70 protein-coding genes, 3 tRNA genes and 2 pseudogenes are annotated in these 91,273 nt (G+C 51.6%); 57 read left to right on the forward strand and 18 right to left on the reverse strand.

Annotated elements, in window-relative coordinates; all coding sequences use genetic code 11:
• Nucleotides 1–1,080: 1,080 nt before the first annotated feature.
• From Q0336_RS04380 to Q0336_RS04390, 3 genes are read right to left on the reverse strand one after another with little or no spacing between them, the layout of a single operon-like run.
• Nucleotides 1,081–2,007 carry a dihydroorotate dehydrogenase gene (locus Q0336_RS04380; protein ID WP_296954507.1) on the reverse strand — a complete coding sequence of 309 codons (927 nt, stop codon included), beginning with the start codon at nt 2,005–2,007 and terminating at the stop codon, nt 1,081–1,083.
• Between the two features lies 1 nt (nt 2,008).
• Complete coding sequence (locus tag Q0336_RS04385; RefSeq protein ID WP_298526082.1) at nt 2,009–2,785, reverse strand: dihydroorotate dehydrogenase electron transfer subunit; 777 nt, start codon at nt 2,783–2,785, stop codon at nt 2,009–2,011.
• A 55-nt stretch (nt 2,786–2,840) separates the two neighbouring features.
• Nucleotides 2,841–3,284 (reverse strand): helix-turn-helix transcriptional regulator, encoded by a 444-nt coding sequence (locus Q0336_RS04390; RefSeq protein ID WP_298526084.1) that lies wholly within the window; start codon nt 3,282–3,284, stop codon nt 2,841–2,843.
• A 1,048-nt stretch (nt 3,285–4,332) separates the two neighbouring features.
• On the opposite strand from Q0336_RS04390, the gene Q0336_RS04395 reads away from it, so the two are divergent.
• From Q0336_RS04395 to Q0336_RS04470, 16 genes are all read left to right on the forward strand, one after another.
• A complete protein-coding gene (locus Q0336_RS04395; RefSeq protein ID WP_298526086.1) occupies nt 4,333–6,393 on the forward strand; it encodes a M13 family metallopeptidase in 2,061 nt (686 codons plus the stop codon).
• Nucleotides 6,394–6,513: 120 nt separating this feature from the next.
• Nucleotides 6,514–7,083 carry a chromate transporter gene (locus Q0336_RS04400; protein WP_298526088.1) on the forward strand — a complete coding sequence of 190 codons (570 nt, stop codon included), beginning with the start codon at nt 6,514–6,516 and terminating at the stop codon, nt 7,081–7,083.
• A complete protein-coding gene (locus tag Q0336_RS04405) occupies nt 7,080–7,667 on the forward strand; it encodes a chromate transporter (protein ID WP_298526090.1) in 588 nt (195 codons plus the stop codon). The genes Q0336_RS04400 and Q0336_RS04405 overlap by 4 nt, the downstream gene beginning before the upstream one ends.
• 32 nt (nt 7,668–7,699) lie before the next feature.
• On the forward strand, nt 7,700–8,542 hold the full coding sequence (gene murI, locus Q0336_RS04410) for a glutamate racemase (protein WP_298526092.1): 843 nt from the start codon (nt 7,700–7,702) through the stop codon (nt 8,540–8,542).
• Nucleotides 8,543–9,718, forward strand: a complete 1,176-nt coding sequence (locus tag Q0336_RS04415; RefSeq protein ID WP_298526094.1) for a DUF1343 domain-containing protein — start codon at nt 8,543–8,545, stop codon at nt 9,716–9,718.
• A gap of 418 nt (nt 9,719–10,136) precedes the next feature.
• Entirely contained in the window at nt 10,137–10,841 is a 705-nt protein-coding gene (gene clpP, locus Q0336_RS04420) for an ATP-dependent Clp endopeptidase proteolytic subunit ClpP (RefSeq protein ID WP_298526096.1), read from the forward strand.
• Entirely contained in the window at nt 10,825–12,075 is a 1,251-nt protein-coding gene (gene clpX / locus Q0336_RS04425) for an ATP-dependent Clp protease ATP-binding subunit ClpX (protein WP_298526098.1), read from the forward strand. Before clpP ends, clpX begins: the two co-directional genes overlap by 17 nt.
• 105 nt (nt 12,076–12,180) lie before the next feature.
• Entirely contained in the window at nt 12,181–14,358 is a 2,178-nt protein-coding gene (gene recQ, locus Q0336_RS04430) for a DNA helicase RecQ (RefSeq protein ID WP_298526100.1), read from the forward strand.
• Nucleotides 14,359–14,402: 44 nt separating this feature from the next.
• Nucleotides 14,403–15,800 carry a peptidylprolyl isomerase gene (locus Q0336_RS04435; RefSeq protein ID WP_298526102.1) on the forward strand — a complete coding sequence of 466 codons (1,398 nt, stop codon included), beginning with the start codon at nt 14,403–14,405 and terminating at the stop codon, nt 15,798–15,800.
• Nucleotides 15,800–17,833 (forward strand): OstA-like protein, encoded by a 2,034-nt coding sequence (locus Q0336_RS04440; protein WP_298526103.1) that lies wholly within the window; start codon nt 15,800–15,802, stop codon nt 17,831–17,833. The genes Q0336_RS04435 and Q0336_RS04440 overlap by 1 nt, the downstream gene beginning before the upstream one ends.
• The gene (locus Q0336_RS04445) at nt 17,830–18,084 is read left to right on the forward strand and encodes a hypothetical protein (protein ID WP_298526105.1); all 255 of its coding nucleotides are present in this window, start codon (nt 17,830–17,832) and stop codon (nt 18,082–18,084) included. The genes Q0336_RS04440 and Q0336_RS04445 overlap by 4 nt, the downstream gene beginning before the upstream one ends.
• Entirely contained in the window at nt 18,081–20,012 is a 1,932-nt protein-coding gene (gene mutL, locus Q0336_RS04450) for a DNA mismatch repair endonuclease MutL (protein WP_298526107.1), read from the forward strand. The genes Q0336_RS04445 and mutL overlap by 4 nt, the downstream gene beginning before the upstream one ends.
• A gap of 364 nt (nt 20,013–20,376) precedes the next feature.
• On the forward strand, nt 20,377–22,413 hold the full coding sequence (locus Q0336_RS04455) for a transketolase (protein WP_298526108.1): 2,037 nt from the start codon (nt 20,377–20,379) through the stop codon (nt 22,411–22,413).
• 29 nt (nt 22,414–22,442) lie between these two features.
• On the forward strand, nt 22,443–22,880 hold the full coding sequence (gene rpiB, locus Q0336_RS04460; RefSeq protein WP_298526110.1) for a ribose 5-phosphate isomerase B: 438 nt from the start codon (nt 22,443–22,445) through the stop codon (nt 22,878–22,880).
• 178 nt (nt 22,881–23,058) lie between these two features.
• Entirely contained in the window at nt 23,059–24,252 is a 1,194-nt protein-coding gene (locus Q0336_RS04465) for an AI-2E family transporter (protein ID WP_298526112.1), read from the forward strand.
• Nucleotides 24,253–25,512 (forward strand): FtsX-like permease family protein, encoded by a 1,260-nt coding sequence (locus tag Q0336_RS04470; protein WP_298526114.1) that lies wholly within the window; start codon nt 24,253–24,255, stop codon nt 25,510–25,512.
• Between the two features lie 73 nt (nt 25,513–25,585).
• Here Q0336_RS04470 and Q0336_RS04475 read toward each other — a convergent pair whose 3' ends face one another.
• The 3 genes from Q0336_RS04475 to Q0336_RS04485 form a co-directional block, all read right to left on the reverse strand.
• Nucleotides 25,586–26,035, reverse strand: a complete 450-nt coding sequence (locus Q0336_RS04475; RefSeq protein WP_298526116.1) for a DUF2141 domain-containing protein — start codon at nt 26,033–26,035, stop codon at nt 25,586–25,588.
• A gap of 39 nt (nt 26,036–26,074) precedes the next feature.
• Nucleotides 26,075–28,159 (reverse strand): TonB-dependent receptor, encoded by a 2,085-nt coding sequence (locus Q0336_RS04480; protein WP_298526118.1) that lies wholly within the window; start codon nt 28,157–28,159, stop codon nt 26,075–26,077.
• 87 nt (nt 28,160–28,246) lie between these two features.
• A complete protein-coding gene (locus tag Q0336_RS04485; protein WP_298526120.1) occupies nt 28,247–28,666 on the reverse strand; it encodes a DUF2141 domain-containing protein in 420 nt (139 codons plus the stop codon).
• Between the two features lie 544 nt (nt 28,667–29,210).
• Here Q0336_RS04485 and argS point away from each other — a divergent pair.
• The 17 genes from argS (at nt 29,211) to Q0336_RS04570 (ending at nt 52,097) form a co-directional block, all read left to right on the forward strand.
• Nucleotides 29,211–31,007, forward strand: coding sequence for an arginine--tRNA ligase (argS, locus tag Q0336_RS04490; protein ID WP_298526122.1), 1,797 nt, complete (start codon nt 29,211–29,213; stop codon nt 31,005–31,007).
• 106 nt (nt 31,008–31,113) lie between these two features.
• Nucleotides 31,114–33,390, forward strand: a complete 2,277-nt coding sequence (locus tag Q0336_RS04495; protein WP_298526124.1) for a TGS domain-containing protein — start codon at nt 31,114–31,116, stop codon at nt 33,388–33,390.
• A gap of 36 nt (nt 33,391–33,426) precedes the next feature.
• Nucleotides 33,427–35,400 (forward strand): fructose-1,6-bisphosphatase, encoded by a 1,974-nt coding sequence (locus Q0336_RS04500; RefSeq protein ID WP_298526126.1) that lies wholly within the window; start codon nt 33,427–33,429, stop codon nt 35,398–35,400.
• A 302-nt stretch (nt 35,401–35,702) separates the two neighbouring features.
• Nucleotides 35,703–36,719, forward strand: a complete 1,017-nt coding sequence (gene pta / locus Q0336_RS04505) for a phosphate acetyltransferase (RefSeq protein ID WP_298526128.1) — start codon at nt 35,703–35,705, stop codon at nt 36,717–36,719.
• A gap of 31 nt (nt 36,720–36,750) precedes the next feature.
• Nucleotides 36,751–38,004: an acetate kinase gene (locus Q0336_RS04510; protein WP_298526130.1), complete on the forward strand. Its 1,254-nt coding sequence runs from the start codon at nt 36,751–36,753 to the stop codon at nt 38,002–38,004.
• Nucleotides 38,005–38,199: 195 nt separating this feature from the next.
• Entirely contained in the window at nt 38,200–39,699 is a 1,500-nt protein-coding gene (gene gltA / locus Q0336_RS04515; protein WP_298526133.1) for an NADPH-dependent glutamate synthase, read from the forward strand.
• 145 nt (nt 39,700–39,844) lie between these two features.
• Nucleotides 39,845–39,917 (forward strand) — tRNA-Pro (locus tag Q0336_RS04520).
• A 154-nt stretch (nt 39,918–40,071) separates the two neighbouring features.
• Nucleotides 40,072–40,677, forward strand: coding sequence for a riboflavin synthase (locus Q0336_RS04525; RefSeq protein ID WP_298526135.1), 606 nt, complete (start codon nt 40,072–40,074; stop codon nt 40,675–40,677).
• A gap of 12 nt (nt 40,678–40,689) precedes the next feature.
• Complete coding sequence (locus Q0336_RS04530; protein ID WP_298526137.1) at nt 40,690–41,955, forward strand: type IX secretion system plug protein domain-containing protein; 1,266 nt, start codon at nt 40,690–40,692, stop codon at nt 41,953–41,955.
• Between the two features lie 286 nt (nt 41,956–42,241).
• Nucleotides 42,242–44,029: a translation elongation factor 4 gene (gene lepA / locus Q0336_RS04535; protein ID WP_298526139.1), complete on the forward strand. Its 1,788-nt coding sequence runs from the start codon at nt 42,242–42,244 to the stop codon at nt 44,027–44,029.
• A 16-nt stretch (nt 44,030–44,045) separates the two neighbouring features.
• On the forward strand, nt 44,046–45,617 hold the full coding sequence (gene dnaB / locus Q0336_RS04540) for a replicative DNA helicase (protein WP_298526140.1): 1,572 nt from the start codon (nt 44,046–44,048) through the stop codon (nt 45,615–45,617).
• A 24-nt stretch (nt 45,618–45,641) separates the two neighbouring features.
• Nucleotides 45,642–46,808, forward strand: coding sequence for a Xaa-Pro peptidase family protein (locus tag Q0336_RS04545; RefSeq protein ID WP_298526141.1), 1,167 nt, complete (start codon nt 45,642–45,644; stop codon nt 46,806–46,808).
• Between the two features lie 8 nt (nt 46,809–46,816).
• Nucleotides 46,817–47,308 carry a pantetheine-phosphate adenylyltransferase gene (gene coaD / locus Q0336_RS04550; protein WP_298526142.1) on the forward strand — a complete coding sequence of 164 codons (492 nt, stop codon included), beginning with the start codon at nt 46,817–46,819 and terminating at the stop codon, nt 47,306–47,308.
• Between the two features lie 4 nt (nt 47,309–47,312).
• The gene (locus Q0336_RS04555) at nt 47,313–47,645 is read left to right on the forward strand and encodes a translation initiation factor (RefSeq protein ID WP_298526143.1); all 333 of its coding nucleotides are present in this window, start codon (nt 47,313–47,315) and stop codon (nt 47,643–47,645) included.
• A 354-nt stretch (nt 47,646–47,999) separates the two neighbouring features.
• Nucleotides 48,000–48,497 (forward strand): HU family DNA-binding protein, encoded by a 498-nt coding sequence (locus Q0336_RS04560; RefSeq protein ID WP_298526144.1) that lies wholly within the window; start codon nt 48,000–48,002, stop codon nt 48,495–48,497.
• Nucleotides 48,498–48,735: 238 nt separating this feature from the next.
• Entirely contained in the window at nt 48,736–50,280 is a 1,545-nt protein-coding gene (locus Q0336_RS04565) for a DUF4301 family protein (RefSeq protein ID WP_298526145.1), read from the forward strand.
• A gap of 32 nt (nt 50,281–50,312) precedes the next feature.
• Nucleotides 50,313–52,097 carry an aminopeptidase P family protein gene (locus Q0336_RS04570; RefSeq protein ID WP_298526146.1) on the forward strand — a complete coding sequence of 595 codons (1,785 nt, stop codon included), beginning with the start codon at nt 50,313–50,315 and terminating at the stop codon, nt 52,095–52,097.
• A 113-nt stretch (nt 52,098–52,210) separates the two neighbouring features.
• On the opposite strand, the gene Q0336_RS04575 is transcribed toward Q0336_RS04570, so the two are convergent.
• Nucleotides 52,211–52,900 carry an outer membrane beta-barrel protein gene (locus Q0336_RS04575; protein ID WP_298526147.1) on the reverse strand — a complete coding sequence of 230 codons (690 nt, stop codon included), beginning with the start codon at nt 52,898–52,900 and terminating at the stop codon, nt 52,211–52,213.
• A 455-nt stretch (nt 52,901–53,355) separates the two neighbouring features.
• On the opposite strand from Q0336_RS04575, the gene Q0336_RS04580 reads away from it, so the two are divergent.
• The 4 genes from Q0336_RS04580 to Q0336_RS04595 are packed head-to-tail and all read left to right on the forward strand — an operon-like array spanning nt 53,356 to nt 58,847.
• Nucleotides 53,356–54,273 carry a DUF4919 domain-containing protein gene (locus Q0336_RS04580; protein ID WP_298526148.1) on the forward strand — a complete coding sequence of 306 codons (918 nt, stop codon included), beginning with the start codon at nt 53,356–53,358 and terminating at the stop codon, nt 54,271–54,273.
• Nucleotides 54,274–54,287: 14 nt separating this feature from the next.
• Nucleotides 54,288–56,054 (forward strand): single-stranded-DNA-specific exonuclease RecJ, encoded by a 1,767-nt coding sequence (gene recJ / locus Q0336_RS04585; RefSeq protein WP_298526149.1) that lies wholly within the window; start codon nt 54,288–54,290, stop codon nt 56,052–56,054.
• Nucleotides 56,055–56,065: 11 nt separating this feature from the next.
• A complete protein-coding gene (locus tag Q0336_RS04590) occupies nt 56,066–58,159 on the forward strand; it encodes an ATP-dependent DNA helicase RecQ (RefSeq protein WP_298526150.1) in 2,094 nt (697 codons plus the stop codon).
• 34 nt (nt 58,160–58,193) lie between these two features.
• Entirely contained in the window at nt 58,194–58,847 is a 654-nt protein-coding gene (locus Q0336_RS04595) for an MBL fold metallo-hydrolase (RefSeq protein ID WP_298526152.1), read from the forward strand.
• 118 nt (nt 58,848–58,965) lie between these two features.
• Here Q0336_RS04595 and Q0336_RS04600 read toward each other — a convergent pair whose 3' ends face one another.
• Nucleotides 58,966–60,099 (reverse strand): hypothetical protein, encoded by a 1,134-nt coding sequence (locus Q0336_RS04600; protein WP_298526155.1) that lies wholly within the window; start codon nt 60,097–60,099, stop codon nt 58,966–58,968.
• A 970-nt stretch (nt 60,100–61,069) separates the two neighbouring features.
• Between Q0336_RS04600 and Q0336_RS04605 the strand changes: the two genes are divergently transcribed.
• The 18 genes and pseudogenes from Q0336_RS04605 to Q0336_RS04690 all read left to right on the forward strand — a co-directional run bounded on the left by Q0336_RS04605 (nt 61,070) and on the right by Q0336_RS04690 (nt 76,521).
• Nucleotides 61,070–61,144: transfer RNA gene (locus tag Q0336_RS04605), tRNA-Val, on the forward strand.
• Nucleotides 61,145–61,519: 375 nt separating this feature from the next.
• Nucleotides 61,520–62,200 carry a CDP-alcohol phosphatidyltransferase family protein gene (locus Q0336_RS04610; RefSeq protein ID WP_298526157.1) on the forward strand — a complete coding sequence of 227 codons (681 nt, stop codon included), beginning with the start codon at nt 61,520–61,522 and terminating at the stop codon, nt 62,198–62,200.
• A gap of 7 nt (nt 62,201–62,207) precedes the next feature.
• Nucleotides 62,208–62,633: a GtrA family protein gene (locus Q0336_RS04615; RefSeq protein WP_298526159.1), complete on the forward strand. Its 426-nt coding sequence runs from the start codon at nt 62,208–62,210 to the stop codon at nt 62,631–62,633.
• Between the two features lie 24 nt (nt 62,634–62,657).
• Nucleotides 62,658–63,989, forward strand: coding sequence for a glycoside hydrolase family 3 N-terminal domain-containing protein (locus Q0336_RS04620; protein ID WP_298526160.1), 1,332 nt, complete (start codon nt 62,658–62,660; stop codon nt 63,987–63,989).
• Nucleotides 63,990–63,996: 7 nt separating this feature from the next.
• Nucleotides 63,997–65,400 carry a serine hydrolase gene (locus Q0336_RS04625; RefSeq protein WP_298526162.1) on the forward strand — a complete coding sequence of 468 codons (1,404 nt, stop codon included), beginning with the start codon at nt 63,997–63,999 and terminating at the stop codon, nt 65,398–65,400.
• Nucleotides 65,401–65,431: 31 nt separating this feature from the next.
• The gene (gene udk / locus Q0336_RS04630) at nt 65,432–66,064 is read left to right on the forward strand and encodes a uridine kinase (protein WP_298526164.1); all 633 of its coding nucleotides are present in this window, start codon (nt 65,432–65,434) and stop codon (nt 66,062–66,064) included.
• Between the two features lie 51 nt (nt 66,065–66,115).
• A complete protein-coding gene (mnmE, locus tag Q0336_RS04635) occupies nt 66,116–67,540 on the forward strand; it encodes a tRNA uridine-5-carboxymethylaminomethyl(34) synthesis GTPase MnmE (protein WP_298526166.1) in 1,425 nt (474 codons plus the stop codon).
• 526 nt (nt 67,541–68,066) lie between these two features.
• On the forward strand, nt 68,067–68,288 hold the full coding sequence (locus Q0336_RS04640; protein WP_298526168.1) for a hypothetical protein: 222 nt from the start codon (nt 68,067–68,069) through the stop codon (nt 68,286–68,288).
• A gap of 605 nt (nt 68,289–68,893) precedes the next feature.
• Complete coding sequence (locus Q0336_RS04645) at nt 68,894–69,379, forward strand: DNA-binding protein (RefSeq protein ID WP_298526169.1); 486 nt, start codon at nt 68,894–68,896, stop codon at nt 69,377–69,379.
• 10 nt (nt 69,380–69,389) lie between these two features.
• Nucleotides 69,390–69,965, forward strand: coding sequence for a hypothetical protein (locus Q0336_RS04650; protein ID WP_298526172.1), 576 nt, complete (start codon nt 69,390–69,392; stop codon nt 69,963–69,965).
• Complete coding sequence (locus tag Q0336_RS04655; protein WP_298526173.1) at nt 69,950–70,819, forward strand: hypothetical protein; 870 nt, start codon at nt 69,950–69,952, stop codon at nt 70,817–70,819. The genes Q0336_RS04650 and Q0336_RS04655 overlap by 16 nt, the downstream gene beginning before the upstream one ends.
• Before the next feature lie 294 nt (nt 70,820–71,113).
• The gene (locus Q0336_RS04660) at nt 71,114–72,241 is read left to right on the forward strand and encodes a phospholipase D family protein (RefSeq protein ID WP_298526175.1); all 1,128 of its coding nucleotides are present in this window, start codon (nt 71,114–71,116) and stop codon (nt 72,239–72,241) included.
• Nucleotides 72,242–72,454: 213 nt separating this feature from the next.
• Nucleotides 72,455–72,817, forward strand: a complete 363-nt coding sequence (locus tag Q0336_RS04665; protein ID WP_298526177.1) for a helix-turn-helix domain-containing protein — start codon at nt 72,455–72,457, stop codon at nt 72,815–72,817.
• Nucleotides 72,818–72,823: 6 nt separating this feature from the next.
• Nucleotides 72,824–73,846: pseudogene (locus Q0336_RS04670) on the forward strand (DUF3987 domain-containing protein); the annotation flags it as partial.
• A 22-nt stretch (nt 73,847–73,868) separates the two neighbouring features.
• Nucleotides 73,869–74,381 carry a DUF6371 domain-containing protein gene (locus Q0336_RS04675; RefSeq protein ID WP_298526179.1) on the forward strand — a complete coding sequence of 171 codons (513 nt, stop codon included), beginning with the start codon at nt 73,869–73,871 and terminating at the stop codon, nt 74,379–74,381.
• 186 nt (nt 74,382–74,567) lie between these two features.
• Nucleotides 74,568–74,906, forward strand: a pseudogene (locus Q0336_RS04680) (MobC family plasmid mobilization relaxosome protein); the annotation flags it as partial.
• Nucleotides 74,903–75,829 carry a relaxase/mobilization nuclease domain-containing protein gene (locus tag Q0336_RS04685; RefSeq protein WP_298526182.1) on the forward strand — a complete coding sequence of 309 codons (927 nt, stop codon included), beginning with the start codon at nt 74,903–74,905 and terminating at the stop codon, nt 75,827–75,829. The pseudogene Q0336_RS04680 and the gene Q0336_RS04685, both read left to right, overlap by 4 nt.
• Nucleotides 75,826–76,521, forward strand: a complete 696-nt coding sequence (locus Q0336_RS04690; RefSeq protein WP_298526184.1) for a hypothetical protein — start codon at nt 75,826–75,828, stop codon at nt 76,519–76,521. Before Q0336_RS04685 ends, Q0336_RS04690 begins: the two co-directional genes overlap by 4 nt.
• Before the next feature lie 62 nt (nt 76,522–76,583).
• Here the strand turns inward: Q0336_RS04690 and Q0336_RS04695 are convergent, their stop codons facing one another.
• The 10 genes from Q0336_RS04695 to Q0336_RS04740 form a co-directional block, all read right to left on the reverse strand.
• Nucleotides 76,584–77,519, reverse strand: coding sequence for an STING domain-containing protein (locus Q0336_RS04695; RefSeq protein WP_298526186.1), 936 nt, complete (start codon nt 77,517–77,519; stop codon nt 76,584–76,586).
• Nucleotides 77,516–78,559, reverse strand: a complete 1,044-nt coding sequence (locus Q0336_RS04700; RefSeq protein WP_298526188.1) for a hypothetical protein — start codon at nt 78,557–78,559, stop codon at nt 77,516–77,518. The genes Q0336_RS04695 and Q0336_RS04700 overlap by 4 nt, the downstream gene beginning before the upstream one ends.
• Before the next feature lie 89 nt (nt 78,560–78,648).
• Nucleotides 78,649–82,158, reverse strand: coding sequence for a DEAD/DEAH box helicase family protein (locus Q0336_RS04705; RefSeq protein WP_298526190.1), 3,510 nt, complete (start codon nt 82,156–82,158; stop codon nt 78,649–78,651).
• A 6-nt stretch (nt 82,159–82,164) separates the two neighbouring features.
• Nucleotides 82,165–83,481, reverse strand: coding sequence for a restriction endonuclease subunit S (locus Q0336_RS04710; RefSeq protein ID WP_298526192.1), 1,317 nt, complete (start codon nt 83,479–83,481; stop codon nt 82,165–82,167).
• Nucleotides 83,482–83,491: 10 nt separating this feature from the next.
• On the reverse strand, nt 83,492–85,531 hold the full coding sequence (locus Q0336_RS04715; protein WP_298526194.1) for a class I SAM-dependent DNA methyltransferase: 2,040 nt from the start codon (nt 85,529–85,531) through the stop codon (nt 83,492–83,494).
• 61 nt (nt 85,532–85,592) lie between these two features.
• Entirely contained in the window at nt 85,593–86,594 is a 1,002-nt protein-coding gene (locus Q0336_RS04720; RefSeq protein ID WP_298526196.1) for a WYL domain-containing protein, read from the reverse strand.
• A gap of 14 nt (nt 86,595–86,608) precedes the next feature.
• On the reverse strand, nt 86,609–87,544 hold the full coding sequence (locus Q0336_RS04725) for a HipA domain-containing protein (RefSeq protein ID WP_298526198.1): 936 nt from the start codon (nt 87,542–87,544) through the stop codon (nt 86,609–86,611).
• On the reverse strand, nt 87,534–87,869 hold the full coding sequence (locus Q0336_RS04730; RefSeq protein WP_298526200.1) for a HipA N-terminal domain-containing protein: 336 nt from the start codon (nt 87,867–87,869) through the stop codon (nt 87,534–87,536). The genes Q0336_RS04725 and Q0336_RS04730 overlap by 11 nt, the downstream gene beginning before the upstream one ends.
• Nucleotides 87,866–88,090: a helix-turn-helix transcriptional regulator gene (locus Q0336_RS04735; protein WP_298526201.1), complete on the reverse strand. Its 225-nt coding sequence runs from the start codon at nt 88,088–88,090 to the stop codon at nt 87,866–87,868. The genes Q0336_RS04730 and Q0336_RS04735 overlap by 4 nt, the downstream gene beginning before the upstream one ends.
• 641 nt (nt 88,091–88,731) lie before the next feature.
• A complete protein-coding gene (locus Q0336_RS04740; protein WP_366139526.1) occupies nt 88,732–89,604 on the reverse strand; it encodes an SGNH/GDSL hydrolase family protein in 873 nt (290 codons plus the stop codon).
• A gap of 1,095 nt (nt 89,605–90,699) precedes the next feature.
• Here Q0336_RS04740 and Q0336_RS04745 point away from each other — a divergent pair.
• A tRNA-Ser gene (locus tag Q0336_RS04745) sits at nt 90,700–90,784 on the forward strand.
• Nucleotides 90,785–91,079: 295 nt separating this feature from the next.
• On the forward strand, nt 91,080–91,273 hold a 194-nt coding region (locus Q0336_RS04750), incomplete at its 3' end, for a DUF3853 family protein (RefSeq protein WP_298526205.1).

Consider the following 91,273-nt stretch of genomic DNA (forward strand, 5'->3'; position numbering starts at 1 on the left):
GTGCTATGAATGGGTACTTGGATGCTCCACGATGGGTCACTGGACCTACTATATAAATAGGGCAGTGCAGTTCTTAGCAATTGAGACCCCCCAAGCCCGATGTACTCCCATGGATAGGAAGAAGAGAGGGGAGTCCAATGCGTATGATTGGTTCTCTCACCCTCAGATGCTTCCAAGCCGATCTGTGAGGTATAAGCCCGTGCAAATCACTCATGGACAAAGCCCCCTGATGCACTGCATACATAAAACTTTTGCTCTTAGGATGGGCTCCGTGAGTAGCGATATTCGTTCGTCTATGATCTGTGCTATGTTGAGGGTGAGAGCTGGAGGAATAAACTCAGAAGCGTGCGACTCTAGCTTTTACAGCTTCGGGTGCATCTAAGTTGGTCGGGGGGCGGGCTCTCTTATATATATCGTCAAGAGATAGGACTCTTCACTGTGGCATAGGTATAGAGCTACGGCTTTTCTTGTGAAGCCGGATGGCTCAGAGGGTATGGGGTGTTCGCTGAGGCTTCTTCTAGGAGGAAGCAATCCGATCGCTCAGATGAGATCCGAAAGATGGACTAAGATCATTAGTGTTGGATGTATCACGGCGGAAGATGTACATAGTGTTCGGAGGCTCAGGACTGCAGTGTCTTCCTATGAAGAGGAAATCATGGATGAGCTTACGAAGCTTGATGCTCTTCAACTTTTGATGAAGCTTCAGGAAAAAAGGGGAGCATAACAGATCAAGCAAAAGCTAAGCCTCCGATGAGCCTCGTTAATCAACCTAGATGTGGAGCCTCCGATGCGCTTCGATAGATAGAGGAGCGATCATCGGAACTTCCACCTCCACATATTCCTTCCCAGAACAAACTAAACATAACACATCAACTAGGGGTATTTACCTGTGAAACCCGACTTAATATATGGGAATAGATAAAATGAAAGCCTCCCGATCAAGAGTCAGTACCTTGATCGGGAGGCTTCATGATTAGATCTGCAGAGTCAGCTGTGACTCTTGGGATCGTCGTGCTTGTAGCGTAAGGAGTATATATACCTTATTATATAGTGTACGTATACCTTATTATATAAGGACGGCTATTTCTTCTTGTCGATCTGAAGAGCACCGATGAGTTCGTTCACATCGGAGATACCATGACGGAGCATGTAGTTCTCAATTCCCTCGACGATCTGAACCGTAGCTGCAGGGTCTACGAAATTATAAGTGCCGACTTCTACCGCTGAAGCACCTGCCAGCAGGAACTCAATAGCATCCGTGGCTGTGGCGATCCCTCCCATGCCGATGATAGGCACCTTGACGGCTTGAGCCGTCTGCCATACCATACGCAGTGCAATGGGCTTTACCGCAGGACCTGAGAGTCCCCCAGTGATCGTCGAGAGCACAGGACGGCGCTTCTCTGCGTCAATAGCCATGCCGAGCAAGGTATTGATCATGGAGATGGAGTCCGCTCCTTCAGCTTCCACAGCTCGGGCTATCTCAGTGATGTCGGTGACGTTGGGCGATAGCTTGACGATGAGGGTCTTGTCGTAAACGGCTCGTACGGCACGCACGACAGAGGCTGCTCCAGCACAGGTGACACCGAAAGCCATCCCCCCTTCCTTGACATTGGGACACGATATATTAAGCTCAATAGCGGGGATATGCTCTAGGGCGTTGATCTTCTCAGCGGTAGCGATGTAGTCCTCTACTTGCGAACCGCTGACATTCACGATCATCGCCGTGTCATAGTCTTGGATGGTTGGGTAGATGTGCTCACAGAAGTAATCTACCCCCTTATTCTGTAGCCCTACTGCATTGAGCATCCCTGAAGGAGTCTCAGCCATACGGGGATAAGGGTTCCCTTGGCGAGGATGTAGGGTCGTCCCCTTGACGAGGATGCCCCCTAGGCGATTGAGGTCGATGAAGTCGCTGTACTCCGTCCCATAGCCGAAGGTTCCAGAGGCAGTCATCACGGGGTTCTTGATGGTCAGACCTCGACCGATATGTACTTGTGTCTTGAGCATGTTAGTCCTTCTTGATAAGCGTAGAGTTAAAGACGGGACCCTCGGTGCATACGCAGGTGTTGCCCTTGCCTACGAGGTCTTCGACACAGCAGAGGCATGCTCCGATACCGCATGCCATGGTATTCTCAAGGGAGACTTCACAGTCGATCCCACGGCTCTCAGCCACCTTGGCTACGGCGATCATCATCACCTTGGGCCCGCAGGTATAGATACGGTCAAAAGAGCCTTGCTGCAAGATGGGGTGATCGGTCACACGACCTTCGATCCCCAGCTCACCATTATCTGTCGTGAGGTGGACTTCTCCAAGGGCTTCGAACTCTTCCCTTAGTACGATGTGGCTGGCCGTACGCCCACCGAGGAGGATCGTAGGACGAATACCTGCTACGCTGAACTGCCGAGCGAGGAAGAGCATGGGGGCTATCCCTACACCTCCTCCGACAAGGAGGGGACGAGAGATGCCCTCCGTAGAGAAGGTGTTGCCCAGCGGTATCAGGAGGTCAAGCGAAGTGCCATCGGGAAGGCCTGTGAGGATCGATGTCCCCTTGCCAACACGACCGATAAGGAGCCACAGCTCTCGGCGATCGGGGAAGACATTGCAGATCGATATAGGACGGCGAAGTAGGACGATGCCTCCTGGGACTGCGACTTGTACGAACTGACCTGGAGCCATCTCTGGGAAGATACCAGCCTCTATAGGGAGGGAGAGCTTGAGCAGATGATTGCCCGCTCCTAGATCCTCAGTGGAAAGGAGTGTAAACCGAAGCGAATACTTTTTCATTGCGTGATGATGCACATTGGACTTGATGCCACAAAGATACGCAGAATATACCGCCTTAGGACTGGCTTTCGTCCGAATGAAAGGAGGAGAAGCTATTGTCGGTATAGAAGACTGTGATGTGATCGATCTCCTTGCTCCGTCGCCCTTCTAGCTCGGCCTTGAGGCGAGCTATTTCTTCGGCCTGGGAGATAAGGATCGTGTGTAGCTTGTCCGTCTCATCCCCTTCGGAGGCATCCAGTAGAGAAGGTGCTACTGGTCTAGGGTACTCGCCACCTTCCGTCCCAAAGAGGAACCAGTAGGGATCCACGAGCTCAGGGTAATGCTCGATGATCTTATTTATCGTCACGACATTTATTAGCTGTCGCTCATTGAGGTTGAGGGATAGCGTCGCTGGCGCAATGCCTGCTCGGGTGGCGAAGTCTTTAGAGGTTAGACCGCTGTTATTGATCACCTCCCGAAGTCGTCTAGTGATCGCTGCAAGATCGATGAACTCTGACATAATGGCTGGGTTTATGCTGATTTGCTTACGCAAACAAAGATAGCAATTTGAATTCGTAATTATGAATGTTGATTGGTTTTGAATTTGGAATTGCCTCCTTTATAACGGGTGAATTTGGGGGATTTGAACCATAAATCCCTCGATAGTACATATAAGCATAGCTTCACATAATGATCATATATTATTGATATACATGCTATTCAGTTATTCAATTGCGCCACCAATCAGCCGATTCGGCTACGACTGAGGGTTAAATCTGAAGCACTCCTTTAGGTTGCGATGTTTAAGTTGTTGGTTATGAGCGTTAAGTATACTTATACTTACACCTAGTGATAAGATTAGGTTTGTTGAATTAAATCGGTACTCCCCTATCCCATAGCACTACCCTACTGTTGTATCTAAATCTATTGATCTAAATTTGAATAGATCTAAATTCAGCATCGCAAAGCATGTACACCCCCGAAAATTCACCACCTTGAAGGACTGCCACGATGACAGACTGTGTGGGGTGTCTATCTGAGGATAAATTCAGGGGCACAAAATGGTGGATCATGGAGGAGGAAGAGCGAGGACATTCATCCGCCTCCATAGCCCTATACCTAGCCTTGCTTTAGAGGGGGCACAACAAATCCTACTGTAGGTTGTCCTTGCCATTCACAATAAGTCATCGAGACAATTCTCGCTAGGTTATCGATACGATCTAGGGTAAATCGTAGAGACGGCCTTACGGTAGATCTTTGGGACGACCCTCTATGGGGTTCTTTGGCGACCTACCTTGGGGTGTTTTGAGTCCGGATGCGACTCCTTATTTATATGGTATAGAGGTACGGGATTAATTATGCTGTAGAGGTACGAGGAGGAAGGTCTGTTAGGACGGGGCGAAATCCAGGGGTGAGAAGTGAGCGGAAAGCATATCGCCTTGAGTAGAGAAAAGACTTACCTTTGTTCTCGGCATCCTCCCTAGCCACTCTGCATACGAGATGCTAGGCGATGCCTGCGATCTTTAGCCACAAGAAAGACAACTAATCATTTTAATATCTAGATCGTCATGCAGATCAAGAAGCAACTAATCACACTAGGTCTCGGAGCGCTCTTAGCTCAGGGGATCTCGCCGGTAAGTGCATGGGCACAGAAGGCGAATGCACAGAAGTCATCCTCAGGGATCAACTTCTCAGACATGGATCGGAAGATACGTCCGCAGGACAACTTCTACCTCTACACTAATGGAGGCTGGATGCGCAAGAATCCTCTGAAGCCAGCGTATAGCCGCTTCGGCACCTTCGATATCCTACAGGATACGACCACGGCACAGATCCATAATATCGTAGAGGAGCTCGCTGCAAAGCCCCAAACTAAGGGCTCGAACGACTACCGTGTAGCCGTCCTCTACAAGCAAGCGATGGATATCGCCACACGCAATGCGTTAGGTGCACAGCCTATCCAGCCCGAGCTTCAGGCGATCCAAGCCCTGAAGGACAAGGGCGACGTACTGAAGTATCTAGCTCATCAGGATCAAGAGTATGGCCAAGGAGGTCTCTTCGGGAGCGGTGTCGCTGCCGATGAGAAGAACAGCACGATGAATATCTTCCTCCTCAATCAGACAAGCCTTGGTCTAGGCACTCGTGACTACTATGTAGAGAAGAACGCCGAGACAGAGAAGATCCTAGCGGGATATGAAGCTTATCTGATCCGCATCCTCAAGCTTGCTGGCTTCGCAGAGGCAGAGGCGAGCCGTATCGCTAAGACTACCATCGGTCTGGAGAAAGAGTTGGCGCAGTTCTCCTACTCCAACACCGAGCTCCGTGACTCACAGAAGAACTACAACATCGTCAATATCGCCGACTTCGCTCGTGAGAACAAGGGCTTCGACTGGCAGGGATACTTCTCTCTGCGTGGGCTCGATATCACGACGGCCAACTTCACACAGCTGGGCTTCTTCAAGGCTTTCGATAAGTGGTATCAGGGTGCTGCCCTAGCCGACCTCAAGGACTTCTTCATCTCCCGTACGGTGAGTGGTGCTGCCACGTCGCTGAGTGATGACTTTGAGCAGGCTCAGTTTGACTTCTTCGGGAAGCAGCTGAGTGGTCGTAAGGAGATGCACCCACGCTGGAGACGTAGCGTCGGTGTCGTACAGAGCGTCCTCGGCGAAGCCCTCGGTGAAGTCTATGTCAAGCGTCACTTCTCTCCCGAAGCTAAGGAGCGTATGCTCACCCTCGTGCACAACCTTCAGAAGGCGCTGGGGCAGCGTGTCAATGCCCTCACCTGGATGAGTGAGGAGACGAAGAAGCGTGCTCAAGAGAAGCTCAGCAGCTTCGTCGTCAAGATCGGCTACCCTGACAAGTGGATGGACTACAGCTCCCTCGATATCGATGAGTCGAAGACCTACTACCAGAACCTCGAGGCTACAGTACGCTTCATGCAGGCAGACAACCTCAAGGACCTAGGCAAGCCCGTAGATCGCACGAAGTGGCTCATGAGCCCACAGGAGGTCAATGCCTACTACATGCCTACCACCAACGAGATCTGCTTCCCTGCAGGGATCCTACAGCCTCCCTTCTTCAACATGGAAGCTGATGACGCTGTGAACTATGGTGCTATCGGTGTCGTCATCGGCCATGAGATGACCCACGGCTTCGACGATGAAGGCTCCAACTTCGACAAGGATGGTAACATGAACAACTGGTGGACGGCTGAGGACCGTCAGAAGTTCGAGGTGACGACCCAGCGTCTGGCTAAGCAGTTCTCTTCTGTCACCGTAGCACCAGGGCTCAAGGCCAATGGTGAACTGACCCTCGGGGAGAATATCGCAGACCAGGGTGGTCTCACTATTGCCTACCTCGCTCTCCAGCTTGCTAGAGAAGGACAGCAGACTGCTAAGATCGATGGGCTTACTCCAGCACAGCGCTTCTACATCGCCTATGCTCGTCTCTGGGGACAGAATATCACCGAGGCTGAGATCCGTCGCCTTACGAAGCTCGATCCCCACAGCCTTGGACTCCTACGAGTCAATCAGGCACTGAAGAATATCGATCCCTTCTACAAGGCGTTCAATATCCGTCCTACGGATAAGATGTACCTAGCTCCCAAGGACCGTGTAGTGGTCTGGTAGGGCACACCCCTCTCCCTCTTTTCACGCTACCGACTGGAGTATATGGCTCTGGTCGGTAGCGTTCTTTTTAGGTGACTCCACTGAGAAGACACTATCTTTGCACACTCTAAGGCATACGGAATGAATAGAATGACTCGTAAGGAGCAGAGACAGCTCTTCGGTATCTTCTTCAAGATAGGGGTGACGACCATCGGCGGGGGCTATGCCATGATCCCGATGATGGAGCATGAGATCGTCCAGCGCATGAAGTGGCTTGACCAGCAGGAGTTCATGGACATCCTAGCGGTCTCCCAAGCTACCCCAGGGATCTTCGCCGTAGATATGGCGAGCCATATCGGGCATAAGCTCGGCGGAGTGCGTATGGCACTCCTCGCAGCCCTCGGCAATGTCCTCCCCTCCTTCATCATCATCTTGACGCTAGCCACCCTCTTCCAGCAGTTCAAAGAGATCCAGCTCGTAGAGTATGCTTTCCGTGCCATTCGCCCCGTCGTGGTGGCTCTGATAGCTGCTCCTATCTTCTCCATGGCTCGGTCGGCCTCTCTGACCCGCTATACCCTCTGGATCCCCCTAGTCTCTGCCTCCCTCATCTATTTCCTTGGGGTCTCCCCCGTCTACATTATCCTCATCGCCGCACTAGCAGGTTGGGGCTATGGACTCCTCAAGGGCAAACAGAAAGCCTCCCGATCATGATCTTCCTACAGCTCTTCCTTGTCTTCTCCAAGATCGGTATCGTCGGCTTCGGTGGGGGCTATGCCATGCTCTCGCTGATCCAAGATGACGTGGTCAATAAGCATGGCTGGCTAAGTTCGGCTGAGTTCACCGACATCGTGGCGGTGAGTCAGATGACTCCTGGCCCTCTGGGGATCAATATGGCGACCTACGTGGGCTATACCTCCGTCGTCAATGCTGGCTACTCTACGGGGCTGGCTATGCTGGGCTCTCTGCTGGCTACCCTCTCCATCCTTTGGCTCCCCTTCATCCTCATGATCGTGGTGAGTCGCTTCCTGCTCAAGCATAAGGAGAGCCCCGTTATCAAGAGCATTTTTGCGGGGCTACGTCCCACGATCGTTGGGCTCGTAGCTGCAGCAGCGCTGGTACTGATGAATGCCGAGAACTTCGGGGCACCTCGTACGGCACTCCTGCAGTTCGTCGTCAGCCTCGTCCTCTTTGCACTAGCCTTCATCTCCGTCTACCGCTTCAAGGTCAGCCCGCTGAAGATCCTTGCTCTGGCTGGTATCTTCGGGATGGTCTTCTATAGTGTCTTCCCTAGCTAAGTCTCTTACGCTATCCTATCCTTCTCTTATCTATGTCGCTTACCTCCACCCTCGGTCCTATAGGAGTCTTTGACTCGGGTTATGGCGGGCTGACGATCCTCTCGGAGATCCGCCGTCAGCTCCCTCAGTACGACTATATCTATCTGGGTGACAATGCCCGCTCTCCCTATGGGACTCGTTCGTTTGATGTCATCAATGACTTCACCCTGCAGGCGGTGAAGTATCTCTTCGCTGAAGGGTGCCCCCTTGTCATCCTAGCATGTAACACCGCTTCGGCTAAGGCGCTCCGTGAGATCCAGCAGCACTATCTCCCCATATCCGACGATCCTACCCGCCGTGTCCTTGGGGTCATTCGCCCCACGGTAGAGGCGATCTCCGAGTACACGAAGACCAAGCACGTCGGTGTGGTAGCTACCCCTGGGACGGTCTCCTCACACTCCTACGCCACGGAGATCGGTAAGCTCTTCCCCGAGGTCGTCGTGAAGGAGCAGGCTTGCCCTATGTGGGTGCCGCTTGTCGAGTATGGCGAGAGTGACAAGCCTGGTGCTGATTACTTCGTCCGACGCTATACGGAGGAGCTCATCGAGGCAGATCCAGAGATCGATACACTGATCCTAGGATGCACGCACTACCCGCTCCTTCGTCCCAAGATCCGAGAGGCTCTCCCTGAGTCTGTCCAGCTCATCTCGCAGGGGGAACTGGTAGCCTCATCGCTAGCCGACTACCTCCAGCGTCATCCCGAGATGGAGTGCCGCCTAAGCCAAGGAGGGAAGATCTCCTACAGGACGACCGAGTGTCCAGATAAGTTTGAAGAGCTCGCCTCCATCTTCACCGGTACGGAGGTCGATGCCGTACGTATCAAGCTCGGCTCTTAGATGAAGCGCTTCCTTCTACTTGTGCTCCTCTCGGCGCTTAGCCTTGGGGGCTATGCTCAGAGCTCGAAGCTTCAAGTCGGAGCCGAACGGATGGAGCTACTACTTCCGCTCCTTGAGGGGAAGCGGGTGGCACTGATGGTCAATCAGAGTTCGCTCGTCGGAGCGACGGGGACGCATCTCGTCGATACCCTCCTCGCTCGAGGGGTGAAGGTCGTCCGTCTCTTCGTCCCAGAGCATGGGCTGAGGGGGAAGGTCGATGCGGGTAAGGCGGTGAAGAGCGAGATCGACGAGAAGACACAGCTCCCTGTGGTCAGCCTCTATGGCCAGCGCCAACGGCCTACACCGGAGATGCTGGAGGATATTGATCTTCTGCTCTTCGACCTGCAGGATGTAGGGACACGCTTCTACACCTATGTCTCCTCGATGCACTACCTTATGGAGGCTTGTGCCGAAGAGGGGAAGACTTTCGTCGTCTGTGACCGCCCCAATCCCAATGACTTCGTCGACGGACCTATCCTTCAGCCCGATTGTCGCTCCTTCGTCGGGGTAGACCCTTTACCCATCGCCCACGGCCTCACGGTCGGGGAGCTAGCACTGATGATCGATGGGGAGCGCTGGCTTCGTGGAGGTCGCTCCTGTAGGCTGAAGGTCATCCCACTCGTCGGCTGGTCGCATGGCGACCCCTACGAACTGCCAGTGCGCCCCAGTCCCAATCTCCCCAACAGCCAAGCGATAGCGCTCTACCCTTCTCTCTGCCTCTTTGAGGCTACGATCATGAGCGTAGGCCGAGGCACCGACAAGCCTTTTCAGGCCTTGGGGCATCCCAACGCTGGCTTTGGTCAGCTCGTCTTCACTCCTCAGGTCAAGGTCGGAGAGGACTCCAACCCTCGTCATAAGGGCAAGCCCTGCTATGGCATAGACTATCGGGAGAAGGGTCTCCCAAAGGGGCAGATCTCGCTGGCCCCACTCATCGAGCTCTACCGCAAGGCAGAGGAGCTGGGACTTCAGCTCATCAATCAGCGACAGCTCTTCGATCTGCTAGCAGGCACGAAGGCACTCCGAAACCAGCTAGCTGAGGGGCTCTCTGAGTCCGAGATACGAGCTTCGTGGGAAGCCGACCTAGAGGCTTATCGCCGACTGCGTGCTAAGTACCTGCTCTACGAGGATGCACGCTAAGCACCCTCCGAGCACAGCGAGCCCCCATTGGTTAGTCGTACCGATGGGGGCTCGCTTTTTCATGGGATAAGCCCTCTCCCCCGTCAGAGATGAAGGCTCTCGAATGTACCCCATTCATGGGGCCCTCCTCCGACCCATTCATGGGGCCCTCCTCCGACCCATTCATGGGTGACCTCGGTGACCCATGAATGGGTCGGTCGGGAGAGTCATCTATGGGGTGCGATCCCTCTTGCCTGAGCTCTCCTTCTCCTTAGACCTAGTGTGCAGGGTTTTCTCCTAGGTAGAGCGAGGGAAATCCCGCCTTTGGGACGGGGCTCTTGGGCACTTCCCGAGCCACTAGGGTATTTGAGAATTATTTATACCTTTGTTATATAGAGTCGTAATGTGTATAGAAGACTCGTACACTTTAAGAACAGAAATGAACGAATTCAAGAAATTTGCCGTAGGTCACTTAGGGATGAACTCCTTGGCACTGGATGACTACATGCAGGTGCAGAGTAGCTATATCTCGCCGACGATCATCGAGGAGCGCCCTATGAACGTGGCCCAGATGGATGTATTCTCTCGGTTGATGATGGACCGCATCATCTTCCTCGGGACACAGATCAATGACTATACGGCCAATGTCATACAGGCTCAGCTCCTCTTCTTAGATAGCAGTGAGCCTGGTAAGGATATCTCGATCTATATCAACTCTCCTGGGGGCTCGGTCTATGCGGGCTACGGGATCTACGATACGATGCAGTTCATCGAGAGTGATGTCTCTACTATATGTACGGGGATGGCTGCCTCTATGGCTTCCGTCCTACTCGTCGCAGGGACGAAGGGGAAGCGTTTCGCCTTGCCCCACTCCCGTGTGATGATCCATCAGCCCCTAGGGGGCATGCAGGGTCAAGCTAGCGATCTCGAGATCGCCGCTCGTGAGATCCTCAAGGTCAAGGAAGAGCTCTATACGATCCTCTCCAAGCACTCTGGACAGCCCTACGAGGCCATCCAGCGAGACAGTGACCGAGACTATTGGATGACCGCACCAGAGGCTAAGGCTTATGGCATGGTAGACGAGATCCTCACCCGTACACAGCGTACACAGAAGCACACCGGAGTAGATGGCCAAGAAGACTAAAGGACCAGAGCGCTGCAGCTTCTGTGGCAGAACAGAAGAGGAGGTAGGTGCCCTACTTCATGGGATGGATTCGCAGATCTGTCCCGACTGCGTCGTCCAGGGCTATCAGCTCCTTGGAGGCGTGATCTCAGCTCCTAACCCAGCTCCAGAGACAGCTCCTCTCGATACTCTTCAGGAGCTACCCAAGCCCAGAGAGATCAAGGAATTCCTCGATGACTATGTCGTCGGGCAGGACGAAGCTAAGCGTTATCTCTCTGTAGCTGTCTACAACCACTACAAGCGACTCATGCAGCCCTCCTCCGAGGTCGATGGAGTCGAGATCGAGAAGAGTAATATCCTCCTCCTCGGCCCTACGGGTACGGGGAAGACTTTGCTAGCTAAGACGATCGCTCGTCTACTGAAGGTGCCCTTCACCATCGTCGATGCTACCGTGCTGACGCAGGCTGGGTACGTAGGTGAGGATATCGAGAGCTTGCTGACACGTCTCCTGCAAGTAGCAGACTACGATGTAGCAGCAGCTGAGCGAGGGATCGTCTTCATCGATGAGATCGACAAGATCGCACGTAAGGGAGACAACCCCTCCATCACACGCGACGTGAGTGGTGAAGGTGTCCAGCAGGGCCTCCTCAAGCTCCTCGAAGGGTCGATCGTCAATGTCCCCCCACAGGGAGGACGTAAGCATCCCGACCAGAAGATGATCCAGGTCGATACCAAGCAGATCCTCTTCATCTGTGCTGGTGCCTTCGATGGCATCGAGCGCAAGATCGCTCATCGCCTCAATACCCGTGTCGTGGGCTACAATAGCCCCCGATCCCAGATGGGTAAGTATGAGGAGGAAGAGCTCCTCAGATATGTCGACGCTCGTGACCTCAAGAGCTTTGGGCTCATTCCCGAGATCATAGGCCGTCTACCGATCATCACCTTCCTACACCCACTCCACCGAGATACCTTGAGGATGATCCTCACCGAGCCTAAGAATGCTCTGGTGCGTCAGTACACCAAGATCTTCGAGCTCGATGGTATCCGCCTGACCTTCACCGACGAAGCCCTCGATGCCGTTGTCTCCAAGACTATGGAGCAGAAGCTCGGAGCACGTGGGCTTAGGGCGATCATGGAGCAGGTGATGGTAGAGCCCATGTACGAGCTCCCCTCCCAAGGGATCACAGAGTTCGTCGTGGATGCCTCCTACGTAGAGCAGCAGCTCCAGAAAGGGGGCGGCTTAATCCCTAACTAACATCTCTCCTCAGAGAAAACCTATCATCCGTGTCATAGACAATACCGCAGTCACTGCCTAGAGTGACAGACACAGCGAGTGGAGAGCACTAACAAAGCGTACGCCATGGGTAGTATCGACCTTACACAAGCCCTCAAGAAGCACTTTGGCTTCGACCAATTCAAGGGGAACCAGCGGGAGATCATCGAGAGCATCCTTGCAGGTCATGATACCTTTGTCCTCATGCCTACAGGCGGAGGGAAGAGTCTTTGCTATCAGCTCCCAGCCCTCCTGATGGAGGGTACGGCCGTGATCATCTCTCCGCTGATCGCCTTGATGAAGAATCAGGTCGATGCCGTGCGTGGCTTCTGCGAAGAAGATACCATTGCTCACTTCCTCAACTCGTCCCTCTCACGGGCTAAGCTCGAGGAGGTCAAGGAGGATGTCCGACAGGGTAGGACGAAGCTACTCTACGTAGCACCTGAGTCGCTCCACAAGAAGGAGAATATCAAGCTCCTGAGCGAAGTGCCTATCTCCTTCTACGCTGTAGACGAAGCACACTGTATCTCCGAATGGGGGCACGACTTCCGTCCCGAATATCGGCGCATACGCTCCGTGGTGATGGAGATCGCTCCTCGCCCCATCATGGCACTCACCGCTACGGCTACACCCAAGGTCCAGCATGACATCATGAAGAACCTAGGGATGGAGACGGCTGTTGTCTTCCAGAGCTCGTTCAATAGACCGAACCTCCTCTACAGGATACAGCCCAAGACCCCTGAGATGGAGCGTGAGATCGTCCGATTCATCCTCAGCAATCCCAAGAAGAGCGGGATCGTCTACTGCATGCGCCGTACGCAGGTGATGAACTTCACCGAGGTGCTCCAAGCTAATGGGATCAAGGCTCTGCCCTACCATGCAGGACTCGACACCAAGGAGCGTGCTGAGAACCAAGATGCCTTCATCGAAGAGCGTGTCGATGTCATCGTCGCTACCATCGCCTTCGGTATGGGTATAGACAAGCCCGATGTGCGCTATGTCATCCACTACGACATGCCAAAGAGTCTCGAGGGCTACTACCAAGAGACAGGGCGTGCAGGACGAGATGGTGGCGAAGGGGTCTGTATCGCCTACTACGATCATGACGACCTAGAGAAGCTCGAGCGCTTCACCAAAGGCAAGTCCGTAGCAGACCAAGAGATAGCCCGAGCACTGCTACGTGAGACAGCAGACTATGCTGAGACAAAGATCTGTCGCCGATCGTTCCTCCTCAACTACTTCGGGGAGCGCTACGAGGCGGATAACTGCGGTAACTGTGATAATTGTTTAGTACCTAAGAATAAAGTGGAAGCTAAAGAATTGCTAGTAAACCTCCTCGAGGTAGTAAGTGCCCTCAAGGAGAAATTCAACACAGACTATGTCATCTCCATCCTTAGAGGAGAGACCAACTCTGATATCGAATCCTTCCATCACGAAGAGCTAGACTGCTTCGGATCGGGACAGGACCACGAGGAGTCTACATGGACGACCATCGTCCGTCAGGCTCTAATCGCTGGCTACCTGACCAAGGATGTCGAGAACTATGGACTACTCAAGCTTACCCCCGCAGGTAAGAAGTTCATGAAGAAGCCTACGAGCTTCAAGATCACCGACTCCGAGGAGGATGGTGAGGATCAGCCTGCGCCATCTGGCGGTGGCGGCTCGGGTGAGTCTACCGACCCCGTCCTCTTCGCCATCATGAAGGATCTGCGTAAGAAGATGGGACAGCAGAATAATGTCCCTCCCTACGTTATCTTCCAGGATACGTCCCTCGAGGCTATGGCTACGCTCTACCCCATCACCATGGATGAGCTACAGAATATCCCTGGGGTAGGTGCTGGTAAGGCTGCACGCTATGGGCAGAAGTTCCTCGATGTCATCCGTCGCCATGTCGAGGAGAATGATATCGACCGCCCTGCAGATATCCGTGTGCGTACCCGCCCAGATAAGTCGAAGCTGAAGATCAACATCATCCAGCAGATCGACCGCAAGGTAGCTCTCGATGATATAGCTATAGCCCTCGGGCTGGACTTCGATGTGCTCATCGGAGAGGTCGAAGCGATCGTCTACTCGGGTACGCGTATCAACATCAACTACTTCATCGAAGAAGTAATCGATGAAGATCGTATCGAGGATATCTACGAGTACTTCAAGGAGTCCACGACCGACGATATCAACGAAGCTCTCTCGGAGCTCGGCAATGACTACTCCGAGGAGGAGGTACGCCTCGTGCGCATCAAGTTCCTCTCCGAGCTAGCCAACTAAGCTCTACCTATGTACATCCCTCTCCCCTAGATCCCCTTCCCTAGATGAAACGAAAGACAACAATAGTCCTCCTCAGTCTCTTTGCCCTCGGGTCCTTGACCTTGGCTCAGACCAAGCGAGGTGAGCCCCAGAAGAAGACCACCGTCGACGAGGTCGTATGGATGGTCGGTGACGAACCTATCCTCCTATCGGATATAGAGTACCAGAAGCTCTTCGCGCGTAGCCAGGGATTGACGATCAGTGGGGATCCCGACTGCGTCATCCCCGAGCAGATGGCGATACAGAAGCTCTTCCTCAACCAAGCTAAGATCGACAGCGTCCAGGCTAATGAGACTCAGGTAGCTCGCATGGTAGACATGTGGGTGCAGAATGTCATCTCGGAGCTGGGCTCTAAGGAGAAGCTCGAAGAGTACTTCAATAAGAAGCTCTCTCAGATCCGTGAAGAGCGTACCCTGCAGGCTCGTAATGAAGCCATCGTCGAGATGATGAAGTCGAAGATCTCACAGGGAGTACACGTCACCCCATCGGAGATCAGTGCCTTCTACAAGCAGCTCCCTAAGGACAGTCTTCCTTTCATCCCTAAGACCGTAGAGGTGCAGATCATCGCCCTGCAGCCTCAAGTACCGCTGGCAGAGCTCGACCGAGTCAAGAGTACCCTTCGTGGCTATGCCGAGGATGTGAACTCCGGCAAGCGAGAGTTCTCTACCATCGCCCGCCTCTATTCGGAGGACAAGCGTACGGCTTCACGTGGAGGTGAATATGGCTTCGTCGGGAAGGCTTACCTTGATCCCGCCTTCGCCACCGCTGTCTTCAACCTCATGGACAAGACACGTGTCTCCCCCATCATCAAGACCGATGAGGGCTACCACATCGCTCAGCTCATCGAGAAGCGAGGGGATCTAGTGAACTTCCGCCACATCCTCCTTCGTCCTACCGTCGAGGAGAAGGCGATCACCGAAGCCACCGAGCGTATTGACTCGGTCGCTAAGGCTATTCAGGAGGAGAAGATCACCTTCGAGGTCGCTGCTCAACTCTATTCGGATGACAAGAACACGTTCAACAATGGGGGGCTGATGACCAACACCACCAGCGAGAGTGAATTCGCAGGGTCACCTAACTTCCGCTACGAAGATCTCCCTCAAGATATCGCTAAGGTAGCCTATGAGCTCAAGCAAGGTGAGATCTCTAAGCCCTTCGTCATGCATACCGACAAGGGGCTGGAGCAGGTGGCGATCATCCGTATCAAGGAGATCCATCCCGAGCACATGGCGAACATGAACAATGACTTCCGTCGCATCAAGGAGATGGCCCTAGAGAAGAAGCGTAAGCAGGTCATCGATGACTGGATCCGTGCGCGTCAGAAGCAGACGCACATCGAGATCAATGAGCGCTATCGTGACTGCACCTTCCAGTACCCTGATTGGATCCACGAGGATAAGTAATGCCCTCTCATAACAGACGACTCAGCCTATCAGTAGCTCTCGCCCTCCTCGTGATGGGTGGGAGCTACCTCACTTCACGTGCCTCCTATCGTGGCTATACGGCTACGTCGGTAGCCAGCCCTCAGACGCAGGTGAAGCCCACAACTAAGTCGGGTACGCGTATCATCCTTGATCATGCGGATCTGCTCAGCTACGATGCCTCCCTCCAGCCAGGAGTACAGCGGCTCAAGGGGAGCGTAGTCCTCAAGCACGGCAATGCTACGATGACTTGTGATAGCGCCTACCTTAATGAGGACGCACAGGTCTTCGAAGCCTTCGGTGATGTGCACATGGTGCAGGGGGATACGGTGCACATGTATGCCCGCTATCTCTACTATGATGGGGTATCTAAGCTCGCCCGCCTCCGTCACAATGTCCATCTAGCGAACAAGACCACAGACCTCTATACCGATAGTCTTGACTACGATCGTATCGCTGATATTGCTTACTACTTCGAGGGGGGCTCGATCTCCGATGCACAGAATACGCTGACCTCGGACTATGGGCAGTTCCTCCCCGCTACCAACGACGCAGAGTTCCGCTACAATGTCAAGCTCGTCAATGACAAGACGACGATGACCACGGAGCATCTCTTCTACAATACGCACACCCGCATCAGCAGCTACGAGGGCTCTACGCTCATCAAGTCCGACTCGGGTCAGATCGTCTCCCAGCGAGGCATCTATGACGTAGGACGAGATGTAGGCATCCTGCTGGATCGCTCGGAGGTATATTCAGGAGCTAGGACCCTCATCGGGGATTCGATCTACTACGATGGCCCGAGTAAGTTCGGCGAAGCATTCGGTCGGATGCAGCTCTCTGATACGGTGCAGAAGGCGATCCTCTATGGAGACTACGGCTACTTCGATGACAAGCGTAACTATGCCTTCGCTACCTCCCGAGCTCATGCAGAGGAGTATTCGCAGAAGGACACCCTCTATGTCACAGCAGACACCCTAGAGCTCATCAGCCTTCCGATCAAGGGACGTAGACCCCTAGATAGCCTCAGCACGGACTCTACGGCTAAGAGTAAGCCCGACACCATGCAGCGCTACCTCCGTGGCTACCGTCATGTACGTGTCTTCCGTCGGGATGCTCAGGCGGTAGCTGATTCCCTCAGCTATGTCTCGATGGACTCTACCCTATCCCTCTATGGCAAGCCCATCCTCTGGAGTGAGGAGCGGCAACTCTCGGGGGACACCACGCACTTCTACTTCAGGGGCAAGAAGCTCGACTATGTCGATGTCCTCGGGAGTGCGCTCACCATCGAGCATATCGACAGCGTGGACTTCTACAATCAGATGAGTGGCGACACCCTGCGTGCTTACCTACAAGACAGCACCGTCCGAGAGATCATCGTCCGAGGCAAGGTCGAATCTATCTATTACATGAAGGATGAAGGGACGAACGAGTACAATGGCCTCAATCGAATGACCAGCTCGACGATGCATGTCTACCTCGACTCAGGGAAGGTCACCAAATCCATCTGGGTAGGGCCCGTGGAGGGGAAGGCTTATCCTCTAGCGATGGCATCCACCCCCGAGGTCAATCGCCTGAGTAAATTCCTCTGGGCCTCTGACCAGCGCCCCATGCGCAAGGAGGACATCACTACGGTAGGCGATACGCTACCTCCGAGCCAGCAGCACTCCATCCCACTGTCCGACCTCAAGCGATTCAGTGGAGCTAAGGCGGCTCTAGCTGCCTACGAGCCCTTCGAGCGTAAGGCTCGAGAAGAAGCCCAACGTACGGACTCGCTGATCGAGACCTACAATGGGCTTGATGCCGAAGCGTATCGGAAGACTTACCGATGCGTCCTAAGACCTCTCCCCACCGATGGAGAGAACGATTCATCCAACCCTCTCATAGACACTTCATGGGTATACAGAGCTTTTTCAAGCAGAGAAGACCAAGACAGTTCGAGCACAAGCTCATTTACTGGGATCCCAAAAAGGAAGAAATCGCCAAGCGGGTCGAACGCATTAGGCGGGAAATGATCGAAGCGGGAGAGCTGGAGCAAGATCTAGATCAGGGAGCCTCCTCCGAAGGTGCTTCGGGGGCCTCTTCTACACCAGCCAACTATGATGCTACGGAGCAGGTACGAGGAGCCTTCATGCACTCGGCTCGCCACCTCAGTCGACAGCATCGACGGGGCATTACCTCGGCTGATCGCAGTCAGCGTATCATTCGTCTTATGCTCGCCCTCCTTATCCTTGGATTTGCCTTCTGGTACTACTTCATTAGATGAGCGATATTATCCGTCTACTCCCCGAGTCCATTGCCAATCAGATAGCAGCTGGAGAGGTCGTACCCGCCCCAGCCTATCTGGTCAAGGAGCTCGTGGAGAATTCGATCGATGCTGGTGCTTCGCAGATCCAAGTCGAGATCGTAGGCGCTGGGAGGCAGTCTGTGTCCGTGACCGATGACGGCAAGGGGATGTCCCCGACGGATGCCCGCATGGCTTTCGAGCGTCATGCGACCTCCAAGCTCCAGACCATCGATGATCTACAGCGTCTGACGACGATGGGCTTCCGTGGTGAGGCTCTGGCGGCGATCGCCTCTGTCTGTCAGGTGGAGCTACATACACGCATCGCTAGCCTTGATGTGGGGACAGAGCTCATCATCGAGGGGACGAGGGTCAAGTCGCAGTCGCCCGTGGCTTGTGCCGTAGGGACGACCCTCAAGGCGAAGAATATCTTCTACAACACCCCAGGTAGACGCAAGCACCTAGAGGCAAGGAAGGAAGCAACGGAACTGATGGAGATCTGGCGAGAGTTCGCCAAGGTTGCCCTAGCCAATCCGCAGATCGCCTTCTCGCTCCGTGGTGCAGGGAAGTACGACAAGACGCTCCCCGCCAGTTCGCTCAAGGAGCGTATCATCGGCATCGGGGGGCAGAAACTCTCCAAGGCGCTCATCCCCGTGAGCTATGAGAGTGCCTTCTGCACGATACGAGGCTTCATCGGCACCCCCTCCTCAGCACTGAAGAGCGGAGCACAGCAGTACTTCTTCGTCAATGATCGCTTCATCCGTCATCCCTATTTCCACAAGGCGATCAGCCTAGCCTACGAGAACTTCATTCCCGCAGGTACACAGCCCCACTACTTCCTCTTCTTCACCATCCCAGCGGAGAATATCGATGTCAATATCCATCCACAGAAGACTGATGTTCGCTTCATCGATGAGAATACGATCTTCCAAGTGATCCTCAGTCTGGTGCGTGATGCTTTTAGTTCGCATGCCCTAGCCCCGATCATTGACTTCGATGATGCTTCGCAGGTAGAGATCCCCGCCTATGCTGGGCGCAAGGACACGGTGCTTGATCTGGACGAACAGCTTGCCTCTCGCAGTCTTTTGGGGAGTGCTTCTCTCGAGGGGGGAGGCACAGCAGGATCTACCCCTTCCTTTGGAGGCGGAAGACTCGGGGTGCGCCTCTCCTCCTCGGGCCGAAGCTATCTGCCGAAGGAGCCCGAGATGAACTGGGATGATCTCGGGGAGCACTTCGATAGCATGACCTTCGACAAGGAGGATCAGCGCCTCTTCGAAGAGGAACCACAAGAGCAGCCCAGCAAGGGTATCCGTCTCTCTCAAGCGGGCACCCTCAGGGCTCGACCAGCATCGCCTAGCTCCCTCCTGCTCTATCAGAGTCGCTACATCGTCACGACTCTGGGGGAGGCCCTTGCCTTCGTCGATCTAGCTCGTGCGGTACTGCGTATCACCTACGAGCAGTATCGAGCAGACATGACGGCGCATAGCTACCGAGTAGAGCAGCCCCTCTTCCCCGAGGTGCTGGAGTTCGCCCCACAGGAGCTTCCCACGGCGATACAGCTCATGGAAGAGCTCAGTCAAGTGGGCTTTGACTTTGGTGATCTTGGGGATGGACACTATTCGATCGTCGAAGCTCCGTCGTTCATCGCCAAGGATGCCGCTGGGTTCGTCCGACTCATCGTAGCGGACAGCATCGATACGCACCGAGAGGGCACGGAGTATGTCCACATGTTCCTCGCTGAGGTCGCAGCCGAATCGGAGGCGCTCCAGCGAGTCTTCCCGAAGAATGACGAAGGGCTCACCGAGCTCATGGATCAGCTTTTCGCCAGCAGTGATCCCTACTTCACGCCTTCTGGCAAAGCGATCATCACGCTACTAACTGAGCCGATGGTCGCCAACTTCTTCAACTAGCCTACGAGCCCCCACTTGGATCATCTCCTTGCGGGGGCTTTCTTTTCAGCTTAGAGTCTAGATCCTTCTCCCAGAGCGAGCATCACCCGCCCTCGGTAGAGGGAATGATGGAGCTCTACTCTACCCCATTCATGGGGTCCCTTACCGACCCATTCATGGGTCACCCGAGCGACCCATGAATGGCTTACTTGTGGGGACTATGAATGGAGGATATTCTCCCGAGCTTAGGGGGAGCAAGAGCGGAATAGTCCGCCTACAAAGGGGCAGATATCTGAGCCCCCTAAAATGTTGTATCTTTGAGTTGCCTTAGGCATACGACGACGTTGTCCAAGCTGAACGGCAAGCAACAAATCACATCATCTACATGAACAACAATCAACTGATGACCCAGGCTGCGAACAACATTCGTATCCTTGCAGCCAGCATGGTCGAGCGAGCTAAGAGTGGCCACCCTGGTGGGGCTATGGGCGGAGCGGACTTTGTCAATGTCCTCTTCTCTGAGTTCCTCATCTTCGATCCAGATGCACCCACTTGGTCTGGACGTGACCGCTTCTTCATGGACCCGGGGCACATGTCTCCGATGCTCTATGCCCAGCTCTCCCTCCTGGGGAAGTACACGATGGACGAACTCAAGCAGTTCCGTCAGTGGGGAAGTCCTACTCCTGGACACCCTGAGGTCGATGTACTGCGTGGCGTAGAGAATACCTCTGGACCTCTGGGGCAAGGGCATACCTTCGCCGTCGGAGCGGCCATCGCTGCTAAGTTCCTCCAGCATCGCCTAGGCTGGGTCATGAGCCAGACGATCTATGCCTATATCTCCGATGGTGGTATCCAGGAGGAGATCTCTCAGGGGGCAGGTCGTATCGCAGGGCATCTGGGGCTGGACAACCTCATCATGTACTATGATGCCAATAATGTCCAGCTCTCTACGACCGTCGAAGAGGTCGATAGCGAAGATGTAGCTGCTAAGTACAAGGCTTGGGGCTGGCACGTCATCGAGATCGATGGTTGCTGCCCCGATCAGATCCGCACAGCGCTCAAGGAAGCTAAGGCTACCGTCGGCAAGCCTACCCTGATCATCGGGAAGACGGTCATGGGGCGTGGTGCTGTCGGGCCCAATGGTGAGAACTACGAGAATCGTGTCAATACCCATGGTCAGCCCCTCTCGGCTGCTGGCGCATGCTTCGAAGGGACGGTGAAGAACCTCGGTGGTGATCCCAGCGAGCCCTTCCAGATCTTCCCCGAGGTACAGGCGCTCTATGATGCTCGTCTGAATGCCCTCCGTGAGCTGGCTGCTGCCCGCAAGAAGGAAGAACAGACTTGGCGTGAAGACAACCCCGATCGAGCTAAGAAGCTTGACGAATGGTTCTCTGATAATGCTCCTTCGGTAGACTGGAGTCAGGTCGAGCAGAAGCCTAACCAAGCTACCCGAGCTGCCTCTGCTACGGTGCTTAGCACCCTAGCGACTCAGGTCGAGAACATGATCGTAGCCTCCGCTGACCTCTCCAACTCCGATAAGACCGATGGCTTCCTCAAGAAGACCCGAGCTCTGAGCCGTGGGGACTTCGGAGGTGCCTTCCTCCAGCCCGGGGTAGCTGAGCTGACGATGGCTTGCCTCTGTATCGGTATGGCCCTGCATGGTGGGGTCGTAGCTGCCTGCGGTACGTTCTTCGTCTTCTCTGACTACATGAAGCCAGCAGTACGCATGGCCGCCCTCATGGAGCTCCCCGTGAAGTTCATCTGGTCACACGATGCCTTCCGTGTCGGTGAGGATGGACCTACCCATGAGCCCGTAGAGCAGGAAGCACAGATTCGCCTGATGGAGAAGCTCCAGAATCATCACGGCCGAGACAGCGTGCTTGTCCTCCGCCCCTCCGATGTAGAGGAGACTACGGTGGCTTGGCGCATGGCTATGGAGAATATCCATACACCTACCGCTCTCATCCTCTCCCGTCAGAATATCAATGACCTACCCGCTCCCTCTGGAGAGAGCCGACGCACAGCTGCCGAGGCAGCTACACGTGGGGGCTATATCGTCCTTCGTGATGAGAAGCCCGAGGTCGTACTCATCGCCAACGGTAGCGAAGTCTCTACGCTCGTCGAAGGTGCTGAGCTTCTACATAAGGAGGGTATCCAGCTACAGATCGTAGCTGTCCCCAGCGAAGGGCTCTTCCGTCGTCAGAACAAGGAGTATCAGCAGGAAGTCCTTCCCGAGGGTATTGTCCGCTTTGGTCTCACGGCAGGTCTCCCCGTCAATCTGCTAGGACTGGTCGGCGACCATGGCTCGATCTGGGGGCTGAACTCCTTCGGCTTCTCCGCCCCCTACAAGGTGCTGGATGAGAAGCTAGGCTTCACTCCAGAGCATGTCTACCACGAGGTCAAGAAGCTCCTCGGTAAGTAATCCCTCCGTCCTCTACATCACTAGATGATATGAATCAGATAGGCATTTGCTCCGACCACGCTGGCTACGAGGTCAAGGAGCTCGTGAAAGCTCAGCTTACGGCTCGTGGACTGTCGGTCAAGGACTTCGGTTGTCCCTCCAGCGAGCGATGTGATTACCCCGACTTCGCCCACCCTATGGGTCGGGCGATCCAGCAGGGAGAGCTCTCCCGAGGGATCTCCGTCTGTGGCTCAGGCAATGGGATCTCCATGGTCATGAACAAGTACCCTCGGGTACGTGCCGCCCTCTGCTGGGATGTCGAGCTGGCTAAGCTCGCCCGTGAGCACAACGATGCCAATGTACTCTCTCTCCCTGCTCGCTTCATCACGGAGAAGCAGGTCGAGGAGATCGTCTCTGCCTTCCTCGATACAGCCTTCGAGGGAGGACGGCATCAGCCACGTGTCGATAAGATCCCTATTCACGAATAGGACGAGCTCATTCTCGCTATATGCCCCTCGCTAAGTGACATCGAGGGGTGACTGCATCAGGCTAGCCCTTGGGCTCCATACAGGTCCAAGGGCTAGCTATACCCTTCTGGCTGAGACCGCATCTCAGTCGATGCTCTACACTCAGGGATGAGTCACTCGTCCCTTAGCTCATCATCCAATGAAACAGTTCCTCGCCCGCCCGCTCACCTTCGACCGCATGTCTAGAGCTCTTCTCCTAGCTGTGCTGGTCATCCTCATCTTCTGGGCTCTTCAGGCGATATGGAGTATCATCCTGCCCTTCCTGCTGGCAGGTATCTTCGCCTATGTGGTGATGCCTTTGGTGCGCTTCTTCCAGTACACACTGCGCTTGCGCTCCCGAGGGCTCTCTGTCCTGCTTACCCTCCTGCTGCTCGGAGCTATCGTCGCCCTCGGAGTCATCTTCGTCGTCCCTTCGGTCAAGGCTGAGGTCGAGAAGACTCTTCAAGTCATCTCAGGCTACAATGGCGGGCAGGATCTACTGACGATGCTCCTGCCGAAGAATGTCCGTAACTACCTAAGTGGTGGCATCAACTGGGCTAACTTCTCACAGCACCTCTCCTTCGAGAATATCCTAGAGAATACCAAGCTCCTGCTGGATCAGCTCGGAGGGATCATCAATGGCACACTCTCCGTCTTCTCTTGGGGCTTTGTCTTCCTCATTGGGATCATCTACTTCATCTTCATCCTCCTAGACTTTGAGAACCTAGGACGGGGCTTCATAGGTCTCTTCCCCAAGAGATCTCGCCCCACGGTGCATGCGATCTTCTCCGATCTAGATCGCTACATGAACAACTACTTCCGTGGCCAAGCCTTCGTAGCCCTCAGTGTCGGGCTCCTGCTCTCTGTGGGCTTCAATATCATCGGACTACCGATGGCCACGGCTATGGGGATCCTTATCGGTATCTTGAACTTCATCCCCTACATGCAGGCTCTTGGTATCATCCCTCTGGGGCTCGCCTGCCTGCTGATGGCAGCTCAGACCGGTGAGAATGCTTTCATCTGTCTCCTGCTTGGCTATGGAGTGCTGATGATCGTGCAGGTGATCCAGGATATGATCCTCGTCCCCCGTATCATGGGACAGACGATGGGGATGCGCCCCTCGCTGATCCTCCTTGTCCTATCTATATGGGGCTATCTCTTGGGCTTCTTCGGGATGCTCATCGCTCTACCTGCTACGATGTTCATCTACTCACTCTATATGCGCTATGTCCTGCAGGATGAAGACTACATCGAGCGACGTAAGCGAGATGAGGAGAAGCGCAATGCGAAGAAGAAGCGTAGGAGCAAGGCCCTTGCTACCGAAGCAGTATCCACCCCAGAGACCAACGAATAGATGAGGCTATTCTCTCCTGCTACGATCTTCCTGGCCAAAGGGCTCTCTCGCGGTAAAGCACGCCAAGGGACTCGTCGGCTCTCCTCCATCCTTGGGATGACGACGATCGGTGTGGCACTGAGTCTGAGTGTCATGCTCCTCTCGGTGACGATCATCTTAGGCTTCCACCGCCAAGTCCATGAGTTTGCCTTCAGTCAGACGGGACATATCAGCCTCAATGGCTATGGTAGCGACTGGAAGACTTCGACGACCCCGATCCAGATAGCTCCCCGACTCCTCTCCTATCTCCGTCAGCAAGCAGAGATAGAGACCGCTACCCCACTTGTCCAGCAGGCGGGGCTACTCAAGACGGAGGACGACTTCTCGGGGATCCTGCTCTACGGGATCGATTCTAGCTTCCGAAGTCGCTACTTCGAGGAGAATATCCGTTCGGGAGCCTTCCCCTCCTTCACCACGAGCAGTGATGGTCGCCCTCCGATCGTGCTCCCCTCACACGTGGCCCGACGCATGGGCTATCAGGTGGGAGATCATATCCGTATCTACTTCTTCGGAGAGAAGATGCGCATACGTGTCTTTGAGCTCCAAGCGATCTATGAGTCTACGGGGCTTGAGCTCTCCCCTGCACTCTGCCCGATCACGACCCTACAGAAGCTCAACCACTGGGATGAGCATACCTTCAGCCGCCTGCTGATCATGCTCCGCCAGCCCGAGGAGGCAGGGGCGGTCCTAGAGCACTTGATCACGAGCCTCCAAGCTCGTCCAGACCTCATCGGAGAGGAGAACTATGGGATGAACCTCGGCCAAGAGCTCCAGCCCGAGCTCTTCAACTGGCTTGCCTTCCTAGATACCAATGTCTATGCACTACTCTCCCTCATGCTCCTCGTCGGAGGCTTTGCGATGATCACGGGGCTCATCATCATCGTACTGGACAAGAGTAGGCAGATAGGTATCCTCAAGGCGCTTGGTGCTACGAACTCCCAGCTACGACAGACCTTCCTCCTCATCGCTACTCGCCTAATCCTCAAGGGAGTCTTCTGGGGCAATCTCCTAGCCCTCACACTTAGTCTCGTACAGCGACACTACAAGGTCATCAAGCTCAACCCTACGAACTACTTCACCGATGCTGTACCGATCCACTTCGATCTGGGACTATGGCTGGGGATCAACGTCGGTACACTGCTCGTCATCCTCTTGATGGTCATCGTGCCTGCCAGCCTCGTCAGTCGCATCCATCCAGCAGAGAGTATGCGCATCGACTAACTCCATAATATAGGCATAAAGAAAGCCCCTCTTCACAGCTCGGTGAAGAGGGGCTTTTGCTTTCGTGTTTCCTCTAGCGTAAGGTGATGTACTGGACATCCCCCGGCTTGAAGACGAAGAGGATATCCTTGAAGCTTGGAAGTCCATGCTCGGCAGGAGCATTGTTACTGAAGCCGTACTTCTCGGCAGGGATATAGCCATTGAAGTCGAGGGTCTTGTTCCCATTGAGGTCTTGGAAGAGACTAATACCATAGGACCCTTCGGGGAGGTCGATAAGGACGGTCTTAGTGAGTGAGTCCACCTTGGCTATGGCCGTCTTGTAGGGACTCTGAGGGTAGCTCTCCGCAGAACTATAGATAGCGATGAGGAGCTCTCCCTTGGGCTCGGTGATCCCGTCGACAGTGAGCGTCAGAGGGTGAGCAGGTGGAGTCTTCTTCTCTGCTGTGTCTTGAGCCTTGAGCGAAGGAGAGAGGAGCCCCAGCGTGAGGGTCAGTAGGGGCAGGATGCGTCTAAGGTGTCGCATGATCGTAGGAGAATTAGAGTGAGTTGAATAGGATGATCTTTAGGGAGTCTTCTTCTGCTTCCCCGAGAGGGTGATGAAGCAGCCGATGTAGAAGAAGCGAGAGGAGGGTGGCGAGATACGCACGCCCTCTGTGGGGGTCAGCGGGTCGGGCTCGATCCCCCAGTAGTTGGTCGTCCCAAGGACGTTGGTGCATCCCAAGTGGAGAAGCACCTTCTTGGAGGCAATGTAGCTCCAAGAGAGGTCTAGCCGAGAGCGCCGAGGGAGCTGGATGGGTGTGAGGTCATAGCTATAGCCCTTCGCCCCAGCATCTATGTAGTAGCTGCAGCCAAGAAGACTCTTCAGCGCCCCCGACCAGTACTTAGCCGTGAGGCGGAAGGTATGGGGGCTCACATAGCTGGGGGCTAGTGGGCGGAGGTAGCGATCATAGCTCAGCTGAGCTTGGGTATAGGAGTAAGAAGTCGAATAATCGATAGTTCCGAGGCTTCCCTTATGGAAGAGCGTAAGCCCATAGCTCTCCCCTCCCCCTTGGTCGTCGAAGTGCTTGGGGTAGCCCTCTGCTAGAGAGCGGGTGAGATGCTGGTAGCTCTTGTAGAAGAGGGAGAGCTGTACGAGAGGTGTCTTGTCGCCATAGCTGTAGGAGAGCTGAGAGATCTCCGATCGGCTGCTCTTGAGCGCAGGCATGAAGCGGAGGATCTCCTTCTCGGGAAGCTGGGTGTAGCGCCCCCATGAGGCGGAGAAGACATGTCTGCCATGTCGGTAGCCCGCATAGAGGCGGGGAGCGAGGCTCCAAGCCTTGATAAGGCTCGCATACTCACCTCGGAGCCCTGCGCTGAGGCTCAGCCCTCGATGTAGATAGCTGACCTCGAGGAAGGACACGGGCAGATGGTTTGAGAAGTTCAGTTGGTATCGACCTCCTGTGAGTTCGTAGCTCTCACGATAGTCCCTCCAGCTGTAGTCAAGTCCGCCGAGGATGGAGAAGGGTTCACCGCTGTACTTCAGGGCAAGGCGGGCTTCGGCATAGAGGTCATGATCAAGGACTTGGTCCTGTGGAGCGACTAGGGATGAGCCCGAGAAGTCGGAGTACTGAGTATGAGTGCCTACTTCCAGCTGGCACGCTGTGCCTAGGCTTCGTACATAGGTAAGACGACCATAATAACGATCCTCCCGAAGGCGGCTATGGAATGTAGGTAGCGAGGCATTAGGTCTGTAGCCTAAGCCCATTCCCGTATAGCTCAGCTGGGCCTTGAGCGTCGCTTGAGGCAGGTCATGCCAGAGGGAAGCCGTGAGGGAAGGACTATAGAAGCTACGAGTATAAGGGTAGGCACTCGGCATGACCCGATCATAGAGGGAAAGGTCGGTGTAGCTAGCTGAGAGCTCCAGCTTCGTAGCGGAGGAAGGCGCACCCAGTCCCCATGTGAAGCTAGGGCCTATACTACTCAGACTTATGATGCTCCCAGGCTTGACATCCTTCGTATCCCGAGAGAGGATCTGGACCACACCTGAGAGTGCTTGTCCCATCGAAGCAGAGTAGCCCCCTGAGAGGAGGTTTATCTCCTTGCATTCGCTTGGTGAGAGGATGCTTCGTACCGATGAATTCTTGGAGCTGATGCTGTAGGGATTAGGTAGACGCAAGCCATCGATATAGACTTGGCTCTCATGAGGAGCACCGCCCTGCAGACTGAGTCGCCCATCAGTGTCGGAGCTCTGAGCATCGGGATCCTCCATCAGCCCACCGAGGATATCACCGAGGGCTCGTGGCGTCATGAGTATATCCAAGGTTGTGAAGCGGGAGGTAAGTGGAGCATAGCCCGAGATCGGCAGAAGCCTTCGGCGGGAGATGGTGACTCCCTCGATCGACCGCTGCGCCTCAATGAGGATGATCCGATAGATCTGGGATGAAGGGCGAAGGAGCATCACCTTCGACTGATAGCCTTCGGCAAGGAAGACCAGCGAGATACGCTCTATACTATCGGGGAGAGTAAGTAGGAATTCCCCACCCTTCCCCGTCTCGGTGAGCTGTCGTCCCGTAGCTTGGTCGAGGACCTGCACCTTTGGGAGTGGCTCATCAGAGCTGTTGGTTATTCGTCCTCGGAGCTCACGTGCTTCTTGAGCTTGTAGGGACAAGGTGCTCCCCAAGAGGAGGAACAAGATACTTAGAATAAGGGAACGAGGCATGTCTGCGAAGGTGTTACGAGCTTCTGCCCGCTGGTGTTACTTGATCTTGATCCTCATCTCGGTATCCTCATTGAGGGTGAAGGACGCAGGCTTGTAGCGGGGAGGTCCCATCTTGGGACGTGCATCACGACTGAAGCCACAGGGCTCGGTGGGCAGGCGGAAGAAGTTGCGATCCACCTTGCCGTTGCTATTGAGATCCTGATAGATGACGACCGCATAGGTACCTGTCTCCAGCTCAATGACTACTCGTTTGCTGAGGGCATCGACGGGTGTAGTGAGCGTCTTGATGGGCTTCTTGAGGTAGTCCTCGGCGGAGCTGTAGACGGAGATCAAGAGATTGCCTTTCTTCTCTTTTATACCTACGATGTCGAGGTTGAGACGATGAGTCGTCTGTGCCCAGCCTGCTATGCTTGTAAGGAGGAAGGCGGAGAGGAGACCGAGATAGATTCGTTTCATAGGCCGTGTAGATGAGTTGATTCTCTTTTGTGGAGACTTGCGTGTTATAGGATGATCCTACACAACAAAGGTAGTAAAAACCAGCACTTAGTATATGCGTACTAAGAAACTGACACGTCACCCCAAAATGGGTCAAGGAAAATCCCCCCAAACTAGGGTGTCGGAGTAAACTTCCGACGGGGTACTTTCACCTAGCTCTACCCTACTATATATCAGCGATATAGGTTATTTTTAGAAGAACCCTACAGGATGACGCTTCAGAAACCTACGGTAGGTCGTCACTGCGACCTACCGTAGGTCGCCTCGACGACCCACAGTAGGTTTTTCTTGCGACCCACCATAGGTCGCAAAAAGGCACTCCAGAGCGCTCCCCCATCCTCCATCCCTTCGAGAGGAGATAAAGCTCCTCTCTATCGAGTCCCAATACGACCTTCTGCATGAGCAAACACTTAATAAATGCTACCTTTGTAGTCTATTCTGTGGGGAGCGTCTAGCTCACCCCATATATTATTCAGCTATCACTCTATCGTATCAGAGACCGATTATGTCGATCATACAGTCCTTGCAGCATGCCACAGTAGAGGCCGTGAAGGCGCTCTATGGACAAGCCCCTGAAGCATCACAGATCCAGCTCCAGAAGACTCGTAGTGAGTTCGAAGGGCAGTGGACACTCGTGACCTTCCCCCTGCTTAAGATCTCACACAAGAACCCTGAGGTTACCGCCCAAGAGCTAGGTGCCTACCTTCTGGAGCATAGCTCTCTGGTAGCAGCTATTCAGGTCGTCAAGGGCTTCCTCAACCTCAGTATCGCTCCTTCAGCTTGGGTCGAAGACTTCAATGAGATCCGTGCTGATGAGACCTTCGGACACAAGCAGGCGAGCGAGGATGCTCCCTTCGTGATGGTCGAATACTCTTCGCCCAATACCAACAAGCCTCTGCACCTAGGGCACGTGCGCAACAACCTCCTTGGCTACAGCATCGCCCTCATCCTCAAAGCTTCGGGGAATAAGGTCTTCAAGACGAACATCGTCAATGACCGAGGTATCCATATCTGTAAGTCCATGCTCGCTTGGCAGCGCTGGGGCAATGGAGCTACCCCCGAAAGTACGGGGAAGAAGGGCGACCATCTGATCGGTGACTTCTACGTCCTCTTCGACAAGCACTTCAAGGAAGAGGTCTCTGCCCTGATGGCCGAGGGCAAGACAAAGGAAGAGGCTGAAGCTGCTTCTCCGCTTATGTCCGAGGCTCGTGCTATGCTCCGTAAGTGGGAGGAAGGCGATGAGGAGATCCGTGGTCTATGGCGCAAGATGAACGCTTGGGTCTACGAGGGCTTCGATGAGACTTACCACCGCATGGGTGTGAGCTTCGACAAGGTCTACTATGAGTCGGAGACTTACCTCCTCGGTAAGGGAGAAGTCCTGCGAGGACTCAGCGAAGGGAAGTTCGTCCAAGATCCCGATGGCTCCGTATGGGCAGACTTCACGGACGAAGGACTTGACCGCAAGATCCTCCTGCGCTCCGATGGTACCTCCGTCTACATCACTCAGGATATCGGCACAGCGAAGATGCGCTTCGACGAGTATCCCATCGACAAGATGGTCTACGTCGTAGGCAATGAGCAGGAGTATCACTTCAAGGTGCTCTCCCTCCTGCTCGATCGCCTAGGCTATGCCTTTGGTAAGGGGCTCGTACACTTCAGCTATGGCATGGTAGAGCTCCCCGAGGGTAAGATGAAGAGCCGTGAAGGGACGGTCGTCGATGCAGATGATCTCATGGATGAGATGATCGCTACGGCACGAACCATCGCCGAAGAGCAGGGTAAGGCCAAGGACATGACTCCCGAAGAAGCCAGCGAAGTAGCTCGCCGTGTAGGTCTAGGCTCGCTGAAGTACTTCATCCTCAAGGTGGACCCACGCAAGAACATGACCTTCAACCCCAAGGAAAGTATCGACTTCAATGGGAATACAGGGTCCTTCATCCAGTACACCTATGCTCGTATTCGCAGCGTACTACGCAAGGCCACAGAGTCGGGTATTACCCTCCCCTCTTCCTTTGCTCCAGAGAGCCTAGAGCTCTCGACCAAGGAGCAGGAACTCATCGCTAAGGTCGCCGAGTATGCCGAAGCAGTAGAGGAAGCTGCACGTAGCTACAGCCCTGCTGTCATCGCTAACTACGTCTATGATCTCGTGAAGGAGTACAACCAGTTCTATCACGACTTCTCCATCCTCAGAGAGGAGCGCACGGAGCTAAGAGACTTCCGTCTAGCGCTCTCCGAAGTCGTCGCTCGCACAATCGCTTCGGGCTTCGCTCTTCTGGGTATCGAGATGCCTGAGCGCATGTGATCGGACTCGGAGTATCCTGACGATATTCATGGAGGCTATCTTGCGATAGGCAGGATAGCCTCCTAGTCTATAAGTTTATTTCGTACCTTTCGAAGCAGAGAGAAGTATGGTATCAGTATCAGCCGTATCCGCATCTATGTTTAGCCCTAGTCAAGAGCTCCAGATCTATAGTAGTAGCCGCTACCTCCTCGGGGTCCTCCAGCCTCGTCTCGATAGAGCTTGTCGTCTCCAGGTGAGAGACTGGCTCATAGAGGCAGTGCGTGCTGGGAGCTTCTCCTCCGAGGATGAAGGGCTACATAGCATCCCCGATATCATCGTACAGCTAGAGGTCGCTTGCCTCATTAGCCGAGAGCTGGGCCTCAATGCTCACTCCATCCTCTCCGTCCTCCTCTACCGTCCCTTCAGTAGCGGACTCATCACGGCGAGCGAGGTCAGATCGGTATGTGGCGAGGAGGTCGTGCGCCTACTCCAGCTACTCATGCGTACCTCGGAGCTCTATATGCGCAAGGAGGCGATTAGCTCGGAGAACTTCCACAACCTCCTGATCTCTATGGCCGAGGATATGCGTGTGGTGCTCATCATCATCGCCTATCGCCTCTACCTCTTACGTCATGCTTCGAAGATCTATACCGGCGAAGGGCGCAGAGCTTTGGCATCGGAAGTCTCCTTCCTCTATGCCCCCATTGCCCATCGCCTCGGGCTCTACAAGATCAAGGGCGAGATGGAGGACCTTTGCCTCAAGTACCTCCAGCCTAAGATCTACGGCTTCATCACACGCAAGCTACGTGAGACTAAGGATGTGCGTGATGCTTATATAGCAGAGTTCATCCGCATCGTCAGAGAGTCACTCGAGAAGAACCTTCAGGATGTGCCCTTCGAGATGAAGGGGCGTGTCAAGAGCGTCAGCTCCATCAGCAACAAGCTGAAGAAGCTACCCTTCGAGGATATCTATGATGTCTTCGCTATCCGCATCATCATCGATGTCCCCTTAGAGCGTGAACGCCAAGTCTGCTGGCAGATCTACTCGATCGTAGCCGATATGTACCGCCCTAATCCCGAGCGCCTCAAGGACTGGATCTCCATCCCTAAGAGTAATGGCTACGAGAGCCTGCACACTACGGTCATGGGACCAGGTAATCGCTGGGTAGAGGTACAGATCCGCTCCAAGCGTATGGATGCCATCGCCGAGCAGGGTGTCGCCGCTCACTGGCGCTACAAGGGCATCCGTAGTGAGAGTGGGCTTGATGAGTTCCTCGCCTCTGTGCGTGAAGCTCTAGAGACCGTACGTGATGATGCCACCGGTGAGGAAGAGAAGCGCCAGACGCTAGAGTCTTCGCTACTCACACTGAAGGCTCAGGAGATCTACGTCTTCACTCCTAAGGGGGAGATCATCAAGCTCCCTCAGGGCGCTACGCTCCTAGACTTTGCCTTCGCCATACATAGTCGAGTCGGTGCACGAGCTATCTCGGGGAAGGTCAATGGGAAGAACGTATCGCTCCGCCACCAGCTCTCCAACGGTGATAGTGTAGAGATCCTCACCTCCCCACAGCAGACACCCAAGGCAGGCTGGCTATCAATCGTCGTCAGCCCTAAGGCTAAGGCCAAGATACGTCAGCTCCTCCGTGCCGAGGAGCAAGCAGGTATCGGTGTGGCAAAGGAGATGATCCAGCGCCGAATCAAGAACCGCAAGCTCCCCTTCGACGAGGCTGCATTCATCCGCATCACCCTACGCAAGGGCTACAAGAATCTCTCGGACTTCTATCGAGATCTCACCGATAGTAAAATAGAAGTCCAAGACTTCCTCAACCTCTACGAACAAGAGCTAGCTGCAGCAGCCCTCATCGAAGCTCAGCCCTCTATCGGCTCGGCTCGCTCTGCGGAGGACTTCACCTACAGCTCAGCAGAGGAGAAGGATAGCCCAATCAGTTCTTCGGAGGTGCTTATCCTCGACAGAGGGCTCACGGGTGTGGCTTATAGCCTAGCGCAGTGCTGTCGTCCACTCTATGGCGATGAGGTCTTTGGCCTCGTGACGACACGTGGGATCAAGGTGCATCGCATGAACTGCCCCAATGCCCCCGACATGTTCGCTCACTCCCCCCACAAGATCATCTGCGCTAAGTGGAATGGAGAGAGCGGAAGCACGCAGGTCGCCTCCCTCGAGGTCGTAGGTCGAGATGAGCTATCTATCGCTACCAACATCACCTCACTCATTCGGAAGGAGTCGGGGGTCAAGCTCCGCAGCTATTCGATCAATTCGCAGGATGGTCTCTTCCACGGCTCCTTCGTCCTCTACGTAGAGCGTCGTGAAGCATTGACGATCCTACTCAAGAAGATACGTAGCGCTTCGGGTGTCAAGCACGCTGAGCTAGCTACAAGACAGTAAAGAAGAACTCAACTAAACACACAACTTAACGTTACTATGGACATTACTGAAAGAGAGCTGAAGTACCTAGGACTTCTCTCCAAGCAGTTCCCTAATGCTGCTACTGCCGCCTCAGAGATCATCAACCTACAGGCGATCCTCAACCTACCTAAGGGTACCGAGCACTTCCTTGCCGATATCCATGGGGAGTACGAAGCATTCATCCATGTACTGAAGAATGCTTCTGGTACGATTCGTGTCAAGGTCGAGACGCTCTTCCTTGGGCAGATCCGTGAGCAGGAGCTTCGCCAGCTCTGCACCTTGATCTATTACCCTAAGGAAAGTCTAGAGCGACTGAGCCAGCAGAAGTTGATCAGCCGTGATTGGTACAAGGTCACCCTCAATCAGCTGATCAAGGTCCTCCAGCGCGTCAGTGAGAAGTACACCCGCTCCAAGGTGCGTAAAGCCCTGCCTCCTCAGTACAGCTATGTCACGCAGGAGCTGACCCATGAGGACAGCATGAACCCCAAGAAGTCCGCCTATATCGGAGCTATCCTTGACTCGATCATCGACACAGGTCAGGCAGACGACTTCATCACCGCTATCTGTGAGACGATCCAGAGACTTGCTATTGATCGTCTGCATATCGTAGGTGATGTCTTCGACCGAGGTCCTGGAGCGCAGTTCATCATGGATAAGCTCTTGACCTATCACAATGTCGATGTGCAGTGGGGGAATCATGACATGCTCTGGATGGGGGCAGCTGTAGGGAATGCCGCAAGTATGGCCAACGCCATACGTATCGCCCTACGCTATGCTAACCTCTCCACCCTAGAGAGTGGCTATGGGATCAATATGCTTCCTCTGGCGCGTCTGGCGATGGAGGTCTATGCTAAGGATCCTTGTAAGCCCTTTATGCCTAAGCTTGGGGATGCTGATGAGACCTACGATGAGAAGAGCATCCAGCTCATGGGGCAGATGCACAAGGCCATCGCTATCATCCAGTTCAAGCTAGAGCATCAGATCATCGCACGCCGTCCTGAGTACAAGATGGAGGAGAGAGATCTCCTACACCGGATCAATAGAGAGGATGGGACGATCACCCTACCCAACGGGAAGACCTATGCCCTCAAGGACACCTTCTTCCCCACCATTGATCCTAATGACCCCTACAAACTCACGGATGCCGAAGCAGATGTAGTAGAGAAGCTGATGCACTCCTTCCGTCACAGCGAGAAGCTCCTCAAGCATATCAACTTCCTCTACAAGAAGGGCGGTATGTACCTTACCTACAACCACAACTTGCTCTTCCATGCCTCTGTGCCCCTCAACGAGGATAAGACCTTCCGCAAGGTGCGTGTTGGTAAGAAGACTTACACAGGTAAGGCCATGATGGACCGAGTCGATGAGTTCGTCCGTCTTGCTCACTGGTCTTCTGCGGACCAGCCTGAGCACGAGGAAGCACTCGACTACATGTGGTACCTCTGGTGCGGACCAGACTCTCCGCTCTTCGACAAGTCAGCGATGACGACCTTCGAACGCTACTTCATCGCAGAGAAGGAGACCCATCACGAGGAGAAGGGCTTCTACTACGTCTACCGTACTGAGAAGGAAGTATGTGACATGATCCTCGAGGAGTTTGGTCTGACGAGCTCCGAGTCACATATCATCAACGGGCATGTACCTGTCCGTGAAGTCAAGGGCGAACATCCCGTCCAAGCTGGAGGGAAGATCATGCTCATCGACGGAGGATTTAGCCGTGCCTATCAGTCCAGCACAGGGATTGCAGGGTACACGCTGATCTTCAACTCGCAGGGACTACATCTGGTCAAGCACGAGCCCTTCAGCTCGACCAAGGAGGCGATTGAGCACATGGAAGACATCTCAAGCACCTCGGTTGTCAAGGCCTACTCTACAGATCGCATCCTAGTCCGAGATACAGACCAAGGCTTGATCCTAGAGGATCAGATCGAAGAGCTGAAGAAGCTCCTCTATGCTTATCGTCATGGTCTGATCAAGGAGCGAGAATAATTCTAGATCCTACCCTGTCTAGCTCAAAGCCCCTCCTCTCCCTCCCATTCTCTGGAGGTATGAGGAGGGGCTTTTTATGACCTTAGAGCTTGTAGATTCGCTATCTATACTCACTTCTAGCTATTTCCTAGCCACTTATCTTCTATCTATTTGCATGTATAATAGATCTGAGTGGTCTTTGTATCAGCCCCTTAGCAAGGAGACTATACAAGATACACTTATTACCCATCTATAGATAGTAGATATTGCTTAACTTTGGATCACATACATAATTAATACTCAACATCAAATCTCCCATCGCTATGGACTTGATTCAAGACATCATCGATAGGGCTAAGGCGAATCCTCAGCATATCGTCTTCCCTGAAGGAACCGAAGAAAGAACACTCAAAGCTGCAGACCGTCTGCTCGCAGACGGGGTCGTACGCCTCACCCTGATAGGCAATCCCAGCGAGATCCGCTCACGAGCTCAGGAGCTAGGTCTAAGCCATATCGATAAGGCTAACCTCCTTGATCCCAAGAACCATGATAAGAAGCAGCAGTACATCGACCTCCTTCTAGAGCTTCGTCGCAAGAAGGGTCTTACCGAAGAGAAGGCCGCTGTCCTCGTCGAAGATCCTCTATATCTCGGCTGTCTGATGATCAAGGCAGGGGATGCTGATGGCGAACTAGCTGGGGCGATCAATGCCACGGGAGACGTACTCCGTCCAGCGCTACAGATCGTCAAGACTACTCCTGGTATCAGCTGTGTGAGCGGTATCTTCATGATGTTCCTCCCCAATGCTGACTACGGCGACAATGGTCTCCTACTCTTCGCAGACTGCGCCGTCATGCCTAATCCTACAGCTGCCGAACTAGCACAGATCGCAGTGGCCTCAGCAGGCTCAGCTCGTGCTATCGCTGGTGTAGAGCCTCGCATCGCCATGCTTAGCTTCTCTACTAAGGGTAGTGCACAGCACGAGATGGTAGACAAGGTCGTCGAAGCTACACGCATCGCTAAGGAGATGGCTCCCGACCTACAGCTCGATGGGGAGCTCCAGCTTGATGCTGCCCTTGTCTCCAAGGTAGCAGCCCTCAAGGCTCCAGACAGCACTGTCGCAGGTAAGGCAAACGTCCTCGTCTTCCCCTCCCTCGAAGCTGGTAACATTGGCTACAAGCTCGTACAGCGACTCGCAGGGGCTGAGGCAGTAGGTCCCGTCCTACAAGGGATGGCAGCTCCTGTCAATGACCTCAGCCGTGGAGCCTCCATCGATGACATCTACAAGATGGCAGCTATCACCGCCAACCAAGCCATCGCACTCAAGGCCAATAAGGGCTAAGCTCTGTAATCCCTACTCTAAGTAACATCCTATGAAAATCCTAGTCCTCAACTGTGGCAGCTCCTCACTGAAGTTCGCCCTCATTGAGCTCCCCAACTATCAGGTCTTGACCTCTGGTAACGAAGAGCGTGTTGGCATCAATGACTCCTTCATCACCTTCCGCAACCTCGCAGGCGAGAAGGTAAAGCGTCACTACGACATCCCCAATCATACCCGTGGTGTAGAGATCATCCTCGACATCCTCAAGGAAGAGGGCTTCGTAGCCTCCTTCGATGAGATCGATGCGATCGGTCATCGACTGGTACACGGGGCAGAGCGCTTCGCTGAGAGTGTGCGTATCTCTCCCGAGGTCGTCAGCATGCTCCACGAATGTTCGCAGCTGGCTCCTCTGCACAACCCCGCCAATATCCTCGGTATCGAAGCAGTGACGAAGGTACTTCCTCAGATCCCTCAAGTAGGGGTCTTCGATACAGCCTTCCACCAGACCATGCCCGAGCATGCTTACATGTATGCCCTCCCCTATGAGTTCTACGATAAGTATCGCATCCGTCGCTATGGCTTCCATGGAACGAGCCACGACTATGTGAGTGCCAAGGGGGCAGAGCTCGCTGGTCTCGACCGCTCACAGATCAAGATCGTCACCGCCCATATCGGTAGCGGGGCTTCTATGGCTGCTGTCCTCAATGGCAAGTGTATCGATACCTCCATGGGGCTTACCCCCAGCGAGGGCCTGATCATGGGTACCCGTGCGGGCGATATCGATAGTGGAGTCATCGACTACATCCTCTCCAAGAAGGACTTTGACCCTGACTTCATCGCCCCCTATCTGAAGACTCCTACCCCAGGGAAGACACACTTCGATCCCGAAGATGTGACTTATCTCCTGACGAAGAAGAGTGGGGTCGCAGGGATCAGTACCCAAGGGCCGGATATGCGTGATGTCGATGCAGCAGCCAAGCAGGGCTCTCACCGTGACCTGCTAGCGCTCTCGATGCATGCCTACCGTGTCAAGAAGTATGTCGGTGCCTACGCTGCTGCTCTTGGTGGTCTTGATCTCCTTGTCTTCACAGCAGGGGTCGGAGAGAATCGGGCTGCCTTACGCACGGATGTATGCTCTGGGCTCGAATTCCTAGGTATCAAGCTGGATGAGCAGCTCAATAGCGAGACCTTCGGTGGTAAGAGCCAGATCATCAGTGCCCCCGATAGCCGTGTCAAGGTCGTGGTCGTAGCTACCGATGAGGAGTACATGATCGCACGAGACACCTACGATATCCTGAGCAAGTAGCTCCTACTACTTTAGGGGCATCTCCCCTTACCTACCAGCGAGGCTATGATCTCCTGTCTTCGGACACGGGAGATCATAGCCTCTTTTTGTGGGGGATGTACCCATAGTTTCGCCCCTTTCTATCTTTGCTTATCTTTGCTTCTGTATTTTATCACTTACTAAGCTGGGTAACACGATACAAGATTACTCGATATCATGACCAAGCAAGAGCTAATCAAAGAGCGGCGTAGTCAGGACTGGCGCACAGAGCTACGTAAGGCTCATCCCAACAAAGAGCGCATCCTCCAAGAGCGCACAGCAGTATCCGAGCTCCCGATCGAGGAGCGCATCACATCATTCCATGAAGAAGTCTCACTAGGCTACACACGAGAGGAGGCTATGGCCGAAGCTCGTCGCTGCCTAGACTGCCCTACACCAGGCTGTGTCGAAGGCTGTCCTGTGGGCATACACATCCCCTCGTTCATCAAGCTTATAGAGAAGGGCGAGATGCTCCAAGCTCTAGATATCATCCGTGAGACGAGTTCGCTGCCTGCCGTATGTGGGCGTGTCTGTCCTCAGGAGAAGCAGTGCGAGAGCCAGTGCATCTATACCGTCAGTCTCAAGAAGCAAGCGGTATCCATCGGCAATCTCGAGCGCTATGTCGCCGACTACGAGCGTCTGCACCGAGATCGCAGTATCAAGCCTCAGAAGTCTGCCCACCCTCAGCGTGGGCGCATCGCTGTCGTCGGGAGTGGTCCTGCAGGGCTATCCTTCGCCACCGATATGGCTAAGTGGGGCTACGATGTCACCGTCTATGAGGCAGAGAGCCAGCTCGGGGGAGTCCTTCGCTATGGGATCCCAGAGTTCTGCCTGCCGAATAGTATCATCGAGGATGAGCTGGAGAAGATGCGTGACCTAGGCGTGCACTTCGAGACGGATACGATCGTGGGGAAGACGATCACCTATGAGGACCTCAAAGCTCAAGGAATGGAGGGTATCTTCATCGCCACGGGTGTGGGAGTAGCCAACTACATGGGCATCCCAGGTGAAGACCTCAAGGGGGTCTACACCGCCAGCGAATATCTAGCTAAGTACAACCTCATGAGCCCCGAAGAGCTCGCCGCCGAGCTCCCCAGCCTTCGTGGTAAGCGTGTCGCTGTCATCGGCGGGGGGAATACCGCTATAGATGCTGTCCGTACGGCCATCCGTCTCGACTCGAAGCAAGCCGTCATCGTCTATCGCCGTAGCGAAGAGGAGATGCCCGCCCGTGCCGAAGAGATCAAGCACGCTCGTGAGGAGGGTACGGAGTTCCTCACCCTACACAATCCCGTAGAGTACCTAGGCGATGAGTCTGGACGGGTCACGGCTATGCGTCTGCAGCGCATGGAACTAGGAGAGCCTGACGAGAGCGGTAGACGTCGCCCCGTGGCGATCCCCGGTGATATCATCACCATGCCCATCGACGAGGTGGTCATCTGCATCGGCTATTCGGCCAATCCTCTAGTGGCTAACTCCATGCCTGGGCTCGAAGTCAATAAGTGGGGTAATATCATCGTAGGAGATGACAAGCAGACTTCTATGACGGATGTCTATGCTGGGGGGGATATCGTCCGTGGAGCGGCGACAGTCATCCTAGCTATGGGAGACGGACGGCGAGCAGCTACCGCCATGCATCAGAAGCTCTCTGGACGCATCGAAGAGGGAGCACTCGTGTGATGGAAGTCTCCGCCTAGAATAGGACGGCCGCTCGCTGAGGGAAGATGATGGCAAAAGCCTCTAAATTCGCCCCTCCTACCCGCCTCTAGTCAATAGAAATTCCTTAACTTTGCGATGCCTCAGCATCCGAGATACTGAGCGCATTCGGGATGTAGCACAGTTGGTAGCGCGCCACGTTCGGGACGTGGAGGTCGGAAGTTCGAGTCTTCTCATCCCGACAGAAGACCAAGGAAATAAGGTATCAGTCGCTAGGGCTGATACCTTTTCTTTTTCTCGCTACTCTTCACCTGCGAAAAGTAGCGAGAAGCTAGGGGAGATGTCTTATCTTTGCCGTAAAGAAGCAATTCAACTAATAGCATCATATCATATACTATGTTTTCAGGAATCGTAGAAGCTTGCGGGCAGGTCGTAGCCCTAGAGCGTGAAGGGGAGAATCTTCACCTCACCCTCTCTTGTCCCTTTGCTCACGAACTCAAGATCGACCAGAGTGTAGCACACAACGGAGTATGCCTCACCGTCGTAGCTCATGACGAGCATACCTACACGGTGACGGCCATCCAAGAGACACTCGACAGGTCCAACCTCGGGAAGCTCTCCATTGGGGATCGGGTCAATCTCGAGCGTAGCATGCTCCTCGGGGGTAGGCTGGATGGGCACATCGTCCAAGGGCATGTAGACATGACGGCCGTCTGTACCTCCGTCGAAGAGGCTGATGGGAGCTGGCTCTACCGCTTCGAGCATGCGACGGATGCTGCCCTAGCTCGCAAGGGCTATATCACCGTAGAGAAGGGATCGGTAGCAGTCAATGGGGTCAGCCTCACGGTCTGCAATTCGGAGAAGACCTCCTTCGGTGTGGCGATCATCCCCTACACACATGAGCACACGAACTTCAAGGATATCCGTGTGGGCTCGGTCGTGAACCTCGAGTTCGACATCGTCGGGAAGTACCTCTGCAAGATGAACGAATACACCCTCTAGCCTCTACGACACATGCGGGCTCGTACGCTACGCTTACTCCTCTGCACCCTCACCCTTGGTCTCCTCTCGGAGCTAAGGGCTGAGGGTGCTCCTCTTCTACCCACAGAGCCTCAGCTCGGAGCGGTGACGATGCGCATCGCTGGACGAAGCTCTGCGGAGCGTCCCCACTTCTATTACCTCACGCTTGGCTCCTCCGAAGAGCTCCGCCTCACCTTCGACCTCATAGCGGGCGAAGGTGCACGGCTCTGCTACCGCATCCGGCACTATGATGCCGACTGGAGTCCCTCCTCGCTCCTTCCCGTAGAGTACCTCTCGGGCTTCGATGGCGCAGAGCTAGAGCTCCCTATGCCAAGCTCAGGGACGCTCATCCCCTACGATCACTACACGCTCACGCTCCCCAATGAGCAGACCCAGCTCAAGCGATCGGGGAACTACCGCATCACCATATATGACCCTGCCTCGCCCGAGGTAGCTCTGCTCGAAGTCCCCTTCGCTGTCGTCTCCCCCACCCTCACTCTCTCCGCCAGCGTCTCGGGTGAGGCTTGGCAGGACTATCTGGGGAAGCACCAAGAGATCGACCTCAAGGTACAAGCTCCCTCGGGCTTCTCTAGTAGGCTAGACCAAGAGCTGCGTATCGTCGTCCTACAGAATGCCCGCTGGGACAATGCCGTAACCCTCACTGCCCCCTCCAGCTACATGCAGGGACGGCTGAGCTACGAAGGGCCTCGAGGAGCGCACTTCCTCGGAGGCAATACCTACTCCAAGCTCGAGCACCTCTCTGACCGCATCCGAGGACTAGGGGTAGCAGACAGCCGTCCTACGGATGAAGGCTATCAGCTCATGCTCTACCCTCAGCGAAATAGATCCCTCCTCCCCTACAGCACCGAGCAGAGCCACCAAGGGATACAGATCATCCGCTCCGACGTGAGCGCTAGCCCCGAGACTGAAGGGGACTATCACTGGGTCACCTTCACTCTCGAGAGCCCTCGCCTCAAGGGAGGACGGGTGCTCCTCGAGGGTGAGGCGTTTCGCTACCGCTCGCTCGAGGGCCGTACCCTACGCTACGACGAAGCCACCCAGAGCTACACCACAACCCTCCCCCTCAAGGTCGGCTATCAGGAGTACCAGTACCTCTTCCTTCCCGAGGGCTCATCGACCCTCCTCTCCGCCCCCACCGTCGGAGATCACTGGGAGACGAAGAACTACTACACCCTCCTCGCCTACTACCGCTCCCCCTCCGACCGAGCCGATCAGCTCCTCGGCGTGCTGGAGTTCTAGAGACCACAACTGTTCTTCATCACCCCTCTCATCAAGCGTCTAGGCCACCTCTTCGGAGCGAGCCTAGACGCTTCTCTTTCATGGAGAATGAGGGTACGAAAAACACACCCATACATGGGTCGCTTTAGAAACCCATTCATGGGGTACCGCACCGACCCATTCATGGGTCACTCGGGCGAGCTATGAAAGGGGTCTTTCAGCGAAGCAGGTTAGATACCAGCATCTAGGCATCTTAGCGGGTCAGAATTGGGCAGACTTCGGGGGCTTTAGTATCTTTGCATCCAAGATGAAGCATATACGTAACTTTTGCATAATAGCCCATATTGACCATGGGAAGAGTACGCTGGCTGACCGCCTACTCGAGACGACACAGACCGTCTCGGGGAAGGACCTTCAGGAGCAGGTACTCGACAATATGGATCTCGAGCGTGAGCGAGGGATCACCATCAAGAGCCACGCTATCCAGATGAACTACCAGCTGGATGGTGCGGACTATGTCCTGAACCTCATCGACACCCCAGGGCACGTAGACTTCTCCTACGAGGTCTCCCGCTCTATCGCCGCCTGCGAAGGGGCACTACTCATCGTCGACGCAGCTCAGGGCATCCAAGCTCAGACCATCTCCAACCTCTACATGGCTCTGGAGCATGATCTGGAGATCATCCCCGTGATCAACAAGGTAGACCTCCCAAGTGCCATGCCCGAGGAAGTCGAAGATCAGATCATCGAGCTCCTCGGCTGTAAGCGTGAAGAGATCATCCGTGCCAGTGGCAAGACGGGGCTAGGTGTCGATGACATCCTTCGTGCGATCGTCGAGCGCATCCCTGCACCTAAGGGCGATCCCGAGGCTCCTCTACAGTGCTTGATCTTTGACTCCGTCTTCAACCCCTTCCGTGGGATCATCGCCTACTTCAAGGTCGTCAATGGTCGCATACGCAAGGGCGATCATGTGAAGTTCATCGCCACAGGCAAGGAGTATGATGCTGACGAAGTCGGTGTCCTTCGCCTCGATATGGAGCCCCGCAAGGAGATCTCTACGGGTGATGTCGGCTATATCATCTCTGGGATCAAGACCAGCCGTGAGGTCAAGGTCGGTGATACCATCACACATATCGATGGGGGGGCTAAGGAAGCTATTGCGGGCTTCGAGGAGGTCAAGCCCATGGTCTTCGCAGGGCTCTACCCCATCGAGAGCGAAGACTTCGAGAACCTCCGTGCTTCACTAGAGAAGCTCCAGCTCAATGATGCCTCGCTGACCTTCCAGCCCGAGAGCTCCATCGCTCTGGGCTTTGGCTTCCGCTGTGGCTTCCTAGGTCTCCTGCACATGGAGATCATCCAGGAGCGTCTCGACCGTGAGTTTGGGATGAACGTCATCACCACTGTCCCCAACGTATCCTACAAGGTCTATGACAAGAAGGGCGAATGCAAGGAGGTACATAATCCCTCGGGACTACCCGACATCACCTCGATCGACCACATCGAAGAGCCCTACATCAGAGCTTCGGTGATCACCAATACAGCGTATATCGGCCCCATCATGACGCTCTGCCTCGGCAAGCGAGGTCAGCTGATCAAGCAGGAGTATATCTCGGGCGACCGCATCGAGATCTTCTTTGACCTCCCGCTTGGGGAGATCGTCATCGACTTCTACGACAAGCTCAAGAGTGTCTCCAAGGGCTATGCTTCCTTCGACTACCACCTCAGTGACTTCCGTCCCTCGAAGCTCGTCAAGCTCGACATCCTCCTCAATGGAGACCCCGTGGATGCGCTCTCGACACTGACGCACGTAGACAATAGTGTAGCCTTCGGTCGTCGCATGTGTGAGAAGCTTAAGGAGCTCATCCCACGCCAGCAGTTCGACATCGCTATTCAGGCGGCTATCGGGGCTAAGGTCATCGCCCGTGAGACGATCAAGGCCGTGCGCAAGGACGTGACGGCTAAGTGCTACGGGGGGGACGTATCCCGTAAGCGTAAGCTCCTCGAGAAGCAGAAGGAGGGGAAGAAGCGTATGAAGCAGATCGGTACAGTAGAGGTCCCTCAGAAGGCCTTCCTCGCTGTCCTCAAGCTCGACTAAACATCCCCCAGCCTCTATGCCGACCACCAAGCAAACCAAGCGAAGCCCTAAGAAGGCTCAGCCCGTCGTGCCTATGGAGCTCGATGGGCGCATACCCCCTCAAGCCCCAGACTTCGAGGAGGCTGTACTCGGTGCTATCCTCCTAGAGAAGGATGCCTATGCTCGTGTCAGCGAGAAGATCCGTCCTGAGACCTTCTATGTCAAGGCGCATGAGCTCATCTATACCGCCATGGTCACGCTGGCCATGGCACAGCAGCCCATCGACATGCTCACCGTCACCGAGGAGCTTCGTCGCATGGGGGTACTCGAGGAGGTAGGTGATGCTTCGTACATCGCTGGGCTCACGACCAAGGTCATGTCTACGGGTAGCCTAGAGGCACACGCAGACATCCTATACAACAAGGCCCTCAGTCGCCGTCTCATCGGTATGGCATCCTCCACGCTCAAGGGGGCCTACGATGATATCATCGACATCCAGGAGCAGATCCAGCAGGCCGAAGGCTCCCTCTTTGAGATCGCCCAGCAGAACTCTACCCGAGACTTCGTCCCCATCAATCCGCTGGTCAAGGGGGCGATCAACGAGATGCAGGTCGCAGCTAACCGTGAGGAGGGGATCAGTGGTCTTACGACAGGCTTCCCCGACATCGACCAGATGACCTCGGGCTGGCAGAACTCCGACCTCATCATCATCGCTGCTCGTCCTGCTATGGGTAAGACGGCCTTCGTCGTCTCCATGGCTAAGTACATGGCCGTAGACCATGGGATCCCCGTGGCGCTCTTCAACCTCGAAATGAGTGCCGTCCAGCTCGTCAAGCGTTTCCTCTCCAATGTCTGTGAGATCGATGGGCAGAAGATCAAGAGTGGTCGCCTCAGTGAGGAGGAATGGACAAGACTAAACAATCGTATCGGGACGCTCGAGGGCGCTCCTCTCTACATCAACGATACGCCCTCCCTCTCGGTCTTCGAGCTTCGTACCAAGGCACGTCGTCTCGTGCGTGAGCATCAGGTCAAGATCATCATCATCGACTACCTGCAGCTGATGAATGCCAGCGGGATGAGCTTCGGCAACCGTGAGCAGGAGGTCAGTACCATCTCCCGATCGCTTAAGATGCTCGCCAAGGAGCTCAACATCCCCATCATCGCCCTCTCACAGCTCAACCGTGGCGTGGAGAATCGTGTGCAGGGAGGTGATGCCAATAGCAAGCGTCCTCAGCTCTCTGACCTGCGTGAGTCGGGTGCAATCGAGCAGGATGCCGACATCGTATGCTTCATCCATCGCCCTGAGTACTACAAGATCACAGTAGACCCCGAGTCGGGCGAATCGCTCCGAGGTGTAGGCGAATTCATCATCGCCAAGCATCGTAACGGGCCCGTGGGTGATGTGCGCCTAGCCTTCAAGGCAGACTATGCCCGCTTTGCTCCCAAGGGTGAGCTCGCTCAGCTGACTCAGGAGGAGGGCAGCCCTCGTGGAGGTCGTCTCGGAAGAGCGGCTAAGGGGTTAGCTCCTCAGCCCGCTGGTGTACCCACACCTGCCGAACAGATCGATCCGCTGAGTGGTCCCATCCAGCGCAACGATCCCCCATTCTAACTTTCATACCATCAGATCACCACAATGCGATTCCTCCATCCGGACTATCAGCTCCGTGTAGAGAAGCTCCAGCAGCTCCTCAGCCGACAGGGGATAGAAGCCCTCGTCGTCACGTCCAATGTCAACCTCCTCTACCTCTCTGGGCAGGTCTTCTCTGGACTTATCTTCGTTCCCCAGACGGGGCAGGCTCAGTTCTTCATCCGTCGCCCTCAGACGGAGCCCGAGTCAGAGACCGTGCACCACATCCGCAAGATAGAGCAGCTCACCGACTACATCGATACTGCAAAGATCAGCTCTGTAGCCCTAGAGCTTGACGAGCAGAGCTATGGGGACATCCAGCGTCAGCAGAAGCTCTTCCCCGCAGCCGAGCTACACAATGCTACGGCCCTCCTTCGTGAGGCTCGCATGGTGAAGACCCCACTTGAGATCGAGCAGATACGTCAGGGTGCCCAGCATCATATCGCTACCTATGCCATGATCCCAAGCCTCTATCGTGAGGGGATGACCGACAGAGATCTACAGATCGAGATCGAGCGGGAGATGCGTCGTAGAGGATCGATCGGCCTCTTCCGTTGCTTCGGATCGGCGATGGAGATCTTCATGGGTAGCCTCCTCACGGGAGATAATGCCGGAGCACCTTCGCCCTATGACTTCGCTCTAGGAGGAGCTGGTTCAGTGGCTCTTCCCCTAGGGGCTAATGGCACTCCCCTACGCCCAGGGATGGCCGTCATGATCGACATGGCAGGGAACTACGGGGTCTATTGCTCCGATATGACCCGCACCTATTCGATCGGAGAGCTCCCTGAGGAGGCTTATCGTCTGCACGAACTAAGCCGACGGATGCATCGTGAGATCATCCAGCAGGCTGGCCCAGGTACCTCCTGCGCCACGATCTACAATGACTGCCTCACCGCTGTCAAGGAGGCTGGTGCTGAGCCGTACTTCATGGGCACGGAGCTACAGGCACAGTTCGTAGGGCATGGGCTAGGACTACAGATCAACGAACTTCCCGTCCTCATGGGACGAAGCAAAGACACGCTCCAGCCTGGGATGGTCGTAGCCTTCGAGCCTAAGTTCGTCCTCCCTCATATCGGAGCCGTAGGGATCGAGAGCACCTATCTCGTCACAGAGACGGGGATCGAGAACCTCACCCCTGCACCCGAGGAGATCATCGACCTCACCAAGCACTAAGCACGACGATGAAGCGAATAGCACTCTATGCAGGGTCGTTTGACCCTTTTACCCGAGGTCATGCCGACATCGTAGCTCGAGGTCTAGATCTCTTCGATGAGGTCATCGTCGCCATCGGCACCAATGAGTCCAAGCGTAATCTCTTCACGGCGGAGGAGCGTCTCCAGCAGATCTCTCGCTACTATGCTGATGAGCCCCGAGTACGTGTCATGACCTACACGGGACTGACTGTCTCTCTAGCGCAGGAGCTCCAAGTGCAAGCACTTCTACGTGGTGTGCGCAGTAGCACAGACATGGAGTATGAGCGTACGCTAGCGGATCTCAATCGTCATATAGCTGATATGGAGACCGTCTTGCTTCCTGCCTCCCAGCAGCTGACGCACATCAGTTCGACCGTCGTGCGTGAGCTCCTTCATTATGGAGGAGATGTATCTGCCTTCCTTCCCGAGGGCTTCTCACTAAAGGTCGATCCTGCTCACCCATCAGCCACTCAAGCCTAACCCTATGTCTGACTGGAAGAAGCGTCTCGGTGTGCTCTATAGCACGAACCCCGACTACGAGTACACGACCGAGAGCGAGGAAGAGCTCCCTACTCTAGCCCCCGAGCATCAGAAGCTACGCCTCTCCCTCTCACGCAAGCAACGTGGAGGTAAGGAGGTCACCCTAGTCACGGGCTTTGTCGGGACGACAGCCGATCTAGAGGCACTAGGCAAGACCCTACGCCAGCGCTGTGGAGTCGGCGGCTCGGCCAAGGACGGAGAGATCATCATCCAGGGCGACCAGCGTCAGAAGCTCCTCACCATCCTCCACAGCCTCGGCTACCGTCAAGCCAAGTAATCACATACCAACACCGAGACTGAGTCTTTACTTCGGTGACATACTTCTACTCGAGCCCGAGCCCCCTAGTAGCATGCTAGAGGACTCGGGCTCGCTTCATGATACCATTATATATATCCTCCCGAGCAAGCACCACACTAGAGCGACCCCACTGATCATCAGTAAGAGCTAGCACGCCCCATCATCGCCCCACCTTCAGCCCCATCATAGTTAAGAGCCATCGACGACACAAAGGGACAGAAAGGTACACTTTGGGTCTCTGCCCCCAGATCACCCCACTACCTTTGTCTCAGGGAAAAGCCAAGAACGGTGCTTCCCACTTTTTACTAACTCTAAACTTTATTGTGATCTACTATGGCACTGAAATTCAAGATCGCCAAGCGTAAGCTTTACCTTGGCAAGCGCAAGGGACAGACCGTCTACTATGCGATCCAAGAAGAACATCCACACACCAGCTGGGATGAAGTCGAAGGACGTATCACCAGCAGTACGGGGATCTCTCGTGCTGACCTACGGGCAGCCGTCATCGCTCTGCACGACATCGTCCGAGTAGAGCTCAAGGCAGGACGCTCTATTGACCTAGCTGACCTAGGGAGCTTCAAGGCCACGGCCTCAGGCAAGATGATGGATAGCTTCGCAGCTGTATCCGCTGACACGATCCAGCATGTAGGCATCCGCTTCTTCCCGAAGCAGAAGCTCCGTAGCATCTCCAAGGAACTGAGCTTCGAGGTCGAAAAGGAGGAGCATCATCCTAGCACAAAGAAGAAGACTAAGAAACCTAGCAAACCCAAGACCGAAGGGGGAGGTAACCCTCCCTCGGGAGGCGAAGGATCGGGTCATGTAGGGATCTAAGCTTCTAGCTTCGATAGCTCTCTACTCCTCATCTTCTAGGCCACTTACCTAGGGGATGAGGAGTCCTCATATAGAGCTGTCCCTACACGTATATATCTAGGGGCAAAAATCTCTCCGACAGCTAGGATAAACCTTGAGGATTAACTAACTTTACGGAGATGATTCAGAGGAGTAGCCTTCTCATCAAAGGGCTACTTCACAGCCCCAAGCAACAATCAGCTCACAAATACTACAGCCTATGGACAGCAACCTTTTCACCCCCGAGGATCTCTCTGAACTACAAGAGAGAGGGATCAGCCTCGAAGAAGCCACCCTGCAGGTCGAGGAGATCAGACGGGGCTTCCCTTACCTTGAGATCTTAGCCTCCGCCTCGCTCGAGCAAGGGATCCTCCATGTCGAGCACAGCGAGGAAGTACGCTATATGGATCTATGGGAGGAGTATCTCCTCTCGGGGAAAGCCTCTGTGTACAAGATGGTACCTGCCTCAGGTGCAGCCTCTCGCATGTTCAAGATGCTCTTTGCCTTCCTAGACGCACCCTATACGACACCAGAGAAGCCTGCCGAAGAGCTCTTCTTCAGCAAGATCAATCAGTTTGCCTTCTATGAGCGACTCAACGAAGCTTGCCTTCGCAACAACTGGAAGAGCATCCCTAAGCTCATCGCCGCTGGTGAGTACAAAGCCATCGTAGAGAACCTCCTCCTACCCAAGGGGCTAGGCTATGGAAGTAAGCCTAAGGCTCTACTCCTCTTCCACAACTACAAGGAAGGAGCTCGCACCTCAGCTGAGGAGCATCTCGTCGAGGGGGCTCTCTACGCTAAAGATCGGGAGGGAGATGTACGCCTTCACTTCACCGTATCGCCCGAGCACCGCAAGGAGTTTGAGGCGCTCGTCACCGCCCTCCAACCCAGCTATGAGGACCACTACGGGGTACGCTACGATATTAGCTTCAGTGAGCAGCTAGCCTCGACAGATACTCTAGCTCTCCGCCCTGATGGGGAGCTCTTCCGCACCGATGAGGGGCGACTCCTCTTCCGTCCTGGGGGGCACGGAGCTTTGATCCACAACCTAGGGAAGCTCCCCGCCGATGTCGTCTTCATCAAGAACATTGACAACGTCGTCCCCGACCCTTTCAAGGGCTCTACGGTGATGTACAAGAAGTTCCTCGGCGGAGTACTCATCGCCCTACGCAATCAGATCTTTGACTACCTCCGCCTCCTCGACAAGGGGAAGCCCTCACATGCTCAGATCGAGGAGATCCTCACATTCCTACACGATCAGCTCTCGATCACAGTCCCCAAGGATCTCAACAAGGAGGACGGCAGTGCGGTCGCTTGGATACAGGGCAAACTCAATCGCCCCATACGTGTCTGTGGGATGGTACGCAACGAGGGTGAGCCTGGAGGTGGGCCCTTCGTCATCCGTGAGCTCGATGGTAGTAGCTCGCTGCAGATCCTCGAGAGCTCTCAGATCAATATGAAGGAAGAGAGCCAGAGAGCCTTCTTCGAAGCTGGTGGTTACTTCAACCCCGTAGACCTCGTCTGCTCCATACGTGACTACCGAGGGCAAAACTTCGACCTCACCCAGTATGTCAATCCCAAGACAGCATTCGTCTCTCAGAAGAGCCTCAATGGTAAGGAACTCCTAGCCCTAGAGCTCCCAGGTCTGTGGAACGGAGCTATGCACGACTGGAATACAGCCTTCGTCGAAGTGCCTCTAGATACCTTCAACCCCGTGAAGGAAGTCAATGACCTCCTCCGCACAGAGCATCAAAATCCCGCATAAGACTCAGATCGTAATCACAAACATCAATATCTATGTCTACAATCAAAGAACGCTTGGCACTCCTGCGCCAAGAGATGAAGGCAAATGGCCTCTCGGCCTACATCATCACCTCGTCAGATGCCCACCTCAGTGAGTACACCCCTCTCAGATGGCAGGGACGCAAATGGATCAGTGGCTTCCTCGGATCGGCAGGGACTGCTGTCGTCACACTTGACCGAGCTGGGCTATGGACCGACTCACGCTACTTCCTACAGGCTGCAGAGCAGCTTGAGGGCTCGAGCTTTGAGCTCTTCAAGATGGGGATCCCTGGTGTACCTTCTATCGAGGCTTTCCTAGCTCAGGAGCTGCCTGCAGGCTCTGTCGTCGGAGCAGACGGCCTATGTCTATCCTTCGCTGAAGCTGATGACACTCAGCGCAAGCTTGCGAACTATGGCATCGAGTATCGCCTCACACAAGACCTGCTCGAGAAGGTATGGGCTGATCGTCCAGAGCTTCCCAAGAAGCCTCTCTTCCTCCACCCAGAGGAGTATGCAGGAGCAAGTGCCGCTGAGCGTATCGAGTCAGTACGTGCTGAGCTCCGCTCTCAAGGAGCTAATGCGACCATCATCACGATGATCGATGAGCTTGCCTGGGTCTTCAATGTCCGAGGCAATGATGTCCTCTTCAATCCCGTAGCCGTTGCCTTCGGCTATATCGGCGAGAAGGAAGCTGTGATCTTCGTCCAACCAGAGAAGGTCACCGAAGAGGTCAGAGGCTATCTAGAGAAGAATGGGGTGACGATCAAGGACTACACCGAGCTGGATAGCTTCGTATCCTCTCTGGGGGCTGATGTCCGCCTACTCGTCGATACCAAGCGTATCACCTACCACATCTATTCGCTCATCCCTGCACACTGTCGCAAGATCGAGGGAGTATCTGTCTTGACCCATCTCAAGGCAATCAAGAACGCTACCGAGCTAGCCAACCTACGCAAGGTGATGGCTCGTGATGCTGCTGCGCTGACTCGCTTCTTCAAGTGGCTTGAGGAAGCTCTAGGCCGTGGAGAGACCTTTACCGAGTATGAGCTGGGGATCAGACTCAACGAGTTCAGAGCTCAGGATAAGCTCTTCTATGGAGATAGCTTCGGCACCATCTGCGGCTACCTCGGCAATGGAGCCATCGTCCACTACAGTGCACACCCTGAGACCTCTGCTACAGTCCGAGGTGAAGGAGTCCTTCTCCTCGATAGCGGAGGACAATATCTGGATGGGACGACGGACATCACACGTACCATCTCTCTGAGTGCTCCCTCCGACAAGCTCCGCACTGACTACACCCTCGTGCTGAAGGGGCATATCCAGCTGGCTCTCGTCCAGTACCTCGAAGGGACTCGTGGTAGCCAGCTCGATATCCTCGCTCGTCATGCTCTCTGGCAGGCTGGGCTGAACTATGGTCACGGGACTGGGCATGGTGTCGGCTTCTTCCTCAATGTCCACGAAGGGCCTCAGAACATCCGTACCGAAGTCAATCCTACTCCTCTAGAGCTCGGTATGATCACGAGTAATGAGCCTGGGCTCTACCGCTCCGGCGAGTACGGGATCCGCATCGAGAATCTCGTCGTCACAGAGCTACGCGAAGAGACTGAGTTCGGTCGCTTCTTCGGCTTCGAGACCGTGACACTCTGCTACCTCGACAATGCCCTAGTCAAGAAGGAACTCCTTACCGAAGAGGAGATCGCTTGGTACAATGCTTATCAGGAACGTGTCTACCAGACCGTATCTCCCCTCCTCTCTAGCGAAGAAGCCCTCTGGCTCCGCTCTAAGACTCTCCCCCTATAGAGGGTCTATTCCCTGCTAAATGAAAATCCCCCCTTGAGCTCGATGCTCAAGGGGGGATTTTAGTTTAGATACCTCCTCGAGGGAGGATATCTAGATCAAGGGATTAGACTTGTTTAGAAGACAAACCCGATCTTGAAGCCAGCCTTCACATCCGTGGAAACACCACCATAGGAAGAGGTAGACTTAGACTCATTGACGGTAGTAGTCCCATTGCTCTGAACCATAGTCGTGGAGCTCTTCCCAACAGAAGAGGTTGTTAGACCAAGACCAGCTTCTACACCCAGATAGACGTGGGGAGCGATGTAATAGTCAGCACCCAGTAGCAGCGTACCACCAAAGACGAAGCGTGGAGCCTCCTTGACCGTTGTCGTGAGATCCTTCGTAGTGGTCTTCTTTGAGCCTGAAGCGGAGCCAATAGCAAGCTCAGCACCTACATAAGGAGAAAGGCGATCCGTACCTCCGAAGTGGTGTTCGAGACCGAGACCTAGCGAGAAGGCATTCGACTTGGTGACCTCTTCGTTCAGAGGATCAGAAACCTTCTTTGTAGCACCAGAATTGTTGATCCCCAGAGAAGCACGCAGGGCGAGGTTATCCATGAGGAAATAGCGCCCCTTGAGTGCAACTGCATTCAGGCCGAAGTTAGACTCTAGGCCAACAGGTGAGTTAGCTGAGTCGAAAATCCCATTAGCAAAGAGGGTGAAGTCAGTCGTCACTTGACCAGCAAGTGGCTTGATCTCTGACTGGGCATGCGCTGATACGAGCGCAGTAGCTGCAAGAGCTACGGTCATTAGAATCTTCTTCATTGTCAGTTGTATTTATCTGAATCTCCAAGGCGTGTTTGTCCTAGAGACGAAGCAAAGTTAGGCAAAAAGAACAAGGCACAAAATGATATGAATCATAACAAGAGATCGTTACAAACTTTGGATACTCCTATGCTTGCATGATCATCGGTCTATTTCAAAGAACTAGGCCCAACGAAAGAGGGCACCTCCTCCAGACGTTATCTATTCTGTATAATGAGGTTACCTTCCCTTATATCAAGAATCAGCCCCCTACTCCGACGATACTCCAGAGGGAGAATCCGCCATATTTAGGTTATCTTTGTCTAGAATGGGAGGTGGACCTATCCATGTCAGAGTCCGCTCCTACGAGAAGAGAACTTTATCAGCTTCTATCCCGAAGAATAAACTATCGACCTCATCAGCACTCCATGTATCTTGGAGTCATTCCAACCGAATGAGGCAAAGTTTTAATAGTTATGAGACCCATCCGAACCAAGATATCACTCCTGCTAGTAGCCATGAGCCTCTCGCTCAGCCTGCCTACAGAAGGGGTAGCACGTAGCCGAAAGACAACGAAGACTTCGGTGAAGGCCAAGACCTCTGGGAGCAAATCCAGCCAAAAGAAAGGCCACTCCTCATCTTCTAAGAAAGCTTCTACCAAGGCTAGCTCTTCTAGGCGAGGGAAGAGCTCCTACAATATACGCTCGCGCGCCCGCTACCGCAACTATGCTGCACCGACAGAGGAGCAGCTCGAACAAATGCGCCAGGACAGCATCCGCCTACGCACCGGAGGGACAGCCCCAACACAGAAAGTAAGCGAGAAGGTAGCTCTCCCCAACGAACTCCTGACGACTCGCTTTCGTCGAGCAGACTCTACGCTCAATCGTAGTGAGATCAGAGAGCTCTACTTCACAATCGACGAACGTGAAGACACCGCCCCCTTCCTCAGCAAGATCGAGTCTGAAGCTGATCGATTGATCGAAGCGCATAACTTCAGTGAGGCACTCAAGACGGTACAGCAAGGACTCTGGCGTACACCCACGCATATTGGCCTGATCAAGCGTGCTTGTGACCTAGCCTTACATCTCAAGAATTCGAGGTTCAATACCTATATGTATCAGCTCGTCGAGCTCCTGAGCATGATCGCTCACACAGGAGACGGCTCAAGCTTCGATAAGGCTATTCAGGTACGCTCACTCTCTGATGCCCTGCTCTTCGAGCAACACTGGAACGAGACTCCTAGAGAGCAAATCCTTGCTAGCAAGGAGCAAAGCTCCAAGGGGAAAAATTATGTCCTCATCGAAGTGCAGACAGACAAGGGGAAGCCTGAGACACACTACTACCTCATCCATCCCTCTGAGGCTAAATCCAACACAACCACTAAGAAGCAATAGCAAGGAGACCAGACATGCCTAAAGCATGGGAAATCAGAAGATATACCCCAGAGGACGAAGGATTAGCTAACACCTTAGCCTCTCAGCTAGGGCTCTATCCGGCCATCGGTAGGCTACTCGTAGACCGAGGCATCAAGAGCAAAGAGCAGGCACAAGACTTCTTCACCCCTTCTCTAGAGCAACTCCATGATCCCTTCCTTCTAGAGGATATGGGTCGTGCTGTAGAGCGCCTAAACAGGGCCGTGGAGCAAGGTGAGCATATCCTCATCTATGGGGACTACGATGTCGATGGGACGACATCGGTAGCCCTACTCTACCGCTACCTTCGCTCGCATTGTCTCTCGGCTGAGCATCTCCACTATTATATACCTGATCGCTATGACGAAGGCTACGGGATCACTCCGACAGGGGTTGATCACGCAGCCAAACTTGGAGTTACCCTGATCATCTCCGTGGATACAGGCATCAAGGCGATCAGAGAGATCGCCTATGCCCAAGAGCTAGGTATGGACTTCATCGTCTGTGACCATCACACACCCGATGAAACCCTTCCTCCAGCTCTAGCCATCCTCAACCCGAAGCGTAGAGATAATCGCTATCCCTTCACCGAGCTCTCGGGCTGCGGTGTTGCCTTCAAACTCGTACAAGGACTTGCTCAGCATCGAGGGCTCCCCTTCGAGACCCTCCTCCCCCTGCTTGAGCTACTCGTTCTCAGCATCGCCCAAGACAGAGTTTCTATACTGGGTGAGAACCGCATCTTCACCTATCACGGGCTCCAGCAGATCAATACACACCCCTCGATCGCTATCACTTACCTAATGCGTCTAGGGAAGATCCAGCCAGGTCGTGTCGATATGGCTAGCATCTACTACGAGCTAGGCCCAAGAATCAACGCTGCTGGTCGTATGGCTCATGGAGCTGAGTCTGTCAAGCTCTTGATCGCAGAGGATCATGAGACAGCAGAAGCTCAGAGTCAAATCCTCGATGCCTACAACCGCCAGCGCCAAGATCTCGACCAGCAGGTCACTCGCCAAGCGATCGAACTCATAGAACAAGATCAAGGACTCTTAACCAAGCCGATCCTCATCCTCTACCATCCCGAGTGGAACAAGGGGGTCATGGGGATCGTAGCCGCTCGTCTAGCGGACCGATACCATCGCCCTGTCATCATCCTCTCACGTAGTGGGAACTATCTCGCAGGCTCGGGTCGCTCATCGGGGGGCTTCGACCTCTATCAAGCGATACAGTCTTGTAGTGATTGCCTAGAGAACTTCGGAGGGCATATCTTCGCTGCAGGCTTGACGATCCGAGAGGATCGGTTGGATGAATTCCGCTCTCGCATGGAGTCCTATGCTATGAAGGCTCAGCATGGGTCACAGCATAGCTCTCCCGTACTAACGATAGATGCCGAGCTGAGGCCCTCTGATATCTCCCGAGCCCTGCTAAGACAGATCGAACTCCTCTATCCCTTCGGGACAGATAATGAGCGTCCACTCTTCCTCGCTCGAGGGATGCGTGATGCTGGAGGAACTCGTCCCGTAGGGAAGGCTCAGCAACACCTCAGTCTGCGCATGACTGACAGCTACCAACGGATACGCCCAATTCATGGGTTCGCCCTTGGTTTAGCTCGCTATGCTCAAGACATCACACGGCACAGCGCCTTTGCTCTATGCTTCGAACTTGAGGAGAACAACTTCTACCCTCAGAGCTTCCTGCAGCTACGTGTCAAGGATCTCTGCCTTGAGTCTGAACTCTCCGCACGCCTCGAAGACAAGCAGTAATCGTCGAGACTATGCTCTCCCCTAACACCGAAGAAGAAGACCTCGAAAGTCTCCTCGATCCTCTTTCCCAGAGAGAAGACGATGGCTTTCTAGAGTATCACGAGCACTGGCCAGAGGATCTCTTTGACCAAGCCGTAGCTTCCCTTCCCCCTCTTCATCCAGGGCATGATCCTCGTCCTGGCATTCCTGACCAAGAGCTTAAACCCGAAGAAGTACTCCTACGCTACTGGGGCTATGAGGCATTTCGTCCTCTTCAGAGCGAGATCGTTCATGCCGCCCTGCGAGGTCAAGACACCCTAGGTCTCATGCCCACGGGAGGTGGGAAGAGTATTACCTTCCAAGTGCCAGGTCTTATGCTCTCTGGGATCACACTCGTGATCACCCCTCTGATCTCGCTGATGAAGGACCAAGTAGATCATCTTCGTGCCCGTGGGATCAGAGCCACAGCTATTCACTCGGGGATGTCGCAGGAGAAGATGCAGATAGCTCTGGACAACTGTCTATATGGGCGATACAAGTTCCTCTACATCTCCCCCGAGCGTGTCGGGAGTGAACGCTTCCAGACATGGCTCCGTGAGCTACCCGTCTCGCTGATCGTCATCGACGAATGTCACTGTGTCTGCCAGTGGGGCTATGACTTCCGTCCCTCCTATCTTGAGCTTCCTAAGTTGCGAGAGCTTCTCCCAGAAGTCCCCATCCTTGCACTCACAGCTACGGCGACGACAGAGGTAGTGGAAGACATCGTCCGTGTACTTAGCTTCCGCCCTGACTACGCCTTCTATCAGACAAGTTTCCGCCGACCTAATATCTCCTATTCGATCCGTCGTAGTGATGATAAGCCTGCTATGATGCTCCATATCCTAGAGCGAGTACAAGGGCCAGCCATCATCTACTGTCGGAATAGACTTCTTACTCAGACCGTAGCCGAAGAGCTAGAAGCTAAGGGTATAAGCGCTACCTACTATCATGCGGCACTGACCTATACCGAGCGCGAGATGCGACAAGCCCGTTGGATGCGGGGCGAAGTGCGTGTGATGGTAGCGACGAATGCCTTCGGGATGGGGATCGATAAGCCCGATGTACGTCTAGTGATCCATCTGACGATGCCCTCTTCGCTCGAAGAGTATTTCCAAGAGGCAGGGCGAGCTGGACGTGATGGAGAACGTGCCTACGCCGTAGCAATTATCAATAGCCAAGACTCTACGACTCTGCAGCGCCGCCTGCAGGACAGCTTCCCCGAGAAGGAGTATATCCGCTTCGTCTACGATCAGATCTGCAACTTCCTCTCTATCGGCGAAGGTGAAGGGCTAGGCCGAACCTATGACTTCGATCTAGAGCTTTTCATCCGACGCTTCCACATGCGCCCCATACAGACACGGCATGCCATAGACATCATGCAGCTATCGGGCTGGCTTGAGTATCGAGATGATGATAGTCGCTCGGTACTACGCTTCCTCATCCCTAGTCGAGAGCTTTATCAACCTCATATCGGGCCCGATCAGCTTATCCGAGCTATACTGCGAAGCTACACAGGACTCTTCTCCGACTACACGACTATCAGTGAACATGATCTGGCGCTCCTGACGGGCTACACAGAGGATGAGATCTATACCTTCCTCGTGACACTATCCCGCCAAGGAGTCATTCACTACATCCCTAAGAAAGCACTTCCTCGGCTTCACTTCCTCACCCGCCGAGAGGATAGCGAGCTCCTACGTATCCCCTATGCAGCCTATCAAGAGCGTCGGGATAAGATGAGCGATCGCATCTCTGCTGTGCGCACCTATATAGAGGAGGAAGATGTCTGTCGCTCACGCATGCTCTTGGCCTACTTCGGAGAAGAGGAGAGCCATCCCTGTGGGCTCTGCGATGTATGCCTGAGGAGACATCCGACGGGTCTCAATCAGTACCTAATCGATGCCGTAGGCGAAGAGCTTGAGCGAGCTTTCTTAAACACTGATCTTGAGAGCTATCCCGTCAGTAAGCTGATTGATGCGCTCCCCTACTCTCCCTTAGACCTCATGCAGGCACTCCGCTTCTGGGCAGGCGAACTTCGAGGTCAGCTAGAGCTCGATGGTCCCTATCTGCGCCGACATATCCCTTAGTCCCATCCTCTGCTATAAATCAACTAAATCATATATGCTTAAGATTCACCAATTCGTCTTTGGACCCGTCCAAGAGAATACGTACATCCTCTATGATGAAGCAAGCCGTGAGGCAGCTATTGTAGACCCTGGATGTATGCGCCACTCCGAAGAAGACCGAGTGCGCGACTTCATTGAGGAGCATGAGCTGACCCCCGTGATGCTTCTCTGTACTCACCAGCACTTTGATCACGTCTGGGGAGCAGCCTTTGTCCTAAGACAATGGCCTAACATCAAAGCCTACGCTAATCGGATTGACTTCGATAAGCTACCCTTACCCTCAGAGCAACTGAAAGGCTATGGGATCCCTCTACCACTGGAGGATGTACCTATGGAGCGCTACACCCTTGTCGGGCAAGATGACCTCATCACACTCGGGGGTGAAGAGATCAGAGTTCTCTTCGTGCCTGGTCATGCACCTGGACATATCGCCTTCTATGCAGGAGACTCGGATATTCTTCTCTCTGGGGACACACTCCTTCAGGGTACGATCGGGCGTACAGACTTCTGGTATGGCGACTATGATCAGCTGGTCGAAGCGATCAAGACGCAGTACCTGACACTACCCGATGAGACGATCGTCTTCAGCGGTCACGGCCCCGAGACGACCATTGGCTTCGAGAGGAGGAAGAATCCATTCCTTCAGTAGGGCTCATCCTGCCTGATACTACCAATTCAGGTAGCCCTATTCCCTCCGTCATATAATAAGGGCTGACACCAACTCGTGGTGCCAGCCCTTATCATTTGTCAAGCGATCGAAGTCCGCCCTAGCGATAGTCGATGTAGAATGGATCACTAACTCCGAAGTACTCGTAGTGTCCACTATACCTATTGGCTTGAGGAAGCCATTTCTCACCCATGGAGCAAGGGAGCGCTTGGTAGCGACCATCTTGGGTCTTCACGATCACTAGCCCATTGACTACACGGTATGCTTCACCCTTCGCTGAGGTACCACGAGAAAAGTCATCACTGACGATCAGCATCTTGACGATATGATCCTTTGACCACACCCTACGCATGATCCGCTCATAGGTAGCAAGCAGGTCAGGTCGATTCATCTTACCAGCCTTGCGCATAGGATGTACACGCTCGCGTCGCTCACGTGCTTCATCTTGGATCTTCTTGACCTGTGCATCTGACTGTTGCTTCTGCAGGGCTACTAACTCTGCGAGTGTCCTTGGCTGAGGGTATATGGATTGGTATTCCTGATCCATAGAGGCATAGATCTCCTTGAGTGAAGCTACCATTGTTTGCACATCTGGATCAGAGTCCTGCAGTCTGCCATCGACTAGTTCACTTGAGAGTTTCTTTACTGCTTGGAATAGGTAATACTTCTTCATATTGGTGCTAAGACCAGGTGTCTGTAGGTATCTAGTGATCCTCTTCAGTTGCTCTCCACCGCTTATCAGCGAGCGAGTCGCAGAGCCATTGAAGGGAGCCAGTAGCACCTTGTCGACAGCAGTTGTCACCCTCTGATATTCCATACCCCAGTCATCGAAGCGAAACCCTTGCACTTGTCCACGCTTCTGATTATTCACGAGGAGCATATAGTACAGCATGGCCTTATTATCGTCAGACCAAGCCATGGTCTCGATGTCTCGTTGCTCCACAGCCTTCTTCAGCCGCAGTAAGTAATAAGCAAACGTCTCGAACTGAGCCCGAGTATCTAGAGTCTCATCGAAGGCTCCGCCGTTGTCCCGCTGTTGGGCTTGAGCATAAAAGCTATCGGGGCTCTGCGCTGGGATCTGGACTTGCTGCATGATCGTCAGAGGATCACTTTCTCCAGCCTTCTGGTTCTGTGCTTGGGTGGTAGATCCCTTAGCCTGCGAAGGGTTAGCATTAAGCTCTTGCTTCACATCGTCAGCCACATCTTTGACCACCTTCTCTGTTTTAGATTTCACCTTCTTGAGCAAGTTGCCAAGCTGTGCATGAGCAGGCATTAGACTTAGGAGTAAGACAAAACTAACGGCTCCCAGCCTTCTAATAGATTTCGTTCCCATAGTAAAAAGTAATTATGTTAGACATGTTTTCATTATCTCTATGCATGCGCAAAGATCAATAGAACAGCACCATACCAATGAAAAGCGATGGAGCAGACAAGCTACATCATAGCGACTCTCTTAGCATCCGAGACTATTCGCAATCTGCCAAGACATAAGATTGAGCAAGGTGTCCCGATCTTGCTGTCGACAGCACTCCACTAGATCATGCAGTGTAGTCGAGAGTGATTCAGCTACCACAACCTAGGACTTCGTTTGGTGCGCTAATTCTAGAAGTATCTTTTTAGCTACCACAAAACTACACTTTATCCCTTACATATCCTACCCATCCCCCATTCTTTGATTGACCTTCTCTCCCTGAAGAGGTGTAGCAGAAGATCAGAGACAGACGATATAGCATGAGTAATCCCCTTATTCTTTCTGTAAAGGATGATCCTCTAGGCTCTGATACGTCGCTCTAGACCATCTAGAGGATGCCACTAGGTAGCCCCCGAATACGACCCATTATGGGTCGCAGGTGGGACCCATGATGGGTCACAGAGACGACCCATAATGGGTCGTTTGAGCGACCTACCATAGGTCGTTCTACACCTCTTCCCAAAGGCCTATTCAATAGGGATAGAGCACACCCTCGTCAGCGAGTAGCCTTATTCCTTATAACTGGACTGAAGGATAGGGGTAGAACTATCTGATGATGAGCCCTCCCCCATGAACTACCTCAAGTAGCTATCACAGAGATGGAATAGTGTAGTTCCCCATCTATTTCTAGGAGATCTCCCTTCCTATCATTATGCGCCAATCTGGCCAAGAATCACGCTAGTATTTGGAGTTTCGGAATAAATGCTTACCTTTGCAGTGTCAAAAACGAATTGAATCTTTAGCTCAGTTGGTTTAGAGCACTACCTTGACAGGGTAGGGGTCGGCGGTTCGAGTCCGCCAAGGTTCACAGACATTGTCTCATGGTGTAATGGTAGCACAACAGATTCTGGTCCTGTTTGTTAAGGTTCGAGTCCTTATGAGACAACAAGAAGGAGCGCTAGTCGCTCCTTTTTTTTATACCCATAGGTGAGCTTGAAACGTTCTAGCGGAGCGACAACACTCGAGTCTCAATCCCATACAACAGAGTGATGGGATGCCCATGGAATACCCAGGAGCGAAAAGGTGACCACTTTATGAAAATAAGGGTTAACTTTGTGGATAGGCACATCGAGAGTTGCCCCTAATGCAAGGGAGAGCGCCGAGCACTCGTCTCTTTCTCTTGCCCCATCTTCCAAGGATTAGGTAGCTGAGGTCCTGCGCCTCGGTCCATAGAATAACGGTTATGTCTGACACAAAGAAGGCGATAAGCCAAGATCGCAAGCGAACAAATATCCTACACGATCAAGAGATCGCCCTCATCGCTTATCTCGTAGAGAGAATCCCTCGTTGGGTGACCTCAAATATGCTCACCTCACTAGGACTTGCGGGCAACCTCCTCGTTGCGCTCTTCATGTGCATCGCCTCGGTCTACGGATCTTGGTGGCTACTACTCACTCCCCTAGCCTTCTTCATCAACTGGTTCGGTGACTCCCTAGATGGTCGCCTCGCCTATTATAGGAAGAAGCCTCGCAAGTGGTTTGGCTTTTGCCTCGACATCGTCGTAGACTGGATCGGCATCATCTCCATTGGACTCGGGTACTACACCTATGTCCAGCCCGAATGGAAGATCATCGGATTTATCTTCGTTGTGCTCTACGGGGCAGAGATGATCATCTCACAGCTACGCTACAAGGTGACGGACAAGTACTCCATCGACTCAGGCCTCCTAGGGCCAACCGAAGTACGCATCATCCTAGCCATCCTCTTCTGCATGGACTTCTTCATACCTGGGAGCATCCATTGGATCGGTCTTGTGGTCTCGATCGTACTTCTACTCTCCTTCATCTCGGACTTCCGTAAGCTCCTAGCTCTTGCTGACGAGCGTGATATAGCTCTACGCAACGAACAACAGCAAGCCTCTTAGAGAGACCATGCCCTTGCTCCAGCGTCTACGTCAGCTCATCCTCAACTTCTCACAAGCCCAGATCTCCGCTGGTGCAGGCTCCGTCGTGGACTATGGTCTGATGGTCCTCTCAGTCGAAGTCTTTCGATGGGATCTATTCTGGGCCGTGGCCTTGGGTGGGATCGTCGGAGCCATCATCAACTTCTCACTCAATCGCTACTGGACCTTCAGAGACAAGCAGCGAGCCTATCGCCATGGGCTGAAGATCCAACTCCTCAAGTTCGCAGCGACAGTCACGGGAAGTATCTTACTCAAGTACCTAGGCACCTATGCCCTAGAGCATGCGTTAGGTATTGACTACAAGATCGGGAAGCTCATCAGCGATCTATTTGTCTCGGTCCTCTTCAACTACACCTTACAGCGCTTCTGGGTCTTCCGCAAGACCAAATCCTAATCCTACTGATACTCCCTTCAGCTCATGATAGCTCGCTCCACTCTATATCGCTCACTCCTCGGGCTCACCCTCTGCTGTGGTCTTACGCTCGATGCCTACACCTCCTCCCAAGCTAAGGTCACGAAGCCTAAGACAGAGCACGCACAAGATCTTTTGATCTTCGAGGGGCTCGATCAAGCTGAGATGGGACGATGGATAGATAGCGTATATCAGTCATTAGATCTCGGGGCTCGTGTCGGCCAGCTCATCATGCCGATCATCTATCCTAAGCCCGAGGACAAGTCTGCCCTCATCAGTCGCATGAAGCAGGAGCAATGGGGAGGTATCCTCTTCCAGAAGGGACTCCTAGCAGATCAGCGAGAGCTGACACTCAGCCTCCAGCAGGAGAGCCAAGTCCCCCTACTCATCGCTCTTGACGGAGAATGGGGACTCTATATGCGACTGAAGGACGCTCCCCGATATCCTCGCAATAAGGGGCTTGGTAGTGCCCAAGATCTAGAGCTCATCAAAGCCTATGGTGCCGAGGTAGCTCGTCAATGCCAACTGATGGGCATTCACGTCAACTTTGCCCCAGTGGTCGATGTCAACATCAATCCCAAGAATCCCGTCATCGGTACACGTAGCTTTGGCGATACACCAGAGCATGTCGCCGAGTGTGCTGTAGCTTACGGTGAAGGGCTGGAGCAGGGAGGAGTACTCTCTGTAGCGAAGCACTTCCCTGGGCACGGCGATACCTCCGAAGACTCACACAAGACACTGCCGACTGTATCTGCTTCCAAAGAGCGCATGGAGCGTGTCGAGCTCTATCCCTTCCAAAGCTATCGAAGAGCTGGACTGGGCGGTGTGATGACGGCTCATCTACGTGTACCCGCCTACGATGCTACAGGCCGACCAGCCTCGCTCAGCGAACGTATCACGACGGATCTACTTCGCCATACTCTTGGTTTCCGTGGGCTCGTCTTCACCGATGCCCTAGAGATGCGAGGAGCTCAAGTAAGTGCAGGGAGCTCCGTAGCTGTCGAGGCACTCAAGGCTGGCAATGATATCCTGCTCGGTCCCTCTCGACCTCAGCAGGCTCGAGAAGAGATCCTCCAAGCCATCCAAAGAGGTGAGGTAAGCCTCGCCTCTATCGAAGAGAAGTGTCGCCGCATCCTAGCCTTCAAGTTCGCCCTGATCATCAAGAAGCAGGCGAAAGAAGCTACCCCTGCAGAGGTAAAGAGTCTCATCTGGACGAAGGAAGAAGAAGCTCTGCGCACCCGCCTCTGGAAAGCTTCTGCGGCATCAGGCGAAGGAGCAGACCCAACAGCGAAGACGACCGCAATCCAAGTGACTAAGAAATCTAAGGCTCGTCACTAATCCTCCCATGCGTACGCGTAGCCTCCTCTCCCTCCTCGCATTCTTAGCCTTCGGTCAGCTATCGGCTAGGGCTCAGCACCTTCCTGACAGCCTGACTCAGGAGGATATTCAGGAGCCCATACCTCACCTCCTCCCTCCAGACTCTATTCCTAAGTCTGCGCTAACTCGTATCGATAGCTTAGCCCTCTGGGGGATCGAGCAAGGAGCTTACCCAGGGTGCCAGCTATTTGCCTTATACCGTGGGGAAGTCATCTATGACAAAGCCTTTGGGACACTCACCTCGCTCACAGGGACGAAGAGTGAGCCCGTGACGAATCACACCCTCTATGACCTAGCCTCCGTCACGAAGGCAGCTGCCACAACCCCCGCCTTAATGCTCCTCGTATCCGAGGGCAAAGTCAAGCTTGATGCGCCTCTTCTAAGCTATCTTCCAGAGACTAAGGAGACGCTTCTCGGGATGGTGACACTGCGTCAGCTTCTCCTCCATCAGTCTGGGCTCCCAGCTGGGATCAACTTCTATACTGACCTTATTGATGACTCAAGCTACGAAGGCTCACTCATCCGCTACAAGTGCTTCGATGGAGGGGTCCCTCTTGTAGGGAAGGCTTGGGGCAATCCGAACTTCAGCTTCCGTGAGGAGTACATCTCAGATAAGCCTACCGAACAGCACACCCTACGCTTCAGTCAGAAGAAATACCTCGCCCCATCCTTCAAAGAGCGCATGATGGAGCGGATCTTACTTGCTCGAGTTTCATCAAGCAAATCCTACCGCTACAGCGACATCAACTTCATCCTTCTCCAGCAAATCATTGAGCGTGTCTCTGGGGAGCCTCTAGATCGCTTTGTAGAAGAGCGTATCTACAAGCCTATACGAGCTCACCTCTACTTCAATCCTCTAGAGCATGGTGTGAAGACCTACTCCATCGCCCCCTCACAGCAGGATAACTTCCTCAGGCGAGAAATTCTACGCGGGACAGTCGATGATGAGGCTGCAGCTTGCCTTGGCGGTGTGTCTGGCAATGCTGGTCTCTTTGGCTCTGCTGGTGAGCTTGCCAAGGTCTGTCAGCTCCTCTTACTACAGGGAGCTTGGGGAGACAAGCAGGTTATTCCTACCGCTACCGTCCGCCTCTTCACCGAGACTTATGGTGCTGGAGGCATCAGAGCTCTAGGCTTTGACAAGCCCCGTTCGACGGGAGGCCCAACGGGTGTCTATGCATCGGCACGCACCTATGGGCATCTCGGCTTCACGGGGACTTGCTTCTGGGTAGATCCAGAGTACGACCTCGTCTTCGTCTTCCTATCCAATCGCACCTACCCCACTCGTCAGAATACAACCCTCATCCGTGAGCGACTCCGCCAGCGTCTCCAAGATCTTGTCTACGAGGCCATCGGAGCGACCACCCCTAGATAGATCCTAAGCATTCACCCATCAAGCTACAGCAATGAGTCAAGCAAATACAACATCTACGACGATCATCGGAGTAGCTGGAGGCTCAGCCTCTGGTAAGTCTACTCTGGTTCGCAAGCTCCAAGAAGCCTTTGTCGAAGAGCCCGTCACGACCCTATGTCATGACTTCTACTACAAGGCTCATGATGAGCTCAGTCTCGAGGAGCGAGCCAATCTCAACTACGACCATCCTCATTCGTTCGACACCGACATGATGATCGAGCACATCCGTGAGCTCAAGCAGGGTAAGACCATCCAGCGTCCAGTCTACTCCTTCACGGATCACAATCGTCTCCCGCAGACTGTCCTCGTTCATCCTGCTAAGGTCATCATCCTCGATGGTATCTTGATCCTTGAGAACAAGGAGCTCCGAGAACTCATGGATGTAAAGGTCTTCGTAGATACCGACGATGATGTGCGTCTAGCTCGCCGCCTCGTGCGTGATGTCCAGGAGCGTGGCCGAGATATGAGCTCTGTGCTGAAGCAGTACTTCTCTACTGTGAAGCCTATGCACCGAGACTTCGTAGAGCCCTCCAAGCGCTATGCAGACATCATCATTCCAGAGGGAGGGATGAATCCTGTTGCCCTCTCTCTTCTTGTAGAGAACATCCATTCCATCCTCAGATAACTACCCCACACACCTTCCCCGTAAGGCACTCTTATAGCTCTAACTTCATCTATGCACCATACCCCGTACAGTAGCGATACGATCTGTGCCGTAGCTACAGCTCCTGGCAGTGGAGGCATCGCCGTCATCCGCGTCTCTGGGAGCGAAGCCATCGGCATCGTTGATCAGATCTTTCAGTCTCGAGAGCTTCGTACCCTCGAGCGAGCTAAAGACAGGATGGCCTACTTCGGACGCTTCCAGCACGAGGGGAAGGTCATCGATGAGGGTTTAGTTACCTGCTTCCGTGCTCCTCGCTCTTATACGGGCGAGGATGTCGTTGAGCTCTCTTGCCATGGTTCGCTCTTCATCCAGCAGAGTCTCTTAGAGGCGCTCACCGATCAGGGCTGTCGCATGGCTGCTCCTGGGGAATATACCCGACGAGCCTACCTCAATGGTAAGATGGACCTAAGCCGAGCTGAGGCTGTGGCTGACCTCATCGCTTCGGAGTCCGAGGCACAGCACCGCATGGCGCTCACACAGATGAAGGGGGGCTATAGTGCCGAATTCCGATCGCTTCGGGAGCGTCTCATTCACCTCACCTCGCTCATGGAGCTAGAGCTGGACTTCAGTGAAGAAGATGTGAACTTCGCCGACCGCACACAGCTACTCAGCTTACTTGACGAACTGACCAGCAAGATCGAACGGCTCACCGACAGCTTCCGTCTCGGTAATGCGATTAAGAAGGGTATCCCCGTGGCGATCGCAGGAGCGACCAACGTCGGTAAGAGTACTCTGCTCAACGCCCTGCTTGGCGAAGAGCGTGCGATCGTGAGTGACATCCATGGGACTACCCGTGATACGATCGAAGATGTCCTTAATATCGAGGGAATACTCTTCCGCTTCATCGACACCGCTGGACTGCGCACAACCTCGGATACCATCGAAGCGCTGGGCATCGAACGAAGCTACAGCAAGATCGCTTCTGCCCACATCGTGCTCCTAGTCGTGGATGTGACTCGTCTCACAGAAGAGACTTACCTCGCTTCTCTCAGCGAAGTACTCCCTCACCTAGCGGATAAGCCCCTTCTCGTCCTGCTGAACAAGACCGACCTGCTTGGAGAAGAAGCGCTCGACACACTCGTCACGAGCTCACCATTCTTCAAGTCGCTACCATCCGACACACCACTCCTTCCCATTTCGGCACGGACACAGACGGGGCTCGAAGGCTTGCGTAAGGCGCTCATCGACTCGCTAGCTCTCCCCCACCTTGCTCCCTCTGACCTCGTCGTCAGCAATGCTCGTCACCACGCTCTCTTGAAGGAAGCGCTCACGGGGCTACGACTTGTTCGTCAGGGTCTAATGGATGGTCTCTCCACAGATCTCTTGACACCCGATCTTCGTCGAGCAATCACGTCGATCGGAGAAGTCACCGGCAGCGAGATCACCAGCGACTCCATCCTCCATAACATCTTCGCCCACTTCTGCATCGGCAAGTAAGCTGCCTCTTCGATGTGGGACGTGAGCGTTCGCCCTTCCCCTTCGCTGTGCTTTACTTTGCCCTCTCCTTGCTTCTATTTCATATATAATTGCCCCCAGGATAAGACAAGAGCTTATGCCATACTATCACGTGTACATTGTGAGCAATGATCCCAAGGCTAGGTGCTATGACTTAGATAACACTGATGTAGTGAAACACTAAGAGGAGGTAATTCTACCCCATTACCTAATCTTCTGGGATACTGCTCCTTAAAGTGCATCACTCGCTCAAGGATGAGCACCCAAGTATCTTCGCATCTCAAGTGAATAGAAACCTCATACACATTATCTGAACTATCAGAATCTCCTAACATCAGTGTATGCTAATTCTTATATCGGACAGTATGCCAGCTTGAGATGCTTCTCCAATCTGTCAATTTGTCTATCACATCCTTTTTCCACCAACATGGCATGGTCTTCGTAATCGTCATTAGTAAGTGCAAGCAAATAAAGCCTCACTTAACATGTCGAATTTAAACAGAAATCTATGACAGCATTTGATTTGAAAATGATTGCCTCGGCTGGAGGGAATCTCATCATTAATGAAGGCAACTACTCAGGACAAGACCTGAAAATGGTTGCGACTGGTAGCCGTGAGGGGAGAGGAACCCTTATGATCAAAAGAGTTCGTAGACTTAGCGCATACGACTGCAAAAGTATAGCATCTGAAAATCCAGGGCATGTCACCTTCGATTTCAGTGAGGAATAACAGTTATCTCAAAAGCAAGTAAACTATGGAGTATTATGCCAATCTGAGAGGAAACTCACCAATCGTGGGATACGAGATTTACCCAACGAGTATCATTGTCTACTTCAAGGGGGGAAAACCTTATTCTTATAGTTACGGTAAGGCAGGGGAAGAGAATGTAGAGACAATGAAACTCTTGGCTAAGAGCGGTTCGGGTCTAAGCGCATATATCACACAGCATGTGCGTTTCTTATATGATTAGATTCATTGACTTAGGTCACAGAGAAAAGACTAGCTATACTTGGCCTATAGGATAAAACCTATATCTACAGTGTTCTCCCCATATGCAAGCTAGTGGTGAGACAGACAAAAGCTATATAGCTTTGGACTGATTCCTATATAGGATCACTCCGATTGCTATATAGCTTTTGTTGTATTCCTATATAGCTTTCGGGTGATTACTATATAGGATTTCCCCGATTACTATATAGTAATTACCGCATTCCTATATAGGAATCGGAGCGAAGCTATATAGAAATTTTCAGAAAGGAATTGCTAACTTTGTGGAGTCCTACCAAGTAAGACACATAACTACATTACTAACAGCTTAATACCATTTGAATCCTATGGGAAAGAACAAGCCTTTAGCCTACGTGCTACGCGAAAGAAAAATGAGCATTGGCAAGCTCAAAGGGAAGATTGTACAAGTAGCTTCGCCCACAGACCGACGTAGCGTCTCCTTCGACCACTTCTGCGAAATGGTCGCCGACCAAACTACTTTCAACTACATGGAGGTTGCCTCTGTGCTCAATCTGGCCGCCGATATGGCAAGAAAACTCGTCGCTAACGGCGATATGGTTGAGTTCGGTCGTCTCGGTAAACTGAAGCCCAGCTTCAAGAGCAAGGTCGTGCTCAAGGGAGAGGAATTTAATGCCAACACACATATCACCGAAGCTTGCGTGATCCTGCGCCCCAATGCCGAGTACTTCCGCCTGGACGATGTCAGCTTCGAACGGGTCGCTCCTCGCACGAAGAAGCCTAAGAAAGCGAAACCTGACACTGGAGGTGGCTCTTCGAACGACACCCCTGGAGGTGGACATGTAGGGATATAATTTTTAGAAAGTGAAACGATTCTTCCTAACCCTTTTCTCTCTATCCTACTTCATAGTCATTTATCTAGTGAAGGAACACATAGTGCTTCCTTCACTAGATACCTGGTGGGTACAGCTTCTTGTTGCTATTGGCCTGATGATCTGTGCTTTTCTTTTGGGTTATATAGGGCTACTCCTATGTAGATACTTTGAGAGAATAGATCTAGATATCTCAAAAATAGAATCCATTGAGGCGGCGAATGACAACTATCTCGTCAATTACATTGGTTTCTTTCTGATCGCAACAGATATGGAAGACAGTGTGACACTAACGTTAGTCTTCCTATTCCTACTTTACTTAGTCTTCAAGTCTAATGTATCGTACTTCAATCCCGCCTTCTTGGTCTTTGGATATAAGTTCTACATCATCACCACGGATCTTAGAACACGAATCATCCTTATTACAAAACAAACAGTAAAGAAGCCCGAAGATATACTTCCGTTTTCTGGTAAAGAAGATAAGAAAGAAGATGGACGAAAAGCGAGGCATGGCGTACAAGTAAGAAAGATTAACGAATATGTATTCATACAATGCAAAGACAACTAAACTATCTTTTAGCCTATAGAGGAGAGACTGCAATTAGGCGCGTATTATCTACAGAAGAAGCTGTCTATAATGTTAATATGGAGAACCAAATACCATATACCCCCACAGATCGGCTGAGGCAGGATGAGAATGAATGGTTCTACATAGAGGGTTTTAGAGAGTCAGGGTTCAATACCGCTATCGCTAAGATTGGAGGGGCAGACATTAAGATAGAAGAACTATTTGAGCGACTCACTGAGTTTACTGAATTCCAGTCGACCGATTATCCTGGTATAAAGTGGCTGATAACGAAGCAAGGAGAGTGCTACTACTTTCAAAAGGTGTTGCCTTCAAGTAGAATTGAGAATAGAACTATACTCATGTTTGTTGTAGGTGCTCCAAGGATCAAGGAGATGAGTAACTCTGTGGAGGTGCGTAGGGGATTCCCTGACATCATTTATGATTCTCATGCCAACAGACTTCTCTTTAGGGACTTATCTAGGGCTAAGGAAATATATAAGGATCTGATTAATCTGTACAGAGAGGCAACGGATGAAGAGATAACAGACTTCCTGTCCAGCAGAGAGGACACTACGATTTCGATCTCTAGAGATAAGATCGGTATAAGAAATAGAAAAGAAATCGCAAGACTGGGAGACAAGATTAGTACATTATCCAGTGAGGCAAAAGCCGCACTTGTAACCTACATAGATACTCATCTAACGGAAGCGGGGCTTCACAAGGGAGAGGATGGGAAGATCATCATAGCTAAACCCAAAGATCTTAGTAGCTACCTTGCTCTACTTGACCAGCGATTTGTACACTCTGAGGTATACAGCGAGAGGCGAAAAATTACAGCGTTTACAAAGGCTTGAGTGTACGGAGGGGAAGGCAAACTATTCTTACGACCCCATTCTCCTTGATTAGTGTTCCAAGTTTCATTAGCCAATATACGCCTACTTATGGTTCGCGGTGCTATCTGTGAGGGATATCCTTAAGCCCTGCTAAGGAGAGTTGATGGGGCCCTAATTTGACTCGTGTGCTTGAGCATAGGTATCACAGAGCAATGGAGAATGGCTTCATCCTTTATAGTGGCTTCGACCTCGCGCATAGTCTAAAACTGGAGAATTATACTGCTCGAAGCGATCACAACTATTGAATATAATAGAATGAATACTATACTATCAGGTCAAAGCCTCGTCGATACGCTTAGAGAGCATTGTGACCAAGCTAAAGAACGAATCTGGATAGCTTCTCCCTATATTGGGAATTTCAAAGATGTACAGAAGATCATTGGTGGGAACTGGATGCGTAGCCACATAGATTTTCGGGTACTAACTGATGTCGAGTCTGGCTTTATTCGGCATGATACCTACACCGGATTCATAGCAAGCCCCCATACCGAGATTCGTAGTCTGTTCAACTTGCATGCAAAAATCTACCTCATTGATGATTGGTGTCTCCTGACTTCTGCGAACCTTACAGGCATGGCGTTCAGTGCTAGGCACGAAGTCGGGCAGGTGGTGTCTGGCCCAGAGCAGGTGGTCAAGCTCTTTGATCAATGGTGGAGGAAGGCTCAGGCGGTCTCATCGGTGCCCAAGTCTCTTCCCAACTCTCTGGCAGATAGAGAGGACTTGTCTAAGCTACCTCAGTATACCTCTGGGGCAAGTGACCAGTTCCTTAAAAAATGCGATCAGTTCAAGGAGTTTGCCTCTCTATACGAATCCGTCACTGGACGTAATCAACAGATGGTCAGCGATGGGTTCACTCTGTATGAAGAGGTCGACTACTTCTTTAACTATCTCTACCATGATCATCCCGACAAGCCATCAAAGGAGTATACTGAGGATGTGCGATCATTAACTTCGAGGAAGGTGAAGCAAGAGATTCGTCACTACTTTAAGTTAATGTCAATGTCCTATGCGCCTGGAAGTGGACTGTTGCGCTTAGAGCGGAGGGATTGCATCCGTAAGATCCTCCCTTTTAAGGCTGTTGACTCTCCTCGAGAGGAGGAGATAGAGGAAGTTTTGGATTGTCTACACTCCGTATGCAGCTATGGATGGACTAAGTCCAATATCCTTGATGAGAATGATCCACGAAGAATAGCAAGGGCATGGAATAAACTAATCAATGCCCCCTTTATCAATGCCCAGCTCATTAAAGAGGTTATTGCGGAGATCAAGTACTTTGGGATGTCCTCTGCCTGCGAACTTATTGGTTGGTATTACTATGATACGTATCCTAAGATCAATCGTAACTCTGAGAGTGGCATGAGATTCTTCGGATACACTATCTAGTTGAGGCACGGTCTTCCCCTAATTCATTCGAGAGGCTATCAAGCGAGAGATTCGCTTGGTAGCCTCTTCTCCTACGCCCCAGAGCATTGTCTCCCGTCAGTGGACAGTGATCTTTCAGTTACTTCTCATTGCTATCCCCCATGAAACACCGATTTCCTTTAGTCGAAGAATATCAGAATCCGTAAGATAACCAGCACAAATGTATTTGCGAACATGGACAAAGAAATTACATTCGAAAAGTTATCCGAAGCGGTAACGTATCTAACCGAACAGGTCTCTGCCATCAAAGAGATGGTTTCGGCATTGCGCCCTCCTATACCTGAAGAGAAGCCTCTCATCGGTATAGATGAAGCGTGTGCAATTATTCAGAAAGCTAAACCGACCATCTATGCTCTCGTCCGTAAGGGGATTATCCCTGCTTACAAACGAGGCAAGAAGCTCTATTTCTATAAAGAAGAGCTACTGCAATGGGTAGAAAGTGGACGTAAAGGCATTCCTTATGCGCCCTCCTCGGAGGAACAATTAGCCTCAATAAGAGCAGGTGTCCGACAGAAGCCTAAATCATTCAAAGGATAATGGGCTATGGAAGAACAAACAATCGTGCCAGAAGTCCTGCTGGATAAAGCCATCGAATTGGGGTTGTCATTCTCAGACTCTGCTTTTCCCATTGGTATCTTTCCATCTCAGATACGAAACATCATTGCTGAAGTCCACGAGTGTCAAGGCTTTCCTATCGACTATATTGCATCGGCAATGCTGGTGGCTATCGCTGTAGGCATCGGGAATACATACCTTGTTCAGCTCAAACGAGGTTGGCAAGAGAGTGCAATGCTTTATGTGGCATTAGTTGGACGCCCTAGCACGAACAAAAGTCATCCGCTTAGCTTTGCGATGAAGCCTTTTCTTGATTTTGACTATCAGGAGAACAAACTCTACGAACAAGCCTACTCTGAGTATGACAATGTTGTACGGATGAGCCGTAAGGAGCGTATAGAGGCTGGTCATTCAGAGCAACCTACAGAACCGATACGAAGAAGATTTATCGTCTCCGATATCACACCCGAAGGTTTGAGTTTTATCCATGCTCAGAATAAGCGAGGTCTTTTCTTGTGGACGGATGAACTTTCGGCTTGGTTCAAGAACTTCAATCGCTACAATAGCGGTTCCGAGGAGCAGTTTTAGCTCTCTGTGTTCAGTGTTAAAGCGATCATCAGTGATCGTAAGGGAAATCGGAGTTCCATTTTTATCAAGCGTCCCTATATCTCTGTTGTAGGCACCATCCAAAAGAAGATACTCGGAGAACTATCTAAGAGAGAACGCTCCAGTAATGGTTTTATAGACCGTATCCTTTTTGTGATGCCCAATCTACAGCAGAAAGCACGATGGAGCAGAACGGAACTCCCAGAAAGCACCGCAGGAAGATGGTCAAGCATCATTCAGCAACTTATTGAGATACCTTACTCCAAAGACGAAGAGGGCGAACTACTTCCTGAGATTATCCCCTTTGCCGAAGATGCTAAGGCTAGACTTTATATGTGGCAAGAGGAGCATGCCAAACTCTGCGATACCGAACCCAACGAAACTCTCGTCGGAGTTTACTATAAGAAGAGTCAGAACAGGCAAGATTATGCTCTACAATCCTGAGACTGGCAAGCGAGTAAAGCAGCCATTCAACCATATCACATGGGTACATAGTCTGCTCAAACGCCCAAACTACAACCTTAGTCAATGCTTTTTCGGAGAGCATCTTCTTGATGCCGACAAGCATAAACCAATCGCTCTGGTTGAGAGCGAAAAGACGGCACTCATTGCCTCTCATTATCTACCTCAATATCTGTGGTTGGCAACTGGCGGAAAGCACGGATATTTCAAAAGCAGCAATCTCGTTCCTCTCTTCGAGCGTCAAGTAGTTCTCTTCCCCGACCTCGGAGCAACGGACTATTGGCAGGAGAAACTAAAGATGATGCAGAGCCTCGGAATGGAGGTGCAGCTCTTCGATTATTTGGAGAAACACGCTCCTCTTCAAGACCAGCAAGCTGGCTACGATATTGCGGATTACCTCCTCCAAATCAAAAAAACAAACGAGTGTGCTGAAAGACCTCATTCGGCAAAATCCCAACCTCCAACTTCTGATCGATAAACTCGGACTTCGGGTCGTGAAAGAGCAAAGATTGGCACAACCTCTTCCACAGAAGAGAAGACTGTATAGGTAGAGAAGTAAGTTTGTGTTTTGGGTAACCCAAAACCTCCTCAACGCCCATCAAATAGGGCGAAATAATCCCGATGGTCTCATCAATAAAACGAAAGGAACAATGACAACAGAAGACAAAAAGAAAGGGGGACGCCCCCTAAAAAACTATCCGAGAAGAGAAGCTACTCCGTCCTACTCAAACTGAATACGATGGAGTACTTCACCCTCAAAAGTAAAGCCTCAGAGGCAGGTATCAATAAGAATGAATTTCTGAGAATGCTCATCTCTGAGAGTTTCATCAAGCCAAGAGTTACTCCTGAACAGATGCAAGAGATACGCCAGCTCTCGGGAATAGCAAACAACATCAACCAAATAGCTCATCGCCTTCGCACTTTTGGTATCTCTACCATGCCAACAGAGCTACGAATGCTCAAACTTTTAGTCGATGAACAACTCAAAGCTCTGAAATCATGATTGCCAAGATAATCAAAGGAACATCCTTTTCTGGAGTGCTTGCCTATATCCTCGGAAAGCAAAAGGGAAAAGCAAGAGTTCTCTATGCAGAAGGAGTTATGAGGGATACTTCGTCCCACGAGATAGCCAACGACTTTGCACTACAAGCCTCAATGCGTCCTAATGTGAAGAAGCCTGTCTGTCATACTATCTTGAGCTTTTCGGATGAAGATGCTAAGCGACTGGATGACAAGACGATGAATAACTTGGCACTACAATACTTGCAAAAGATGGGCTACGGAGATACGCAATATCTCATTGTACGCCATCTCGACAGAGAGCATCCCCACGTACACATCTGCATCAATCGTATAGACAACAACGGCAAGACAATTCCTGACAGCAACGAAAAGTATCGCTCAACAAAGGTCTGCAAAGAAATCACCGAGGCTAACCAACTAAAATGGGGCGAAGGAAAAGAGGCTGTAAAACGTCATAGGCTTCGAGGAAATGACCGACTTCGGTATGAAATCTTCGATACTATCAAAACCGTACTACCTCGATGCCAGAATTGGGACGAACTCTATTCTGCTCTGAGATGCCAAGGGATAGACATACAATTCAAGACAAAAGGACAGATCGATCAGATAGAGGGCGTACTCTTCAGCAAAGATGGAGTGAACTTTAGCGGTTCTCACACCGACCGCTCATGTAGCTACTCCAAACTCACCTTTGCTTTAGAACAAAATGCAATGCAAGCTCTTTCTCCACCTCTACACTCCTCTGAGACAGAAAGTTTTATCGGAGAGCTGGGTGAAGCCATAGAAGATCTTGGCGAGAGGCTATTCGATCGCAATGCGCCTGCCGTAGATGTCGCAGAACTTGTATTCCAACGTAAACTAAGAAATCAAGCTAATAAGAAACTAAAACGTAGAAAATTATGAACGAACAAATGAACATCCTTCTCGAAGTACTCGAGGAAATCAAGCAACAGAACAGAGAACTCAAAGCGAGTGTCTCCAACCTCGCATCTCAACCAATCTCAACAACTACATCATCAGAAGAGGATGGCATCTCTCTTACGGATGTAGCACGCCTTATTGGGCAAAAGATTGAGATAGAAGGCAAATTCAAGAGTGAACTAACAGATGTCGCTATCGTTCTTGGAAAACGAATTCGAGAAATTAAAGATGGCATCACAAAGACCCAAGAGCGACAAGCCGAAAGCATAGCCTCTCTATCCGAGAAAATCCAAGAAACTCAATCTCCTACAACAGTCAAGAAGTACTACCTCTTTGATGTCAAGCGATGGGTGGAGTGGCTCATTTGGAGTATATCAATCATTCTCCTAGCTTGCACCATCGGCTGGGCAGTGTATCTTCGCAATGCCAATCAGACTCTCGAAAGTTACGCTCTACGCTACCGCATCCTACGTATGGAGCAAGGCTACAATAATCCCACAATCGCCCATCTCGACAGCCTCTTCTCCTCCAAAGACTCCTCCGACTCCATTCGCCAACTCTGCCACCAAGTCACCAACTACGAACTCGCAATCCAACGCCAAGCTGAACTCTCCCTCCAGCAACAACAACTTATTAGAGAGCAGGAAACGCTGTCTAAGAAGCTAAAACAATAAAAACAGACTCCCCCACGTAATGCATTTAAGCAATACGTGGGGGAGTATTTCCAATAGCATCGTCAGATAATTCTCACACATTCACGACAAAAAGCCTCTTCATTTATTAATAGCTGAAGAACTCTTCTAAAGTTACTCATCTCATTGTCCTCCGCAAGTTGTTGCTGACTACTCTTTCCAATATGACCAACCCTGAAATACATGTCAATTGCTTTATCAATGCCACTAAGGATTGTCGGCATATCATAGATTTCTAAAATATTACCTTCTGCTTTTGCGACAAAATGTATGGGATAGTGTCTATGCCCTGTGGTCATTTTTGCTTCATGAAGTCCCTGTTTTCTATAGAATAGCATGGCACTTTTCTTTATATCGGCATCTAGAGTATCAGGTATCTTGATATAGAGAATCCCTCCTTTATATATTCTACCCTCTAACTCTAAATTAGATGTGCTCATAATCCATTCAGCTGCAAGTTTAACAAATCCCTCAAAATAGGAAATTGCAATTACAGTCGAAGGCAAAAGTCCTAGATGTCCCAAGTTCAGATTCTCATCAATTTGTTTCTTCAGTTTTTTCAATCCTTGTTCCAAAGAATCTGTTGCCATCTTCTCTCCCTGTTCATTTATCTCTACCTCGTAGCGTGTTTGTGTGATACCTAACATGTCTGTCGGGATCTTAACAGCATTTTCAGCAATAACAAATGCACGATCGAGCCCCACTCTTCCTAGAAAAAGACCATATTCAAATAGGATATTGTCTCGTGGAGTTTCAAAGCTTTTATCTCGTATGGTCGCCTCATCGTCTGCCGAGAAAACCATAAAGCCAAAATCAAACAAACTAGCAGATTTGACTAAAGTATCCAAAAAGGACTCATTATTTTTGAATACATCATCCGTCCAAAGGAAGCAGTCGTAATCTGGAGAGAAATACCTCTTAACTCGCTTTGCTACTTCAAGTCCTTCTGTAGAGGAGCCTATAAAAATTCTTGGCTTCATCGTTTATCCAATTCTGTTTCGATCTGATACACTTCAAGTCCTAACGCCTTTAGTGCTTCCACCTTCTCGGGCTTCCCACGAAAAACGTATTCATCACCAACAACTGACGTCAGTTCTCCTGCCTTATAGTCGGTACACAAATAGTATATCGTAGACAGCAGAACACGAACCAGTCCTCTATAATCGAGATTGATATAGTCTAGTACGGGGATAGAATAGCATATCGCATTGATATCAAAGCTCGTTAAAGGGATATTTAGATCAGAATCTGTTCTTACATTCTTCAAGAAGCGAATCATTTTCTTGAGGCGTCCATTGGTCTCTGCACTTCTCGAATTTATCCTTGAAATACTTAGAAAAGGATAATCAGGTCCTTCCGTATACCCTTTATCTTTATTGTATATCTTGATTCCTAGCTCTTCTTTAGGCATATCATGCAAAACATAACTAAGGGATTGAAACCATGAGGATGTTACGATATCTACATCACGATTCAAATGCTTATTTCTTATTTTTACAGCTTTAGCATGTGAGGTATCACAGTCATCATAGATGTATTTCATCGTCCTTTCAATACCTGCCCTAAGATTACCCAAGTCTTCTGAACTATTACCCTGGTATGAATAAAATGATTGGTCGTAGCTCCTTAGTCGAGAAAGTTCTTCCGTAGTATATAAGTATTGCCTTTGCAACTCTTCCCTAACTCTATGTATATCACTGCCATAAAACTTTTCACAAAGTACCAAAAGGTCAATATCACTGACACCTTTAATGTGAGTATCCGTCATTACTGAGCCTTGATACTCAAACGAGACATCTCTCAATACTCTTTCCAAATGAACTTTTGCTGCTTCCCCAGCCTCCTTTGTCTTTCGAGTATAATCCTCATCGACTGCACACATTGCTTTCTTTACATACTGAACTACGTCTCTGTCTGTAGATTGCAAACCACTATTACTAAAGTGTCTAGTCTCAAAAAGAGGAACTCTTTCAGGGTTATACCTATTTGAGAGAGTTACAAGCTTACTTTTATAATCCATATTAAAAACAAGTTATTTAAATTATCCTCTACAAAGGTAATAGTAAACTATGCACCCTATCTTCACACTTCCGTTTCGGGTCAAAAAACTTACAATTTGTCCTTTAGATCCTCGGCACTAACCATCGTAGCATAGAGGTAGAGGGCGACGGCAGCATGTAACGCTGTAGGGAGCAGATCGGCTGGAAGATCCACTGCTATATGACTTTCTTTGTTACGCCAATCATATACCACTCGATAGCACTGCTTAAAGGTATCATATTTCGGATTTTTGCTGTGATACAAACGCTCTATTTGGGGAAAGTGTCTTACTGTATCAAGTAAGGCTGGCTCCTTGCCAGTGGCAGTGAGAGGTACGGGGGCACCCTCTTTGAGCCAATAGATTTTCTTAAGGAAAGCCTCAAAACGTCCTACGAGTTCAGAATACCACGAGCGATAATCTTCCTCACGATGTTCGGCACGATAGAGACAATTGAGTGTTCGCTTCAGTATCTTGTCGAGAGCTTGCAAGTCAGGGATTGTCTCCGCATGAATGATACCGAAGAAGAGGCGAAGCACTTCATCAAACTCTACATAATGCTCTCCGTCACAGAAATCTGCAAAATCTTTCTGAAACTCCTCTTGAATCCTCTGTTTGAGTTCATTCTCATCGTAAGGAGGATTGACAGCTTGGCGCACTTTCTCACGAATCATTTCATTGAGATGCTGTTGAAAATCGTGGTTCGTAAAGTAGTGTTGCATGAGCTCTGTGTGCGTCAGCGTCATCTGTGTCACCTCGTTTTGCGTCGACTCATCGCAGTTTTGATTAGCTGTGGCTTCATCATTGCGGAGCATGGCATTGCGTACATCATCGTTGTTCTTGACACGCTCGGTCAACTCCTCAACTTGTTTACGAACAAGCTCACTATCTTGCCAATCAATATTTCCAAAGAGCTCATTAAACTCCGACTCTATGACGCTGAGATATTGCATATCTTCCTCCATCACTCCTGAAAAGGATGAGGTGGGTACAGGCTCTATCTCGCTATCTACATTTTGTAGCTGTATATTTCGTTCCTCTTGTTTCTGTAAGCGATAAGCGTCAAAATCTACGGACTCTATAAGCCCCTTGGTGAGATCATCGACTCCCAACGTAGGAAGTTTAGGAAGAAGCAAAGAAAGAACGGTTTTTTTCTTCTCCCAATCAATACTTCCCTCAGGCATCACAGTGGAAAGGAAGTCGTAGGTACGGACATAAGCCTTGATGGAACTCTTGCAAGCTACCTTACTCTCGTCATCGAGGGCCACAAAGCGCTCTTTCATCGTATCAAGTAGAGGGTCTATCTTCTCTCGTTGTGTTCCTGTCCAGTAGAAGGAATTGAGCGTTTCTACTTCATAAAGAGTATAGAGGTCGTACTGTTCTATTTCGCCCAATAGATCGTTGAGCTTGTTGGGGTCAGTTTCTCTACTCAAAAGCGTAGTCTTGTAGAAGGGCTGAAATGCTGTCTCTATCTCCTCACTTGTATTGACAAAATCGAGCACAAAGGTCTCCTCTTTCTTGGGGCGTTTGCGATTGAGGCGCGAGAGGGTTTGTACAGCCTTGACGCCTGCCAAAGGTTTATCGACATACATCGTGTGTAGCAGAGGCTCGTCATATCCTGTTTGAAACTTATCGGCGACAATGAGGAAGCGATAACTACCTGTACGGAACTTTGCCTCTATCTCTGTAGAGGGGAACCCGTTGAGTGAAGCCTCTGTAACACGTCTCCCATGGTAATCGACCTCTCCGCTAAAAGCAATTATAGCCTGATACTGAGAGCCACGCTCCGCAAGAAGTATTTTGACTTCCTGATAGTAATCGATGGCACGAACAATGCCTGCGGTGCAAATCATACAGCGAGCCTCTCCTCCTATACGGTGGGCAACAGCATGGTGGAAGTGCTCTACCATGACCTCAGCCTTCTGCCTGATGGTCTCGGGTTGGCTCTCCACGAAATAACGGAGCTTACGCATCGCTTGCTTACGCTCAAACTCAGGATCGTCCTCAATAGCCTTACGTATCTTGTAATAGCTCTGATAAGTCGTGTAATTGTTCAGTACATCATGAATGAAACCTTCTTCAATCGCTTGTTTCATCGTATAGACATAGCAGGGGCGATGCCCTACTTCGCCATCTTCACGCTCAAAGGGTGTACCAAAGATTTCGAGCGTTTTATTTTTAGGCGTAGCGGTGAAAGCGTAAAAGTTGGCATTGCTCGCCATTTGACGCCCCTCTATATGCTGCTGGATAAGGGCATTCACCTCATCTTCCGTATCCAGTTCCTCACTATCTTGTGTGCCAGCAAGCGTCTGATTGACTGCAGCACTCATCCTGCCACTCTGGCTGGAATGAGCTTCATCAATGATGACTGCAAAGCGACGACTTGCAAGGTCTTGGTTGATCGTAGAGAGGATGAAGGAAAACTTTTGTACCGTCGTAATAATGATCTTTGTACCGCTCTCAAGCAATTGGCGGAGTTTATTGCTCGAGTCGCTCCACCCAACAAGGTGCTCACTGTGCGTGAAAGCTTTGATGTTGTTGCGTGTTTGCTTGTCGAGATTCTTGCGGTCGGTAATGATGATGACACTATCGAAAAGAGCTCGATTCTCTTGCAAAAGCTCTACCAGCTGATAGGCCAACCAAGCAATGCTATTAGACTTACCCGATCCTGCAGAGTGCTGTACGAGATAACGCTGCCCTATGCCATTAGTGCGACTAACCTTGAGTAGCTGTCGCACCACTTCAAGCTGATGCCAGCGTGGCCAAATCACCTTGGTACTCTGTCGACCACTCTCTGTCCTCTCATGGACGACCTGTGCATAATGCTCGAGGATGTCGCTCAAGCTCTCTTTCTTTAAGATCTCCTCCCATAGGTAGGCCGTGCGAAGTCCGTTGGGCTTAAGAGGGTTGCCTGCTCCATCCTCATTGCCTTTGTTGAAAGGAAGGAACCAGCTATCACGCCCCGAGAGCTTGGTACACATTTCTACCGTCTCGTCGTCAAGGGCAAAGTGTACAGCACAGCGACCAACACCAAAGAGCAACTCCTTAGGGTCTCTGTCACTACGATATTGTGCCACAGCGTGGGCTGTGCTCTGGCAAGTAAGCTGATTTTTAAGCTCCATAGTAAGGATGGGTAGACCATTGATAAGAATGACCATATCTACCGATTGTCCTGAGCGCACAGAGCTATAGTGAAGCTGGCGAATAACCGTAAATCTGTTTAGAGCATAACGTTTCTGCGCCTGCTCACTAAGCTCAGAGGGCAGAGGCATATAGAGTTCAAAGGTTTGGCTCAAATGCTTAACGCCCTTTCGCAAAACATCTACCACGCCACGCTTCGTGATTTCATCGCGCAGACGCTCGAAGAATTTACGACGATTGGCCGCAGTTTCAAATACGCGCGAAGAGGCGATTAGCTCGGGTTGCGTGGCACGCAAGAAAGTTTCGAGGCGACTAAGAACCATTCCGTAGGTCTTATCGTAGTCGTCACTCACGTCCAAGCCATACCCTTGGTGCTTGGTAAGATAGTTTGTGATGAGATCCTCAAGGGATTTTTCATTCAATATGGTTGGCATAAACATAAAATCTTAAGAGGGTTGAACATTAATGCGCCCCGTTACGGCATCGGCGATAAGTGTTTGCTTTAGCTCACGCACTCGGGCTATTTCTTGCTCTGTCATGGCAATGAGGCGATCGATTTTCTCCGTCTTACGGTTGATATAGGTCACTATTGCCTCTTGCTCGGATGGAGGTGGGAGAGGAAGCTTTTGGTTCTTCAAATCTTTGTAAGATAGCGTAAGTCTAATACCCGCCCCCATTCCATGAAATAGCTTCATGGAGTCCATAGCCTTAAAGAGCAGGCAGTAGTAGTTGTAGTTAATACCTTTACGAGGAGAAAGAGTAAGATATGCCGAAGTAATAATTCCCTTTTGGGGGGCTATGGCTACACGCTGTGATACAAAGTCGTAATTAAGATTTAGCCCATTGATTACAATGTCATTTTCTCGAAGTAGAGTGTATTTCATGTAGGTGTCAACAAGCTCTTGAGGGGTGATGTTTTCATCTTTCCGGATGAGGCTCCCATAGTTGAACTTGTAAGCTTCAGTACATTCTAAATCAGAATTCAATAACCTATTCTCTCCAAAGCATCTCCCTAAACGTTTCACCTCCCAATGCTCAGGTATATCCCCGATCCAAGGGATACCCGATGGGCGGAGGGGAACTTCGGGATTGATGCCTCGGGTTACAGCCTTGGCAATGATCGCTTGCTTGAGCTCTCGAAGGTAAGCGATCTGAGCCTCTTGATTTGCCACCAAGTTATCCATCTGCGCTACCTTCTCCTCCAAATATGCGACTATCGTTTCCTGCTCGGAGAGAGGAGGAAGAAGAAGAAAGCTTTTTTTTAGTATAGTCTTTGTTACACTATATACCTTGATCCCATTAACCATGGATCGAACAGATTTCCTCCAATCTCTTGATTGAAATAAGTAAGCAAAGTATTTGGGAAATGGAAGTCCTTTAGGACGTGCGATTATGGTGTGGTATCCTGCAAAAAGAGGCTCTATATAATTATTATAGGCATTGTTGCCAACACCTTCTAAATCTTCAGAAGTGTCAGCAAAGACAATATCATGTAGCTTTAGGAGGGATTGAGAGTTTGTTCGTAAATAATCTGTTGCAACTTTACGAACGAGCTCTTCCTTGATGGAGGTTCCAGTATTCAGCTTTGAATGGATTTGTCCATAGCTAATTACTGCTATTCCCTCTTCTTGCAAATCTGTTTTTGTGATTGATAGGCCTTTCCCAAAGGAGAAATAACGCCCGAAAGCCCCCTCCTCCCAATGCTCAGGTATCTCCCCTATCCAAGAGATACTGCTCTCCTTATATTTATCGTATCGTTTCATCTTTGGCGGCTTATAGTTCAAGAATAGAAGCAAGCAGACCATCTGTTTCCTGCTCGATTTGACGTATATCGGCTGTAATCTCCTCAATGGAGCGAAGCTCGGTAGGGCGATAGAAATACTTCGTAAAGGATAGCTCGTAGCCTATCTTTGTCTCTTGCTCTGCCACATAGGCATCAGGCGCATAGGGCAAGACCTCGCGTTGCATGAAAGCCTCGATTCCTCCTTCGTAACCGAGTGGTATTTGCTCCGTATCGCGAAGAGCCTTGTCTGCCTCGCCTTGTACGGGCTGACAGGTGGGGTCGGTGGAGGTAATGAGGGCACGAAGTTTTTTGAGCAAAGTTTTTGTCATCTTTCCCAGAGCCTTAGTATAGGCATCCCAATCGTCTAAAGGCGTGCCTTCGGGCACCTTTGCCATTGCTTCTCGGCAAACCTCTAACTCTTTCGCAGATAGGCTACTCAAATCTGCATCAGGGTGTATGCGTAGACGCAGAGGGCGGTCTACCGTAATCTCCCAATAGCCAAACTCGTTGTTGGGAAAGATTTTACTCTCAGGGGTTTCCTCAAAGCGCATCAGTAGCTCCACAATTTTTGCCCTGTCGGCTTCGCTTGTCTCGCAGTTCTTCTCTCCGAGATTCTTACGTAGGGGAGTCTTGATAGCGGTAGCATCAATGAGCTGCACTTTGCCACGCCGACGGGGGGCTTTGCGATTGGTCACAATCCAGATAAAAGTTCCTATACCTGTATTGTAAAAAGACTTCTCAGGCATGGCTATGATGGCCTCAAGGAGGTCGTTCTCTATGATGTAGCGACGCAGATTGCTCTCGCCACCGCCCGCGTCCCCCGTGAAGAGGCTTGAACCGTTGTGCACCTCTACAATACGTGTGCCGAGCTCGCTATCTTCTTTCATGCGAGAGAGGTTGTTCGCTAAGAAAAGCATCTGTGGGTCGCCTATGTTTGGCACGAAACTCAGTGGCTCACCACCTCTTCCATCTGACAGTACGAAACGAGCATCCGAGATACGGTCTTTCTCTTTATCGCTAAGTCCCCAAGCTTTTAAGTCCTCTTTCCAAGGCGTACCAAAGGGCGGATTAGAGATACAGAAATCGAAGTGCATGCCGGGGTGCCCATCGCGGCTAATCGTCGAGCCGTTATAGAACCGCTCGCGCTCTGCTCCTGCATGCTTGTAAGAGAAGCTACTTCCTTCGGACGAAAGCATCAGGTCTGCTTTGCAGGTGGCGTAAGTCTCAGGCTGTAGCTCCTGCCCATAGAGGTCTATCTTAACCTGCTTGTTCTGTCGCTCTGCGATGGCCCGTATGCTCTGCTCTGCAACCGAGAGGATGCCTCCCGTACCGCAAGCAGCGTCATAGATGCTATACGTAGCCGACTCTATATGACCTGCAATGGGCAATACGGCAATGTCTGCGAGTAAGGCTACATAATCGCGAGGTGTGAAATGCTCTCCTGCCTCCGTAACGCTATTCTCTTCGTTGAACTTACGCAATAGTTGTTCAAAAAGCGTTCCTATTGTGTGATTGTCAACGCCTGGGTGTAGTATTTCACCCTCGGCATTGCGTATAGGGTGTATCCCGAGATTAATATTCTCATCGGTAAACTTTTCAATAAGTGTACCGAGACGGGCAGCGTCACTGAGATTGTCCACCTGCTGCTTAAACCTAAACTTCTCGACGATGTCTTGCACATCTTTGGAAAATCCATCGAGATACTCCAAGAAATTCTGTTTGAGGCGTAGGGTGTTGGTCTCCCCCCTAAGCGTACTCATCGTGAAGGGTGATGTATTGCAAAAGGGGTAGCCCGTCGTCTGAAAGAGGATTTTCTCTTGTACCTCCTCGTTAAGCTTCATTCCCATGAGCTTGTCCCTCTGCTCTCGAACGACCTTATGCGTCGGCTCAAGGAGTATGTCTAAGCGTCGTAAGACCATCATCGGGAGGATGATCTTCTTGTAATCGCCCTTGGGAAAAGCATTTACAAGTACATCGTTGGCTATATTCCAAATGAAAGAGAAAAGCTGGTTATATTGTTGCGTATTCATTATTCTTTACTGATGATTTATTATTTCATTTGCAAACTTAAAACTAAGCTATGCAGTCTATCTACACAGTTTGATACAAGTTATAAGTGGCTTTAATTTTCTCGGCTATTTCGGAGCGGAAACTCTCTGGGGCAAGCACCTCTACATCTGGTCCAAATGAAAAGATTTGTTGCGTTAGTTCAGGAGTTGGAATAACAGAAATCGAGATGGTACAAGGAGTACTCAATAGCTTCTGAGAAGCATGTATCGGTTTAGAACTCACATAGGGGAATCTTTTCTCTGAGAACCGTAAAATAAGTTCAATCGGCTTCTGTGAGTCATAAGGAACAGAAATGCCCACGATATGCTCAAAATAAGCCCCAAAATCAATATCCTCATTAGGGATAAACTCTTCGTCAAGAGCCTTAACCTCTTTGATCCGATCTAAAGCATATGTTTCTATTCTTCTCTTCTCCGAGTTTAATCCCAAAAGAAACCACCTATTATTATATTGCTTCATAAAATAAGGATGAACGGGACAAATACGCTTTGTTTTACCATATGGTTCATAAGCCAGTTCAACGGCTTGATGATGAAGTGTGGCATCAATGAGGTTGGAAAGATGCTCTAAACCTTGTAGCTGCTCATTTTCCTCAAAGGCTATGACTAGCTTGGTGTCGCTCTTGATTCCAAATCGATATTCAAGATTAGAGAGAACCTCCTCTAACCAAGCGTGAGTCGTACTGCCTCGAAAGCGTCCCAACATATCTATTACGGATTGGAGTGTCTGGACTTCCTTTACAGACAGATGGTTGTTGTAGAGAGAATAGCTGTCATCAGAGTAGTGTATATAATGCATCCTACTTGGTCCCTTGTACGATTCAATGGGAGCGCAATAAGGACGGAAAGTCAGTTCTTCCAAATCTTTTTGAATAGTACGCTTGCTAACAGTCTTTCCTTGTAAATCCAATAATTGCCGATTTACCTCATCAACCAAGTCATAAATAGTATACTTTCTTAGTCTATTACTCAGACAGCGGTCAATAATGCGGTAGCGCATCTCTGCATCTTTATTTGTAGGCATAGAGAAAAGGCTTTTTATTTATTACTCCTGTATGAGATTAGTTCTATGTACTGTTCCTGCATCTCTTGAGGGAGGAAACTCTGGCGGATGCAGGCTTCCCATTCGGGGAGAATACGTTGGAAGCGAGCGAAGATGTTGTCGCACACTTTTTCATCCAGACCTGAGGCTATCATTGCTTCGACGAAGTGCTGGCGGGTGAGTTTGCGCTTTTTGCCACAGAGGGTCAGTGCAAGTTCTTCTGTATCCTCGGGAATAACGAGAGCCGTAGACAACAGATCATAGGCTGGAGTGAGTTGATATTCGTTGCCCATTGGCGCATAGAGCGAGTAATTCTTGAGGTGCATATCCGCATTACCTATCAGCCACGAAAAAAGTACCTGCTCCCAATACTTGACAAGGTCAAGTTTAGGCACAGAGCTATACTTGGAGATGAGTTTGGCTATCTGCTCGTGTGAACCTTTGTATTTATACTCCGTCAAACGCTCTGAGAGCTGACACATATCTTCCATTGGGAGTTTTTCGCCCTGCTCTGTTCGGTCTATGCGACGAGTGATATAGCATAGTTCGCCATCGCTGAATCGCATCAGTCCATGAGGAACTGTTTCAATCTTGGCAATCTCTGCAAGGCGCATCGACACATCCTCCAATTCGGGGAGGTACGGATAACGCTCTGTTTGAGGTTTAAGAATAAACCGTCCCCACAAGCCCACAATGGTAAATCGCTTGGGCGAATTGCTCATCTGATCAAAGTCGAGAGATAGCTTGGGTTGTACTCCTGTCACTGTGGTCTGCGAACGAACGACCTCGTCAGCCAACGCTCGTACTTCGCTACTTGTATATGGCAATATCGGAGCTTGGGACGTCCCAAACAATTTGCGACAACACTTGGCATGGTAATCCACCTCTCCATCAACCAAAGGTTCGTAGCAGTATAGGCATCTATTCTTCATCTTCAATCGTTTTTAGAGGTTCGATACTTACCGCTCCAATGCAGTCTCGGCAACAAGCCAACAGCAAAGCCATTCGATCTCTTGCGTCTATCTTCCAATTCTTCTGAGCAATATCTAACAGCCATCCCTCAGGAATAAGTCCGTCAAAGAATGGATGAAGCGTATTACTTTGGAAAGGTTCTTCTCGCAAAGGCATCGTTAGGCTTATTCCTTGAGCTTCGGGCATAGTGAGATAGTCCTTGTCGTAAGCAAAGGAATAGCCTTCATCACTTTCTGTGAGGATGCCTGCCTTGAGGCTTTTCCAATAAACAATTGCCTGTTTCATACGTCATCTCCTTCTCGTTTCATCGGCACAGGACCACACTCCGAGCCAAAGAGTTCAAAGATTTTATTGACCTTGTCGAGGCGGAGCGTGGTCTTACCCTGCTCGAGTTCACGCACGAAGCGTAGCCCCACTCCTGCTTTCTCGGATAGGTCTACTTGTGTCAGTTTATATTTCTTCCGCATCTCCTTCACGTACTGCGCTATAACTGTCTTTGCTACCATCTTTCATCAATTATCTGAAGTACCACACTCTGAATATGTACCCAAAATGCCATTTTCGGGTACATACTCAAGGCATATCACTTCACTATGCAGACTCACTCCACCAAAGTCATTATATACCTTATTAGTGGCAAATATAAGAAATACAAATCGATTATACCCCTTTTCGGGGATATTATCCTCAGCAAAAGAAGAAATTATACCCAATAGGGAGTGCTATGACATTTTTCTTGCATCATTTTGCTTTGATATGCTCCAAAATAGGTACTTTTGCAGTGAACAAGCGTGCTAAAAACAAATGGGAGGTATTATGATTAGCTGATTAATAGGCAATACCGACAAAGATAAGATTGAAAGATTGAGAACTAAGCTATGCGGTACAAGCACGTAACCACCTATAAAACAGTTAGATAAAACTGATTTTTCATTTATTTTAGGGTGCTTTGTACCGATTAAATAGCTAATCGCCTAAGTGATAGAAGGGTAATGATGCTGCATCGGCAAGTAATCATAGCTTGAGATAAGCAAGCATAGGCTACTAATATCAACGAATAAAGGCGTTCGCAATGAACGCCTTTATTCATTGGCCATGCCCCACTAGATATCATTCTTTACCTTGCAGAGGGTGGGATTGTACCCTCCTACTCTCTCTTTCCTATGATGCTCTTGATTTTCTTGATCATGGCAGAGGCATACTGCATCATACCATAGTCCGAAGGATGCACATAGTCTATCCAAGCATCTGGAGTCAAGCCTAGCTCCTCTCTGGAGAGGTAGAAGAGATTCTTCACTCCTCCCTTCTGGAGCTGCAAATAAGCCTCTTGCTGCGCTTGATTGCAGCGTGCACTCTGCTCTCCTTGCGCTTGGTGGGTCAAGGTGTTGCTATTCCCAGCATGTTCTACGACAAGGATGGCAACATTCGGCACCTTGCTGATACGATGCACTGCATTCTTCATTCGCCTGATGATCTCATCGCTACCGATAGCTACCATATTCGGCATACAATCCAATATGACTAGCTCAGGATACTGCTCACAGATGAGTTCTATGATTTCGCACTCCAGCTTCCCATTGCCCGAGAATCCAAGGTTGATCAAAGGTCGCTCCAACTTTCGCCCCACGATATTCGCCCAGGCCATAGCGGGTCGAGAAGCGCAAGCCCCTTGAGCGATTGAAGTACCATATAAGACAATGGGACACTCCTTGACTGCGGGGACAAAGGAAAAGCTAGAGCCTTCTGGCACACCGATCTCTAAATGGGAGACCTCGTTGTAAAGTGGCAAATAGAGGATGTACTCGGTATCCTTCCCAACCTGTATTCCTCTATCAACTCTATACTTGTACTGAATAGTATCTCCAAAGCTATAAGTGCCAAAGCAAAATGCCATGTCTTCGTAGCAGTATAGGTCGACTCCCGACACTCCAGTGGATGGCATGTGGGGCATATTTAGAGGTTGTGCGACCTCATAGCGCACGCTGATGTCCTGCGCATTGGTCTTAAAGCGAATAGACAAGCCTGCTTATTGACAGGAGAGTTACCACACCTTCTCCCTCACCAGATCCTTAACTCTGTTCGGAAATCTATGGTAGTTGCCCCCATCTTCATTCCATCCTTGGTTTTGAATGTAGGTCGATCCGCTCGTTTGCATAGGGTCGTACCAAGCCGTTTGCCGGAAGCATTCGGTGAGCACCGTCAAGAGAATGACGGCAATAGTCCATAGCTGTTTCATCTTAATCTTCTTATTGCCCGCTGGAGGTAGAAATGGAAGGCATGCCCCTTGGAACACGGGAGCTCGTTGGGAATTCGCTAAATATGGGCAGATCAGTGGTTTCATTTGGAGAAGCAGCCTCATGAAGAGGCACTCTTTTACAGGTGGTTTCACCAAGATAGCTACCGCAATGGCAAAAGGAGCTTCTTTGTTACCTACCTCCAAAGAATGAAAGCATCCTTGATAGCAGCTCAAACTTAAATGAAACAGCTCAGCTAACCAAATGGGAAGGTTCTTCCCTAGACGGAGATTCCAGCATAACCTAATACGAAGTATAACATAGCTCTTACCGATAAGCAGACTAACAAGCACCCTAAATGAATGGAACAGTCGAAGCGCTTAATCTCACTGCAATGCGAGAGAATATCCTATCCCCCTCCGTCTTAATTGATGCACTTCTCCTAGAGGAGCTTATGGGAAGCTATACCAAGAAGAAGCTACTAAGATTGGCAGGCATACACTCGAGCATTAATATCAGAAGGATGGCTCCTTAGCAGTAAGTATCCCCCTTTCAATAGGTACTTGGACAGAATGCAAAGAAGGAGCTACTGTAGGTTGCTAGCAACCCCTATAATGGGTCCCGTTTGCGACCCATCATGGGTTCCTCCTGTTACCCATGATGGGTCACTTCTACGACCTATGATGGATCAGCTCAGATCTATCAGAGCCCCCCTTTGACTCTCCGACTAAGCGGCCCCATGCAACAGTATCTGAGATCAGAAAATCTGAATATAATATACAAAGAATCTATCCCTCCCAACTTGACACATTGAGCGAAAAGTACTATCTTTGCGCCAGCTTCAGACAAGGGCATAGTCCTCTGAATGAAGCTAGACCAACGGAGAGATGGCAGAGTGGTCGAATGTGGCGGTCTCGAAATCCGTTGTACCGCAAGGTACCGGGGGTTCGAATCCCTCTCTCTCCGCAATAAAGGGTGTAAATCAGCAGGTTATGCGATTTACACCCTTTTCTACACCCAGAAATACCGATAGCTTATAAGACGACAAGCCGAGCCCTTGGAGCTTCTTGATGGAGCCCAAAGGGCTCGGCTTGTTTTCTCTCATTTGCCTGATACTTCCTCCCCTTTCCCAGGCTATTCGGACGTGCTCATTTCGCCTATACATTTGCAGTGTCAGAGCCATTCAAGACGATGCTTGAAGACTCTCGAAGACTCATAAAGATACATTCAAGTGGATTGACACCGCAACGTATAAGCAACTATGACACTAAACGAACTCCTCGAGAAGCCCGTATGGCAGATGAAGGGTGAAGAACTACTCTTCCTCACCCAACAGAAAGTAATGCAACCAGAGGGAGCAGAATCCGAGATGTCTTCCGCCAAAGAAGAAAGACACTTCGTTTACGGGCTATCTGGACTTGCCCGGCTTTTTGGGTGTAGCCTCCCCACAGCCAA

Source organism: uncultured Porphyromonas sp., from assembly GCF_938039215.1.
GTDB lineage: Bacteria > Bacteroidota > Bacteroidia > Bacteroidales > Porphyromonadaceae > Porphyromonas.

Excerpts from the sequence above, each read along its gene's own strand:
- Q0336_RS04380 (WP_296954507.1), bottom strand. The coding sequence starts at position 2,007 with ATGCTCAAGACACAAGTACATATCGGTCGAGGTCTGACCATCAAGAAC.
- Q0336_RS04385 (WP_298526082.1), bottom strand. The coding sequence starts at position 2,785 with ATGAAAAAGTATTCGCTTCGGTTTACACTCCTTTCCACTGAGGATCTA.
- Q0336_RS04390 (WP_298526084.1), bottom strand. The coding sequence starts at position 3,284 with ATGTCAGAGTTCATCGATCTTGCAGCGATCACTAGACGACTTCGGGAG.
- Q0336_RS04395 (WP_298526086.1), top strand. The coding sequence starts at position 4,333 with ATGCAGATCAAGAAGCAACTAATCACACTAGGTCTCGGAGCGCTCTTA.
- Q0336_RS04400 (WP_298526088.1), top strand. The coding sequence starts at position 6,514 with ATGAATAGAATGACTCGTAAGGAGCAGAGACAGCTCTTCGGTATCTTC.
- Q0336_RS04405 (WP_298526090.1), top strand. The coding sequence starts at position 7,080 with ATGATCTTCCTACAGCTCTTCCTTGTCTTCTCCAAGATCGGTATCGTC.
- murI (WP_298526092.1), top strand. The coding sequence starts at position 7,700 with ATGTCGCTTACCTCCACCCTCGGTCCTATAGGAGTCTTTGACTCGGGT.
- Q0336_RS04415 (WP_298526094.1), top strand. The coding sequence starts at position 8,543 with ATGAAGCGCTTCCTTCTACTTGTGCTCCTCTCGGCGCTTAGCCTTGGG.
- clpP (WP_298526096.1), top strand. The coding sequence starts at position 10,137 with ATGAACGAATTCAAGAAATTTGCCGTAGGTCACTTAGGGATGAACTCC.
- clpX (WP_298526098.1), top strand. The coding sequence starts at position 10,825 with ATGGCCAAGAAGACTAAAGGACCAGAGCGCTGCAGCTTCTGTGGCAGA.
- recQ (WP_298526100.1), top strand. The coding sequence starts at position 12,181 with ATGGGTAGTATCGACCTTACACAAGCCCTCAAGAAGCACTTTGGCTTC.
- Q0336_RS04435 (WP_298526102.1), top strand. The coding sequence starts at position 14,403 with ATGAAACGAAAGACAACAATAGTCCTCCTCAGTCTCTTTGCCCTCGGG.
- Q0336_RS04440 (WP_298526103.1), top strand. The coding sequence starts at position 15,800 with ATGCCCTCTCATAACAGACGACTCAGCCTATCAGTAGCTCTCGCCCTC.
- Q0336_RS04445 (WP_298526105.1), top strand. The coding sequence starts at position 17,830 with ATGATCGAAGCGGGAGAGCTGGAGCAAGATCTAGATCAGGGAGCCTCC.
- mutL (WP_298526107.1), top strand. The coding sequence starts at position 18,081 with ATGAGCGATATTATCCGTCTACTCCCCGAGTCCATTGCCAATCAGATA.
- Q0336_RS04455 (WP_298526108.1), top strand. The coding sequence starts at position 20,377 with ATGAACAACAATCAACTGATGACCCAGGCTGCGAACAACATTCGTATC.
- rpiB (WP_298526110.1), top strand. The coding sequence starts at position 22,443 with ATGAATCAGATAGGCATTTGCTCCGACCACGCTGGCTACGAGGTCAAG.
- Q0336_RS04465 (WP_298526112.1), top strand. The coding sequence starts at position 23,059 with ATGAAACAGTTCCTCGCCCGCCCGCTCACCTTCGACCGCATGTCTAGA.
- Q0336_RS04470 (WP_298526114.1), top strand. The coding sequence starts at position 24,253 with ATGAGGCTATTCTCTCCTGCTACGATCTTCCTGGCCAAAGGGCTCTCT.
- Q0336_RS04475 (WP_298526116.1), bottom strand. The coding sequence starts at position 26,035 with ATGCGACACCTTAGACGCATCCTGCCCCTACTGACCCTCACGCTGGGG.
- Q0336_RS04485 (WP_298526120.1), bottom strand. The coding sequence starts at position 28,666 with ATGAAACGAATCTATCTCGGTCTCCTCTCCGCCTTCCTCCTTACAAGC.
- argS (WP_298526122.1), top strand. The coding sequence starts at position 29,211 with ATGTCGATCATACAGTCCTTGCAGCATGCCACAGTAGAGGCCGTGAAG.
- Q0336_RS04495 (WP_298526124.1), top strand. The coding sequence starts at position 31,114 with ATGGTATCAGTATCAGCCGTATCCGCATCTATGTTTAGCCCTAGTCAA.
- Q0336_RS04500 (WP_298526126.1), top strand. The coding sequence starts at position 33,427 with ATGGACATTACTGAAAGAGAGCTGAAGTACCTAGGACTTCTCTCCAAG.
- pta (WP_298526128.1), top strand. The coding sequence starts at position 35,703 with ATGGACTTGATTCAAGACATCATCGATAGGGCTAAGGCGAATCCTCAG.
- Q0336_RS04510 (WP_298526130.1), top strand. The coding sequence starts at position 36,751 with ATGAAAATCCTAGTCCTCAACTGTGGCAGCTCCTCACTGAAGTTCGCC.
- gltA (WP_298526133.1), top strand. The coding sequence starts at position 38,200 with ATGACCAAGCAAGAGCTAATCAAAGAGCGGCGTAGTCAGGACTGGCGC.
- Q0336_RS04525 (WP_298526135.1), top strand. The coding sequence starts at position 40,072 with ATGTTTTCAGGAATCGTAGAAGCTTGCGGGCAGGTCGTAGCCCTAGAG.
- Q0336_RS04530 (WP_298526137.1), top strand. The coding sequence starts at position 40,690 with ATGCGGGCTCGTACGCTACGCTTACTCCTCTGCACCCTCACCCTTGGT.
- lepA (WP_298526139.1), top strand. The coding sequence starts at position 42,242 with ATGAAGCATATACGTAACTTTTGCATAATAGCCCATATTGACCATGGG.
- dnaB (WP_298526140.1), top strand. The coding sequence starts at position 44,046 with ATGCCGACCACCAAGCAAACCAAGCGAAGCCCTAAGAAGGCTCAGCCC.
- Q0336_RS04545 (WP_298526141.1), top strand. The coding sequence starts at position 45,642 with ATGCGATTCCTCCATCCGGACTATCAGCTCCGTGTAGAGAAGCTCCAG.
- coaD (WP_298526142.1), top strand. The coding sequence starts at position 46,817 with ATGAAGCGAATAGCACTCTATGCAGGGTCGTTTGACCCTTTTACCCGA.
- Q0336_RS04555 (WP_298526143.1), top strand. The coding sequence starts at position 47,313 with ATGTCTGACTGGAAGAAGCGTCTCGGTGTGCTCTATAGCACGAACCCC.
- Q0336_RS04560 (WP_298526144.1), top strand. The coding sequence starts at position 48,000 with ATGGCACTGAAATTCAAGATCGCCAAGCGTAAGCTTTACCTTGGCAAG.
- Q0336_RS04565 (WP_298526145.1), top strand. The coding sequence starts at position 48,736 with ATGGACAGCAACCTTTTCACCCCCGAGGATCTCTCTGAACTACAAGAG.
- Q0336_RS04570 (WP_298526146.1), top strand. The coding sequence starts at position 50,313 with ATGTCTACAATCAAAGAACGCTTGGCACTCCTGCGCCAAGAGATGAAG.
- Q0336_RS04575 (WP_298526147.1), bottom strand. The coding sequence starts at position 52,900 with ATGAAGAAGATTCTAATGACCGTAGCTCTTGCAGCTACTGCGCTCGTA.
- Q0336_RS04580 (WP_298526148.1), top strand. The coding sequence starts at position 53,356 with ATGAGACCCATCCGAACCAAGATATCACTCCTGCTAGTAGCCATGAGC.
- recJ (WP_298526149.1), top strand. The coding sequence starts at position 54,288 with ATGCCTAAAGCATGGGAAATCAGAAGATATACCCCAGAGGACGAAGGA.
- Q0336_RS04590 (WP_298526150.1), top strand. The coding sequence starts at position 56,066 with ATGCTCTCCCCTAACACCGAAGAAGAAGACCTCGAAAGTCTCCTCGAT.
- Q0336_RS04595 (WP_298526152.1), top strand. The coding sequence starts at position 58,194 with ATGCTTAAGATTCACCAATTCGTCTTTGGACCCGTCCAAGAGAATACG.
- Q0336_RS04610 (WP_298526157.1), top strand. The coding sequence starts at position 61,520 with ATGTCTGACACAAAGAAGGCGATAAGCCAAGATCGCAAGCGAACAAAT.
- Q0336_RS04615 (WP_298526159.1), top strand. The coding sequence starts at position 62,208 with ATGCCCTTGCTCCAGCGTCTACGTCAGCTCATCCTCAACTTCTCACAA.
- Q0336_RS04620 (WP_298526160.1), top strand. The coding sequence starts at position 62,658 with ATGATAGCTCGCTCCACTCTATATCGCTCACTCCTCGGGCTCACCCTC.
- Q0336_RS04625 (WP_298526162.1), top strand. The coding sequence starts at position 63,997 with ATGCGTACGCGTAGCCTCCTCTCCCTCCTCGCATTCTTAGCCTTCGGT.
- udk (WP_298526164.1), top strand. The coding sequence starts at position 65,432 with ATGAGTCAAGCAAATACAACATCTACGACGATCATCGGAGTAGCTGGA.
- mnmE (WP_298526166.1), top strand. The coding sequence starts at position 66,116 with ATGCACCATACCCCGTACAGTAGCGATACGATCTGTGCCGTAGCTACA.
- Q0336_RS04640 (WP_298526168.1), top strand. The coding sequence starts at position 68,067 with ATGACAGCATTTGATTTGAAAATGATTGCCTCGGCTGGAGGGAATCTC.
- Q0336_RS04645 (WP_298526169.1), top strand. The coding sequence starts at position 68,894 with ATGGGAAAGAACAAGCCTTTAGCCTACGTGCTACGCGAAAGAAAAATG.
- Q0336_RS04655 (WP_298526173.1), top strand. The coding sequence starts at position 69,950 with ATGCAAAGACAACTAAACTATCTTTTAGCCTATAGAGGAGAGACTGCA.
- Q0336_RS04660 (WP_298526175.1), top strand. The coding sequence starts at position 71,114 with ATGAATACTATACTATCAGGTCAAAGCCTCGTCGATACGCTTAGAGAG.
- Q0336_RS04665 (WP_298526177.1), top strand. The coding sequence starts at position 72,455 with ATGGACAAAGAAATTACATTCGAAAAGTTATCCGAAGCGGTAACGTAT.
- Q0336_RS04675 (WP_298526179.1), top strand. The coding sequence starts at position 73,869 with ATGCTCTACAATCCTGAGACTGGCAAGCGAGTAAAGCAGCCATTCAAC.
- Q0336_RS04685 (WP_298526182.1), top strand. The coding sequence starts at position 74,903 with ATGATTGCCAAGATAATCAAAGGAACATCCTTTTCTGGAGTGCTTGCC.
- Q0336_RS04690 (WP_298526184.1), top strand. The coding sequence starts at position 75,826 with ATGAACGAACAAATGAACATCCTTCTCGAAGTACTCGAGGAAATCAAG.
- Q0336_RS04695 (WP_298526186.1), bottom strand. The coding sequence starts at position 77,519 with ATGAAGCCAAGAATTTTTATAGGCTCCTCTACAGAAGGACTTGAAGTA.
- Q0336_RS04700 (WP_298526188.1), bottom strand. The coding sequence starts at position 78,559 with ATGGATTATAAAAGTAAGCTTGTAACTCTCTCAAATAGGTATAACCCT.
- Q0336_RS04705 (WP_298526190.1), bottom strand. The coding sequence starts at position 82,158 with ATGTTTATGCCAACCATATTGAATGAAAAATCCCTTGAGGATCTCATC.
- Q0336_RS04710 (WP_298526192.1), bottom strand. The coding sequence starts at position 83,481 with ATGAAACGATACGATAAATATAAGGAGAGCAGTATCTCTTGGATAGGG.
- Q0336_RS04715 (WP_298526194.1), bottom strand. The coding sequence starts at position 85,531 with ATGAATACGCAACAATATAACCAGCTTTTCTCTTTCATTTGGAATATA.
- Q0336_RS04720 (WP_298526196.1), bottom strand. The coding sequence starts at position 86,594 with ATGCCTACAAATAAAGATGCAGAGATGCGCTACCGCATTATTGACCGC.
- Q0336_RS04725 (WP_298526198.1), bottom strand. The coding sequence starts at position 87,544 with ATGAAGAATAGATGCCTATACTGCTACGAACCTTTGGTTGATGGAGAG.
- Q0336_RS04730 (WP_298526200.1), bottom strand. The coding sequence starts at position 87,869 with ATGAAACAGGCAATTGTTTATTGGAAAAGCCTCAAGGCAGGCATCCTC.
- Q0336_RS04735 (WP_298526201.1), bottom strand. The coding sequence starts at position 88,090 with ATGGTAGCAAAGACAGTTATAGCGCAGTACGTGAAGGAGATGCGGAAG.